This is a genomic window from Enterobacter sp. 03-F-07-AD-ECC, assembly GCF_047530935.1.
GTDB lineage: Bacteria > Pseudomonadota > Gammaproteobacteria > Enterobacterales > Enterobacteriaceae > Enterobacter > Enterobacter cloacae.
The window spans coordinates 115,343-229,290 of record NZ_JBLKBZ010000006.1 but is presented as its reverse complement, the minus strand read 5'-3'; the positions used below and the strand labels follow the sequence as shown (position 1 = coordinate 229,290).

The window sequence follows — 113,948 nt, the reverse complement described above, 5'->3', positions numbered from 1 at the left end:
AAACCGCCTGCCGCCATCGCTGCCAGCCAGCGTTTACTGGCATCCGGATGCGCATCCGGGCTCTGGCAAATGGCTGCGGTAATGGCTGCAATGCAGATGGAGTAGACGCCGAAGGGCGAAAGCAGCAGCGCCAGCCCACCGGTTGCGATCATCAGCGGAGATACCGCCAGCGGATAACCCGACGCTTTCATCGTGGCGACACCGGGCGCATTTTGCGACGCCATGGTCACGAGGAAAAAGGGCAAGCCGATACTGACCAGGCTGGTGAGGCTAAACGCCGGTGCAATAAACTGTGGCATGACGAGGGAAAGGGTGAGTCGGTTTGTGACAACGTCACCGCCCGCCCAGGCCACCACGCTCCCTGTTATCAGAGTCGCCACAATGGCGTAGCGTGGCGCCAGCGCTTTGGCGACCAGCCATGTCGCAATCATGCTGCCGCAGAGCAGAAAATGGCCGTCGAGGTGACTGAACGTCTGCAGGCCAAAGCGCAGCAGTACGCCTGCCAGCATCGCGGCGGCAAGCGAATGGGGAATGAGTTTCATCAGGCGGGCGAAGAGTCCGGTCAGGCCGCAGAGTAAGATCAGCCCATTGGCGAAAATGAAAATGCCGATGGTTTCTGCAAGCGTTATCCCGTGCAGACTGGTAGCCAGTAGCGCCGCGCCGGGGGTTGACCAGGCGGTTAGCACCGGGGCTTTATACCACCATGACAGGGCGAGCGTACTGATCCCCATGCCGAACCCCAGTGCGGTCATCCAGCCGGCGATCTGCTGTGGGCTGGCGCCTGCCGCGGCAGCAGCCTGCCAGATGATGGCGGCCGAGCTGGCATAACCGACCAGAACGGCAACAAATCCGGCAAGAATGGCGGGAAAAAGAGGGGCTGACTGGCGCATAATATCTCCGTTGTGCGTTATAACGTCCGCAATAAGGTAGCACTGTGCGTTATAGCGTACAAGTGGTATGCTTACCCCCTCGGGAGGAAACATGGAAATCACACAACATCTTGCTACAACACTCAAGACGCAGCGCCAGGCGCGCGGCTGGAGCCTGTCAAAGCTGGCAGAAGAGACGGGGGTGTCAAAAGCCATGCTGGGACAGATCGAGCGTAATGAATCCAGCCCAACGGTGTCGACGCTGTGGAAAATTGCCACGGGGCTAAACGTCCCGTTCTCGGCGTTTATCACGCCGGAGGCAGACCGGCAGGCGGTGTTCGACCCGCAGCAGCAGGCGATGGTGGTGAAACCGCTGTTCCCGTGGGATGAGACGCTGAAGTTCGATCATTTCTCCATCACCCTGGCGCCCGGCGCCCTGAGTGAATCCACGCCGCACGAGGCGGGGGTGATTGAACACGTGGTGGTAATAAGCGGTGAACTGGAGATGAAAATTGACGGCGAATGGCGAACCCTTTACCCCGATCAGGGCGTGCGTTTTGCCGGGGATAAACCGCATGCCTACCGCAACAGCAGCAGCCGACCGGTGCATTTTCACTCCCTGATTCATTATCCCCGCTAAAGGCTCGCAAAACTGTTTCGCTGATGCATACTTCTGACTACAATAGCCGCCATTTTGACCATAACGGATAACGACGAAGTATGCGCCTGCAATCCCATCATCTTGAACTATTAAGCCCGGCCCGCGATGCCGCCATCGCCCGTGAAGCGATCCTTCATGGGGCTGATGCCGTCTACATTGGCGGTCCTGGCTTCGGTGCCCGCCATAACGCCAGCAACAGCCTGAGCGATATTGCCGAGCTGGTGCCGTTCGCCCACCGTTTTGGGGCGAAAGTGTTCGTGACCCTGAACACCATACTGCATGATGATGAACTGGAGCCTGCGCAACGTCTGATCACCGATCTCTACCAGACCGGCGTGGATGCCCTGATTGTTCAGGACATGGGCGTGCTGGAGCTGGATATTCCGCCAATTGAACTGCACGCCAGTACCCAGTGCGATATTCGCACCGTCGAGAAGGCGAAGTTTCTCTCCGATGCGGGCTTTTCCCAGATCGTGCTGGCGCGCGAGCTGAACCTGAATCAAATCCGCGATATTCACCAGGCGACGGATGCCACCATTGAGTTCTTTATCCACGGTGCGCTGTGCGTGGCATATTCCGGGCAGTGCAATATCTCCCACGCACAGACTGGCCGCAGCGCCAACCGCGGTGACTGCTCTCAGGCCTGCCGTCTGCCGTATACCCTGAAAGACGATCAGGGCCGCGTGGTCGCCTTCGAAAAACACCTGCTGTCCATGAAGGACAACGATCAAACCGCCAACCTGGGCGCGCTGATTGATGCCGGTGTGCGTTCCTTCAAGATTGAAGGGCGCTACAAAGACATGAGCTACGTGAAGAACATTACCGCCCATTATCGTCAGATGCTGGACGCCATTATTGAAGATCGCGGTGACCTGGCGCGCGCGTCTGCCGGTCGCACCGAGCATTTCTTTATTCCGTCGACGGATAAAACCTTCCACCGCGGCAGCACGGACTACTTCGTCAATGCCCGTAAAGGCGATATTGGCGCGTTTGATTCACCGAAGTTTATCGGTTTACCGGTGGGTGAAGTGCTGAAGGTCGCCAAAGATTATCTCGACGTGTCGGCGACCGAACCGCTGGCGAACGGGGATGGTCTGAACGTGATGATCAAACGTGAAGTCGTGGGCTTCCGTGCTAATACGGTGGAAAAGACTGGTGAAAACCGCTATCGCGTCTGGCCAAACGAGATGCCTGCCGATCTCTATAAAGCACGTCCTAACGCCGCGCTGAACCGTAACCTTGACCACAACTGGCAGCAGGCGCTGCTGAAAACCTCCAGCGAGCGTCGCATTGCGGTGGATATCGAGTTAGGTGGCTGGGAAGAGCAGCTTATCCTGACCATGACCTGTGAAGACGGCATCAGCGTCACGCATACCCTCGACGGTCTGTTTGAGGTGGCGAACAATGCAGAAAAAGCCCTCAACAGCCTGAAGGATGGCGTGGCGAAGCTGGGACAGACCATTTACTATGCGCGCAACATTGCGGTAAATCTGCCGGATGCGCTGTTCGTGCCAAATAGTCTGCTGAACCAGTTCCGCCGGGAAACGGCAGAGATGCTGGATGACGCGCGACTGGCGAATTATCCCCGCGGCAGCCGCAAGGCGGAAACCGTGCCAGCGCCCGTTTACCCCGAGTCGCATTTATCGTTCCTGGCGAACGTGTATAACCATAAAGCGCGCGAGTTTTATCATCGCCACGGCGTGCAGTTAATTGATGCTGCCTATGAGGCGCACGAAGAGAAGGGTGATGTGCCGGTGATGATCACCAAACATTGTCTGCGTTTTGCCTTTAATCTTTGCCCGAAACAGGCGAAAGGCAATATTAAGAGCTGGAAAGCTACGCCAATGCAGCTGGTGAATGGCGACGAGGTGCTGACCCTCAAATTTGATTGTCGTCCGTGTGAAATGCACGTTATTGGCAAAATGAAAAACCATATTTTCAAAATGCCGCTACCGGGCAGTATTGTTGCCTCCGTGAGCCCCGACGAGCTGATGAAAACCCTGCCGAAACGTAAGGGTAATTAATTAACGAAAGTGAGTACCCGGTTTGCGCGATTTTTGCCACAGGTGATGTTCGCGCAAACCCTCTGCTGATTCCTCCGCTGCGCTGCGTAATTCATCACTGTCTGCCTCGTGCCGGAGTTGATGATCAACATTCTTAACCCACAAATATTCATGGCCTTTGTGTCCTGCCATCAGCTGGCCGGAAAACAGGGCGCAGACCAGCATCATAAGCGTTAACCCCTTTTTGAACATGGACTTCCCCTTCAATAAAAATGCCACGCTAGCATGAACGTAGTTTCGTAGGGTTATTATTGGCATTTTCAAATTAGCGCAAAGAATATGTCATGTTGCGCGAACAGGATATATTTTGCGCGTAGTGAGATTTATCCTAAAAAAGAATTATCTTTGTCATACCCTAAAATTTGGTATCAAAATATGGCAGAGGTTTAAGGATTAATCTTATATAATAAGATTTCTCTGACAAAGGAATGGATCTGATTCAATGAAAAAAGTCATGTCAATAGCGCTTCTGGTGGTTGCCGTTGGGGCTGTTGTAGGTATGAACGTTAACTGGAGTGGCGAACCGGATTATATTCAGTCAGCGGAAGCTCGGGTCGGTTCTTATTTAACCAGCGACTACGGACGCGTGGCGTGTAATAGCAAGCAAATTGATGACGAGCGTTGGGAATTAGGGTGTACCAATCCGTCGAAAAGTAAAACATTCCAGTTTGCTGTTTTCTCAGCAGATAAAGCACCGTATGGCGTCTCGCGTCCATTCTATCTGGAAGCGATTAACGAGGATGCAAAACAGAGCGCGGAACAGGGCCTGATGCGCTACCTGCAAATTAATACCAAAGCGGGTTAATGGCTCTGTTTAGCTTTTGTTGAGTTCAGGCATGTTAGGTTGTTATTGATCCGCTGCCCGGCATGGAGTGTCGGGACGTAGACATGAAAATACAAATCTATCCATGCAAGCATTTACCGCCAGATTATGGCGGTTTTTTTTGCCTGCAAACCGGCCATCAGCGTGGCGGGCGGGCAAACTGTTTACGGTACTGGGCAGGGGAAAGCGCGAACTGCTGGCGGAAATGGTGACGCAGGGTCGCTGCCTGTCCAAATCCGGTTTGTTCAGCAATGCTGTCGATGCTGAGATGGCTGCTCTCAAGATAATCTTTTGCCCGTAACAGTCGTTCATTAAGCAGCCAGCGCGCAGGCGTGGTGCCTGTGGCAGCCTGAAAGCGGCGCAAAAAGGTGCGCTGGCTCATGCCGACGCGACGCGCCAGCGAATCCACGCTGTGAGAAACGCTCAGGTGGTTGTGCAGGAAGTCGAACAACTGTCCCAGTCGCTGGCTCTCCCGCAGCTGTGCCACCGGGCGACTCAACTGCTGCGGCTGGGAGCCATCCCGATGGGGAGGGATCACCAGACGGCGCGCGACGCTGTTGGCGGTTTCCATACCGTAATCCCGTCGCACCACATGCAAACAGAGATCGATGCCTGCCGCGCTTCCCGCAGAGGTCAGAATATCGCCTTCATCCTGATACAACACATCCTCGACCACGCCGATCGCCGGATAACGGGCTTTCAGCGCCTCAATATAGCGCCAGTGGGTGGTGGCTTTACGCCCGTTCAGCAGACCCGACGCGGCCAGAACAAACACCCCGGAACAGATAGAAAGCAGCTGGCAACCGCGCGCATTGGCCCGGCGTAAGGCCTCGGAGAGCGCCGCGGGAACAGGCGCATCCATCCCTCGCCAGCCCGGCACAACGATCAGGTCTGCCGATTCCAGCAGATCAAGCCCCCCGTCGGTCAGGATGCGGATCCCACCGGTTGCCCGAAGCTCACCGTCATCAATGCCCGCCACCGCAAAACGATACCATTCGTCGCCCAGCTCGGGACGTGGCAAACCGAAGATTTCCACCGCCACGCCAAATTCAAAGGTACACAAACCGTCATAGGCCAGTACCACCACCAGCGGGCGGGAAACCTGTCTTAAGTTTGTCATCTTTTTGCTGTTTTCTGGCATAAGCGGACGCATTCACGTGATCAATTTCTGGATAGAGTAGTGTTAACACAAACGCCAAAGATGAGGAAGGATCATGAGTTATGTTACTGAATTTCCGGCTGCCGAGCCGCAGGAAGCCGTTACCCATTTTCTGCGTCGCCTGAGCGTCGAAACAGACTGTGCCGATGTGCACCATGCGCTGACGAATAACGAGCAGGACTTTGTGTTGCTGCATGTTGTCGGGAAACCTGAGCAGTTTGCCCGTCGTCATGTGCCCGGCGCGATACATATGCCCTGGAGCCAGATCACTGAGGCGCGCATGGCGCAGTGGCCGGCCGATACGCTGTTTGTGGTGTACTGCGCGGGGCCGCACTGTAACGGCGCGGACAGAGCCGCACTGAAGCTGGCGCGTCTCGGACTGCCCGTGAAAATCATGATTGGCGGCATCACCGGCTGGGAGGACGAACAGTACGCGTTTGCCAGTAGCGAAACCGCTGCCGCGTTGTGAACATGAATAAATTTCAACTGTCGTGAAATTTTCTCGTTTGCCGGGATACAGCAGGTATGTCATCTTTTTTGGACATTTAGACATCCAGAAGTCTAAAGCTTCAAGAGATGAATTATCACTGCTGGCAATTATCGCCGGCAGACAGAGGAGATTTCCATGCAGCGACAGCACGCCCCATACCGCGCCGATGTAGTCGGCAGTTTTTTACGCCCGGATGCCATCAAACAGGCTCGCCAGCAGTTTGCCCGCGGTGAGATTGATGCCGGGCAGCTTCGCGCGGTGGAAGATGACGCGATCCGCCAGGTGGTCGAACAGCAGTGCGCCTGCGGCCTGCACGTGGTCACCGACGGTGAGTTCCGTCGCGCCTGGTGGCACTTCGATTTCTTCGATGGTTTGCAGGGGGTTGAGCGTTACGATTCACAGCAGGGCATTCAGTTCAACGGGGTGCAGACCAAAGCGCACGGCGTGCGCGTCACCGGCAAGCTGGGCTTTGGCGATCATCCGATGCTGGAAGACTTCCGCTACCTGAAAAGCATCAGAGGCAACGCGCAGCCAAAAATGACCATTCCCAGCCCGAGCGTGCTGCACTTCCGTGGCGGTCGCAAAGACATCGATGCGACGGTCTATCCTGATCTGAATGACTATTTTGACGATCTGGCCATCACCTGGCGCGACGCCATCCGGGCATTTTATGATGCAGGCTGTCGCTATCTGCAACTGGATGATACCGTCTGGGCCTACCTCTGTTCGGATGACCAGCGTCGTCAGATCCGCGAGCGCGGGGAAGATGCCGATGAGCTGGCGCGTACCTATGCCCGCGTGCTGAACAAGGCGCTGGAAGGAAAACCAGACGATTTGACCATCGGTCTGCATGTCTGTCGCGGTAACTTCCGCTCCACCTGGATTTCCGAAGGCGGCTATGAGCCGGTGGCCCAGGTGCTGTTCGGCACGGTGAACGTCGATGCCTTCTTCCTGGAGTACGACAATGACCGTAGCGGTGATTTCGCACCGCTGCGCTTTGTCCGCCCGGGCAAGCAGCAGGTGGTACTTGGGCTGATCACCACCAAAAATGGCGAGCTGGAAAACCCTGAAGGGGTGAAGGCGCGCCTGGAGGAGGCGGCCAGATACGTGGCAAAAGAGCAGATCTGCCTCAGCCCGCAGTGCGGTTTTGCCTCCACCGAAGAGGGCAACACCCTGAGTGAAGCCCAGCAGTGGGACAAAGTGCGTCTGGTCACGCAGATCGCCAGCGAAGTCTGGTAATCCCGTCGTCACAGCGCTGCATTATAAAAGTGCAGCGCTGTACCATTCTGAGTCGTTCTCTTTACATCCCGCGTTACACATCCTGCAATAGCACGTTATTCATCCTGGCATCCTTTTTGCTCCTGTTTCGCTGAGACATTTTTCCGCGTCCATGCCGTAACGGACGTCTTCGCACAGCGTTCTTTTTCAGGAGTGAAAATATGCACCGTCGTACATTATTAAAAGCCTTCGCGTTGTCTGCGTCAGTCGTTGCTATGGGGATGAGTTTTGGCGCGCAGGCGGCCGATACCATCAAAGTGGGGATTATGCATTCGCTCTCCGGCACGATGGCGATCTCAGAAACGCCCCTGAAAGATGTCGCCCTGATGACGATTGACGAGATCAACGCCAAAGGCGGGGTGCTGGGTAAAAAACTGGAGCCAGTGGTGGTTGACCCGGCCTCTAACTGGCCGCTGTTTGCCGAAAAAGCGCGTCAGCTGCTGAGCCAGGATAAAGTGGCCGTGGTGTTTGGCTGCTGGACCTCGGTGTCACGTAAATCCGTACTGCCGGTGTTTGAGGAGCTGAACGGTCTGCTGTTCTATCCGGTGCAATACGAAGGCGAAGAGATGTCGCCGAACGTCTTCTATACCGGTGCGGCGCCAAACCAGCAGGCCATTCCGGCGGTGGAGTACCTGATGAGCGAAGACGGCGGTAGCGCTAAACGCTTCTTCCTGTTGGGCACGGATTACGTCTACCCGCGAACCACCAACAAGATCCTGCGCGCCTTCCTGCACTCCAAAGGCGTGGAAGACAAAGATATCGAAGAGGTCTACACCCCGTTCGGGCACAGTGATTACCAGACCATTGTCGCCAACATCAAGAAATTCTCCGCAGGCGGTAAAACCGCGGTGGTCTCCACCATCAACGGCGATTCTAACGTCCCGTTCTACAAAGAACTGGCTAACCAGGGACTGAAAGCAACCGATGTCCCGGTGGTGGCGTTCTCCGTTGGCGAAGAGGAGCTGCGCGGGATTGACACCAAACCGCTGGTCGGCAACCTGGCCGCGTGGAACTACTTCGAGTCCGTCGATAACCCGACCAACCAGGCCTTCGTGGCGGACTATAAAGCCTATGCCAAAGCCCATAAGCTGCCTAACGCCGATACCGTAGTCACCAACGACCCGATGGAAGCCACCTATGTTGGGATCCACATGTGGGCGCAGGCGGTAGAGAAAGCAGGCACCACCGACGTGGATAAAGTGCGCGCGGCCATGGCCGGACAGTCCTTTAAGGCACCCTCCGGCTTTACGCTCACCATGGATGCCACCAACCATCACCTGCATAAGCCGGTCATGATCGGTGAAATCGAAGGTAACGGTCAGTTTAACGTGGTCTGGCAGACGGAAGAGCCGGTACGCGCCCAGCCGTGGAGCCCGTTCATCGCCGGGAACGATAAAAAGCCCGATCAGCCGATGAAGACCGCCAGCAACTAAGCCATTACTGCAGGGAGAAAAGTCATGAACGCCATGCGCATGATGATCGCTATTGTATGGCTTACCGGGCTGCTGCCAGGGATGGCGCAGGCATCGGATGCCGATCAATTTGTTGCCGCCAGCCGCAGCCAGCAGGCGGATATGCTGACCCGCTGGGCTCTCGCGCCGGATGCCGCAAGACTGCCGTTACTGCAGGCGCTGCAAAACGAAAATCTGTTTGCCGACAGCCAGAAACATGCCTTTGCGCGACGCAATGGCGAGATGGTGGCGCTGGGAGATTCCCCTGCTGCAGAAGGGCAAACCAAAGCCGTACGCCTGACCAATCGTCTGCGTGTGCTGGCCGCCACGGCCAACGCTACGCATCAGCTTATCAGTGACAACGTCACGCAGCGGCGTGCCGCCGCGCACCAGTTACAGCGGGATGCGCAGCCGGAAATGATCGGCCTCCTGCAAACGCGGGTAAGCAGTGAAACGGACGATGTGGCGCGCCAGTCGCTGCTGCTGGCGCTGGCTAATCTCCAGCTCGCCAGCCCACAGGCTGACGTGCGTCTTCAGGCTATTGAACGGCTCGGGCAATCTGACGACCCGGACGTGCCATCCCGACTCATGCCATATACCCAGACGCAAACCGAACCGGATGCCCGCGTGCGTGCCGCCGCCGGGGAGAGCCTGAGCCAAATACAGCACCGTCTGATGTGGGGCGATCTCCTCGGGCAGGCGTTTATGGGGCTGTCGCTGGGCTCGGTCCTGCTGCTGGCGGCGCTGGGGCTGGCGATCACCTATGGGCTGCTGGGTGTCATCAACATGGCGCACGGCGAGATGCTGATGCTTGGGGCGTACGCCACGTGGATGGTTCAGCAGATCATGGCCAGCGTCACGCCTCAGTGGCTGGCGCTGTATCCGGTCGTCGCGCTGCCTGTCGCCTTCTGCCTGACCGCAGGCATCGGGATGATCCTTGAACGCACCGTGATCCGCCATCTCTACGGTCGTCCGCTGGAGACATTACTCGCCACCTGGGGTATCAGCCTGATGCTGATTCAGCTGGTACGCATGACGTTTGGCGCACAAAACCTGGAGGTGGCAAACCCGGCCTGGCTGTCCGGCGGGGTGCAGGTGTTTGCCAACCTGACGCTACCGTGGAACCGCATTGTGGTATTGGGCTTTGTGCTAATGGTGCTGTTCTTCACCTGGCTGGTCCTGAATAAAACCCGTCTCGGCCTGAACGTGCGTGCGGTAACGCAAAACCGCAGCATGGCGGCCTGTTGCGGGGTGCCGACCGGGCGTGTCGATATGCTGGCGTTTGGTCTGGGCTCCGGCATTGCCGGTTTAGGCGGCGTGGCGCTCTCCCAGTTGGGCAACGTCGGGCCGGAACTGGGCCAGGGTTACATTATCGACTCCTTCCTGGTGGTGGTTCTTGGCGGCGTTGGACAATTGGCGGGGAGCGTGGCGGCGGCGTTTGGCCTTGGGATCTTCAACAAAATTCTTGAGCCGCAGATGGGGGCCGTGCTGGGCAAAATCGTCATTCTGGTGGCCATCATTCTGTTTATTCAGAAACGTCCGCAGGGATTGTTTGCGCTGAAAGGGAGGGTCACTGACTGATGAGCCAGCCACTTACCTTAAAACTGGCGCGAAAAGCGCCACGCACAACGCAGATAGCAGGCAGCCTGCTGGTGGCGTGTTTGCTGATATTGCCGTTCTTTGCGATGTTGCCCGCCACCCATCCGCTGGCGCTGTCGACCTGGATGCTGACGCTGCTCGGCAAAATCCTGTGCTACGCCATCGTTGCGGTGGCGCTCGATCTGGTATGGGGATATGCCGGTATGCTCTCGCTGGGTCACGGGATCTTCTTCGCCCTGGGCGGATACGCCATGGGGATGTACCTGATGCGCGAGGCCGCGGGCGATGGGCTGCCCGCATTTATGTCGTTTCTCTCCTGGAGTGAACTGCCGTGGTTCTGGTGGGGAACCCAGCACTTTGCCTGGGCGCTGGTACTGATTGTGATGGTGCCGGGGCTGCTGGCGCTGGTGTTTGGCTGGTTTGCCTTTCGCTCAAAAATCAAAGGGGTTTATTTCTCGATCATGACGCAGGCGCTGACCTACGCGGGGATGTTGCTGTTCTTTCGCAACGAAACCGGGTTTGGTGGCAATAACGGTTTTACCGGTTTTACCACGTTGCTGGGGTTCTCCATCACCGCGACCACGACCCGTATCGCGCTGTTTCTGGCGACCGTCATGTTGCTGCTCCTCACGCTTGGCATCGGCTTTGCCCTCGCCAGAAGCAAGTTTGGCCGTATTCTCACCGCCGTGCGCGACGCTGAAAACCGCCTGACGTTTTGCGGCTACGATCCGAAGGGATTTAAGCTGCTGGTATGGACGCTTTCCGCCATGCTGTGTGGCCTGGCGGGAGCGCTCTATGTGCCGCAGGTCGGGATTATTAACCCCGGTGAAATGTCGCCGACCAACTCCATTGAGGCCGCCATCTGGGTAGCGCTGGGCGGCCGCGGCACGCTGGTTGGCCCGGTCATTGGTGCGGCGCTGGTGAACGGCGCGAAGAGTTTCTTCACCGTCGCAATGCCGGAATACTGGCAGCTGTTTCTCGGGCTGATTTTTATCGCGGTTACGCTGTTTTTACCGCGCGGCGTCTACGGCCTGTTTCGTAAGGGAGAGAAATAATGCAGCCAGCAGAAGGATTATTCACTCGCCAGTTGCCCGGGGATCGCTATCGCGAGCAGACGGATCCGGTGCTGCAGCTGGATAAGATCAACGTCAACTTCGATGGGTTTCAGGCGCTGACGGATCTCACGCTGAACATCGGCGTGGGGGAGTTGCGCTGCGTGATTGGGCCAAACGGCGCGGGAAAAACCACGCTGATGGACGTGATCACCGGCAAAACGCGGCCGAAAAGTGGCAAAGCCGTTTATGACCAGTCGGTAGATCTGACCCAGCTTGAGCCAGCCGCCATTGCGCGCCAGGGGATTGGCCGCAAGTTTCAGAAACCGACGGTATTTGAGGCGCTGACGGTATGGGAAAACCTTGAGATTGCCATGAAAACCGACAAGTCCGTCTGGGCAAGCCTGCGGGCCAAACTCAACGGCGAGCAGCGCGATCGTATTGATGAGATGCTGGTCCTGCTGCGGCTTGCCGGTGAACGCGACCGTCGCGCCGGGCTGCTTTCGCACGGGCAAAAACAGTTCCTCGAGATCGGTATGCTGCTGGTCCAGGATCCGCATCTGCTGTTACTGGACGAACCCGCCGCCGGGATGACGGACGCGGAGACCGAGTACACCGCCGAGCTTTTCCGGACCCTGGCAGGCAAACACTCATTGATGGTGGTTGAACATGACATGGGGTTTGTTGAAACCATTGCCGATCGCGTGACCGTACTGCATCAGGGACAGGTGCTGGCAGAAGGCTCGCTTCGCGAGGTGCAGGCCAACGAACAGGTGATTGAAGTCTATCTGGGACGCTAAGGAGCCTTGATGTTACAGGTTAACGAACTGAATCAATATTACGGTGGAAGCCATATTCTGCGCGGCGTGAGCTTTGAGGCTATCACCGGCGAAGTGACCTGCCTGCTGGGGCGCAATGGCGTGGGTAAAACCACGCTGCTGAAGTGTCTGATGGGGCTGATCCCGGCGAAAACGGGTGAGGTTATCTGGCAGGGGAAAAAGATCACCCACAGCAAGCCGCACCAGCGGGTGCAGTCTGGCGTGGCGTATGTACCGCAGGGACGTGAGATTTTCCCGCGCTTAACCGTGGAAGAGAATCTGCTCATGGGGCTCTCGCGCTTTTCAGCCCGCGAAGCAAAACATGTCCCGGAGGAAATCTGGCAGCTTTTCCCGGTATTAAAAGAGATGAAGCATCGACGCGGAGGCGATCTCTCTGGCGGACAACAGCAGCAGCTGGCGATAGGTCGCGCCCTGGCGAGCCGTCCGCAGCTGCTGATCCTCGATGAACCTACCGAAGGCATTCAGCCCTCGGTAATCAAAGAGATTGGCCACGTGATCCGCCAGCTTGCAGACCGGGGGGACATGGCGATCCTGCTTGTGGAGCAGTTTTATGACTTTGCGGCAGCGCTGGCAGACAGCTATCTGCTCATGTCTCGCGGCACCATTATCCAGCGAGGACGGGGAGAAAACATGGAGCAGGAGGGCGTTCGCGGACAGGTTGCGATCTGAAATGTTATAATATAACATCCTCATTCTTATAAAAACGGAGTGAGGATACTGTTGTGGCTGCACATATTGGAAAATTTGCGATGACTCTGGGGGCGCTGCTGGTCAGCGGCCAGCTGTTTGCCCACTCACACGGTCACCAGATGACCGAAGCGGAGCAAAAGGCGGCAAACGGCGTGTTTGCGGACAAAGACGTTAAGGACCGGAAACTGTCGGACTGGGACGGCACCTGGCAGTCCGTTTATCCCTTCCTGCTGGATGGCTCGCTGGATCCGGTCTTCAGAAAGAAGGCGCAGAAGGATAATAAAACGTTCGACGAGATCAAAGCTTATTACCGCACGGGGTACGCCACCGATGTGGAGGCTATCGGCATCGAAAATAACGTCATGGAATTCCATAAAGGTAAAGAGGTCAGCCGCTGTCAGTATGATTACAGCGGCTACAAAATTCTGACCTACGCGTCAGGCAAAAAAGGTGTTCGCTATCTGTTTGAGTGTAAGGACGCGGGCAGCAAGGCACCGAAGTTTGTTCAGTTCAGCGACCACACCATTGCGCCAAAAGCCTCATTCCACTTCCACATCTTTATGGGCAATACCTCCCACGAGGCACTGCTGAAAGAGATGGATAACTGGCCGACCTATTATCCAAACGAGATGTACAAAGAGCAGGTGGTGGAGGAGATGCTGCACCACTAGGCTGTTGCTGTTGCCGGGTGGCGGCTACGCCTTACCCGGCCTGCGATCAGGGTTTTGTAGGTCGGGTAAGCGCAGCGCTACCCGACACGCAATCTTCACGCTTCACGCTCATTCCACGCAGGATCATCAGCCAGGCAATGACGATAGCCGCCATCATAATCATAAACAGCGACCAGTGCGGCAAATGGGTCAGGATGATGCCGGTGATCATCGGGTTGGCCGCCGCGCCGAGCCAGCCCAGCGCCTGAGCGGAGAAGTAGCTTGCTTTCATACCCGGCGGGGCAATGTTGTCGATCAACATATATTCACCCGGCGCATAAATAATCTCACCCAGCGTAAAGATGGCGGCGGCGATGCCCCAGTAAATCAGGTTTTCTCTGGAGATCATAAAGCCACCCAACCCCACGATAAAAAACAGGGTGGCGGCTGTCATCAACGGGCGAATATTGCTGGCAGAGATTTTGCGTCCGAGTGCGTACTGCAGCGTCACCACCACGGCGGCATTGACGGGCAGAACCACGGCGACCACCTTTTCGGCGAAATCACTGTCTGCATGTGCGGCCAGAACATACTGCGAAATACAGCTCGCGAACGACCCGCCGACGTATGACGCGAGCAGGCCAGAGAGCGTATACCAGAACAGCGCGCGGTCTTTCAGCAAAACCGACGGCTGCCACGTTGTCTTCTGCTCCGCGATATCTAACGCAATGCTTTTTTGCACAAAGAAGTGGATAAACCCCAGCGGCAGAGCGGCACAGAACGCGGCCAGCCAGAACGGCAGCTGCAGGCTGTACATCACCAGAAACGTGCCAAGAGGCGGCCCGATCGTCCAGCCGATGTTCAAAAAACTGTAGTTCAGCGAAAAAACGCGGGCTTTTTCACTGGAGGTCAGCACGTCGGAGAACCAGGCTTTCAGCACCGTCGAGAAAACAGAATAGGCACAGTTGATTAACGAAAAGAACAGCACCACCAGGGTGACGTTATTGACCAGCGGGATCGCCACAAAACCGGCGATAAACGCCACAATCGCGATCAACATGTAGCGCTTTTTATCGAACTTATCGGCCAGAATGCCAAACCCCAGGCTGAATACCACGCCGATGGTCAAGGCGATGGTCAGGGCATAACCAATATTCTCGACGCTCATGTTAAACACGCGCGTGAGATAAATAGTCATAAACGGCAGCGTGGCGCCACGACCGATGGTTAATAACAATGACGATGCCAGCAGCGCTGCGGTTGAGCGCCTGAGAGATGGTTTCATATTCCTGCCCGACAAATGCTTATGCTTTTTATAGTGTGTCCTAAAAGGAGTATCACGACATAAGAGGCTTGTATAGCGCCCAATTTATCCGTAAGTGCTTCAACTGCCTGCCAGAATTAATGATCTTCTCGCGACGCACTTTTTTCTGTTACCTTGAAGTGTTAACAAATTATTAATAAATCAGGGGCAGGGTATGACGCGTAAAGACGGATTGCTGGCACTGCTGGTGGTCATCGTATGGGGACTTAATTTTGTGGTCATCAAAGTGGGGTTGCATAACATGCCCCCGCTGATGTTGGCCGGTTTGCGCTTTATGCTGGTCGCCTTCCCGGCACTGTTTTTTGTTGCCCGCCCGAAAATCCCGCTAACGCTGCTGCTGGGTTATGGCCTGACCATCAGCTTTGGCCAGTTTGCATTTCTGTTCTGCGCCATTAAGTTCGGTATGCCTGCCGGTCTTGCTTCGCTGGTGCTGCAGGCGCAGGCGTTCTTCACCATCATTCTCGGTGCGTTTGTTTTTGGCGAGCGTTTACAGGGCAAACAGCTGGCGGGGATCACTCTGGCCGTGTTTGGCGTGCTGGTGCTGATTGAGGCCAGCCTGAATGGTCAACACGTGGCGTTGCTGGGCTTTATGCTGACGCTGGCAGCGGGGCTGAGCTGGGCCTGCGGCAATATTTTCAACAAGCTGATCATGCAGCATGAAACACGCCCGCAGGTCATGTCGCTGGTGGTCTGGAGCGCGCTAATCCCGATTGTGCCGTTTATGATGGCCTCGCTGATTTTTGATGGCCCGGCGGTGATGCTGACGAGTCTGGTTGAAATCGATCTCACCACTATTCTTTCACTGGTCTACCTGGCGTTTGTCGCCACCATTATCGGGTACGGGATCTGGGGTTCTCTGCTGGGGCGCTACGAAACCTGGCGCGTGGCGCCGTTATCACTGCTGGTGCCGGTTGTCGGGCTGGCGAGCGCTGCGATTTTGCTGGACGAAAAGCTGAGTGCATTACAGCTGCTTGGCGCGGTGCTGATCATGGCCGGGCTGTATATCAACGTGTTTGGCTTACGCGTGCGTCGGGCGGCGCGAGTGCGGAATTAGGGCAGAAAAAAGCCCCGCATCGGCGGGGCAAAACGAATCAGAAGCCGTGCTGATTATAATAAGGCACGCCTAATTCGTCGGATTTGTCGCTACCAGACCCCATGTGGTTGAAATCATAAGGGGACTGGCTATGTGCTGACGGCAAAATCATCGTGTCATGATTATTTTGCTGCGTTGCACGAGGGGGTTGCTCCGCGAAGGTCTGGCTGGAAAAAAGCACCAGCAAGGCGAGGGCGGCGGAGGCGGTAACGTTCATGATTTCCTCGGTTACGTCTTTACAGGCGATGATTAACTACAATGTTTTAGCGGATAAAGGTATCGGGATTCACCCGGCACGCTGGTGATACGATACTTATGAGGCGGCACGTCGAAGTAGTTCTTAAACGTACGCGTCAGGGTCTGTTGCGATTCAAACCCGTATCGCTCCGCCAGATAAAGGATCGGTTCATTGCTTTCTTTCAGTTTTTGGGCAATTTCCGTCAGCTTGCGGCTGCGAATATATTGACCTAATGAATGACCGGTCTCTTTTTTAAACATCCGTTGCAGGTGCCATTTGGAGTAACCTGAACGCTCTGACACTTTTTCAAGGGAGAGCGGCGATTCCAGGTTATCTTCGATCCAGTCCAAAATGCTATGAATAGTGATAGCGTCAGTATTGCGTCTGGACATCGTCATACCTCTTTTTCTGTTTACGGCAGTATTTTCTTAAGCAAAAGCTCAAGCGTTGCCACTTCCTCTGCCGTTAAGTTTTTTGTTAGTTCCTGATGCAGTGTTTGTCCTACTAATTGATGACATTGTTCACACATATCCGCACCGTCGCTGGTGAGTGTCACCAGGACGCCGCGCTTGTCATTCGGGTTAGGGCTTCGTTCTATCCATCCTTTACAGACGAGACGATCCAGCATGCGGGTCAGCGCGCCCAGATCGACAGAGAGCACCTTTTTTAACTCAACCGGGGTGATACACACCTGGCAGCGAATGGAGCACAGCACTTTAAACTGCGTTGCGGTGATATCCAGCGGCGACAGATAGTCATTCAGCAGGCGGTCTTTTTTCTGATTAACCAGATGAATAAGACGACCCAGCGGAACAACGTCGTTGAAGATATCACTGGTGCTTTTCACAATGGTTGCCCTGGCAAGTAGTTTAATCACGGCAGATATTATTGCTCAGGCAAGTATAAGTCAACTGAATGGATCTGCGGATGCCACGAATTGCTAAAACGTTTCATGAACTTTTGTTGAGGTCTTTCAAATCATACAGATAACGCAGGGTTATCGTTCCTTTATGAAAATAATCGTTACGTTGCGTGAATGGCTCAATGTCACACTTTCACCCTATAATTGCGGTGATAAACATGGATAAGGACAACGACGCACTATGTTGGATTTGATAAAAGCAATTGGTCTTGGGCTGGTGGTATTGCTGCCGTTGGCCAACCCGTTAACGACGGTAGCGCTTTTCCTCGGGCTGGCAGGGAATATGAACAGCGCAGAGCGCAATCATCAGTCGATGATGGCCTCAGTGTATGTGTTCGCCATCATGATGGTGGCTTACTACGCCGGTCAGCTGGTGATGAATACCTTCGGGATCTCCATCCCGGGTCTGCGTATCGCCGGGGGGCTGATTGTGGCCTTTATCGGTTTCCGCATGCTGTTTCCGGCGCAAAAAGCGCATGAATCGCCTGAAGCGAAGAGCAAATCCGAAGAGCTGGAGACCGAACCGAGTGCGAATATCGCCTTTGTACCGCTAGCCATGCCGAGCACGGCAGGGCCAGGGACCATTGCGATGATCATCAGTTCTGCCTCAACGGTACGTGACGGCACTACGTTTCCGGACTGGGTCGTGACCGTAGCGCCACCGCTGATATTTGCACTGATCGGCATTATTGTGTGGGCATCGTTGCGCAGTTCCGGGGCAATTATGCGCTGGGTCGGCAAAGGCGGTATCGAGGCGATTTCCCGTCTGATGGGGTTCTTGCTGGTATGTATGGGCGTGCAGTTTATTATTAACGGCGTGCTGGAGATTATTAAGACTTACCACTGAGGTCATTGCCGGGTGGCGCTGCGCTTACCCGGCCTACGCCTATATCGATAATTCATGTGAATATAAATCAATTCTGAAAATTATTTCTTTCACTTATTTCTGAGTTAAAAAAAGCGCTGCCTTGCTTGCCGTGTGTTACCACTTAAAGTAACGTACTGCACTCATTTCTTCTCAGGATATATGAATATGCGTGCTAAAACGTCTCTTATTGCTTTAAGTTCTTTGTTTCTTGCATTAAATGCCAACGCTGGTCTGTTCGATTCAACACCTGATTTTAAATGCGGTCGTGAAGACGCTATTTCTGCTACGCAGTCGAAAATCAGAAATGATGCGGTTAGTAAACTACAGAAAACATATATCTCTTCACCTTCGAAATTCTATGGCAAACCGCTTAAGGATTACATTGCTAAAGTGAATGAGATCGGGCTTGTTTTAGAAAACGTCACCACAAAAACCAATCAAGATAATAAAGCGATACTTAGCTGTAATGCTAAAGTTTCACTCACCGTGCCAGCAGATATCATGAGCTACATTGGATCCCATCCGAACCAACTGGGAGGGATAACTAACGGCGATGGTAAAATTCTAAACAACAGCGTTCAGTGGGACAAATTTGTCTATTCAATGTCCCTGGCCGATAACGGTAAAGATATTTCTGTTTCATATGAATACGGAAACAGGGATTATGTTTCTGAATCATTGGCTGGGGTAACAATTCTTATTATGAATAAAAACGACCTCGAGAAGGACGAACTCATCAGTAAATTAAATAATGCCAAATATATTTTTGCTGATAGCGATAAACGTCTGAACGATCTCTGGAAGCAACTTCCTGCTTCTGTTAAAACCTCTATGAAAAAAGAACAGAATGCCTGGATTAACGAAAAAGCAAAAAAATGCGGAAAAATTAGCGACGCATCATCAGAACAAACGCCGCTCTCTGTCAGAACCGACATCTATACTTGCCAGACCAAAATGACCGACGACAGATACTATTATTTGGGTGGCAGTGAAGAAGCGGAATATTAATGCAGAACGCAATTTAATTTCACAGTCCAATTGGACTCGTAGGCCGGGTAAGGCGTAGCCGCCACCCGGCACAAACAGACGTCACCCGTGCTGCCCCTGTTCCTCCAGCGCCACCGGCCATTTACGGAAGATCAACACCGACCAGATAAGCGCCACCAGTGCCGGAATGGCCCCCAGATAGCCAATCGCCGACATGGACACGTGCAGAATCACCTGATTGCCCACCAGCGCACCCGCGCCAATGCCCAGGTTAAAAATGCCCGAGAACAGCGACATCGCCACGTCTGTGGCATCCGGCGCGAGGGCCAGCACTTTCACCTGCATCCCGAGACCGATAATCATGATCGCCACACCCCAGAACAGGCTGAGGATCGCCAGCTGGCTTTCACTGCCCGCGGCGGGCATCAGCAGCAGCAGACACGCCAGCAGCAAACCGATGGCGCTGCTCACCAGCGCTGAAGCGTGCTGATTGCCAAGCTTGCCGAAAAGAATACTGCCAATAATGCCCGCCCCGCCAAGGAGCAGCAGGAGAAGGGTGGCAAAATTGCCGCTAAAACCGGCCACCACCTGAACGAACGGCTCGATATAGCTGTAAGCCGTATAGTGGGCGGTGACCACAATAACGGTAAGCAGATAAATGCTCAGCAGCGCCGGGCGACGCATCAACAGCGGCAGGCTTTTCAGTGAGCCGGAATGTTCGCTTGGCAGCTTCGGCAGCAGTTTTACCAGACACACCAGGGTAACCAGCGCTCCCATGCCAATGGCGAAGAACGTGGTACGCCAGCCGAAGTATTGCCCCACGATACGGCCAATCGGCAGGCCCAGCACCATCGCCAGCGCGGTCCCGGTGGCAATCAGGCTCAGCGCCTGGGCGCGTTTCCCCGCCGGTGCCAGTCGGATAGCCAGCGACGCGGTAATCGACCAGAAAACGGCATGCGCAAAGGCGATCCCGACGCGGCTTAACACCAGCACCGTAAAATTCCACGCCAGGAACGACAGCACGTGGCTGGCGATAAACAACGCAAACAGCCCGATCAGTAGCTTACGCCGCTCCATCTGGCTGGTCAGCAGCATAAACGGCAGCGACATCAACGCCACCACCCAGGCGTAAATGGTCAACATAATGCCCACCTGCGCCGTTTCCATCTGGAAACTCGCTGCGATGTCAGACAACAGCCCAACCGGAACAAATTCTGTGGTGTTGAAAATAAACGCGGCAATAGCCAGCGTGACCACGCGTAGCCACGCAACCCTGCGGGAAACTGTGTTCGTTGTCATAGGGATGTCGGAGATTCGTTGCAAAAGAAGAGGAGACGATCTTAAAGCCTTGCACGGCGAAAACTCAACCATTATGTGATGCAGATCTCAATATTTACCTTATGAAAGCGGTAGCCGGAGGCAGGGTTTTCATTGAATATAAAAGAACACTCCAACAAAAACAGGCGGTAAGACAGTGCAGGAGATTGATTTTTATCTGGTCGATGCGTTTAGCAATGTGTCATTTGGCGGAAATCCGGCTGCCGTTTGCCCGCTCAAGGCGTGGCTGCCGGACGAAACGTTACTGAAAATGGCGCAACAGCATAATCAGTCGGAAACCGCATTTTTCGTCTGTACGAAAGGGGGCATTGAGCTACGCTGGTTTACCACGCTGACCGAAGTTAATCTTTGCGGTCACGCCACGCTTGCTGCGGCGTACGTTCTGTTCAATGAGCTGGACTATCCTGACTCGCGGATCCACTTCGAAACGGCCTCTGGCCGCCTGACGGTGAGCCGGGAGGGGGAGTGGCTGACGCTGGATTTCCCGGCATGTCCCACGCATGAAGAGACGCCCCCGCCGGAGATGCTCGCGGCGCTCGGTATCCGCCGCTACGTTGAAGCCCGCAAAGGCCGCGCATGGGTGGTGGTGCTGGAAGATCGCCAGCAGGTTGAAGCACTCGCACCGACAATTTCAGCCATGACGCCTGGCGAACATAAGGTTGCCGTTACGGCGCGGGGCGACGGGGATTACGATTTCGTCAGCCGCTTTTTCTCCCCCGGCGTTGCCGTCTGGGAAGATCCGGTGACCGGCTCTGCACATACCATGCTCATTCCTTACTGGAGCGAAAAATTGGGTAAAACGACGATGTTTGCCCGTCAGGTTTCCGCGCGGGGCGGCGACGTGCGGTGCGAGCTAAAAGGCTCGCGCGTGCTGATGAGCGGACAGGCGTCATGCTATTTGAAAGGCACAGTTTTTCTGCGCTAGATACCTATAACAACAGAGGAAAAGACAATGCAGGAAATTGATTTTTATCTGGTGGATGCCTTCAGCGATAGGGCGTTTGGCGGCAATGCAGCGGCGGTATGCCCGCTGGAGGAGTGGCTTTCGGATGAGACGCTGCTCAAAATGGCGCAACAGCATAACCAGTCTGAGACGGCGTTTTTCGTACGCACCGACACCGGGTTCGAGCTGCGCTGGTTTACCACGCTGCATGAAATCAACCTCTGCGGCCACGCGACGCTGGCAGCGTCACACGTGATTTTCGAATACCTCGATTATCCGCATACCGAAATCACCTTCACCACGCGCTTCGTGGGTGAGTTGACGGTGAAACGCAGCGGCGACTGGCTGACGCTCAATTTCCCTGCGTGGTCGACCGAGGTGGTTGACAATCCCCCGCCGGGCCTGTTCAGCGCGCTGGGGATAGCCCAGGCTAAAGAGGTCCGCGTCGGACGGGATTACATGGTGGTACTGGAGAGCCAGCAACAGGTGGAGGCCTTAACCCCGGATATTGCAGCGATGGCGCCGCTCGGGAAAATGGTCTGCGTGACGGCACCAGGAGAGGAGTATGACTTCGTCAGCCGCTTCTTCTGCCCGGGCGAAGGGGTACCGGAAGATCCGGTCACCGGATCGACGCACAGCATGCTGATACCGTACTGGAGCGAGAAGCTGGGCAAAACGTCGATGAACGCCCGCCAGGTTTCATACCGTGGCGGGGATCTGCGCTGCGAACTGAAGGGCGACCGTGTGCTGATTGGCGGCCAGGCGACGCTCTATCTGAAAGGGCGTATCTTCCTGCGCTAGCTGAGCGAGGCGCCGCCGCATATCACCATCTCCTGGCCTGTGATGGCGGCCGCTTCATCGCTGAGCAAGAAATTCACCAGCCCCGCGACCTCTTCTGGCGTGATAAGACGGCCGATGGGCGGACAGGTAGGCGGTGAACTTTCTCGCCCCGGTGCGCTAAGCATCGGCGTTTGGGTGGCGCCCGGCGCGACCACGTTTGCGGTGATCCCACGCGGGGCCAGTTCCGCCGCCCAGCTTCTGACCATCCCTGTTATCGCCGCCTTGGTGGCAACATACTGTGAACGACCTGCCGCCCCGCGGGAGGTTCTGCTGCCAATCGCCACAAATCGTCCACCGGCGGTCATAGCGGGCGCGAAATGGTTAAACAGGGCTTCGCAGGCCTGGACGTGCAGTTGCCACAGTGACGCGCTAACCCTGCTTTCCAGTTGCCCCAGTGGGGCGGCGGCCATCATCCCGGCGGCGTGGATCACCGCCTGCGGTGTCGCGATGGCGTGCAGGGCGCTGTTCAGTGCATCAGGGTCGGTGATATCCACGCGTAACCCCGTAAAGCCAGGGGTATCCGGCATCACGGCGCGGCGGCTGAGTCCGGTGACCTGCCAGCCTTCCGCCAGTAAACGCTTAACGATGGCCTCACCAATTCCGGAGCTGGCTCCGGTCACGACGGCGTGACGCATGTCAGACCTCCAGCATTGAACGAGGAACTTTAAACACCGCTTTGCGCACGGTCATCGGCGCGCCGCTGGCGCACAGCGCCTGGTGTGGTTCTCCGGGAGAAAAGACCACAAAGTCACCCGCGCCAAGGCGGATCCCGACGCTGTGTGCCGATGAGCTGGCAATGAACAGGTCCGCTTTACGCTCTTCGTCATCCGGCTTGCCAACAGGGCGCGCGCCGGCATAGATGAGTTCTTCTCCCGCCAGCACAACCTGAATATCCGCCCACTGGTGATGGTACTCCGTATGCCGCTCCGCGCGCGGCTGCGTCTGCGCCGGACCAATCTGGCAAAACCAGGGGGCATTGTCCGGCTGCCAGCGGCCGTCATCGCGTTCGCTAAGCGCCTGCAGCGTGCAGTCCGGGCGGGACAGCAGGGCATACAACACCGGCGGTAACCCTGCCAGCGGCAGGGCGTCGAGATGTCCAATAATCATGCTGACTCCTTGACCCACTCGGGCGTCACCCGCACGTATTTTATGGCCTGACGAAAGTAGGTGTAGGCGATATGCAGGCTGCCATCCGGGCTCTGCTTAATGCTCGGATAGGAAAACTCACGGTTCAGTTTCTCCAGAGAGTTGTTAGTCATGCAGTAGCCGTCTCCCTCGTCCAGATGCCGTTGCCACGGCCAGCTTTTGCCTCCGTCCGGCGAAATGGCGACGGTCATCGGCGCACGCGGGGCACCCCAGAAGGCGGTTCGACCGTGGGTCACAACCGGCTCTTTACGGCCATCGCCATCGTCAATTTCATCGTACAGCGAGGTGCGACGCTCCTGCGCCCCGGCGGCGCTCATGAGGTTAAAGACCAGCGCCAGCTCGCCACTGGCAAGCGTTGTCACCTGGATAGAGGAGTTGTTGTTAGGTAATACCGTGGGCTCCGGCACGGACCAGCTTTCGCCGTTGTCCGTTGACTGGCTGTAATAAATGTTATCCGCCCAGCGGCTGCGGAACAGGGCAACCAGGGTGCCATTGCGCAGCGGGGTGATATTCATATGGACGCAGCCCAGGCTGTCCGGCACCTCGACATCACGCCAGGTTTTGCCCCCGTCTTCGGAGATTTTCACCGCGCTGATGTCATCGTTACCGACCCATTTCTCACCCGGCCGGGTGCGGCAGTAAAACACCGGCAGCAGCCAGTTACCGTTCTCCAGCACGACAATCGGCTGACGAATAAAGGTGCCGGGTTTATCGAGCAGGGTCGCGATGTCCCCCCAGGTTTTACCCAGATCCCGGGACTGGCGATAGCGCACAATAGCGGTGTCCTGGTTGCCGGAAATTTGCGCGGTCCACAGCAGCCACAGCACGTTATCGGGTGCCAGGAACAGAACCGGGTTCTGTTCGGAGCGCGTGGCATCATCCGACAGTTTTTCTGCCTCACTCCACTGCTGGCTTCCCGGTGACAGGCGCGAACCCCACACGGAGATATCCGCAATACCCTCCTGGGTACCGCCAAACCAGACGCACATCAGCGAACCATCCGGCAGCGGCAGCAGATTTGCCGCGTGGTTTTGTGGGCAGGCGGAAGGCAGCATGGCCGCCTCCACGCGCGTATCCTGTTGTGGGCGAATAATCCCGTCGCGGGTTACGGTTACAGACATATCAGACTCCATTGTTTTCAACGGGGGTTGGCGCTTTACCCTGTGCCTTTCCCGGAATGAGACGGTCGATGACCATGATGACCGCAGGGGTCAGCAGGGCGATGTACATATTGTTAATGCCAAACGGATCGCCCAGCAGATACCAGACAGAGGTCACGACGCAGGCGCCGATCAGTCCAGCATTGGCTCCGCGGGTACTGCGGAAGAACGGGGCGTAGAATGCGATGACCGCCACGACGGAAATCGACAGACGAATGGCGCGGGTAAAGAACGACAGCTTCAGGACTTCAGGCACCAGCAGAACAAAAATCAGCGGCAGGAAACCAATCAGCAGGGAGATCCAGCGGGTAGCTTTAAACTCCTGCTCGGGTGTCGGGTTGCGCATCGGCACGTAGAAATCTTTTACCACCAGGGAGGCAATGGCGAGCGCCACGGTACTGACGCTGACGAAGATGGACGCCACCAGAGAGGTGGTGACCAGACCGGCCAGCCACGGGTTCATATCCTGCAGGAAAATCGGCATCGCATACAGGCTGTCGATCTCCGGATGCAGGTATTTTGCCGCCACGCCAATCACCGCAATGGCCAGCGCGATCGGCAGGCAGAAGAAGAACGCGACCCAGGTGGAGCGTTTGGCCGATTTAACATCTTTAGTGGAGGAGATGGCCTGGATCACAAACTGGGTGCAGAAAATGGAGCCAATGGTGCCGATGAGCCATGCGAAAATGGTCGACGCGCCGATGTTGCCATCCCAGGTCCAGTAGAAGTCCGGCATGTTTTCGATCATCGGCGTGAAACCGCCGGTTTTGGATAACGCAAAACCCATGATGGCCAGAATGCCGAAGTATTTCAGCGCACTGTGCAGCACGGTTACCCACGCCACGCCTTTCATGCCGCCGAAGGCGAAATAGAAGGTACTGACGATAGCCGTAATGAAAGCGGCAACGGGCAGATTGACTTTCAGTACGGTAGAAATCGCTGCTGCGCCGCTGACGTAATTCCCCACATTCACCAGCAGCAGGGCGTAGATCATGATGAGGGAGATAATGTTTTTGGCGCTGTTACCGTACTTTTCAGCAATCGCACCCGAGATGGTGATTTTCCCGGTGTTGTATATGCGTTTTACCAGCAACAGGCCAAAAAGCGGGAAACCAATTGCGGCCCCGATGACGGACCATGACGCAGCAAACCCGTCCTCGAACGCCGCCTGCGCGGTGCCGATGGTGGATTTAGCGCCGATATACTCGGACATCAGCAGGATCCCGACAATAAACGCCGGCATCGCGCGGGAGCCTTCCATAAAGTCCCCGGAGTTTTTACTGCGGATCCGGAAGGTCAGCCAGGTGGTGAACAGGATGTAGGCAATGACTATGCCCACAATGATCAGGGTATCTTCAGCGGTAAAATTATTCATCTTTGCCTCTCTTCAGGGCGAGTGAATCCTGGGCACCTCAGGTACCCGGTATTCTTATTGACGAAACCAACGCCGTTTAGTTAAGTGACGTTGTCACTATCTGGCGAATCTGTTGGCACTGCTGCTCGCTAAACGCCACGGCATAGCGACTCTCTCCGACATCCTCGCCCATGATTTGCAGGGCCTTTTTAACCGCGGCAGGGGAAAACGCCACGCTGTACAGCTCGGTGCGGAGCCGGGTGACGCGCTCCTGCGCCTGCCGGGAACCTTCAACATCACCCGCGTTAAAGCGTGACCAGATGGCGTTGATCGCCGCTGGCGCCACGTTTGCCAGCCCGGAAATACAGGCTGAACATCCCTCGACGAAGCCCTGATGGATCAGTGAATCCGGTCCGTTCAGCACGTCGAACCCGTCAATGTCGCTTACCGCGTTGAGGAAACCGCGCAGACTTTCATAGCTCCCGGCACTGTCTTTAATACCTGAAATGTTGGGGTGTTCGGCCAGCGCCCGTACCGTGGCGGGCTCAAGGGTGTTGCCGGTCCGCGCCGGAATGTTGTACAGAAAGACCGGTACGGTTAGCGCGTCAGCGACGGCGGTGTAGTGTGCGATGAGTTCAGACTGTTTCAGCGGCACGAAGTAAGGGGTGATGACGGAAACCGCATCCACACCCAGCGCGGCGATCTGTTTTCCCAGCCGGATGGTGTCGCGGGTGGAGATTTCGCCAATATGCGCCACGACGGGCGCGCGTCCGGCGACGGTTTCCACACAGGTCCGGGTGACCGCGATTTTTTCCGCTTCGTTCAGGACAAAGAACTCGCCGTTGGTTCCGCCGCAAAAAATGCCGTTTCCGGCGTCCAGCTGCCGGGCGATCTGCCGCGTTAAGCCGGGAAGGTTGAGTTCGCCTTCCGCGTCAAAGGGGGTGACGATAGCCGTCAGCACGCCCTTGATGTTGTTACGCATTTCTTACTCCTTGACTATGCATGTTCAGGAAACAGTGTCCGGTAAATCGCCTGCACCTCGTCGTGATTCACCTGACAGGGGGCATTGTTCATTAACCGTTTAACGTTCAGGGCGGCATCGCTCAGGGAAGCGATGTCTTCGCGCGGCACGCCCAGGGACTCAAGGTTGTCCGGCAGGTTGAGCCGACGAACCAGCGCGGCAAAGTACTCCACCAGCGCGTGAGATTTTTCGTCATCGGACAGGCTGCCGTCCGCGCCTGGCACGAGATCCCAGACCTGCGCAAATTTTGTCACGCAGTGGGGACGAACCACCCTCATGCAGGGCGCCAGAAGAATGGCGTTGGCCACGCCGTGCGGCAGGTGATATTTCCCGCCAAGCGGATAAGACAGGGCGTGAACCAGGTGTGTGCCGGCATGCGCAATCGCGACCCCGCCGTAATAAGAAGCCCACAGCATTTCCAGCTTTGCCAGCAGGTTGCCCGGCTCAGCGCAGGCCGTTTCAATGTTCTTCAGCAGCTTAGCGAGCCCGGTCAACGCCGCGTTATCGCTGACCGGGTTGGCGACCGTGGCGGTGAAGCACTCAATCAGATGGCACAGGGCATCGATTCCGGTGGAGGAGGCAATATGCGCGGGCATGCTGGTGGTCAGTTCCGGCAGCAGGGCGACGTAATCGGGCAGCAGGACCGGAGAGATAATACCGACCTTCGTGTTTTGCTCCGGTATCGCCAGAATAGCGTTCGGCGTGGCCTCCGACCCGGTTCCGGCGGTGGCGGGGATCAGAAGTGAGGAGATGCGTGCCACCGGTTTTACCCCTGCCAGCAGGCTGTCCAGCCCCGGTGACAGCGGGTGACAAAGCACGGAGAGGAGTTTCGCCACATCCAGTACGCTGCCGCCGCCGATCCCGACCACGACATCAAACGATCCGCAGTTTAACCCCGCGAGCAACTGACTGACATCGTGGTGGGAGGGTTCAGGCGGCACCGTGTCAATCACCGTGACGCGGCGGTTGCCCTCTTCAAGAATTGAACGGATCTGTTTTGCCGCCTCCAGACGCGCAATGTTGCCGTCCGTAACCAGCAAGAGCTGCGCGTTATCGGTGAGTAATGGCCTGACGGCGGCGAGCGCATTTGCGCCGCTAATAATGGTGCTGTTGAGGGTAACCACGCTTTTCTCCTGTCTTTGTGTCCATGATTAAATTCGCTCAATTAAGACGCTTCATGGTCATCGTGTGGCTAAATTTATAATTTATTCGCAAACTGATTAACTTGATCTTGCTCACATATAATCAATCATGATTAAATATAATCATTAACAGGAAAAACAAGCCCGGAGTGGGAATGAAAGAAAACAACCTGTTCAGAGACGTCGTTGTCGTTGCAGATGACTTTACCGGGGCAAACGATGCGGGTGTCAGCCTGGCGCTGAGCGGTAAGAAGGTCAGCGTGGCATTCCACACCCCCTTTACCCAGCCGGTGGATGCACTGGTCATTAATACCGATTCCCGTGCACTGCGGGCAGCAGAGGCGGCCGAAAAAGTGGCCGTACTGGGGGCGGATCTTGCGGATGCGCACTGGCTCATCAAAAAGATTGATTCCACGCTGCGCGGCAATGTAGGGGCAGAAACAGGCGTCCTTAAGGCAGTAAGCGGCAAACGGCAGGTGATTGTGGCGCCAGCGTATCCCGCGGCAGGGCGGATCACACGCCACGGCAGGTGTCTGGTGAACGGCATTCCGGTGGATGAAACCGAATTCGCCAGCGATCCGAAAACGCCCGTCCCGTCTGCCACGATTGCTGACCTGTTTACCGACGTGAGTTGTCAATCCGTAACGGTAAACACGCTGGCAGCCGAACTGGCGCAGGGAACGGAGTGGCTCATCGTCGATGCCCAGTGTGACGAGGATCTGGACGCCATTATTGCCGCCGCGCTGACCTGCCCGCAGACACCGCTGCTGGTCGGGTCGGCCGGGTTATGTGATGCGCTGGCACGCCATCTCGCCCCCGTGAAGCGTCAGCAACTGCTGGCGGTGGTGGGATCAATGAGTGAGATCGCTCAGCGCCAGATTGCGCTGGCCGCTGCAGAGCCTGCGGTTTCGTCGGTATTTATTGATGTTAATGATGTGCTGAAGGGGGAGACGGCGAACGCGCTCATGCGCATCATGCAGGCCCTGAAGGCGGGCCGTCACTGCATCGTTCATACCTGCCCGGACCATGAGGCGCGACATCAGGTTGAACGGCTTTGCGCGCAGTATCAAATGACCCGGACCGAACTGGGTGAAACGATCTGCGCCTTCCTGGGAGAGATTACCCGAGAGGCACTGACGGCATGTCCGCCGGATGCGTTGTATGTCTCAGGCGGCGATGTGGCAATGGCCGTCGCCAGTGCGCTTGATGCGCAAGGATTTGAAATTACAGGGCGCGTCGCAGGATGCGTCCCTTACGGCAAATTTCTGGGTTGTGCCTGGCACCAGCCGGTAATGACCAAAGCAGGGGGCTTCGGAAAAGAAGAGACGCTGCTTGAGGTGTTGCATTTTATCGAGGAGAGACTGAGTGACTAACATTATTGCTGTAACCATGGGTGACCCGGCGGGCATTGGCCCGGAGATCATTATCAAATCCCTCACCGGGAGCGAATTAACGGGATCCCCGGTTGTCGTGGTGGGCTGTGCCCGCACGCTCAGGCGGGTGCTGGGTGATGGGATCGTGGGGCAGGCTGACATCCATATCATCAGGCAGGTCAGCGAGGCCCGTTTCGCCCCCAACGTGATTAACGTGCTGGACGAACCGCTGGCCGACCCTGATGCCCTGAAGCCCGGCGTGGTCCAGGCTCAGGCGGGGGATTTAGCCTATCGCTGCGTGAAGCGCGCGACGGAACTGGCGATGGCGGGGGACGTAAAAGCGGTTGCCACGGCGCCACTGAATAAAGAAGCGCTGCATCTGGCCGGACATCACTACCCCGGGCATACCGAGCTGCTGGCCCATCTGACGCACAGCAAAGACTACGCTATGGTGCTGTACACCGATCGGCTGAAGGTCATTCATATCACGACCCATATTGCGCTGCGTAAATTCCTTGATACGCTCAATCAGGATCGGGTAAAAACCGTCATCGGCATTGCGGATACCTTCCTGAAGCGGGTGGGCTTTAGCACACCTCGTATTGCGGTCGCGGGCGTGAACCCGCATGCTGGAGAAAATGGCCTGTTTGGCGATGAAGAGATCATGATCGTTGGCCCGGCCGTTGCAGCGATGAAAGCGCAGGGGGTCAACGTCACCGGACCGTGCCCGCCGGATACGGTATTTATGCAATGCCACGAAGGAATGTATGACATGGTCGTTGCGATGTATCACGATCAGGGGCATATTCCGCTAAAATTGCTCGGCTTTTACGACGGGGTGAATATCACCGCCGGATTGCCGTTTATCCGCACCTCTGCAGACCACGGAACCGCGTTCGATATTGCATGGACCGGTAAAGCCAGGTCGGAGAGCATGACGGTGTCTATTCAGTTGGCTATGCAAATTACACGGGAATAATATGAAGGGATATAACCGGTTAGAGCAGATAATGGATTACCTCAAAGGGCACAACCTGGTCACGGTGGATCAGCTGGTGGCGATCACCGATGCCTCACCGGCGACGATCCGCCGCGACCTGATTAAGCTTGACCAGGAGGGCGTCATCAGCCGAACCCACGGCGGCGTGACTCTTAACCGGTTTATTCCTTCCCAGCCGACCACGTCCGAAAAAATGCAGCGCAGTCTGGCAGAAAAACATGCCATCGCCAGCGCGGCCGCGAGCTTTGTGAAAGCGGGGGATGCCATTGTGCTGGACGCCGGTACCACAATGATTGAACTCGCGCGTCAGCTCACGCATCTGCCGCTTCGCGTCATCACCAGCGATCTGCACATTGCGCTGTTTCTCTCTGAGTTTAAACAGATTGAAGTGACGATTATTGGCGGCCGTATCGATGATTCGAGCCAGTCCTGTATTGGTGAGCACGGGCGTCGGCTGTTGCAGAATGTCTGGCCTGATGTGGCTTTTGTCAGCTGTAATGGCTGGGATATTACCCGCGGTATCACGTCGCCTACGGAAGAGAAGGCCGCGCTGAAGCGGGATTTAATAGCCAATGCAAAACGCCGGGTGCTGCTGGCAGACAGCTCTAAGTACGGTGCCTGGTCGCTGTTTAATGTGGTGCACCTGAACACCCTGACGGATATCGTCACCGACAGCAGGCTGGATGAAGCGGCCCGGAACCAGCTGGAACAGCTTGAGACCCGCCTGACGCTGGCGTCATGACATAAGTTAAAACTATGAAGTCCGAACAGATGGCAGACGCTATGTTGAAGCCTCGCCTCACAAAAAAAGCAAGGAGCCTGCCATGTATTCCATTACCTCTGAATCTGCCCGTCATCCGGACATCCTCAAGCTGATCGCGGCGCTTGACCGTTATCAGAGCGAACTCTATCCCGCTGAAAGCAATCATCTGCTCGATCTGGCTGCGCTGCCTGAAGCCTCGCTTATCCTGATGATCATTCGCGACCCGCAGCTGCAGGCCGTTGGATGTGGCGCCGTGGTGCTTAATGGCGACGGTACCGGGGAGATGAAACGGGTCTATATCGATCCGGCCCATCGCGGGCAACATCTGGGCGAGAAGCTGCTTGCTGCCCTTGAGGATGAAGCCCTGAGTCGTCACTGCCACACCGTGCGCCTGGAGACAGGGATCAAGCAGCACGCCGCCATTCGCCTGTATGAACAGTGCGGATATGAACGCCGTCCGGCGTTTGCGCCGTATGTCGACGATCCGCTGAGCCTGTTTATGGAGAAGGCTCTGGTTGTCGACGTTCGTTTAGCAGCGCTATAAACGCTTCGAGCTGGCGGGTCATCGCCCCACGACGCCACACCAGCCAGGTGGTCAGCCAGCGCCAGTTCTCCGCCAGCGGCCACGCCTCTACCTGATGATGCCCCGGCATGCTCTCCAGCATGGAGCGGGGCATTAGCGCAATACCCGCCCCTGCAATCACGCAGGCGAGCATACCGTGATACGACTCCATCTCATGGATCCGCCCGGGCGTGGCGCGGTCTGCGTGAAACCAGCTTTCCAGATGACGTCGATACGAACAGTTTGCGCGAAACGCGTAGACGTCGCTGCCGCTTACCTGCGCGGCGCGCGTCACCTCCGCATGTCCGGCGGGGGTGACCAGCATCATCTCTTCCCGGTAAACCGGCATGCCTTCCAGCTCCGGGTGTGAAAGTGGCCCGTCGACAAACGCCGCGCTTAAGGTGCCTTCCAGAACGCCGTCAATCATCGTTCCGGACGGGCCGGTAGAGAGCGCGAACTGAATGCGCGGATAGCGCTGGTTAAACGCCGCCAGACTTTCCGGGATCCGCACAGCGGCGGTGCTCTCCAGGGCGCCAAGGGCAAATAACCCCTGCGGCTCATCACCGGCGACGACCATGCGCGCCTCGTCAACCAGCGCCAGGATCTGCTTGCTGTAGCGCAGAAAGTTGTGCCCGGCGGGAGATAAGCGCAAACGCTGGCTCTCCCGGATAAACAACTCAACGCCGAGATCGGCCTCAAGCTGGCGGATGCGGGTGGTGAGGTTAGACGGAACGCGATGCACTTTCTGCGCCGCCTGGGTAATGCTGCCGGTCAGGGCAACGGCGTTAAACATTTCAAGCTGAGTTAAATCCATAGCATTCTCGATTCGTGAATAAGGTGGTTAGTATTATTCATTTTTAAGAAATAGCAGAGTGGGCCACAATCAATCAACCGATATTACGTGGAGAACATCATGACTTATTCATCTGCTACGCATGCCCTCTCTGTTAACCCGGCGACAGGCGAGACGCTGGCCACATATCCCTGGGCCACATCCGAAGAGGTCGAACAGGCAATCACCCTGGCTGATGCCGGTTTTCGCCAGTGGCGAGGAGAAAGCGTCTCTCACCGGGCACAAAAGCTGCGCGACCTGGGGGCAGCACTGCGCCAGCGTGGGGAAGAGATGGCGCAAATGATCTCCCGGGAAATGGGCAAGCCGATTGTGCAGGCGCGGGCGGAAGTGGCCAAATCTGCGGGTCTGTGCGACTGGTATGCGGAACATGGCCCGGCGATGCTGCGTGCGGAGCCCACGCTGGTGGAAAACCAAAACGCGGTCATTGAATACCGTCCGCTGGGGCCGATTCTTGCGGTGATGCCGTGGAACTTCCCGCTCTGGCAGGTACTGCGCGGTGCGGTGCCGATCCTGCTGGCAGGTAACAGCTATCTGCTCAAACACGCACCGAACGTCCTGGGTTCTGCTGCGCTGATTGGGCAAATCTTTGCTGATGCCGGTATTGCGCAAGGCGTCTTTGGCTGGGTGAATGCCACCAATGATGGCGTGAGCCAGACGATCAACGATCGTCGTATTGCAGCGGTAACCGTCACCGGTAGCGTGCGTGCAGGTGCGGCAATAGGGGCGCAGGCGGGAGCGGCGCTGAAAAAATGCGTTCTGGAGCTGGGCGGCTCCGATCCGTTTATCGTGCTGAATGATGCCGATCTGGATCTGGCCGTTCGCGCGGCCGTCACGGGACGTTATCAGAACACCGGGCAGGTTTGCGCGGCGGCAAAGCGCTTTATTATCGAAGAGGGTATTGCCGATGACTTTACCCGGCGTTTTGTTGCGGCGGTTACGGCGCTGAAGATGGGAGCACCGGATCGGGAAGAGAATGATATTGGCCCGATGGCGCGTTTCGATCTGCGTGACGAATTGCATCAGCAGGTGCAGGCCACGCTCGCGGAAGGGGCCACGCTGCTGCTGGGCGGCGAGAAAATCAGCGGGGAGGGCAACTATTACGCGCCAACCGTGCTGAGCCATGTCACCCCGACAATGACCGCCTTCCGTCAGGAGCTGTTTGGTCCGGTTGCGGCGATTACGGTGGCGAAGGATGCGGAACATGCCCTGCAGCTTGCCAACGACAGCGACTTTGGTCTCTCTGCCACGGTGTTTACCGCCAACGAAGCGCTGGCCGGAAAATTCGCCCGCGAGCTGGAGTGCGGCGGGGTGTTTATCAATGGCTTTAGCGCCAGTGACGCGCGCGTGGCCTTTGGCGGCGTGAAGAAAAGTGGTTTTGGCCGTGAGCTTTCTCACTTTGGTTTGCACGAGTTTTGTAACGTGCAGACGGTGTGGAAGAACAGAGTGTAACCGCCATCTTTACAGAGGCCCTGACGACGAGGGCCTCTGTCATTTCTCTGCAATGGTTCTGTCATTTTCGTTTCGTAGACTCGCACGCGTCTAACGTCTTGTTACTGAAGAAAATTATGAACCTAACGCAAATTTATCGTCGTATTGCGCAGCGCATTATCCCCCGCCAGTTTGGCCTGCTGACCGGTATCTTTTGTATTATCGGCCTCTTTTCCGCCCTGCAACTCTCCTCGTCGTTCCTGCTCAATGCCTCCCTTAAGGAAGCGCAACGCAACGAGCAGCAAAACCTGCTGGCGTATCAGCAGCAGAGCAAGCTGGATCTGGCTCGCGTTTCCCTGCTGGCCGCAAGCGATCTGCTTAACCGCTCCGGCGTCTGGTTTATGCAGGATAAAGAGACCGGCTCCGAGGGCAGCTGGCACAGCCTGATGGACGACGCGCAAAAGGCGCTGGCTGTTTCGCAGCAGGCGTGGAATGCCTGGCTGGCGCTTAATCCGCCAAAAGATGACGCCCTGGTTAACAGCTATCAGCTTTTTTACGGCGCGATAAAAGAGCAGGCGGAAGGGCTGGTGAAAACCAACACCATCGATGCGTTTTTTGCCGTGCCGGCGCAGGCGTTTCAGACCGACTTTAATGACAACTATGCCCGCTATCAGCAAGCAAGCGAGAAGCAGGCGCTCAAAGGGCGTCAGTCGTTGATTGCGCAGCTCTCCGGTTTGCAAACGCTGTTTCTGCTTGCGCCTGTTCTGTTGCTCGCTATTGCGGTTGCCGTCTGGTTCGGGATGTCCCGGTGGGTGATTACCCCGTTGCGGCGCTTGATTGCGCATATCAACCGGCTGGCCGCGGGCGATCTCTCCGGTACCACTCCTGACGTGACGCGTTTTAACCGTGAAATTGCCCAGCTCAGCGACAGTATTGCCACCATGCAGAACGGGCTACAGCAGCTGGTGACCCAGGTCAGCGATGCGACCACCGCCATGGTGGAAAACATTGGCGCACTGGCGCAGGGCAATCAAAAGCTGTATCACCAGTCGGCATGTCAGGCCAAAGAGCTGGAAGACGTGACGGCGCATATCGCGACTCTGGAAACCCACGTAGAAGGCAACACGGGCTATGCGAAGCTTGCCAGCTCGCGGGCGGATGAGGCGCGCCAGGCCGCGGCGGGAGGGGATCAGATGATGTCGACCGTCAATGCATCGATGCAGGCGATCGTCGACCGATCCTCAGAGATGCGGGGGATCGTGGCCATGATCGACAGCGTCGCGTTTCAGACCAACATTCTGGCGCTGAATGCAGCAATTGAAGCGGCTCACGCGGGAAACCAGGGGCGCGGGTTCGCCGTTGTCGCTCGTGAAGTGGGGCTGCTGGCGAGGAAGAGCAGCCATTCGACGCAGACCATCCAGGAGCTTATCAACCGTTCCCTTCAGGGGATCGAAGACGGGTCACGGGCCGTTAACCGTCTGGAAGATAACCTGCAGCAGGTGACGGGGCTGGTGGGAACATTAAGCAGTTTGCTGAATGAGATCTCCGCGGCCACGCTGAGTCAGGGGGAGAGTATTCATCAGATGACGCGCCAGCTTCAGGCGCTCAATCAGGTGTCGCGGCAGACCGACAGCCTTGTCTCTGACGCGTCCGATGCCTCTGAGCGCCTGCACAAACAGTCGGATCTTTTATTGCAGGCGGTTTCGCGTTTTCGTCTCAGTGCCTGACGCAACACATAAGCGTCTGTTATACTCGCAGCCCGTTTTAGCCTGAGGGCAAGGAGCAAAGAGAGTGGCTGCGGTCATCCATAATGAGATGCTGGACGAGATTCTGGCGCAGGTTCGTCCGTTACTTGGAAAAGGAAAGGTTGCCGACTATATTCCGGCCCTTGCCTCGGTCAGCGGGAATAAGCTGGGAATTGCAATTTGTACGATAGACGGTCAGCGTTACCAGGCCGGTGACGCCACGGAACGTTTTTCCATCCAGTCTATTTCGAAAGTGCTGAGTCTGGTTGCGGCCATGCGACAGTACGAGGAAGAGGAGATCTGGCAACGGGTGGGTAAAGATCCCTCCGGGCAACCGTTTAACTCTCTGCTACAGCTTGAGATTGAACAGGGTAAACCGCGTAACCCCTTTATCAACGCGGGGGCGCTGGTGGTCTGCGATATGCTGCAAAGCCGTCTCAGCGCGCCACGCCAGCGCATGCTTGAAATTGTTCGCCAGCTCTCAGGCGTTGACGATATTGCTTATGATTCAGTGGTCGCCCGTTCGGAGTTCGAGCACTCTGCGCGTAACGCCGCCATTGCCTGGTTGATGAAATCGTTCGGCAATTTCCATAATGATGTGGCGACCGTACTGCAAAACTATTTCCACTACTGCGCGCTGAAAATGAGCTGCGTGGAGCTGGCGCAGACCTTCCTGTTCCTTGCCCACCAGGGGCACGCACCGCATCTCGATCAGGAGGTGGTTTCACCTATGCAGGCGCGTCAGGTCAATGCCCTGATGGCGACAAGCGGGATGTATCAGAACGCGGGCGAATTTGCCTGGCGCGTCGGTCTTCCGGCCAAGTCGGGCGTCGGGGGTGGGGTGGTTGCCATTGTACCGCATGAGATGGCTATTGCTGTCTGGAGCCCGGAGCTGGATGAGACGGGTAATTCACTGGCCGGTGTGGCGGTTCTGGAGAAACTGACCCAACGCCTGGGACGTTCCGTTTACTGATGTCTGACCTGGATCCTCTTTTTTCTCGCCTGGCGCGATCGACCTTTCGGTCGCGCTTTCGCTTAGGCACAAAAGAACGACAGTACTGCTGGGACAAAGGTGCCGATACCATTGACCAGCATGCTGCCGACTTTATTGCGAAGCGTCTTGCCCCCGCGCACCCCGTCAACGACGGTAAACAGACCCCCATGCGCGGCCATCCGGTGTTTATTGCCCAGCACGCGACCGCCACCTGCTGTCGCGGCTGTCTGGCGAAATGGCACAACATTCCGCAAGGTGTTCAGCTCACCGCGCAGCAACAGCACTATATCGTCGGCGTGATCCACCACTGGCTGGTGTTGCAGATGAACGCCTGATGTTGATGGGTGCTGATCCTGTTGTAATTGTGTTATAGATGCACGCTATGAGATCCCCCGCGTGGTGACGGGTCAGTTAGTTGCCATAAGTTATTATATGGAATGATATTTAATGCGTTCAGACCCCGCTGCCTTCACGCTTTTTCGCCCTGAATCGCCGCTGCGTAATGCGGCGGGTATCTTTATTCTCACCACCTTGTTCTACTTTATCGGTGCGGAATTACGTCTGGTCGAAGCCTTGTCGCTGTTCTGGCCGCTGAATGGCGTGATGGCGGGCGTCTTTGCCCGTTATACCTATCTCAATCGCCTGCATAACTACGCGGTGTCGTATGTCGCCATGCTGATGTACGACGCGGTCACCACCAACTGGGGAATGGCCTCGGTGGTCATCAACCTGTCGAATATGGTCTTTATCGTTGTTGTCGCATTGCTGGTGGTGCGTGATAAACGGTTGATGAAGAAAACCCCCGATCCCATTAATGCGCTGCGGCTGTTCAATTATTGTCTGTTCGCCGCCTTATTATGTGCGCTGCTCGGCGCGACCGGGTCGGTGGGGATCGACAGCCATACCTTCTGGCCGCTGTTTGCCGACTGGTTCAGCGAGCAGTTCTCAACCGGCGTGCTCATTTTACCCTGCATGCTCACGGTCAGTATGCCGACGCGGGCATTCAAGCTGCGTCTGGAGCAACTTTTACCGGTCATTGCGCTGATTGTCTCGGTGATGGCATCGGTGGTGATTGGCGGGGCGGGAAGCCTTGCCTTTCCGCTGCCGGCGCTGATCTGGTGTGCGGTCCGCTACTCCTTGCCCGCGACCTGTCTGCTGACGTTTCTGACCGGCGGTCTGGAGATCGTTCTGGTCGCTAACTCCATTATCAATATCGCCGTGGGCACGCCGCTCTCTACCCCGATGATGTTCTCCGCACGGCTGGGGATTGCTACCATGGCGATCTGTCCGGTTATGGTCTCCGTCAGTATGGCGGCCATTAATTCGCTCATCCGTCAGGTGTCGTTGCGCGCGGATTATGATTTTCTGACCCACGTTTATTCACGCTCCGGGCTCTATGAGGCGTTAAAGCGGGAAGAGGCGCAGCGGCAGACACGTTTTCTGACCGTGATGCTGCTGGATATCGATTACTTCAAAAGCATCAATGATAACTATGGGCATGAGTGTGGCGACCGCGTGCTGGCCGCGTTTGCCCGCGAGGTTCAGCAGGTTGTCGGAGACGACGGTATGGTGGCGCGTATGGGCGGAGAAGAGTTCGCGGTTGTGGTGAACACCGGTGACGCGCAGCACGGCTTTGCGCTGGCGGAACGTATCAGACTCACCATTGCCGCTCATCCTTTTACCTGGCGCCAGCAAACGCTCTATCTGACCGTGAGTATTGGTCTCGGAAGCGGGAAGGCCGCGTCGTGGCAGTTGACCGAAGTATTCAACAGGCTGATGGCCGAAGCAGACGATCATCTCTATCGTTCCAAAAAAGCGGGGAGAAATCGCACCAGTGCGCGTGTGTCAGACGATCCCATTACCCCGACCCCGGAGAGTGAAACCTGAGCGCAGCCTGCATTCTGCCGGGGATGAATCATAACGAATAACAGATAAATTGCTTGCTAGGTATTTTTAACGTCAATAAGATACCGCAAGAAAGCTATCGGAAAATTCGCAGAATGAATGCAACTGACAAACTCAGTAGACCCCCTCGTGTACCAGGAAGCCGGTTTGTCAAACGTATGTATCTGATGCGTATTCTCGGCACGTTTCTCTGTTTTATTCCCATCCTCTCTGTGCTGATTGAACAGAATCGTTCAACCTGGCTGATGTGTTTGCTGGCGTTGAACGCGTTTATCTGGCCTACGCTTGCCTGGTATCGGGCGCGAAATTCGGCCATGCCGCTGGTGACTGAGCATCAGAATCTGGTGCTGGACGCCGGGGCGGGGGGATTCTGGATCGCCATGATGGCGGTTAATCCGCTGCCGTCGGTGGTCATTGCCACCATTATGCTGACCGACCGGCTCTCGGCAGGGGGCGTTACGCTGATGAGAAAGGCGGCCATCACCATGGTGGGCGTTTTTCTGGTGACCTGGCTGACGCAGGGAATGGCGGTGGATATGTACGTTTCGCAGCGCACCATGTTTGCCACGCTGCCGCTGATTGCAATTTATCTGCTGGCACTGAGCATATTAACGGACAGCATTGCGCTGCGCCTGCGGATCAAGAGCCGGGAGCTTGAGCGGATCGCGATGATGGATCCGCTACTGGATATCGCGAACCGACGGCTGCTCGAAAAGCGGATTGACCACGAACTGAATAAACTGCGCCAGACGTGCCGGGAATCGGCCCTGATGTTCATCGATATCGACAATTTTAAAGACGTTAACGATCGTTTTGGTCATAAGGTTGGGGATGCATTGTTGGCGGCCGTCTCGCAAATACTGCATTTGTCGACACGCCCGAACGATACCCCCGCACGCCTTGGCGGCGATGAATTTGTGGTGTTGCTGCCGGATACCACCCTTGAAGAGGCGCAAGTTGTCGCCAGACGCATTATGGATGCGGCTGCAATGAAAAAGGAGGTGGCTCAGGAGACGGTGCATTGCACGCTCAGCATCGGTATCGCCTGTGCCACGCGAGAAATGATAAGCGTAACCGACTGGCTACAGGCCGCGGACAACGCCCTGTACCGCGCCAAGCGGGACGGTAAGAACAGAATATTCGCGCACTGACAATGTCTCTGTTTAGGCTACGCTTTGAGTAACGCTTTGCGTCAGGAGACGTTATGAAAACACCTGCAACCCCAGCAAATGAAATGGAACGTCTGAACTCGCTGCGCGAGTCAGGCCTGCTTGAGATCGACAGTTCCCCGGCGTTTGACCGACTGACACGTCTGGCAAAACGCTTCTTCCAGGTACCGCTGGCGATGGTCAATCTTATTGATGAACACTCGCTGATTGTGAAGTCGGCCGATGGTCAGGCGCCTGACACCGTTCCGCGTAATATCTCGTTTTGCGGCCATACGATCCTCAGCGAAGCGCCGCTGGTGGTTGCCGATATGCGTCAGGACGATCGATTTGCCGATAACCCGCTGGTGGCCGGTGAGCCTGGCGTAAGGTTCTATGCCGGTTTTCCACTGCGTTTACGTGACGGGGCGAGCGTGGGATCGCTGTGCCTGATTGATTATTCTCCTCGTGAATTTTCCGCTGCCGATCTTGCCGTGCTGGGAGACCTGAGCGCGCTGGCGGAAGACGAGTTTGCTGCCGTCAGCGCGGCGACAACCGATGAATTAACCGGTCTGTTTAACCGTCGGGGCTTTAACCAACTGCTCCGGTTCACGCTCTCCGTAGCCAGACGTCGGGCGGAGCCGTTAACTCTGGGCTGGCTGGATCTGGATCGCTTCAAAGAGATTAACGATCGCTACGGACATGAAGAGGGCGACAACGCGCTGAAAGTGATGGCGGAACTGATGCGCACCTCTTTCCGTGAAGCGGATTTGCTGGTTCGCTTTGGCGGCGATGAGTTTGCCGTGCTGTTTGCCGATACCGACGAGCAGGGGGCCTGGATTGCCATGCAGTATCTGGCCGAGCAGGTTGAACAGTACAATGCGCGCAGGCTGCATCCCTGGTCACTCCATTTTTCCTGGGGGCTGAGCGAGTTCGATCATAACGGCAACGATCTGCAGCAGTGGATGAAAGACGCGGATGAAAAAATGTATGCCATGAAGCAGCAGCGCAAGCGCGCAACATGACATAACAAAAGCCTATGTCTGATGTGATTGCGTTACGTAAATGTTAAATGCACAGTGAGCGTATTCAACGTAAGGAAAACCCATGAATACCTCACTGCAGATCAAAACCCTCACCCGGGACGATATTCTCACCCACCTCGATGCGCTGGCCGATATCCTTGAAAACTGTGTCAGGGGCGGCGCTTCCGTCAGTTTTATGTTGCCATTCAGTACCGATAAAGCTCGTGCTTTCTGGCAGGATATTGCCGGGAGCGTAGGGCGTAACGAACGCGTTGTGCTGGCCTGCATCGATTCTCAGGATGGCATGATTGGCACCGTGCAGCTCATTACAGATCAGCCGGAAAACCAGCCGCATCGTGCCGATGTGGCAAAGCTGCTGGTGCATGAAAAAGCGCGTCGTAAAGGTGCCGCGATGGCGCTAATGGAGGCGCTGGAAGTGCAGGCCAGAGCAAGAGACATCTCGGTGCTGGTGCTGGATACCTCAACTGGCAGCGGAGCGGAGACCTTCTACCAGCGTGCTGGCTGGCAAAAAGTGGGGGAGATCCCGCGTTATGCGCTGATGCCGGACGGCGCGATGACTGCCACATCGGTCTTCTATAAGTTCTTGTGATTATTTCCCTCAATGACGTGATGAATTGATCAAAAGCGGGGTTCTGGTCGAAAACCTTTGGTAAGTTATCATACCAATTTAATCAGGTTGTACGACTAATCATAAAAGGACCCCATTGTGAACACACTTAACCGTCGTGATTTCCCCGGTGCTCTCTACCCCGAACGAATCATTCAGTTTGGCGAGGGCAATTTCCTGCGTGCGTTTGTCGACTGGCAAATCGACCTGTTAAACGAACATACCGATCTCAATGCCGGCGTCGTGGTCGTACGCCCAATTCAAAGCGACTTCCCGCCTTCGCTCAGCACTCAGGATGGTCTGTATACCACGATCATTCGTGGTCTGAATGAGCAGGGCGAGGCGGTCAGCGAAGCGCGTCTTATCCGCTCGGTGAATCGGGAGATCAGCGTCTACAGCCAGTACGATGAATTTCTGAAACTGGCGCACAATCCGGAGATGCGTTTTGTCTTCTCCAACACCACCGAGGCGGGGATTAGCTGGCATGCGGGCGATCGTTTCGAAGATGCGCCAGCGGTGAGCTATCCGGCGAAGCTGACGCGGCTGCTGTTTGAGCGCTTCAGCCATTTTAACGGCGCAGCGGACAAAGGCTGGATCATCATTCCGTGCGAGCTAATAGACTATAACGGCGAAGCGCTGCGCGAACTGGTGCTGCGCTATGCACAGGCGTGGGCACTGCCAGCGGAATTTATTCAGTGGCTGAATGCGCATAACAGCTTCTGCTCCACGCTGGTTGACCGCATTGTAACGGGTTATCCGCGCGACGAAGCGGCGACGCTGGAAGCCGGGCTGGGCTATCACGATGCGTTCCTGGATACCGCTGAACATTTCTACCTGTTTGTTATTCAGGGGTCTGAATCCCTGGCCAGCGAACTGCGTCTGGACAAATTCCCGCTAAACGTGCGGATTGTGGATGACATTAAGCCGTACAAGGAGCGCAAAGTGGCGATTCTCAACGGCGCGCACACAGCGCTGGTGCCGGTGGCGTTCCAGGCGGGGCTGGATACGGTGGGTGAGGCGATGAACGATGCTGACATATGCGCGTTTATCGAAAAAGCGATCTATGAGGAAATCATTCCGGTCCTGGATTTGCCGCGTGATGAACTGGCCTCTTTCGCCAGCGCCGTTACGGGTCGTTTCCGCAATCCGTATATCAAGCATCAGCTGCTGTCGATTGCCCTTAATGGCATGACCAAGTATCGCACGCGCATTCTGCCGCAGCTGTTGGCGGGGGTGAGGGCATCTGGCACGTTGCCCGCTCGCCTGACGTTCGCGCTGGCCGCACTGATCGCGTTCTACCGTGCAGAGCGTAACGGGGAGAACTATCCGGTGCAGGATGATGCGCACTGGCTTGCTCGTTACCAACAGCTGTGGGCGCAGCATCACGATAAACAGATCACCACCCGCGAGCTGGTCGCCTCCGTTTTAAGCGTTACTGAGCACTGGGAGCAGGATTTAACTCAGGTAGAGGGTCTTGTCGGTCAGGTTTCGCGCGATCTCGACGCGATTCTGCAACAGGGGATGCGGGCCGCAGTAAAACCGCTTTGTTAAAACATGCCCGGCTTCGGCCGGGTATTTTATACCTCATTAGTTACAACATACCATGGTCTCGTTTATGTAAAACAGACTGTAGCACCGTGCGGTTTATTGCTTATCAGCTGATAAAATGCAATCTGTTATTAACAAGCTTGCAACCGTGACAGGGATCACGTTTAATAACGCGGCTATTTCCTTTCCTGAAGCTGACTATGATTGTTCGTCCCAAACAGCACTGGCTACAACTGATTTTCGTCTGGCACGGTTCGGTACTTCCTAAAATCTATACCCGGTTGTTACTTAACTTCCTGCTATCCATCGCCGTTATTCTGATGCTGCCGTGGTATACCTCGCTGGGCATTAAATTTACCGTTGCGCCGTTCAGCATCCTGGGTGTGGCCATCGCTATCTTTCTGGGGTTCAGAAACAACGCCTGCTATTCGCGCTACGTTGAGGCTCGCCAGCTGTGGGGGCAACTGATGATAGCGGCACGCTCGTTATTTCGCGAGGTTAAAAACACCTTGCCGGATGATAAACATCTGGGTGAGTTCGTCCGCCTGCAGATCGCCTTTGCCCATTGTCTGCGCATGACCCTGCGTCGTGAAAAGGGGGAAGGGCAACTGGCGCGCTATCTGGCGGCGGAGGATTTACGCAACGTCATGGCCGCCAATTCCCCGGCGAACCGTATTCTGCTGATCATGGGTGAATGGCTGGCCGTCAGACGCTGTAACGGAGACCTCTCCGATATTCTGTTCCACAGCCTGAACAACCGTCTCAACGATATGTCGATTGTCCTGTCAGGCTGCGAGCGCATCGCCACCACGCCCGTGCCGTTTGCTTATACGCTTATCCTGCACCGTACGGTCTATCTGTTCTGCATCATGCTGCCGTTCGCGCTGGTCGTTGACCTGCACTACATGACGCCGTTTGTCTCTGCGCTGATTTCGTATACCTTCATTTCGCTGGATACGCTGGCAGAAGAGCTGGAAGATCCGTTTGGTACCGAAGACAACGACCTGCCGCTGGACGCCATCTGCAACATGATGGAACGCGATCTGCTGCAGATGAACGATGAAGAGAACATTCCGGAAAGGCTGATGCCGGATAAGTATTATCAGCTGACCTGACGGGCGTTCCACTCGTCCCGGGTGATTTCCCACAGCTCAGAATCGAGCATACCGCTGACGTACGCTTTCTTTTCCGTTCTGATAAGCCGCATGCCGCTACTGTCTGAAATACGACGGGAGCGGCTATTGGCGGCCGCCTTCGGCGCGCGCAATACGGGTTTGTTCAGCGTGTTAAACCAGTAATCCGTTGCCGCAATGCTGGCTTCGCGCATATATCCCTTTCCCTGAAACTCCGGCGCCAGCCAAAACCCGCGGTTGTTATCTTCCACATCGTACAGGCAGATAACCCCCATCAGTTCGTCCGGCGCTTCACGACGGCGGATGCTCCAGAACCAGGCAATCCCTTTCGCCATATCCGGCAGCGCCACGTTGTTGACATAGTTCTCCGCGCCGTTATCCGGGTAGGGCCAGGGCACGGAAGAGACCAGATAGCGGACGATCTCCCAGCGCGGATAGCGCTTTTGTATCTGAACGGCATCTTCGGCAACCAGCGGTTTTAGCAGCAAGCGTTCTGTCGTGAGCGTCGGTATCGTCATCCGCAGATCTCCATATTTAAGCGTTAAGATTTTGTTTGCGTTCTGGTATTTTCATCTCTATCACATTCAGTTGAGGCGTGCTGAGTTTATACCCTACCAAAAATAGGCATCATTTCTTCAATGGCGAAATTTTAATGCGCTTGTGGTCTCTTTTAACCGGACGTGTTTTCCAGGATCTCCTGCAGCATGGCAAAGAGATAGAGGAGGCCATTGCTTGCTGGTCATAACTCTCGTTCAGGTTCTGCATCTTCTGTTTTCTCATAGCGGAAACCTTTGGCGACTGGTCACCGCATCCTTCGCGCTGATACTTTGTCGGATGGTGATGAATAGCAGCGGCTTTGTGCTGTTTACCCTCTATTGTCGCACTCAACGTCTTGCCAGAGTTGCACGTGAAATCCGGTTAAAAAACCATTAAAGAGGTGATATGACGTTACGAAAAGCGCATCCGCAGGAAGCTGAAATACTCTGGAATATTCGCAATCAGGCGATTCGTCACGGCTGTAAAACCAGTTACGACGCGGACGTCATTGCGCGCTGGACGCCCGACGACATGCCGGAGCATTACCGGCAAATGGTCATTGAATACCCTTTTTACGTGGTGGAAGATGAAAAGGGCGACATTGCGGCAACTGGCTATCTTGATCTGGATACCCACTGTCTGGAGGCGATATTCACCTTGCCGGCGGCATCCGGAAAAGGCATGGCGACCCGGATTATCGAGGCGCTCAAACAGGAGGCCCATAGCCGGGGGTTAACCCGCCTGACGCTCGATGCAACGCCTAACGCCCGGTCGTTTTACCAGAAGCTGGGGTTTGTCACGCTGAGCGAAAAGTATCATCACTCGCGCATGGCGGGCGCTGATTTACGCTGTTTTGAAATGGCGATCAACTTGTAATGTGAGGAACGCATGGCTGTCACGGTAAGACCTTTAAGCGCAGACGATTACGCCCAGTGGCGTCCACTTTGGGACGGGTATACCCATTTTTATGACTGCTTTCTTGATGAATCGGTTACCGCATCGACATGGGAAAGGGCGCTCTCAGCGCATTCATCGATGTTCTGCCGCGTGGTAGAGAAAGACGAAAAGGTCATCGGTTTCGCGATGTGCATTCTCCACGAAGGCACATGGTCAACGGCCCCGGTTTGCTACCTGGAAGATCTGTTTGTCGATGCCACCGAACGCGGTGTGGGGGCCGGGAAGGCGCTCATTGATGCCCTGATAGCCGAAGGCAAGCGCGAAGGGTGGTCGAAACTGTATTGGGTGACCCGGGAGAACAACCCGGCGCGTAAACTCTATGACAAATACGGTAAAGCTGACGATTACGTACGCTACCGCCTCTCGCTGTAAGCCTGAATCACCTGTGTTTGTATCACACTGTATCTGCGTACCGGATACATACACAGGATTGCAATAAACCCCCTTTCGCACATATCCGCTATACAAACGCGTGTTGTTATATCCCCGTCAACTGTTCTTAACCGGAGATACCAACATGTTCAGCAAACTCGCGTATTCAACCCTGGCGTTAACCGTTTCTCTTGGCACCGTCATGTCCTGTCAGGCCGAAGTCACCGGCAAAGATGTTGCCGCAGCCTTCGATCACCCTCAGCAAATTAACGCTGGCGATCTGAATATCGGCTATGTCGATATCGGACCAAAAGAGGGACAGCCGGTGATTCTGTTACACGGCTGGCCCTACGATATTCACAGTTATGTCGAAGTCGCACCCGCGCTGGCGGCAAAAGGCTACCGGGTCATTGTGCCTTCGCTGCGCGGCTACGGCACCACGCGCTTCCTGTCAGCAAGCACGCCGCGTAACGGTCAGCCTTCGGCCATGGCGAAAGATATCGTTAACCTGATGGATGCCCTCAACATTAAGCAGGCTGTTTTTGCGGGATACGACTGGGGCGCCCGTACGGCGGACATTGTTGCGGCGCTGTGGCCTGAACGCGTCAAATCCCTTGTTTCGGTAAGTGGCTATCTCATCAGCAGCCAGCAGATTGGTAAACAGCCGCTGCCGCCAAAAGCAGAGCAGCAGTGGTGGTATCAGTTCTATTTCGCAACAGAACGCGGTGCCGAAGGCTATGCCAAAAATACCCATGACTTCGCCCGTCTGATCTGGTCTCAGGCCTCACCAGACTGGAAGTTTTCCGATGCGACCTTTAACGCCAGCGCAAAATCCCTGGATAACCCCGATCACGTCGCGGTTACGCTCAGCAACTATCGCTGGCGTTTAGGCCTCGAAAAAGGTGAGCGTAAATACGACAGCTACGAGCAAAAGCTGGCGACATTGCCAAATATCACCGTTCCGACAATCACCATCGAAGGCGGCAACAACGGGGCGCCACATCCTGCGCCGCAAGCCTATGCCGGTAAATTCACCGGTAAATATGAACACCGCACCTTTGGGGCCACCGTGGGGCACAACCCGCCGCAGGAAGATCCGCAGGATTTCGTCAAGGCGGTTATCGACGCGGATAAGCTGTGATATGTGCTATTTTCAATACGTTACCCCTCAGTCAGGAGATCCCGGTGGAGCATATTGATCATATCCTTGTCGTCGATGACGACAGGGATATTCGTGAATTGATTGTCGACTATCTCGTCAAGTCGGGCTATCGCGCGTCTGGCGCGGCAAACGGCAAAGAGATGCGGGCCGTGCTAGATAAACAGCATGTCGATCTGGTGGTGCTGGACGTGATGATGCCAGGCGATGACGGATTAACGCTCTGCCGGGGACTGCGCAGCGGTAAACATAAAGATCTGCCGATCCTGATGCTGACCGCGCGCAACGAAGAGACAGACCGGATCCTGGGGCTGGAAATGGGGGCCGATGACTATGTCGTGAAGCCCTTTGTTGCGCGCGAACTGCTGGCGCGTATCAAAGCCATTTTGCGCCGTTTTCGTACCATGCCACCCAATCTGCAGGTGACCGAGGCCGGGCGCCTGGTGATGTTCGGCAACTGGCAACTGGACACCGTTGCTCGTCACCTGATCGACAGCGAGGGGATGATTGTGGCACTCAGCGGGGCGGAATACCGTCTTCTGCGCGTGTTCCTTGACCATCCTCAGCGTGTGCTGAGCCGCGATCAGTTGCTTAACCTGACCCAGGGGCGAGATGCTGAACTCTTTGAGCGCTCGATTGATCTTCTGGTCAGTCGGGTTCGTCAGCGACTGAATGAAGATGCCCGCACGCCGGCCTACATCAAGACCGTTCGCAGCGAAGGGTACGTTTTTACCATGCCGGTGATCATCAAAGAGGCCAATGAATGAGGCTCTGGCCACGCTCGTTACTGACGCGACTGCTGATCATCGTGATGCTGGGGCTCCTGCTGGCCAACGCGCTCAGCCTCACGCTGGTCATGCTTGAGCGAATGCGCAGCGCCCGCACGGTGATGCTCGGCAACCTGGAATATGACGTTTCCACCAGTGTGGCCATCCTCGACCGGCTTCCCGCGGGGGAGCGTCCAGCCTGGCTGGAACGACTGGCGAGGGGGAACTATCGTTACATTCTGGGCACCGGTGAACCGGGGCCCGCACCGCATGACAAACGCTCGCAGGATGCCATCCGCACCCTGACAGAGGCACTGTCGGCAACCTGGCCACTGACGTTTACTGCCGTGCCGGGGCCGGTTTCCCATATTCAGGCCCACCTTACGCTGAGCGATGGCGCGCCGCTGACCATTGACCTTATCCCCCGAATGCCTCCGGTCGCCAGCTGGCTGCCTGTAGTGCTTGTGTTGCAGCTGCTGCTTCTGGCGTTCTGCTCATGGATTGCCGTGCGCCAGGTTATTCGACCCTTTTCTCAGTTTACCCGGGCGGTGGATTCCCTCGACCCGGCAGCAAGCTCGCCAATGACCGAGACAGGGCCAGTCGAGGTGCAACGGGCCGCACACGCCTTTAATGCGATGCAGGCGCGTATCCAGTCTTACCTGCGCGAGCGCGCGCAGATCCTGGCCTCCGTATCGCACGACCTTCAGACTCCGATAACGCGCATGAAGTTGCGCGTCGAAATGGCGGACCAGCCGGAGCTGCGGGACAAGTTGCTCAACGACCTGGACAATATGACGCGCCTGGTGCGGGAAGGAATAGCGTATGCCCGGTCATCAGAATCTCTGGAAGAGACCTCGCTCAAGCTGGAGTTGAATGCCTGGATAAACAGCATCGCCAGTGATTACCAGGACATCGGGAAAAACGTGCAGCTTCAGGCAACCGATGCCCGTCTGCCCGTGGTCACGCGTCCGCAGGCGCTACGCCGGGTGATGACCAATCTGCTGGATAATGCGCTGAAATTTGGCGACTACGCCGTCATTACGATTCATTCAGATGCCCATCATGTCACGATCGCCATTCGCGATGGCGGTCCGGGGATACCGGACGCCGAACTGGAGGCGGTATTGCAGCCGTTTTATCGGGTGGAAACCTCACGAAACCGCGACACCGGGGGCACCGGATTAGGGCTGGCAATCGCCGCCCAGTTGACTGCGCAGTTAGGCGGGAAATTGCATCTGGCGAACCACACCGAGGGTGGGCTGGAAGTTTCTATTACGCTGCCGCGCGGGTAATTGTACGGTTTTGTATCGGACAGCCTTCATGATACGCGCACAGACAATTCGCGCTGATTTGCACACATCCTGAACATATCAACACGGTGAAATAACCTCACTGCAGCTTCGCAGGGCATCTGTAATGTGAGGTCACTATGTTTTTGATAATCGCTTTTCTGGGCGGAATGATAAGCCTGCTCAGCCCATGTACACTCCCGGTTATTCCACTGCTGTTTGCCGGGTTCCAGGGGCAACGACGGCATATTCTGGCGTTGCTCGCGGGGATGATTGTAATGTTCACCCTCGTGGCACTGGTGGCTACCGCCGCCAGCAACTGGATCGCCCAGGCGACGATAGCAGGGCGCTGGGTCGCACTGGTTGTACTGGCGATAGCCGCGCTGGCACTCATCTTCCCGACATTCGCCCAGCGTATTGCCGGACCGGCCGTCAGCGCAGGTAATCTTCTCAACACACGCAGCGGACAGACGCGCGGTACTCTCTCCGCATTTCTGGCAGGGCTGGCCGTTGGGTTGCTCTGGTCGCCGTGCGCCGGACCGATTCTGGGTGCCATCTTCAGCCTGAATATTGCCGGTCACTCCGCCATTGCCACGGGGGCACTGCTGGCCGCTTACGGCAGCGGATGCGCGCTGATGCTGGGGCTGCTGGTTATCGGTGGTCGCGCGCTGATGGCACCCCTGCGTGCCAGATCGGCATTGATGGAAAGGTTACGCAAGGGGGCGGGCGTGGTGATGTTAGCGACCGTTGCGTTTAACGCCACCGGGATGACGTCCGTTCTGAAAGGCGCCAACGGGGTCGCAGACCGTCTGGAAAATTCGCTCCTGACGCTGGCGAAACCCGCAACGGCACCGGTGAAGCTTCAGCCGGTGGTGATGACCGAGCCCAGCAGCCAGTTACCCTCCTTAAGCGGCGGAACAGGATGGGTTAATGGTGACCCTGTCACGTCTGACTCTCTGCGGGGGAAGGTAGTATTGATTGATTTCTGGACGTGGGACTGCATCAACTGTCAGCATACGCTCCCGCACGTTCGCGACTGGGCCAAAAAGTACCAGGCGCAGGGTCTGGTGGTAATAGGTGTGCATACGCCGGAATACCCGTGGGAAAAACCGCTCGCCTCGGTACAAAAAGCGGTGACGAAATGGCAGCTCCCGTATCGGGTGGTCACGGATAATAACTATAAGATCTGGAACGCCTTCGGGAATCAGTACTGGCCCGCACACTACTATTTCGATGCCAAAGGGCAACTGCGCTACACCTCCTTTGGCGAGGGCAATTACGAACAGCAGGAAAAAGTCATTCAGCAGTTGCTGAAAGAGGCCCGCTCCTGAGCCGACTTATGGCTGACGTTGAGCAACGATAAACAAGCGTGGAAATGCCAGCAGTATCTGCCCGTTTTCCTGAAGCGGATACTGCTCTTCCAGTAGTTCATGGTAGCGTTTCAGGAACTGCTTCTGCTCGCTTTCATTCAACTCCTGTAACCACGGACGCAGCCCCGTGGCGCTGACCCAGTCAATAATCGCCTGATGCGATCCCATTTTATGGAAGTAGGTCGTGCGCCAGATATCCACGTCGCAGCCTGCCTCCGTCAGAATATCGTAATACGCATGGACACCGGGCAGAGGTTCACGGCCTCGATTCGGATAACCTTGTTCAACAGCCACTTCGCGCATCGAGACGTGTGTCGGTTCAAGCCAGTTATCAGGCATCTGGATCGCCAGCACGCCGTTTAGCTTCAGCAGCGAAACCAGATGCGGCAGGAGCTCGTAATGGTCAGGGATCCACTGTAGCGAGGCATTCGCGTAAATCAGGTCCAGCGGTTGGCCTGGCTTGTACTGGCGAATATCGGCCTCAACAAAGTGGCAATCGGGCAACGCCTGGCGCGCCTCTTCGAGCATCGCCGGTGAGTTATCGACACCGGTGATGTGGGCGGAAGGCCAGCGATGCTTCAACAGCGCGGTGCTGTTTCCCGGTCCGCAGCCTAAATCAACGATGGTGGACACCTCATCCAGTGGAATTCTGGCGAGCAGTTCAGCAGCAGGGCGCGTGCGTTCGGCACCGTATTGCAGATAAAGCGAAGGGTTCCAGTCGGCCATTTTTGCCTCTCCGTGTTGAATTCATCAGCAAGAATAGCACAGGCAGAGACCCGCACTGGGGCAGGTCTCGACCGACGCAGTGACTACAGAACGCCTTTCAGCGCGATATGGTAAAGCAGCATAATCGTTTTGCCGTCGACAATCCTGCCGGTATCAATACCGCGCAAGGCCTCATCCAGCGGCATTTCCAGCACGTCGATATCTTCTCCCTCTGACTTGATGCCGCCGCCCGCGCTGGCCCGATCCTGCGGGTGATACTCTGCGATATAAAAATAGAGTTTTTCCGTGACGGAGCCTGGGCTCATGTAGGCTTCAAAGACTTTCTCAACACGGGAGACACGATATCCGGTCTCTTCTTCCGCTTCCGCCTTGATGCGGCTTTCGGGATCCATGTTATCCAGCAGCCCGGCAGCGGCCTCGATAAGGTCGTCCTCATGGCCATTGATAAAGACCGGAAAGCGGAACTGGCGCGTCAGGATCACCGTTCTTTTATCACGGTTATAGAGCAGTATCGTGGCCCCGTTTCCCCGGTCATACACTTCGCGGCTTTGCCGCTGCCATTCGCCGTCGCGTCGCTGCAGCTCAAAGGTGTACTTTTTCAGGATGTACCAGTTATCCGACAGGGTTTCATTTTCAATGATGCGCACATCTGCACGTTTCGATTGCACGTTTGCTGCTCCTTACGTAGAGTGATCGTCATAAACAGCATTATCATGCACATTCAAGATAAAACGTGCAATATCAGGAATCCACAATGCTCACCAGTCAGCGAAAACAATTAATCCTCGAGAAGCTTGCCGCTGAAGGCCAGGTCCAGTCTAAAGCGCTCAGTGCACATTTCGCGGTGTCAGAAGACACCATTCGTCGTGATCTCCGCGAACTGGCGGCAGAAGGGCGTTTGCAGCGTGTCCATGGCGGTGCGCTGCCGGCCTCGTCGGCTACTGTGCCATTTGCCGAGCGTAAATCGGTGAAGATGGACGCGAAAAAAAATGTGGCCCGCAAAGGCGCAAAGCTCATTTCCCCTGGGCAGGTGGTGATTGTCGACGGCGGCACAACTACGTCGGAACTGATCGCGTATTTACCGGCGGATTTACGCATTACCGTGGTCACACACAGCCCGAGCATCGCCCTTGGGCTCGTCGAGCATCCTTCGATTGAAGTGATCCTGATCGGAGGACGTCTGTACAAACACTCCATCGTGACGGTAGGCGCAGCGGCCACTGAAGGCATCGACAATATCCATGCGGATCTGTTCTTCATGGGGGTTACCGGCATCCATCCAGAAGCGGGGCTTACCACCGGCGATTTCGAAGAGGCGTGCATCAAACGTGCATTTTCCGGCAGGGCCGCCGAGACAGTTGTCCTGGCATCGCCAGAAAAAATTAACACCGCGTCATCGTTTGTGATTGGCGAACTATCGCTGGCCAATACGATTGTCGTGGAAGATGATACCGATCGCGCCTGGATTAGCGCGGTAAGGGAGAAGGGCGTCTCCGTGGTAACGACCGCAGATCCAGAATAACCCTTGAACCTGCCTGTGATCAGCAGGCAGGTTCAGGCGCGTCCTCAGGCCTGAGGGATGCTTTCTAATGAGGTGTAAACGTTCAGCCCGAGCTTACTGGCAACCTCGATATCCATATCAGCTCCCTTAGACGCACCGGCAATACGATAAATCGCGTCGCATTTCCCAATGAGCCGGTGTGCAACGGGATAGAGCATCGCTTCACTGATTTCATCCCCAATGGACGTTGAACCCGCGGCCTTTGCCAGCGGTAGCGCAAGCCATTCACCAATCACCGGAACGTGGCCACGCTGGTATACGGCTAATGCTGCGTTTTCCAGACGGGCAAGGTTTTCATCCATTTTGGCCTGGTCGCCATCAGTCCCGCTGCGCCAGGGGCCCGCGATTAAAATCAACTGTTGTGTCATACATACCTCGTTGCGTGATGGTGCATGAATTTGCACGTTATTATTTGAAGCATCGGTTTTTAGCTCTTAAATGTATCTTAATAGGCATTATCGTGCAAATACAAGCAGTATCATGCATGGCAGTGATGTTGCATAAGCGCGACGCTGGTCTATGCTCAACATGCAGAGACTCGCCATTCTCTGGGGCAATTGAAAAATAACAATAAGTTGCGTTTCAGGGGGTGGAAATGAATAAGGTCCTGCTCGCATTATTATCCTGCGTGCTCTCGGTCATCTCATTTACTGGCGTCGCCGCCGAGCCACGCCAGGAGCCTACTGAGCAGGAGCGGGCCCGAACCGTTTATATTTTTCATCAACCGATTGTGATGTTGCAGGCCAAATTTGGTCTCACGACGCCTGAAGAACGCGTGTTACGTATTCGCCATACCCTGCGCAATTTCACGCAGCAGGACGTACGTGAGCCGCTGAAAGTTGTTCCCGTCACCCGTTACAACCAGCAGGGAAGGCTGATTGTCATGAACAATAAGCCTGTTTTATTGCTTACGCAGGCGGACCTGGATGAGGGGGACGATTTGACTCTCGACCAGGCCGCTCAGCGCGTGCTCGCGCGGATGGAGGCGCAACGTACGGCGCTTCGCGATCAATATGACACCGGCTGGCTGGCGCTCTCCGCCGGGAAAACGGTCGTCGGGCTGCTGGTTCTGTCTCTTTTCTGGTACGGGGCGTGGCGGTCGTGGCGTTGGGTTCGCAATGTCTGCCGTCGCCGCATTCTTGAAAACCGCAGCGTTATCCCGCAGAGCTGGCGTAAGTTTATCGGCGCAATTGAGGCTCGTTTGTATGCTTTGCTGATGATTTTACTGGGCATTCTCGGATTGTATCTCTGGCTGAGTTGGGCGTTCAGCTTGTTCCCCTGGACACGCGTCTGGGGTGCATCGTTAGGCGACTGGACCATGCGCGTGCTGCGGGACATTGCGCTGTCGATTGTCTCAGCCATGCCGGGAATTATGATTGTCCTGATCATCTTTGTGATTACCGCCTTTATTCTGAAGCTCCTGAAGGTATTGTTAAATCAGGTGGAAGCAGGGCGCCTGCAGCTGCCGGGCATTCATCCTGAAACCGTGGGAGCTACGCGTAAACTGATTTCTGTCGTGGTGTGGTTATTTGCCCTCTCTGCGGCCTATCCGTTTTTACCGGGAGCGAATTCGCTGGCGTTTAAAGGCATTAGCGTCTTCTTTGGCCTGATGCTTACCCTGGGTTCGGCAGGCGTGATGAACCATGCGATGAGCGGACTGGTACTGATCTACTCACGAGCGTTGAGGAAAGGAGACGTTATACGGGTGGCGGATAACGAAGGGCTGGTCACGGAGATAGGCATGCTGGCGACCAAGATCATCACCCGCGAGAACTATGTTGTGACCGTACCCAATGCGGTGGTGGTGAGCGGAAAAATCACCAATCTGAGCGTACAGAATCCTGACGGTGGCGTGAACCTGACGATTGGCGTGACGATTGGCTATGACACGCCGTGGCGACAGGTTCATGCCATGCTGGAGATGGCGGCGAGACGGTCGAAATGTGTTGACCCTTCGCAGCAGCCCCTGGTGCGTCAGCTGGGGCTGATGGACTGGTACATTGCCTATGAGCTGCAGGTAAAATTGCAGCCCGGACAGTCACTTGCCGAAGCCCGCAATGAGCTCCACAGTAACATTCAGGACGTTTTCAACGAGTTCAACGTGCAGATTATGTCGCCTAACTTCGTGATGCAGCCGGAAGGTGCGGTCGTCGTCGCGGAAGAAAACTGGTTCGCAGCACCGGCAGAGAAACCCGCACAAAAGCCATCATGAATCAGTCCGGTGCATGACAGACCGCCTCGATATTATGGCCGTCAGGCGGCCATCATCCTTTTGTGCAATCCTGTCCAATGCCGAAACGGACAAATGGCATATTCAAAACATCAGGGTTCGAACTGCTGAAATACACCATTCCCGTACGGTTATCCATCGGCTTGTATTTTTTCAGCATCTCCAGTTCGATACCGGTACTCATAAATGATTTGCCGTTTTTATCAAACAGGAAGAAACACATTTTATTGTCTTTGCCCGGCTCAATACTTTTATCAGATGCGTTATTCAGTGTCACCTTGTAGCTAACCATGTACTGCGCTTCGCCAGTTGTGCTATCCCATTGACTTCCCTGGGATTGCTTTTCAGCAAAAAGAGTAATACCGCCCTGAGCTGCCAGGGCAGTTCCGGCTGCAGAAACCGCTAAAGTAAGACATACTGCTTTAATTAAGTTACAACGCATTTTTCCTTCCTCCTGTTAAAATACAGAGCCGCTAAATGGCGGACCGTTTCCGCCCAACAAATGTCCAACGCAGGTAGTCATAAAGCCAGTTAAAGAGCATCGTGTATGGCAGAAAAAACAGTACCAGACCGATCTCGACAAAAAATGCCTCAGTGACTGTTAAATTCAGCATTACCATCGCGACAGGAATTAATGTAATGATAAGTCCTGTTTCAAAGCAGACAGCATGGATTGCACGCACGAGAAATGTTCGTTGAAACGCATATTTTTTCTGCAAGGCGTCAAAGAATTTATTAAACACAAAATTCCATGCCGTGGCGGCAAGTGCAGATATCACGGACAACGAACCCGACTGAAGCACCGACACGTTCATCAGCCATGCAAGTGACAGCGCAATGATGACATTGGCCGTCACTTCGAAAAGAACCGCATGCAAAACGCGTTCTTTAAAACTTTTATCCAGTTCAATTTCCATTTACTTAGTACGGCTTTTTTTAAAAACTGAAGTATATCAGACGTGCTTCAACCCTTTCTAAACGTGCAGGTTGGATATCGTAATGGCCGTAGATACTTCGCTTTATAGCGAAGTGTTAACTGAGGTTGCAGAGGATACTACAGGCTGTTAAATCAGAGGATGACAGCATGAAAATGCAACAGGTGGATTTTTCTTCATTATATTTTGGCACACCGGTCGCCATTCTTTCCAGCCAAAACCCTGACGGTTCGACGAATCTGAGTCCGATTTCATCATGGTGGATCCTGGAAAAGCATATTGTTTTCGGTCTGGGGGCTTCCGGTAAAGCTTATGAAAATATTATGCAAAACCCGGATATTGTGTTGAATCTACCGGATAGCTCCTTGTGGCGAAATATTGAGCTTATCGCTGATAAGACGGGCAAAGAAAACCTGTCAGAGGACAAAAAACACCTGGGCTATAGGTATGAAAAAGATAAGGGTAGATATAAGGCAGTACCGCATAGGCACCCCCAAAGGTCAGCAGCGCCGCCTTGGTAAAGAACCAGCCCATCTGGGTAAACGGGTGCATCCAGCCAAGGCTCAGATAGAGCATCGCCATTGGCGTTGCCCATAAAAAAACACCGGCAATGATAATCAGGGTCAAGCGTGACCAGTTGAAAACCGTATGCGGAGCCGCTGGCGTATGGTCATCAATAATGGCAGCACCGTAGGATTTTCGGCTGGCGTCATGGGCGTTACCCTGACCAAAATGGTCGGGGAAAAGGCGCCCACCCACATAACCCATCATTGCGGCTGACAGGACAATAACGGGAAAAGGGACATTGAGGGCGAAAATGGCGACAAACGCGGCGGCAGCGATTGCCCACTGCGTGCGGTTACGCAGCGCCCGCGAACCGATACGGTGCGCAGCCTGCACAACAATCGCCGTAATTGCCGGTTTTATGCCGTAAAAGAGACCGGCAACGACAGACAAATGGCCATACGCCACGTAAATCCACGACAGGGCAATAAGGATAAAAAGGGAAGGGAGCACAAACAGTGTCCCGGCAACCACGCCGCCCCAGGAGCGGTGCATCAGCCAGCCAATATAGGTCGCCAGTTGTTGCGCCTCCGGGCCCGGAAGCACCATGCAGTAATTCAGTGCATGCAAAAAGCGCTGTTCGGATATCCAGCGTCGGTTTTCAACCAGCTCCTGATGCATTATCGAAATTTGCCCAGCCGGCCCGCCAAAGCTGATGAATCCCAGCTTCAGCCAGAATAAAAAGGCTTCACGGAAACTGACATGCGGAGGTGGAACGCCCGGTTCGTCGTCGACCGGAGGCAGATTGCTGTTCATGAGTATCTGAACCTGTTTTGAATTCTGCTAAGAGAAGGATCCGCTACGCATATGCCATATTTATGAAAGATGAGTGATGATGGCTGAATCAGCAAATTCGATATATGTTGCATATTGTACGTTTCACAAACTCACCCCTTGTATATCGATATCAGGTTCGATACGGTACAAAAAATTGCTCATCGATAAGGATTATCCATGTATATCGCCATCCCCCCTGGACAAAAAAGTGTAGCGTGGTCAGAAATGGCGCTTGATCGCGAAGCCCGCAGATTAGTGAATATCGCCAATATAATCTCATCAACACACCTCAAGGATGGCCTGACGCGCCTCAGATTTATGGAAGAAATCCGCGATCTTATCTCTCAGCAGTTGGCAGCAGCTCGTAGACTTAAAACGATTGAATCTTATACGCACTCAACAGAGATATTACGTACAGAGACGGCAAACTTACTGGAACAGGACAGATTAATACGCACCAGGGCCGCACAAATTTACGCAAAGATTGAATTTGTGAAGGAGAATAATGAAATTGTCGGATATGTAATCAGCGCTGTTAGTGTAGTGTTATCAGGTTTTGAAATCGTTGGCGGAGTGGCTCTTTTTGGCACTATGACACCTGTAGGGATGCTCGCCGGAGCTACGTTAGTTATGGACGGTCTGAACGGGATTTCCAGGGAAATAAACAATCAGCTTTTAGAAAAGGAAAATTCTCAGGGTGTTTTTGCTGATGGTGCGAGCGCGGCGGCTCAGTTTTTAGGATTTCGCGGGAATACAGGGTTAGCTTTATATAATGGTGTCAGTCTGGCCGCGAACATCTATGGTGTGTTTGGGCTAATGAGAAAACCAGATGCATGGCGACTTTTTCACTATGTACCACAAGATTATTACAGAAAAGTCAGTTCAATGAGTCGCCCAATGTTGACGATGAAAATTGTAGGGTATGGACTCAAAGCAAAAATCATTTTTGATCTGTTAGCAACTGAGAAGAACTCTTAGCGGATTTTCTTGTTAAATTTCCATGCCTTATAGGAAAGAAGCGGTGGCTGGAAAAACCAAATGATGAACAAAGCGATCAACATAGCAACACCTGTGGATATAACATTTTCTCTGGACGCTATGGTAAGTACTACGAGGTAAACAGCAGCAAGCAATATGGTCAACAACAATGCTGCGTTAAAACGTCTGGACAAGTCGGATATGACCATATCCAGAGAAAGGGCATCTTTAATTATGTACTTACGCAGCTTCTGCAGGTCCGAGGATGTAAATCCAGAAGCCAGAAGTTTTTCTTCGGTTATCGCCATGTTTTCTCCCTGAGCGGTGATCTCTTCTCGTAATGAATACTATCAACCATTTAGCCAAGTGGATAGTGATCTGTAGGAAACGCGTAAATGATCTTACAACAACTATGAATAGGCAGAGGAAATGACGGCCATGAAAAGCTCAATTCTCCCAGATTCAATGTTGGTGCGCATAATGTATATTATGTTAAATCACATTAACCGATAACTTACTTCATGAACCAGGTTGGTTCTCATAAAACCATGGGGTTAAGCACCCCATCCTCTTTCTATGCCGGCATTATGTTAAGGGGTTAACTTAAAGGTAAAATCTCAATCGTTGCCGCTCTCGCGCGTGTCCCTGTCATTGCGGAAACATAGCTGCTGCTGAAGTACTTTTTCTGGTAAGCCTGATCAATTTTACTTTCAAGCTCAGGGTCTGATGGTTTTGCGAACAGTACGTCGAATTCCTGTCCGTTAGCCAGTATCTTACCCGCCTGCTGAGACAATGCTGCCTGATACCATTTTGAACGGGTACCACTATAGGCTCGGACGAAAAGTCGATTATCCACCTTCACTTCCCAAATCCATGTCGGCGTACCGGTCGTATTCATGTCGGGATGATACGGAGCGATTTTCAGGTCGTCAGCCGCATCTATTCTTGCTAATAATTCAGGATTCCAGAGCATAAAACTCTCCTCTTTCATGGGCGGTTATTTTTCCTCCTGGTAACAGCCAGGAGAGCAGCGTCTGTCGTTTCTCGCACAGACACTGCATCTGAAAACACCGGACGGTGCTATGGCTTACTTATTAAGATTTTTGTTGAAAAATGCAGTGATGTTATCGAACGGGATCTTGTCCATACGATCATATAAATCGACATGTGTGGCATCTTTAACAATCAGAAGCTCTTTTGGCTGATTTGCCGCTTCATAAGCCGTTTTGGAGAAGTAAAGCGAATGCGCTTTTTCGCCATGGATGAACAGGATTGGGCGCGGAGAAATTTCCTTAATATAGGTCATTAGCGGGAAATTCATAAAGGCCATCGGCGTTGTCACTGACCATGAATTGCCAGAGTTAACTGCTCGTGGATGATATCCGCGTTTGGTCATGTAATAGTCCGCATAGTCCACGAGGAACTGTGCTTCACCGCCCTTCAGTTTATTATAGGCTGGCTGGTATGCAGGTTTGCCGTTTGCCGCATCTTCCCAGCGCTGAAGGCTCATCTTCTCGAGTGCCTGCTCGCGTTGCTCCGGTGTTACGGTGTCATTGTAGCCTTTCGACATCACGCGACTCATATCATACATGGTGCTGGCAACGACCGCTTTTACGCGTTTATCCACGGCAACAGCGTTCAGGGCAATCCCCCCCATGCCGCAGATACCGATGACACCGATACGTTCACGATCCACATAAGGTTGCAGTCCAATAAAATCGACTGCGGCCATAAAGTCTTCGGTATTGATATCAGGTGAAGCAATATTGCGGGGTTCACCACTGCTTTCACCGGTATAAGACGGATCAAATGCCAGCGTCACGAATCCACGCTCTGCTAAGGTCTGAGCATAGAGACCTGAGGCCTGTTCTTTTACCGCGCCAAAAGGCCCGGAAATCACAAGCGCAGCAAGCTTCTTGTTCCCGCGATCTTTAGGAAGATATACATCAGCGGCTAGCGTAATACCGTAACGATTTTTAAAAGTAACTTTTTGATGATCCACTTTTTCGCTCCTTGGGAACGTTTTATCCCACGTCTGAACCAGACGGATTGAAGAATCTTCTGTGCCTGGTGCAGGCTGGGCGACCGCAGCTTCTGTTGAAATCAGAGCCATCGCTCCGGCAAGGAGTGCGCCATTAAAAAAGCGCGTTGAAGATTTTAGCGTCATGATATTAAAACCTTTCATTGGATATTGAGGGATATGTTTCAGACAGCATGCATGAGTATTTCAGTTACAACTTCCGGCGGGTAATCACTGGCGATACCAAACGCTTTGACATTGATCTGGACGTTCTCAACGATAGCGGGCAGATCTGCTTCCCTGATGTTCAGCTGTTCAAGACGTGTTGGCGTACCAATTTCTTCGAACCACTTCTCAAGCGCTGCGATGCCGTCGTCTGCCGAACTGAGTCCGAACACATATTTTGCGAAACGCTCAAACTGCGGTGTATTTCGGTTTTTGTACCATTTCATCCAGGCGGGCATAACAACGGACAACCCTGCCCCGTGCGGAACGTTGAAAAGTGCGGATAAAGCGTGCTCAATTGCATGATTCGGATAACTGAATCCGGCACAGCCTGACAGGATCAAACCGTTTTGAGCAAGGGTTGCTGCCCAGGCAAATTCCCCACGGGCAGCCTCATCCTCCGGATTGGCAATGAGCGTTTGTGTGGTTTCAATTACCGTATTTAGCAGTGCTTCAACCAGCCTTGACTGAATGGCAGGCTGAACGGTTGCGGTGAAGTACACTTCGATAAGGTGTGAAATAATATCAGCGGCAGAATAGACCAGGTAATCACGGGAGACGCCCGCCATCAGCGCCGGACTCAGTACGGATACCACAGGACGCGTATAGTCGTTACCGATAGATAATTTTTCATGGGTTTTTTCATTGGTGACAACAGCGTACGGGTTCATTTCGCTTCCCGTTGCAGCCAGAGTCAGGATGGCGAATAGAGGTAAAGCAGAGGAAAGCTCGCCTTTACCAGCGAATAAATCCCAGACGTCCCCATTATAATGTGCGCCGGCCGCGATAGCCTTAGCGCTGTCCAACACGGAGCCGCCGCCAACGCTCAGGATAGCATCTACGTCATGGTGTTTCGCCAGTTCCACCCCTTCACGGACTTTGGATATCACCGGGTTACTTACGATACCGCCAAGTTCTATATACTCGATGCCGTGATCGGCAAGATTTCCGCTGACCGTATCGAACAGGCCTTCACGTTTAATACGTTCGCTTCCGTAGCACAGCAGAACTTTACGAACGCCAGCGCTTGCAATGTATGCACCAATAGTATCCTCTTTTCCGGAACCGAATTCGATTCGGGTTGGGTTGTAGAAAGTAAAATCTTTCACGTTTGTCTCCTCCGGATAATCTGTCTGGCAGTAAAAAATGGCTTTAACCTGAATGGGTTAAATTTGCTGACGGTAAGACCTGACTTATCGGTCACAGCCTCATTTCAGGGTTGTTATTTTGAGAGTCTGTAATGAGATGTGTTATTAAAATCCTCTGCATTATTTGCCTGATCCTCTGAACCTGAGTTCAAAGCCTATATTTCATTTTTCATAACGGCTAAGTTGATAACGTCAAAAGACGTAATAAATGTGAGGCATTACAGAATGATTTCTGACAAGTCGGTTGAAAAACTACTGGGTGAGCTTTCGGGCGATATTGCTCAGCGCACGCCCGGTACCGGTGATTTTCCTACAGCCGTAGAAGGACTCGAATTGTTCCGCCGAAACGAACCCGCTCCTCCGGTAAGCTGCCTGGTCCCTCCCAGTATCGTTCTGGTAGCTGATGGCGCGAAGATCATGTGGGTTGGTGGTGAGCCTTACGAATACAATACGAAAAAATTCCTGATCACCTCTCTTGACCTGCCAGCGAGCTCGGAAGTATTACAGGCTTCGACATCCCGTCCCTGCGTGGGCGTAGCCTATAAACTTGACCAGCGCGTGCTGATGGAATTAATTGCACAGGGAAGCCTGCCGCCGGTCAAAAAACGAGATGCGGGCACGGGTGTCGGCCTGGGAACTATTACTGATGTTTTGCTGCAGCCTTTCTGCCGTCTTCTTTCTTTGCTTGACGAGCCTGAAGCCATTCCTGTTCTTGGGCCGCTGATTCAAAGAGAGATACATTACCGGCTTTTGATGAGCGATCAGTCCGATCATCTCAGACGAATTGCAGCAGTAGACGGCCATGGCTACCGTATCGGTAAAGCCATCGACTGGTTAAAGACCAATATTGCATCACCACTACGTGTCGAGGAGCTGGCAAGCCGGGTGCAAATGAGCACGCCCTCTTTCCACCAACACTTCAGGCAACTTGCGGGAATGAGCCCGCTTCGGTATCAGAAATGGCTGCGCCTCAATGAAGCCAGGCGACTGATGCTGAATGAACATTACGATGTCACCACAGCGGCCTATGCTGTCGGTTACGAAAGCTTGTCCCATTTCAGCCGGGAATATACGCGGATGTTCGGGGAATCACCCAAGAGGGATATTACTGTGCTGAGAAAATCTGCCGGTAAGAGTAAATAAATTCTGCTCTTACCCGCCTCAGACCCGGTGATCATCGGTTGAGATTCATATTACTGTGGCTCCCTCCTTTCCTCTTTGGAATGAGCGCTAAGGATCATTATGGTAGCGTAATGCGGATATAACTTCAGCGAGTACGGGTGTCAGCTGATGACGACTGGTGTAATAAAGATGATAGCCAGGTAAGAGTGGACACCAATCCTGAAGTACGCAAATCAGCTCGCCTGACTCTATGTGGGGTTGGGCGAGTTCAAGAGGTACATAAGCAAGCCCCAGACCGTCCAGCGCAGCCTGCATCATGAGGTAGGTGTTATTAAATGTAGTTTGCCCCTGCAAACGAACGGATATTTTTTTACCTTCTTTTTCAAATTCCCAAGCGTACAGCCCTCCCCGCGTTGGCAGGCGCAAGTTGACCCCTTTATGTGTGGCTAAATCCCCAGGCACGTCCGGTAATTTCTCTCCCTGGAAGTATTCAGGCGAGCCCACAACTGCCATATGAAAATCAGGACCGATGCGAACTGCAATCATATCCTTATCAATGATATTGCCTACCCTGACGCCTGCATCAAACTGCCTTTCAACGATATCGATAAGTCCATAATCAACGCTAAGCTCGACATGAAGGTCTGGGTTGCGCTTAAGCAAATGTTTAAGCCTCGGCCAGAGTATAGAAATGATAGCGTGGTCATGAGCAGTTATTCGAACAGAACCGGCTGGCTTATCACTCAGAGAGCGCAGAGAAGCTAACTCACTATCCAGCTTACTTAGCATGGGTTGCAGGGTATCGAAAAGACGCCTGCCTGCTTCAGTTAGCGCAACACTGCGTGTTGTTCTTGAAAGCAGCCTTACGCCAAGCCTTGCTTCCATAGCGGTGATAGCGTGGCTTAGCCCTGATCGTGACATGCCGAGTTGAGCAGCAGCACGTGTGAAATTTTTTTCTCGGGCCACTGTTTCAAAGGCACGGAGGTCATTAAGGTTTTCATGCATCATTGTTGAGCACCATGCAACAACACGTTCAGATATGTTTATCTTATCAACTAATCACATAGCGACTAAAGTAATAATGGTTCGATTAGCATCCCCTGCCGTTTAATTACTGATAAGGGAGTACGAATGAGAACACTGATGTCAGCCGTTTTAACACTGGCTATTCTGGTACCACCTGCCTACTCCACGGAAAACAAGACCATGATTAATATATTGCGTATTGGTACAGCACCTTCAGCGAAAGGCCCTTCCGAATATTTTACCGGAACCGTTCGCATAGACTCTCCCTTCCAGTCTACTGAGCCTGCACGCACAGGCGGTGCACTGGTAACATTCGAACCCTCAGCCCGCACAGCGTGGCATTCGCATCCTCTTGGACAGACGTTGATTGTCACTGCCGGTTCGGGACTGGTGCAGGAGTGGAATGGGCCAGTACGTGAAATTCGCCCTGGTGATATTGTATGGATACCTGCCGGGGTTAAACACTGGCATGGCGCAGCATCTGAAACAGCGATGTCTCATATTGCCATAGCTGAATCACTGGACGGTAAAGTTGTTGACTGGATGGAACACGTTACCGACGAGGAGTACGCCGCCGGGAAAAAATCCTGAGGATAATGTTATGAAATCAGGCGCAGTAAACGCGTTAATCATTTCAATGACACTGTCATTAACCCTTTAGTTCTGCCTTATATGCTCAACCTTCTCAGGTTAAGGAGACCCGTTCAATGAATAACGGCCAGCAATCTTTCCTTATGGAACAGCAGAAATATATCGCAGCGATTGCAGCTCAGGGCGCAGCGGGAAATATACCCGCCCTGAATTCCGCTTTGCAGAGGGGTCTTGATGCCGGACTGACAATCAATGACTGTCGTGAAGTTCTTGTTCAGCTTTATGCCTATGCCGGGTTTCCCCGTAGCCTCAATGCACTGACAGAGTTGATGAGTGTAATCAATACACGAAGAGCAAAAGGCATTCATGATGCTGAGGGTCAGTTACCCGGCCCGTTACCCGAACCAGAGGATATGCTAAAGATCGGAACTCAAAATCAGACAGCTCTCGTCGGGCAGCCCGTAAAAGGACAGCTGTTTGAATTTGCACCTGCCGCAGATATGTATCTGAAAACCCATTTGTTCGGAGATATTTTTAGCCGCGATAATCTGGACTGGCTGAATCGTGAACTTGCGACAGTTGGCGCACTTTCAGCCATGACGGGTGTCGATCCACAGCTGAAGGCACATATCACGATGTCCATAAATGCAGGTTTAACGTCTTCGCAACTGAAAGAACTGGTGCGTTTTTTTGGTGAATCCGGCGAACCGTCTATGGCAGACCGACTGAAAAAGGCGATGGAAAATTTGTAAATTAATTAACCTTCGGACCTGACTCATTACCCCCTCAACCGACTGGCTCAGTTGCAAACAAAGTTATCCGCCGGATTTCTGATCCGGCAACTAAAACACCCCTGTTGATACAAAGTCAGTGAGATAGCTAAACCAAAAAAACCAGAATCTGTAATCAGCCTGCCTGCCGCAGAGTATGTTATTCAGATTGAGGTGGGACGTGATGGCTTTTTTCAGGTATCCATAACAACCAGAATTAAGTTACGAAAGCGTATTTATATGGGTGGTATTGATCGCCCTGCTGTTCTCAGGCATTAATGGCATGACGATGTTTCTGATTGGCAAAGGCCTCATGCGTGCCGTGCAGGTGCATCTTACGCTGGCGGTTATGAGCCTTGTGTTAACGACAGTCTATCTGCTGACTGCGCTAAGCGGTGCGAGTGTTCCGGGCGTCAGTCTCATCGCGGCGTTGATAAGCATCTTTATGCTGCTGCTCAGCGGTTACTGCATCCACTCTATTTCTTTCTATAAGATGCTGCTCTTTACCCTGCACAATCGTGCCTGGCGTAAACTTTTGCACCAGACTCGTAAAACGTAAAACCCCGCCATCTCTGGCGGGGTCTGTTTATTGCTTTTTATACCTGCGCAACCAGATAAGCTTATACGCCGCCGGAATGATAAACAGCGACAGCAGCGGCGCGGTGATCATCCCGCCAATCATCGGCGCGGCAATCCGACTCATAACTTCTGACCCCGTGCCGGTTCCCCAGAGTATGGGCAGCAGACCCGCAATAATAACCGCCACCGTCATCGCCTTGGGCCGGACACGCAGAACCGCGCCATGGTACAGGGCTTCATCCAACGCTTGTGCGGTGAATGTCTCCCGTCGGGATAAGGCCGGGTTCGCTTCGATGGCATGACGCAGATACATCAGCATCACCACGCCAAACTCGGCGGCCACCCCGGCCAGGGCAATAAACCCGGTGCCGGTGGCGACAGACATATGGAAGCCCTGCCAGTACAGGAACCAGATCCCCCCGACCAGGGCGAATGGCAGACTCATCAGAATCAGCAAGGCTTCATCAACGCGGCGGAATGCCAGATACAGCAGAATGAAAATAATCATCACCGTCATCGGCACCATCAGCTTCAGTTTCTTATTGGCATGTTCCAGCAGCTCAAACTGACCGGAGAATGACACGCTGGTTCCCGGTCTCAGCTTCACGTTCTGGTTGATGGCCGTCTTAAGGTCATTGACCACCGACACCATATCCCTGCCGCGGGCATCAATATAGATCCAGCTGGTTGGTCGGGCATTTTCCGTTTTCAGCATCGTCGGGCCGGAAACGACACGTATGTCCGCCACATCCCCCAGCGTGATTTGCTGCTTCATCGGGGTCAGGATCGGCATCTCTTTCAATGCCTGCGGGCTGTTCCGGTAGTCCTGAGGATAACGGATATTAATCGGGTACCGGGCCACGCCCTCGACCGTTTCCCCTACCGTCTCGCCACCAATGGCGGAGGAGATAAACAGCTGCACATCCCCCACCGTCATACCGTAGCGGGATGCTTTTTCACGATTAATATCCACATCAATGTAACGCCCGCCTTCCAGCCGCTCTGCCAGAGCAGACACAACGCCGGGTACGGTTTTGGCGACCGCTTCAATGCTCTGCGCCGTGGCGTCGATATCCGACAGAACGGTGCCTGACACCTTGATACCGATTGGGCTTTTAATCCCGGTAGAAAGCATGTCGATGCGGTTACGGATCGGCGGCACCCAGAGGTTAGCCAGACCCGGCAGACGGACGGTTTTATCGAGTTCGTCAATAATCTTGTCAATCGTCATCCCGGGTCGCCACTGATCCTCGGGTTTCAGCTGAATGGTGGTTTCCACCATTTCAAGCGGTGCGGGGTCCGTTGCGGTCTCTGCCTTACCGGTCTTGCCAAACACAGACGCCACTTCAGGAACGGTTTTGATGAGCTTGTCCGTGGTCTGCAACAGCGCAGCCGCTTCAGCCGGAGAAACGCCCGGCAGTGTTGATGGCATATACAGCAGATCGCCTTCGTTGATCTTCGGCAGAAACTCGCCGCCCATCTGACTCAGCGGCCAGATAACCGTGAAGATCGACAAGGCCGCCACCAGCAGGGTTGTTTTTGGCCAGTGAAGCACCCGCAGCAGCAGCGGATGATAGGCTTTAATCAGCAGCCGGTTCAGCGGGTTACTGCTCTCGGCAGGAATTTTCCCCCGGATCCAGAAGCCCATCAGAATGGGAATGACGATAATGGCCAGCGCGGCTGCGCCTGCCATGGCGTACGTTTTGGTAAAGGCCAGCGGACCAAACAGACGCCCTTCCTGACCTTCGAGGGTAAAAATAGGGATGAACGATAAGGTGATGATCAGCAGGCTAATAAACAGCGCGGGGCCAACTTCAACGGAGGCGTTAGTGATCACCTTCCAGCGGGTCGCGTTATCAATCTGCTCGCCAGGGTGCTGATGATCCCACTCCTCAAGCCGTTTATGCGCGTTTTCAATCATCACGATGGCGGCATCCACCATCGCTCCCACGGCAATGGCGATCCCGCCCAGGGACATAATATTGGCGTTCAGCCCCTGGAAATGCATGACGATAAAAGCAATACACAGGCCTAGCGGCAGAGAGATAATCGCCACCAGCGCAGACCGCACATGCCAGAGAAACAGCGCGCAGACGATGGCCACCACAATAAACTCTTCCAGTAGTTTATAACTCAGGTTATCAATGGCCCGGTCAATCAGCTGGCTGCGATCGTACGTGGTAACAATCTCAACACCTTCCGGCAGGCTGGCCTTCAGCGTCTCCAGTTTATCTTTTACCGCGGTAATCACTTCACGTGCGTTTTTACCCGAACGCAGGATCACCACGCCGCCCGCGACCTCTCCCTGCCCGTTAAGCTCGGCGATCCCGCGCCGCATTTCAGGCCCGGTTTGTACGCGAGCAACATCACGCAGATAAACCGGTACTCCGTTCTCGCCGGTTTTCAGGACGATGTTATTGAAATCATCAATGGTCTGAAGATAGCCGCTGGCCCGAACCATATACTCTGCTTCCGCCATTTCGACCGATGAGCCCCCTGCTTCCTGATTAGAGGATCCCAGGGCCTGCTTCACGTCAGCCAGACTGATGCCGTATTGCGCCAGTTTCAGCGGATTGACCTGGATCTGATACTGCTTTACCACCCCGCCGACCGAGGCCACTTCCGCCACGTTCGGGATGGTTTTCAGCTCAAATTTCAGGAACCAGTCCTGCAAGGAACGCAGTTCGGACAGGTCGTGTTTACCGCTGCGATCCACCAGCGCATATTCAAAGATCCAGCCCACGCCCGTAGCGTCTGGCCCAATTTCCGAACTGACGCCAGCAGGCAGCTTCCCCTGAACCTGATTGAGATATTCCAGAACGCGCGAGCGGGCCCAGTAGAGATCGGTCCCGTCTTCAAAAATGACGTACACATAGGAATCACCAAACTGTGAAAACCCACGCACGGTCTTCGCACCCGGCACCGACAGCATGGTCGTGGTGAGCGGATACGTCACCTGGTTTTCGACAATTTGCGGTGCCTGGCCGGGGTAGCTCGTTTTAATAATCACCTGAACATCAGACAGATCGGGTAAGGCATCCACCGGCGTATTGATGATGGTCCATGTTCCCCAGACGCTAAGAAACAGCGCCCCCATCATCACCAGAAAACGGTTGGCGACAGCGCCGCGGATAATCCATGCAATCATCGTCGTCTCCTCAATGGCCTGAATGACTCTTTTCAGGCTGACGCATACGCTCCAGCGCACCGGTAATATTGGCTTCGGAATCAATCATGAACAGACCGCTAACCACCACCGACTCCCCTTCGTTGAGGCCGGATCCTACGGCGGACTGCTGCTGGGATTCGTGCAGAACGTGGATCTGCTTCGGCACAAACCGCCCTTCCGCATCAACGGTGATGACCCGCTGTTCTTTACCCGTATCGATAACGGCCTGGGAGGGGATCAACAGCATCTCCTGGCTTTGGGTGTTCAGCTTCAGATATGCATTCATGCCCGGCTTAAGCCGTTCGTCTTTGTTGGAAACCTGCAAGCGAACCTGCAGCGTACGGGTGGCAGGATCGACGCTTGGCAAAATGTTCCATTTTTCAACATGAAACGACGTGTCCGGGTACGCCGGGACCGAAATGTCAAACTGCGAGGAGTCTTTCAGCAGATACGCGATGGATTCAGGTATGGCCGCGCTGATCCACACCGGATCCATCCCCTGAATCTGTGCCACAACCTTATCTTTCGAAATATTCATCCCGGTACGCAGGTCAAAGCCGGTGATCACCCCGTCAATGGGGGCTTTGATGGTAAACCGGGTCTGGACCGTGCGGGTCGATCGTAACCTTTGAATATCCGCTTCCGGCATGCCTGCCAGACGAAGCCGTTCAAGCACCCCTTTCAGCTGCGTGGGCGTGCCACCGGTGCCGGACAACAGAAGGAACTCACTCTGCGCTTCCACCCACTCCGGAATAGTAATGTCGATGAGCGGCGTGCCTTTCTTCACACGATCGCCTGTCGTCAGGGGATAGACCTTCTCCACAAAGCCTTCGGATCGTGCCTGCACAATCACAAACTGATATTCGTTATAACTGACGTTGGCCGGGATGGTCTGGGCATAATTCAGCGTGCCGCGGGTCACTTTTTGCGTTTTTAATCCCAGGTTCTGAACCTGCGTCGGATCAATACGGATACCGGCACCGTTTTTATCGTCATTCTCATCCGCGTATTTCGGCACCAAATCCATATCCATAAACGGCGATTTACCGGGTTTATCGAATTTAACGTCGGGCTTCATCGGGTCATACCAGAAAAGCACCTTTCGTTCCGGCGGGGTAATTTCTGTTTTTTCTGCAGCATAAATATACTGCCACGCCGTCACTGCAATCAGCCCTCCCGCAAGAAGGCTGCCGATTATCATTGCAGCATATTTAACCTTTAACGATGCCATGCCGTGTCTCGCTATTTAATGCTCTTGAGTAAAGAGATATTGCCCTGCTGCACAAAAGAAAATTTCACGCGGTTGCCGACTTTTACGGCCTTAATACTTTCGTCTGCGTCAGTAAAGGTGAAACGCATGGTCATGGCGGGCCAGCCAATTTCCGGGATGGCTTCATGAGCGATCGTTACCTTTTTGTTTGTGAGATCAACGCCCTTCACGATGCCAGTCCCGGAGACAACCTGCTCTGTGGCCCCTTCGCTGGCAGCACTCATCTCTGCATGCTGATGAACCTCGGCCTGCAGGCCGGCAGAAAACATCATGGAGATCGCACCGAATACAACGGCCTTCATTGAATTACGCATATTATTTTCCTGTTGAGTTAATTATGGTTATTCGACCCAACCGCCGCCCAGCGCGGTGAAGAGATTAATTTCATTAACCTGTCGGGCATAAATAAGGTCGAGAATGTTCTGCTGCGTGGAAAACAGCGCGCGTTCCGCGTCTAATACTTCGATATAACTGACCGCACCGCGGGTATATAACCCTCTGGCACGCTGCAGGGTGATGTTTAGCGAATCAAGATACCGCTGTTGCGCAGCAAGCTGCTGGCTGAGGCTGTCCCGCAGTGCGAGCGCGTCGGCGACCTGTTTAAAGGCGGACTGAATTTTTTGTTCGTAATTCACAACCGACTGCTGCTGGCGAATTTCGGCCAGCTTCAGGTTGGCTTTATTCCTGCCCGCATTAAAAATGGGAATGTCTATTTGGGGAATAACTTTCCACATGCCGCTGCCGGACGTGAAAAGGCCAGATAATTCCGTGCTGCCCGTTGAAAGCCCGCTGGTCAGGGAGATGGACGGGAAAAAGGCGGCGCGCGCCGCGCCAATATTCGCATCGGCCGCTTTAAGCTGATACTCCGCCTCCATAATATCCGGGCGCTGCAACAATATTGCCGATGAAAGGTGGGGTGGTAGTTTTACCGGCACAATATCGCTGGCGTTCATTCCGCCGTCGCCCGATAGCGCGCGATACGTTCCGAGGACCAGTTGCAGGGCATTATTGGCCTGTGCCAGCTCCCCCTCTCTTTTGGCGATTTCTGCCCGGGTGCTTTCGATCTGCCCCCGGGCCTGTTCCAGCGCCAGCACGTTCGTACTGCCCGTCACCAGCTGTTGCTCAACGAAGGCGTAAGACTGCTGATAATTTGACAGCGTATCGCGCGCGATACGCAGCTGTTTGTAGGCCAGCTGCTGGTTGAAATAGCTCTGGGACACATTAGCGACAAGCAAAATATGCACGGCACGACGGGCTTCTTCGCTGGCGAAAAAGTTTTGTCGGTCGGCATCGCTCATGTTCTTTAGCTTGCCAAAAAAGTCGAGTTCGTAGCTAAGCGCAAGTCCCGCGTCGTACTGCTGTGAGGTGGGTTTGTCACTCTTTAGCCCCCCGCTGTAAGTGACGCCCGAGGAGGCGTTCAGCTGAGGATAACGCTCCGCATCCGTCACGTTGAACTGCGCCCGGGCCTCTTCAACCTTCAGCGCGGCCATTTTTATATCGCGGTTGTTCTTCAGGGCCTCTGTAATCAATCCCGCGATTTGCGGATCGACGAAGAAGTTGCGCCAGCCGGTGTCCTGATACATGCCCTCCACGGGCGTCAGGCTGTTACGCGACAGCGAAAACTGCTGGGGTACCGGTGACGTCGGGCGCTGGTATTCAGGGGCCAGCGAGACGCATCCTGTCAGGATAAATACCGTAGTGATGCTTAGTCGTTTTAGCAGGAACATAGCGGTTCAGATGAATTCCAGAGTATTTTTAGGGCTACTCTACTGAACGCGTCCTGTTTGACGGGTGACAGGATAATGACAATGTTGTCATTTATGGCGTAAGTCATTGTTAACGGTCACGGGTGCAATAGAATGTGCTGAGCAGCCAGTCGGGGTAAGCGTGATGAAAATATTGATTGTTGAAGACGAAATTAAAACCGGTGAGTACCTCAGCAAAGGGCTTACGGAAGCGGGCTTTGTGGTGGATCGCGCTGACAACGGCCTGACCGGCTACCATCTCGCCATGACCGCCGATTATGACCTGCTCATTCTGGATATCATGCTTCCTGATGTGAACGGCTGGGATATCATCCGCATGCTCCGCTCTGCCGGAAAGGGAATGCCGGTCCTGTTGCTGTCGGCTCTCGGCACCATTGAGCACCGGGTGAAAGGCCTGGAGCTGGGGGCGGATGATTACCTGGTTAAGCCCTTTGCCTTTGCTGAGCTGCTCGCCCGGGTCAGAACGCTGTTACGACGCGGCAATACGGTGATCGCCGAGAGCCAGTTTACGGTGGCAGATCTGAGCATCGACCTCGTATCAAGGAAGGTAAACCGCGCCGGAAACCGCATTCTGCTCACCAGCAAGGAGTTCAGCCTGCTGGAGTTTTTTGTTCGCCATCAGGGTGAAGTGCTGCCCCGCTCGCTGATTGCCGCGCAGGTCTGGGATATGAATTTCGACAGCGACACCAACGCGATTGACGTCGCGGTGAAGCGGTTACGCGCCAAAATCGACAACGATTACGAACCGAAGCTGATCCAGACGGTGCGCGGCGTGGGCTATATGCTGGAGGTTCCTGATGCAGAGTAAGCCCGCCAGACGCCCCTTCTCCCTGGCTCTGCGCCTGACGTTCTTTATCAGCCTCTCCACCATTCTGGCTTTTTTCGCGTTTACCTGGTTTATGCTCCACTCCGTTGAAAAGCACTTTGCCGAGCAGGATATCAGCGATCTGCAACAAATCAGCCGCGCCATGCACCGCATACTGCAGTCGCCCGCGGATCCGGATGAAAAGAAAATCAGCAAAATAAAAGAGTCGCTGGCCAGCTATCGCAACGTTGCCGTCCTGCTGCTCGATCCCCGTGGCAATGTGCTCTTCAGCTCACAGGGCGAGGCCATCCGGCCAGCGGTGAATACCGCGGATTTCAGCGCCCATCGCCGCGCGCAGGATGTGTTTCTTTGGTCAGTGGAGGACGCTGGCAAGGCGATGCACGCCGGGTCCGACATGAAGATGGAAACATACCGGATTATCGCCTCGTCCGGCACGGCGACATTGCAGGGAAAAGACCAACACTATGTCATGCTGATCGGCCTCTCCATTAATTTTCATCTTCACTACCTCGAGGCGCTGAAAAAGAACCTGATTGCCATCGCGGTGGCGATCAGCCTGCTGATTATTCTGCTCATTCGCATCGCGGTACGTCAGGGACACCTGCCCCTGCGTAACGTCAGCAATGCGATAAAAAATATCACCTCAGAGAATCTGGATGCGAGGCTTGAGCCGTCGCGGGTGCCGGTTGAGCTGGAGCAGCTGGTGATCTCGTTTAACCACATGATTGAAAAAATTGAGGATGTCTTTACCCGTCAGGCAAATTTCTCTGCCGATATCGCCCATGAGATCAGAACCCCGATCACCAATCTGGTAACGCAAACGGAAATTGCGTTAAGCCAGAACCGCTCGCCGAAAGAGCTGGAGGATGTGCTGTACTCAAGCCTTGAAGAGTACAACCGGATGACCCGAATGGTCAGCGATATGCTGTTCCTGGCCCAGGCGGATAATAATCAGCTGATCCCTGACAGGGTAACCTTTGATTTGAGCGCGGAGGTGATGAAAGTCTTTGATTTCTTCGAGGCCTGGGCGGAAGAACGCCATATCACGCTGCGTTTTAACGGCACGCCCTGCCTGATAGACGGCGATCCGCAGATGTTCCGGAGAGCCATCAATAACCTGCTCTCCAATGCCCTGCGCTATACGCCGGACGGAGAAACGGTGACCGTGTCGGTAAGCGAAAAGGAAAATGCGTGCGAGCTGATCGTTGCCAACCCCGGCAAGCCGATCCCTGAGGCACATTTGCCCCGGCTGTTCGACCGCTTTTACCGGGTGGATCCGTCCAGACAGCGAAAAGGCGAAGGCAGCGGGATCGGCCTGGCGATTGTGAAATCCATCATCACCGCGCATCACGGCAACGTGCGTGTGGAATCCGATGCTGTGTCGACCCGTTTTATATTATCGGTGCCGCGACTGATGGCACACCGCTAGCACCTTCTCTCTGAGCCACCGGTGGCCCGGATCCTGTTCCATCCGCGGGTGCCACATCTGAGATACGGTAATGGTCCGGGTGTTGAACGGCAGTTCAAAGATGTGCACGTTCTCGATCATCGGTTGATTGAGCAGATACAATGCCGGGACCATCGCAATCAGATCGGACGCCAGCGCCACGGATAACGCAGTCGGAAAACCGGGCACCACGCTGGCGATTTTGCGTTTCATCCCCCGCGCGGCCAGGGCATCATCAACAAAACCGTGTGATGAGCCATTTGGCGCGGTCACCACATGACCCCAGGCGACATAATCCTCAAGGCTGACTGTTGGCAGCGCCGCCAGTGGATGCCCTTTGCGCACGGCGCCTACAAAGCGGTCCTCAAAGAGCCGCTGCAGACGAATTTCGGGCCCCATGTTGCTCTGCACACCAATTTCCAGGTCAACCAGCCCCTCCCGCAGATAACGCGACGTTTTCTCCGGTTTCGGAGCAAAGCGGATGCAGACATCCGGCGCTGCTTCCGCAACGGCCGCAATCAGCAATGGACCAAACGCCACCACAAAGCCATCATTGGCTCTGACGGTAAACACCCGTTCAAGATTTTCTGCCCGGAAGGTGTCCGTTGAAGGCTGTAGCACCGCCCTTGCCTCATGCAGCGCATGTCGGGCGCGATCCCGGGTGGCTTCGGCCCACGGAGTCAGCACCATCTGACGCCCGGCCCGCACCAGAATCGGATCGCCGGTGACCTCACGAAGCCTGCTCAGCGTGCGGCTCATGGCTGAGGTGCTCAGGTTAAGACGCCGCGCCGCCCCCGCCACGCTGGCTTCAGCCAGCAGGATGTCGAGTGCGACAAGCAAGTTGAAATCAGGATCGGTCACAAAACCTCCTCATACAGGGCGTTTGATGCAACGTATAAGTGCAAATGCTGCGTCTTCCGCCCTGTATAACCCATTACTATAGTGTCGTCATCAACATTCTTGCCTGGAGATAACACGATGACGCTCTTTTCAAACCAACCCGGCGACGAAGGGTTACCGGGACATGAACGCGCCCGGGTGATGGCTGCGGTGATGACCACCACGTTGATGGGCGTCTTCGATGGCACCATGATCAACATTGCCCTGCCATCAATGGCCAACGCGATGCAGGTGCCCGCGAATGTCGCAGTCTGGTTCGCCAACGGTTACCTGCTGTCTGCGGCAATGACGTTAGCCATCTTCGCCGCCCTCGCCGCGCGCGTCGGTTATCGCCCGGTGTTTCTGGCAGGACTGGCTACGTTTACCCTGACCTCGCTCGGCTGCGCGCTGGCAACAACGCCGGAAATGCTGATCGGGATGCGTATTTTGCAGGGTATCGGCGGCGCGGCCACGCTGAGTATTGCCCCGGCGATCCTGCGCTCGGTATTCCCGGGTCGGCTGCTTGGCCGCTTTCTGGGGCTGCACGCCCTGCTTATCGCCGCCAGCACCGCTATTGCACCGGTGCTGGGCGGAACAATACTCGACGTACTGAGCTGGCAATGGCTGTTCGCGATCAACATTATTCCCGGTACCGTTGCCCTGCTGCTGGCCTGGAAAGCGCTTCCGCGGGCGACGGCCTCTGATACGTCCCCGTTCGACGTGCCCGGTGCCCTGCTGTCCGTGATCCTGCTGGGGTCGATGATCATGGCGGCAAACAGCGTAGAGAATAGAGCGCACGCCATCAGCACGGTTTGCTGGGCACTTGTCGCCACAGTCAGTCTTATCACTTTTGTCTGGCATATCCGCCGCGCCCGGAACCCCATCCTGCCGCCGGTGATATTCAGCAACGGACGGTTTACCCTCGCCGCGCTAACCTCGCTGGCCTCGTTTGTGAGTCAGGGCATTACCTTTATCGCGCTGCCGTTTCTGTTTCAGAGCGTGTACGGCTATAGCCCGGCGATCTCGGCTTTATTGTTCACCCCCTGGCCGATAGGTATCGTACTCATTGCGCCGCACGCGGGCCGTTGGGCAGACACGATCTCCGCCCCGTTGATCTCCACACTTGGACTGATGATTTTTGTCGTTGGGTTGATTTTGCTGGCGACGCTGCCTGCCGGCCCTTCTGCCTGGGATATCTGTCTCAGGAGCCTGGTGTGCGGTATCGGCTTTGGCTGTTTCCAGAGTCCCAATAACCGTGAAATGCTCTCTAACGTTGCCCGGGAGTACGCCAGCTATGCATCCGGGGTGTTGTCCATCGTCAGAACGTTCGGCCAGTGTCTCGGTGCCGCCGTGGTGGGAGTTTTGCTGGCTGCGACCGCAGGGTCAGATCATCAAATGCTGGATGACGGTGCCGTTCATATTGCGCTGTGGATCGCGGTGATCGCGTCAACTGCGTCAGTATTATTTAGCGTTAGCCGACTGCGTCGCGCGCGACAGGCTACGGCATAATTGCCAGGGCAGCGTCCTGCGACGCTGCCCCCATATTTACTCCAGCGCCAGCAGCGCAAAACTCGCCAGCCAGTGCCCACCGCTGTAGTGGCTGCCGACAACATGCCCGACGCTCGCCTTCAGGTGTTTCGCCACCGCATCACGCAGCGCCTGCTGCGCCGGATGATCCTCCGGCAGCGCACTGGCAATATGCTTCATGCACCAGGCGCGGCTGAGGTTTAATCCGTCCAGATGCGCAATTTTGGGGTCGGTACGGTCGCTCACTTCTGCCGGGTTCATCAGCGCTGAAACAGCCCCGATATTCGGCAGAAACGCGTCGAACCAGGCCGGGAAATTCTCCGCGACCTTGCTCATCAGCAGAGCCTCTGTCAGCGCGCCGGACACATACTCATCGCCCCCCGGTTCATAGTGAGCCGGATACTGGGTATCCGCGAGATAAAACCGCGTCGCCGCCTCCAGAATGGCACTCTCCAGCGCGTTATCTTCCACCGCCCGGGCGTAATCGATCCCCAGCGCGAGGGCAAACGCGGTGTTGTAATGCGTGCCAACCCGAATCGGGTACGTCAGCTTACTGAGGTAATCCACCAGACGGTTGCGAATGTCCTGCGTTAACGGCGCAAGCGTCTGATACCAGCCTGCTGCCTGCGGCAGCGATGACTGTTTCAGCTCCTGGGCCAGTGCCAGCAGCCAGCCGTAGCCATACGGACGCTCGAACGAGGCGCGGAACGGCGCGTTGAAATAGGCCAGCTCCTGCGCCACCTTTTCTGGCGTGAGATGGTCGGCAAACAGCGTGATAATGTCATCCCGGCACGACAGTTCCGGGTAGAGGCGCAGGCAGCGCAGCAGCAGCCAGTAGCCGTGTACCGCCGAGTGCCAGTCAAAACAGCCATAAAAAATGGGATGCAGTTCGCGCGGCGGCAGGACGTCCCCGTCATCATTGAGCAGATGCATAATATGGTTCGGGTATTCCTGGCGCAGATAGGTCAAAGGCATTCTGGCAAAAGCATCAGCCTGGTGTTGCGTTAATTCCATCACAGCTCCTTAGGTTGCCACGCTTAGCGAAACACGAGGAAATACATTAAGAACACGTTGACCACCAGCAGGGTTAACGCGGTCGGGATCTGGATCTTAATGATCTGATATTTGTCTTTCAGCTCCAGTAACGCGGCGGGAACGATGTTGAAGTTCGCCGCCATCGGCGTCATCAGCGTGCCGCAATAGCCAGCGTACATACCAATCGCCAGCAGCGGTGCCGGATTACCGTGATGCACGTGGATCAGAAACGGTAAGGCGATACCGGCGCTGAGCACCGGGAAGGCCGCAAAGGCATTACCCATGATCATGGTGAACAGCGCCATGCCGACGCAGTAAATCACCACCAGCATAAAGCGGCTGTCCGGGTTCACAAACAGGCTGACCACCTTCTGCACGGAGTTGCCGGTATTGGCCACCACAAAAACCCCGCCCAGCATGGCCAGCATCTGCGGCAGGATCACCGCCCAGCCAATGGTATCCACCAGGCGGCGAGACTGACGGACGGCATGCAGCGGCGTACCTTTTGTCAGCCACCAGCCGGTAAGGATGGCCGCCACACAGGCCACGCACAGCGCCGCCAGCGTGAGCTGTTTTTGATCGAGCAGGTAAACTCCGCCAATCGACACCCCTTTCAGGAACAGCGTGCCGATAACCGTCACCACCGGGATCATCAGGGCCGGTAAAAACAGCCAGTTTTTCAGCCGGTTTGATGAGGCAATACGCTCAGGCTCACTGGCCATTTTGTACTGCCCTTTACCGACCAGCCCAAAGCCTGCCAGAAGGGCAATTACAATCACGGCGCCGCCAATGATCCGGTACGCCAGCGAGCGGCCCAGCTCCTGCACCATCAGGTCACCGAACAGGAAGATCCCACCGAACAGAAACCAGAACAGTGCCGTGGTAAAACGTTTGGGGTTGGCGCGATCGCGCAGGGTCATGACCACCAGCAACATCACGACGAAGCCAATCAGGTAGTACACGCGATTAATGGTGAGCAGTGTCATCATGGCGCGATCTCCTGCGTTCCCTGCCCGGCTTTCCACGCCATCACGTCACGGCGGATGCTGGCATCCAGCCTCAGCAGACGCGTCATATGAATAATCAATGCCGCAATCGCCGTCGGGATCGCCCACAGGCCGATATGCAGCGGTTCAATACCCTGAATACCGTTCTCCTTCAGGAAAGCGTCGATCAGCAGCACCGCCCCGAAGGCGATAAAAATATCTTCGCCAAAAAACACCGCGATATTGTCGCACGCGGCGGCATGGGCTTTGATTTTGTCGCGAATATGCTGGGGCAGTTCGCCGTACTCGTTCAGCGCCGCCCCTTCGGCCATCGGTGCCAGCAACGGACGCACCGTCTGGGCATGACCACCCAGCGACATCAGCCCCAGCGCGGCCGTCCCCTCGCGGGCGACAAAATAGATCATCAGAATACGCGCCGAAGTGGCGCTGGCGATCTTCGCCACCCACGCCTGTGCGCGCTCTTTTAGACCGTAATATTCCAGCAGACCAATAACCGGCAGGATCAGAATGAATGTAGCCAGAGAGCGGCTGTTGACGAACTTCTCGCCGAAGGTTTCCAGCAGCATGCCGAAATCCATCCCAACCAGCAGACCCGTCGTCAGCCCAGCTACCACGACCACCAGTAGCGGGTTGAAGCGCAGGGCAAAACCAATAACCACCACCGGGATCCCGATAAGCGGCAACAGTGTAGAACCGTCCATAAACGTTACCCTATCCAAAGTGAGCGTTGCGCGCCGACGGCTATTTTTTTAATTTGCGGCGAGCGATGTTGTGTTTTCCGTCAGGCTTCGAAAACCTGCGTTAAAAAGCTATATCTGAACCGCAAAAACATGTAAACAATTTATCAATAAAATGTTCTTATTTTATCGATGAGTTTACATTTCCGGGCAACAGCCACACTCCCGTAAGGAACGTTATGACCCTGAAGAAAAGTGCTGCATCAATGAATCACGACGATATTAACGACGGCCGGATCGTCTCCTCCCGCCATCTGGTTTCCGAGCGCTGCGCGGAGCTATCGGAGCTGGAGTACGCGCTGATCATGACCAGTAACGCGTTCAATAAATGGATGGTGCGCTGCATGACCGCGGCCGGTGAGCCGGATATGGGGGCCTTTGACGTCTCGCTTTTGCATCATGTGAATCACCGCAGTCGCAAGAAGAAGCTGGCCGATATCTGTTTTGTGCTCAACGTGGAAGACACCCACGTGGTGACTTACGCGTTGAAAAAGCTGGTCAAGGCGGGCTACGTCACCAGTGAAAAGGCAGGAAAAGAGCTTTTCTTTTCCACCACGGAGGCGGGAAAAGCACTGTGCATGAAATACCGGGATGTGCGCGAAGCGTGTCTGATCAACATACATGCCGAAAGCGGGATTTCGGGTGCCGCTATCGGTGATACCGCCCAGCTGCTGCGCACCATTTCATCCCTGTATGACACCGCCGCACGGGCGGCGGCATCACTTTGACATCACGGGCGTCTGAAGAGAGTAATACTGCGCCCCGCCAGTTCGTAATCCACGGTCCGGGTGATGACCTCGCCCGTGGCAACCTCCCCCGCCGTGGAGAGCTCCAGCACCCAGCCTCCTTCACCAAACTGCGGGATCTGGAACGACACGGCGCCTTCGAAGGGGTTGAACAGCATCAGCACGTCGTGCCAGATCCCCTCCTCCTGGATGAGATCGGGCCGGCTGATGGAGACGCCGATTGTCGAGCCTTCCTCCCATTGCTCAGACTGCTGCGGTCCTCCTCCGGCGTTAAACCAGCGGATCTCAAGACCGTCTCGCCAGCTCTCCCGGCGCAGCAGCGGCTGTTTCGCCCGAAGCGCAATCAGGTGCCGGGTAAACTCACGCAGCGCGACGTCGTTTTCTGACAACCCTTTCCAGTTGATCCAGGAGATCTCGCTGTCCTGGCAATAGCCGTTGTTGTTCCCTTTTTGCGTCCGGCCAAACTCATCCCCGGCCAGCAGCATCGGTGTACCATGGGAGAACAACAGCGTGGTGAGGAAGTTCCGTTTCTGCCGTTCACGGGTGGCAATAATGTCCGGGTTCTCGGTCGGGCCTTCCTCGCCATAGTTATACGAGCGGTTATCGTTATGCCCGTCGTTGTTCTCTTCACCATTATCGGCGTTGTGTTTCTCGTTGTACGACACCAGATCGTTCAGCGTGAAGCCGTCATGCGCGGTAATAAAGTTGACGCTGGCCCACGGGCGACGCCCGCGTAAATCATAGAGATCGCCCGAGCCCAGCAGGCGGGCGGCAAAATCAGTGGGAACGTTATCGCCCCGCCAGTATTCACGAACGGTATCGCGATATTTGTCGTTCCACTCGCCCCAGCCGGGCGGGAATCCGCCCACCTGATAGCCGCCGGGGCCGATATCCCAGGGCTCACCGATGAGCTTGAGTTTTGATAAAACCGGATCCTGGGTCATGGCATCAAAGAAGCCGCCGCGCGGATCGAACCCTTCTGGCTCGCGCCCCAGTATCGTGCCCAGATCGAAGCGAAAACCGTCGATATGCATCGATTCCGCCCAGTAGCGCAGCGAATCCATGATCATCTGCAGCACACGCGGGTGTGAGGTGTTCACCGTATTCCCCGTGCCGGTGTCATTGATGTAATAGCGATGCTGATCCGGCAAGGTGCGGTAATAGCTGTAGTTATCGATACCCTTGAACGAGAGCGTCGGGCCAAGCTCATTGCCCTCTGCCGTGTGGTTATAGACCACATCCAGAATCACCTCGATACCCGCGTCATGGTAGGCGCGGACCATATCGCGAAAACCCTGGATCCCTGCCGGGCCGTAATAACGTGACGCGGGCGCAAAAAAGCCCAGCGTGTTATAGCCCCAGAAATTCTTCAGGCCGCGGTCCAGCAGGTGCTGATCGTCCGGGAACCAGTGAACCGGCAGCAGCTCGACGGCGGTGATACCCAGACTTTTGATGTAATCGACCGAGGCTTTATGCCCCATGCCTTCAAAGGTGCCTCGCAGCTCGGGCGGTATCGCCGGGTTGAGCTGGGTGAAACCTTTCACATGGCTCTCATAGACCACGGTATGCGGCCAGGGGATCGCTGGCCGCTGATGGTCCTGCCAGTCAAACGCATTCGGATCGATGACCCTGCATTTTGGAGTGAACGGCGCGCTGTCACGCGTATCAAAGCTCACATCCAGCGCGTCATGACCCAGTTCGTAGCCAAAATGGGCATCATTCCAGTCGATATCGCCCACCAGTTCACGGGCATAGGGATCGATGAGCAGCTTATGCGGGTTAAAGCGATGCCCGTTTTCCGGATCATAAGGCCCGTAGACGCGATAGCCATACAGCGCGCCGGGCTGGAGGTCGGGCACATAGCCATGCCAGATCTCGTGGGTATATTCCGGCAGCTCCAGACGGGCGATTTCCGTTTTACCGGAGGGGTCAAACAGACAGAGCTCCACCCGCTCGGCGTGAGCTGAAAAAAGCGCGAAGTTAACCCCTTTCCCGTCATAATTTGCACCCAGCTGCTGGCCATGACCGGCCCGTATGTCAAACGTATTTTCCTTTGCCATTTTCGTTCTCCACGATTATTCGCAGGTAAGCAGAACTAACAAACTTCCTGTTTCAGACGTTAAATCCAGCGTCTCCCGCAGCGCCCGACGTTCACCGGTAAACAGATCCCGGTAGCGTTTCCCGGAAAGCTCTTCGGGGATGACGACCGAAGTGTTGGCCCACAGCGTTTCGTTTGTGGGGGTAGCAAAAACCAGACGCGGTACGGCAACAATCAGCGCCTCCCCGTCCTTCACGCGCGCGTAGACAATCAGGTTTTCCTCGCGCTCGCCGCTGACCTTCAGCGGCAGCCAGTCGCCGTACTGGAAGAGCGGTAAATAGTGCTGCCGGACGCGTAACAGCGTGGCGGTGACATACTGCTTCACCCTGCCGTTTCGCCACTGCTGTTCGTCGGCAAAGAGCTTTGCGTCGGCGCTGCTCAGGTTTTGCCTCAGCGTGGCGAAATCCGGCTCCAGCCGGTTATCCGGGTCGACCAGGCTAAAATTAAGCGCCTCGCTTCCCTGATAGATATCCGGTACGCCCGGCGCCGTCAGTTTGATCACCGTCTGGCTCAGGCTGTTCATCAGCCCGGCGCGGATAAAGGGTTGCAGGGAGGACGAGAAATCATGCAGGAACAGCGTGTTCTCAGGGGACAGCAAGTGCCGGACGTAATTCAGCACCACGCTCTCATAGCTCTCATTGCTGTCGATCCAGTCGGTACGCTGTTTGGCCTCGCGCAGCGCTTTCTCAATAAACCCGAGGAAACGCGCTTCGAGAGACTTCAGCCCTTCACCATCGTCAGGCGACAACGTTGCAGGCCAGACGCCCGCCAGCGCCTGGTAGATCATCCAGGTATCGGCCGCGTTTGGCGCGGTACCGTCATTGAGAAAACGCACCTGGGTCTGGTTCATCTGTCGCCAGCGCGCCAGATTTTCACCCCACTGTTCCGGGGCTTCCGTCAGGGTGTAGAGGCGCGCCCGCGCGTCTTCCCCGCGCTTGGTGTCGTGCGTGGAGGTCCCCAGCAGCGCATCGGGCTGACGGGCCAGACGGATGCGCATCTCCTGGTGAAAGCGGGATAACGAGAACGCGCGCGGGGTGGGATCGGCCCCCACTTCGTTCAGGGCGAGCTCGAGGTTATGGCGGAAAAAGAGCGTATCTTCCACCGATTTCGCCATCAGCGGCCCGGTAAGCTGCTGGAAGCGGGTTCTGAACAGCGAGGCTGCATCGCGGCTGCTGGCGTCCAGGTCGCCGGTGAGGATCCTCACCAACAGGCTTAACGCCGGTTCCGGTGCGTCGACGCTGGCAACAACGCGGTTCAACAGCGCGACATCCGGGGCGGTTAACCCGTCGGCGGTGCCGTAGGTGCGGTAGACCGGAAACGCAATCAGCAGTTCGCGCAGCGTGTAGCGTATGTCGTCCTGCGGCACGTCAATGTCGTTGCATCGGGCAAGGTCGGTGGCAATGTTAAGCAGCGTTGTGAATTCACCCTCAAAATTGCGATCGGTCATCAGCCCTTTAGCGTTGCGAAGTTCCGCATGGCGATCGACCGTCACGCCCAGCGTCTCGTCGTGGATTTTTTCCAGCCGTCCGAGGTTATTATCGTCGACCAGCACTTCGGCCAGCGAGGCGATAAACTCATATCCGGTGGTGCCGGATACCGGCCATTCCACAGGCAGTTGTTCCCCTTTGGCGAGAATTTTTTCCACCGTGATATAACAGTCGGGACCGGTTGCCTGCCGTAACCGCTGCAGGTAACCCAGCGGGTCGGCCAGCCCGTCGATATGGTCAATGCGCAACCCGTCGACAATGCCGGTATGCACGAGCTCGAGGATCAGGCGATGCGTATCCTGAAACACCCCCTCGTCTTCCACTCTGACGCCCACCAGGCCGGTAATTTCAAAAAAGCGCCGCCATGAGAGCTGTTTCGGCGCTTCCCGCCAGGACATCAGCCGCCAGCTCTGCGCCTCGTGGATCGCCTCGATGCTTTTCTCCGCAGCCCATGTTCCGGGGTTAAGCGGATAGGCTGTGTCATAGTGGACCAGCGCGGCCTCGCCGGTGACACTGTCACGTTTCAGAGCAATTGCCCCCTTCTCCAGCTCGGCCTCAAAGGTGTCGCCAAGGAACGGCAGCGTCAGCGGGCGCGACCAGTCAATATCAAAATAGTGCGCGTAACGGCTTTGCTGACCAAACGCGATAACGTCCCGCCACCAGCGGTTTTCCAGCGAGGTCGACATATGGTTAGGGACGATGTCCAGAATGAGCCCCATTCCCGCCTGCCTGAGTGCCGCCGTCATGCGGTCGAAACCGGCGCGCCCGCCAATGGCGGGATCGATTTCGTTAGGATCGGTGACGTCATAACCGTGGGTTGAACCGGTGGTGGCGGTAAATATCGGTGAGGCATAGAGATGGCTGATCCCGAGGTCTTTAAGGTATGGCACCAGCTCCACCACGCGATCAAAGGTCATGCCATTGCGGAACTGTATTCGGTATGTGGCACAAGGGATCATGATGCGTCTCCATCTGCAAAACGAACGACAATGCTGTTTGGCACTAACACCTCAGCGGCCTCCGGCCAGCTAAAGAGCGTTTCGCCTGCCAGCGCAGGAACGTCAACGGGCTTATTACCGATATTCAGCGCCAGCGACAATGTCCCCGTCGGGAAAGACCAGCTCACCGCCACCATACCGGGAGCGGTCTTAACGATTTTGCCCTCAACGGTGCCGCCAGGGCGAAGTAACGGCACAAGATAGCGATGCCGCAGGACAAGCAGACTTCGCGTGAAGCGCAGCCAGGATTTACCCTGCGCAGTCGTCACGTTGTGCCAGTCCAGTTTTGAGCGGGCAAAAGTCTGCTCGTCATTCGGATCCGGTACATCGCCATCGTGTCCGCTGTGGCCGGTAAACTCTTTTGCCCGCCCTTCCCGCACGGCTTTCGCCAGATCGCCATGAAAATCCGTAAAGAACAGGAACGGGTTGGTTTCGCCATACTCTTCGCCCATAAACAGCAGCGGGATATGGGGTGACAGCAGCAGCGCGGCGAGCAGAACGCGGGTTTTATCCGCGCCCGCCAGGGTAATAAGCCGTTCGCCCTGGGCGCGGTTACCGGTTTGATCGTGATTTTGAATAAAATCGACAAAGAAGGTCGGCGGCTGGGTGTGGCATTCCACCCCGCGTGAGTGTCCGGTCTGCAACGAGACCTCACCCTGATAGACAAACCCTTCTGCGAGTGCTCTGGCGAATTTTTTTTCCGGTTCGAAGGCAAAATCCTGATAGTAGGCATGCGTTTCGCCGGTGGCAAAGACGTGGGCGGCGTTGTGGAAATCATCATTCCACTCGGCGGTAAACAGCGGCGTGGCTCCCTTCTCATCCCGAGGATGCAGGAAAATCACGTTACGGCTGTCCTCGGTGGTGAGATGGATATGACGATCCGGGAGCGCTTCGCGGATCGTTTCCGCGATCTGCTGAAGAATATGTTTCGACGCCGTATCTTTAATCTGGTCGATGGCATCAAACCGTAAGCCATCCAGACGGTATTCAGTCAGCCAGAACAGGGGCGCGTCAAGAATGTAGTGTCTGACCGGCTCCCGTTCATAGGCGATACCGTTACCCCACGGCGTCATTCTCTGCTCATCAAAAAACGCGGGTGACAGCAAGGGTAAGTAGTTTCCTTCCGGGCCGAAATGGTTGAGTACGATATCCAGCACGACAGAAAGGCCCAGGCCGTGCGCCGCATCGATGAACGCGTGAAAATCCTCCGGCGTGCCATAGGCGGAATGCGGGGCATACAGCAATACGCCGTCATAGCCCCAGCCGCGGCTGCCACCGAACTGTGAAACCGGCATAACTTCAAGCTGAGTGATGCCGAGTTCAGCCAGATACGGCAGCTTGTCGATAGCCGCCCGGAAGGTGCCCTGCGGTGTAAAGGTGCCAATATGCAGTTCGTAAATCACCGTCTCTTCCCACGGTCGCCCTGCCCAGTCTGGGTTGATGGGCTGATAGCGGCCGGGATCAATCACCACGGAGGGGCCATTAACGTCCCCTTTCTGCGCCCGCGATGCGGGGTCAGGTACCGCCATGCCGTCCTGTAAAACGAACTGATACTCGGTGCCATGCGTCACGCCAGGTACGTCAATCTGGAACCAGCCGTTACCGACCGCCGTCATGGGCAGATCGCGTTCTGCCAGACGTAGCGTAAGTTGTTGTTGTCCCTCAGCCCAGACGCGAAAACGTACAACGTCACCGGAAATAAACTCAGCACCCCACTGCTTTTGAAATGTCCTGAATTCCATTCATTGTCCTCGAATGACCCACATTTTACGCGGAATGAAGTACAAGCTTAGTTCAGGATCGAAAGCACGTTTCAACAGAGCCCCAACGTGCAACCGTCATTTTTCTGTCACTTAAATTCATTACGCTTTCGTCATTTTGACAAGGGTGTTAAGGAAACAATAATGAATTCAATAGCTAAGGCATTACTGGTGGCAGTACCGATGTTGAGCGCAACCGCTACCGCGGCAAATAATGAACTGTGTGAACCAAAAGCCTACGAAATGGCGCTGCGCTACCAGCAGAAGTCAGCTGAAATCATGGCGCTTCAGCTGCAGACGTACCGTTTTGCCACCGGCCGTTTTGACGAGAAAGTGAAAGATCTGAAAACGCCAGAAAATTACGCGGTGGTCATGGATCTGGATGAAACCGTGCTCGACAACACCCCGCTGCTGGTGCGCGACATGGAACAGTGCCATGACTACACCCAATGGGATACCTGGAGCGACTGGGAAAAACAGGGAAAACCCGGCCTGATCCCCGGCGCGAAGGCGTTTCTTGAGCATGTGAATCAAAGCAAGGTGCGTATCTACTACGTCTCTGACCGCATGCAGGAAAATAAAGCAGATACCATCAACACGTTAAAATCCCTTGGCCTGCCGCAGGTCTCGGGCGACAGCGTGCTTCTGGATACGGTGAGTAAAGAAGAGCGCCGCCAGAGCATCCTTAAAAAGCAACAGATCATTATGTTGTTTGGCGACAGCCTGCCGGATTTCGCCGTGCAGTTTAAAAACAAAAAACCGAGTGAGCAGCAGCGCGAGCTGGTTGAGGCAAGCGCAGAGCATTTTGGCAATGACTGGATTGTGCTGCCTAATGCCGCTTATGGCTCATGGTCAAAAGCCACGCCGGATAGCTGGAAGCCGTAACAATCTGCCCGCCGGGCACGGTATTGCCGTTGCCCGGCCACCCACTGAGCTATCCATCCCATTTATAGGTCCTATCACTTTTGAGCGGGTTCTTAAATTTTGATGCATAAGTAAGATGAGGACTTTCTAAAGGAGATCATCATGCTTACTGTCAAGAAACTTGCCCTCTCTACGCTCATCACCAGTTCACTGCTCTTCTACCCTGCGCTGCACTCCCTGGCAGAGACGCCTCAGCACGTGGTGAAACAACCGGCGGGCGGTTACAGCGTTCAGGTGGGCGACGTACTGGTTACGTCGTTTACGGACGGCAGCGTCGCGCAGGATCTGCACACGCTATTGCGCCGGACCACAGAGCAAAAAACCGATGCGTTACTGGCGAAAAATTTCCAGGCGAACCCGGTTGAGGTCTCCATTAACGCCTTTCTGATTGCGCTGCCGGGACACAAAATTCTGGTCGATACCGGTTCCGGCCAGCTTTTTGGTCCGGGCAACGGCGGGCGTTTAATCGAGAGCCTGGCAACGCAGGGGATCAAACCGCAGGACATCACGGAAATCTTACTGACGCACGCGCATTCCGATCATTCCGGTGGCCTGATAAAGGACGGTAAGGCGGTATTTACCAACGCCCGCGTGTTCGTGGGGAAACCGGATATCGACTTTTTCTTCAATGAAGAGAATCAAAAAAAAACCGGTTACGATCAGAACTACTTTGACGTGGCACAGAAGACCTTAAAACCGTATCTTGATGCCGGCAAAGTGGTGCCGTTTACCGGTACATCAGCGCTGCTGCCGGGTATTACCGGAACGGTTCACCCCGGGCATACACCGGGCTCGGCCTTCTATACGCTGGAAAGTAAAGGCGAGAAAATTACCTTCGTGGGCGACATTATCCACGTCGCTGCGGTACAGTTCCCGCAGCCTGATGTGACCATCGCCTACGATGAAGATCAGGACGGAGCAGCCCGTGTGCGCAAGCAGGCCTTTGACGACTTTGTCAAAAACAGAGATCTGGTTGCCGCGCCACACCTGCCGTTCCCCGGTATCGGTTATGTCACCAAAGGCGAACGCGCGGGCTATGCCTGGGTTCCGGTTACCTATACCAACCGGGACGCCAGCACAGCTAAATAAACAACGGAAAACAACATGACGCCATTTTCAGACCTGGATATTGACCTGATATTGACGTTGGATGCACTGCTCACCGACCGGAATATCACGCACGCCGCCGCACGTCTGGGGGTCAGCCAGCCCGCGCTGTCAGCCCGTCTTTCGCGCCTGCGTGCCATTTTTGGCGAGCCGTTGTTTATCCCTTCCCCACATGGACGTGGGGTGTTGCCCACACCCCGAGCCGAGGCGCTGAGGCCTCAGGTCGCGGCCGTTCTGCGTGGCATCAGCGCGATGCTTGCCCCTACCGGGTTTAACCCCCGCGAGAGCAATCGCACGTTCGTCATTGCCCTGCATGAAAACCCGGCCCTGATGCTTGGGGCTGAACTGCTGAATCACATCAGACGTGAAGCGCCGGGGATCCGCCTGCGTTTCGCCCTGCCGGAGTGGGTGAACCTGCCCCAGCAGCTGGAAAGTGGCGACGTTGATATTTACATTGGCGTGAGTGCGGGCGCGCACGATGGCTGGGTCAGACGCAAACTGTTTGAAGACGCATTTGCCACCGCCCAGCGCAAAGGACATCCTCGCGGCACGGGGCCACTGGATCTGGCGCAGTATTGCGCCCTCTCTCATCTGGTGGTCTCCTCCCAGGGCGATCCATTTACCGGCTTTGTCGACCAGACGCTGGCCGGGCTGGGATATCAGCGCAACGTGGTGATGTCCACGCAAAGCTATGCCATGGCACCGCCTCTGGTGGCGGGGACTGACCTGATTTGCACCTTACCGGGACGCATGTTGCAGCAGTTCGCCACCACGCTGGATATTTTCCCGCCCCCGCTGCCACTCCAGCCGATCGCCATCAGCATGTTCTGGCATCCTAAAAACAGTCAGGACACGGCGAACGCCTGGCTGCGCGAACAACTGCTGCTGGCCGCCGGGCGTCAACCCTGAGCAACGGTGGTGAGGAATTTTTTTAAGACTTCAGAACGAATGATTCGGTGACAAACCAGCGTCAGCTCGCTCTCCCTGAGCCGATCAATAATGTCGACGTAAACCACATTCCCGACGTTCACCGCCCTTGCTGAGGCGGGCAAGAGCGCAATACCAAATCCCGCCGCGACAAGGCTGATGACGGTGGGCACGTCGGTGGCATTCTGCACCACCTCCGGCTGGAAACCCGCACCGTTACAGGCGTCATAGAAATATTGTTCCAGCCCCATGCCTTGCGGATCGCGCAGCGAGATCCACTTTTCGTCCTTCACGGATGAAAGTGTCAGTGCGGATGACGTGGCCAGGGGGTGTTGGCGAGGCAGCGCCAGCACCGTTTTCTCTGAGGTAAAGGGGCGAGATTGCAGATCGTCAGGTAACGCAGGCAGCGGAGCCCGGATAATCGCCACGTCCAGCTGGTTGGTCTGCACGGTTTCGTAAAGCGTCTGCACGTTCCCGGTCATCAGCGAAATGGCAATTGCGGGCCAGTTCTCGTGCAGCTGGCGCAGCGTTGCAGGCAGCTTATCGTCAAACATCGCACTCGATACACATCCCAGATTCAACACCCCCTGTTCGCCACGGGCGGTTTGTCTGGCGTCCAGCACGGCCTGCTCGGTCATCGCAATTGCAAGCCGGGCTTTGACCAGAAACGCGTCACCGGCAGGCGTCAGGGTTAAGCGACGATGTGCCCGGCTAAACAGTGTGACGCCCAGACGCGCCTCCAGCGCTTTAATCTGCTGGCTCAGCGCAGGTTGCGCCATGTTCAGACGCTCCGCGGCGCGGTGCATATGGAGCTCTTCGGCTACCACCAGAAAATTACGCATCAGACGAAATTGCATGATGAAGTCCCGCGAAAATTGATAATAAAATGCTTATCAAAATAGCATCAATGATGCAATTGATGATATCTGTCGTTCGCCCAACAATGGAGGTCAGCCATTAAGGGAGAAAAACATGCAAAACCCCATTAACGATCTCAGAAGCGCCATCGCGTTGCTGCAACGCCATCCAGGTCACTATATCGAAACCGATCACCCGGTAGATCCCAATGCTGAACTGGCGGGCGTCTACCGCCATATCGGCGCGGGCGGTACCGTAAAACGCCCCACTCGCACGGGCCCGGCCATGATGTTCAATAGCGTGAAGGGCTACCCCGGCTCCCGCATCCTGGTAGGTATGCACGCCAGCCGGGAAAGAGCGGCGCTTCTGCTGGGTTGTAAACCCTCGAAGCTGGCGCAGCACGTTGGTCAGGCGGTGAAAAACCCGGTTGCACCGGTGGTGGTTCCGGCCTCGCAGGCACCGTGCCAGGAGCAGGTCTTTTACGCCGACGATCCGGACTTTGACCTGCGTAAGCTGCTTCCGGCCCCGACCAACACGCCGATTGATGCAGGCCCGTTCTTCTGTCTGGGGCTGGTACTGGCAAGCGATCCGGAAGATACCTCGCTGACCGATGTGACCATTCACCGTCTCTGTGTGCAGGAGCGAGATGAACTCTCTATGTTCCTTGCCGCCGGTCGCCATATCGAAGTCTTTCGCAAGAAGGCCGAAGCGGCGGGCAAACCGCTGCCGGTAACCATCAATATGGGACTTGACCCGGCTATCTACATTGGGGCCTGTTTCGAAGCGCCAACCACGCCATTCGGTTACAACGAGCTTGGCGTCGCCGGGGCATTACGCCAGCAACCGGTGGAGCTGGTACAGGGCGTGGCGGTAAAAGAGAAAGCGATCGCGCGGGCGGAAATCATCATCGAGGGCGAACTGCTTCCCGGCGTGCGCGTAAGAGAAGATCAGCACACCAACACCGGCCACGCCATGCCGGAGTTCCCGGGCTACTGCGGCGAGGCGAATCCGTCTCTGCCGGTGATCAAAGTGAAAGCCGTGACGATGCGAAACCACGCGATCCTGCAGACGCTGGTGGGCCCGGGCGAAGAGCACACCACGCTTGCCGGTTTGCCGACCGAGGCCAGCATTCGCAACGCGGTCGAAGAGGCCATTCCCGGCTTTTTGCAAAATGTCTATGCCCACACCGCCGGAGGCGGTAAATTTCTCGGCATTTTACAGGTGAAAAAACGCCAGCCGTCAGACGAAGGACGTCAGGGCCAGGCGGCACTTATCGCCCTGGCCACCTATTCCGAGCTGAAAAACATTATCCTCGTGGATGAAGACGTGGATATCTTCGACAGCGACGACATCCTGTGGGCAATGACCACTCGCATGCAGGGCGATGTGAGCATTACCACGCTTCCGGGGATCCGCGGCCACCAGCTGGATCCGTCGCAGTCACCGGACTACAGCACCTCGATCCGTGGAAACGGCATTTCCTGCAAGACTATCTTTGACTGCACGGTGCCGTGGGCGCTGAAGGCGCGGTTTGAACGGGCGCCGTTCATGGAGGTTGATCCCACACCGTGGGCGCCGGAGCTGTTCAGCGATAAAAAATAGACCGTCGTCGCCGTTTCTTCGCCCCACCGGGTGAAGAAACGCAAGCTTAAATTGCCGCTTCCCCTGCTTTCTTGTACCCTTTCAGCGTTTACCCCAATCCCCTGAAAATCGAGACACCGGACGCCTATGACTGCACATATTTCCAAAGATCCTTTGCATGGCGTTACGCTGGAGATGATGGTCAACGCCCTGGTGGCGCGATATGGCTGGCGCGAGTTGGGCGGTCGAATCAAAATTAACTGTTTCAGAAATGACCCAAGCGTGAAGTCGAGCCTGAAATTCCTGCGCCGTACCCCCTGGGCACGCGCGGAGGTCGAGGCCCTGTATCTTGATTCCCTCAATGATAACGGGACCGCTGAACGCGAGGCGCCCGCCTTTAACCCCTGGGCCAATAGTCGGATAACCAAGAGCTAATACGCAAATGATGCGACATGTAAAACGGACTGGTGCGCTGCTTAGCTGCGCGCTTTTACTTGTTAGTTGCTCCTCAAAACCCCCAAAGTCGCTGGTCACACCGCTCCCGCCCCCAGGCAAACCGACGCAGCAGGCAAACGAGCCGATGCGTGGGATCTGGCTGGCGACTGTCTCCCGCCTCGACTGGCCGCCGGTCGCGTCGGTGAATGGCCGCAGTGCTGACCAGCGTATTGCGATGCAAAAACAGGCGCTGATCGACAAACTCGACAATCTGAAACGCCTGGGAATTAACACGGTGTTTTTCCAGGTGAAACCGGACAGCACGGCGCTCTGGTCGTCCAAAATCCTGCCGTGGTCAGATATGCTTACCGGCAATATTGGCGAGTATCCGGGCTACGATCCGTTGCAGTTTATGCTCGATGAAGCCCACAAGCGTGGGATGAAAGTTCACGCCTGGTTCAACCCCTATCGCGTTTCAACCAATACCAAACCGTCAACCATCGCCGCGCTGAACCGCACCTCATACCAACAACCGTCCAGCGTCTATGTGCAGCACCCTGAGTGGGTTCGCATCGCAGGCGATCGGTTTGTGCTCGACCCGGGCATCCCGGAGGTGCGTGACTGGATAACCCGGGTGGTGACCGAGGTGGTGGCGAACTACCCGATAGACGGCGTGCAGTTTGATGACTACTTTTATGCCGAATCGCCCCGCTCAACGCTGAATGATGCGCAGACCTACAGACAATACGGCCAGGGGTTTAGCTCCAAAGCCGACTGGCGTCGCCACAATACGCAGCAGCTGATTGTGCAGGTCTCTCGGGCGATCAAACAGACAAAACCGCAGGTTGAATTTGGCGTCAGCCCGGCGGGTGTCTGGCGTAACCGCTCCTTTGACCCGGCAGGATCCGACACCCGTGGCGCGGCGGCGTATGATGAATCCTACGCTGACACCCGTCAGTGGGTGCAACAGGGGCTGCTGGACTACATTGCCCCGCAAATCTACTGGCCTTTCTCCCGGGATGCGGCGCGCTATGACGTGCTGACCAAATGGTGGGCCGACGTAGTGAAACCGACCCATACCCGTCTGTACATCGGCATTGCGTTCTATAAAGTGGGCGAGCCGTCGAGAAATGAGCCGGACTGGACGATTCAGGGCGGCGTGCCGGAGCTGAAAAAACAGCTCGATCTCAACGACTCCCTGCCGAACGTGAATGGCACGATCCTGTTCCGCGAAGATTACCTCAACCAGCCGCAGACGCAGCAGGCGGTAAACTACCTGAAAGGACGCTGGGGAAGCTAAGTACAGTCAGGCAGAAACGCCCTGTTTCTGCCTGTTTTTTTACGGCTTCGGCCCGAACATCGCCTCAAGCTGCTTCGCGTCCGGCATACCGACAACCTGCTGGAGCTCATTCTGGTCATTGAGATAATAAATGGCCGGTGTGGCATTCGCCCCCAGACTGTCCATTAACGCCTGGTGTTTTTGCAGTATCGCCACGGTTTCACGCGAGGCGGTGCCTTCCGGTTTAGGCAGTTTTTTACCGCCGGACAGTTCGTACTCCTTCCACGCCGTAACCGGATCTTTTGCATTCAGGATCGCAGATGCGTTACGGCCGCTGTTTGGGTTGAGAAACGCCACCAGCAGCGTATTGAGCTGCACCTTACCCGCCTTCACCCACGGCTGTGCTTCTGACCAGAATGCCTTGCAGTACGGGCAGAACGGGTCGGCGAAGACAAAGACTTTGCGTGGCGCGTTATCCGCCCCCTCTTTCAGGGGGTGCGCAGCGTTCAGTTGTTTCCACATTTCGCGTCCCATCGGGGCGTAGATCTCTTTCTGGAAAATACCCTCGCTGAGGTTTTTACCCTTCTCATCATAGAGATAACCCGAAATAACGTGCTTTCCGTCAGGCGTGAGAAAGAGCGTCACCCCCATGTCCTGATATTGTCCCAGCCAGGCGGGTGCGCCACCGGGCACGTCGATCTTCTTGAGGATCGTAATCTCCTGCTGCTCGCTAAAGGTCTTCACGACATCAGGTATAGCATCCGCAGCCTGCGCCAGCCCTGACGCGGTCAGCAGCGAAAGTAACAGTAATTTTTTCATGTCCCTCTCCGGTTTGTTCGGGGGCCTGAGGCCCCCTTCAGGTTAGCGGTTTTTCAGTGCATCGGTGACCATTTCATCAAACTGTTCGAAAGGCACCCAGCCGGGTAACAGCCCTTCGCCAATCAGCGTGGCCGGTGTACCCTGAATGCCCAGTTTTTCGGCGATGATCAGGCTGCGTTTTACCGTGACCAGGCTCGTATCATCCGGCGTTGCAACATTCACGCCCGCGCGCTTTTGCGCCTCCTGAATGCTGGCGTCATCGTGATACCCTTTTTTCGCCATCAGGGTTTCGTTGAACTTCATAAACTGCTCAGGGTGTGAACGCCAGACGGTTAACGCGTCGCGCGCGGCGGTTAGCGAGCTTTCCGAACGGAACGGCAAAAACTTAAACACCACGGCCACCTGCGGATGTTTCTCAACGATCTTCTCCAGATACGGATCGAATTTTTTGCAGTATGGACAGTTGTAGTCAGTAAACACCACCAGCGTCAGCGTTGGATTTTTGGCACCGATACGCGGCGAATCCGGGTCGTTAAACAGAAAATCGTAGACCAGCTTCTGAGCGCGTTGCTCCTGATCCGGGGTGATCGGGTCCGCCGCCATCACCTGGGCTGACGCGAAAAACAGCAGAAACGTAATAAGGATTTTTTTCATAACAGCGTTAGCCTTTTGCTTTGTTCAGGGTGGTCATCAGGGTGCGTTTGTCCAGCAATGGCGAGAGGATGTCGCCCTCCGGCGTTCCAGGGCCATACACCTGGTTAAACGGGATGGCGTAGCGATTACGTGATTTCAGAAACGCCGCAATCGTCTCTGATGGCTGGCTCCAGTCTCCGCGTAGCGCCACCACATCCGGCTGGCGCAGCGCGGCGATAACCTCCGGCTGATTCAGCACCCGGTGCTCATTCACCTTGCAGGTGACACACCAGTCCGCCGAGATATCCACAAACACACGTTTCCCTTGCGCAAGCGCATCGCTGATTGCCTCTTCACTGAGCGGCTGCCACGGGATCGTCTGTTCGCTATTCTCAGCCGTGATTACCGGCGTTGCGTTCACTATCCCGCGCAGCTGATAGCCCCCGAACACGGCCAGCGCAATCACCACCACCCAGAACAGCGGCGATGATGTCTGACCGCGAAGGGCATAGACCACAATGGCGACCACAATCAGAAGCAGCATGAGGATGTGGCTGAACATCTCGCCCAGATGCAGACTCAGCAACGTCACCAGCCACAGGCTGGAGGCCAGCATCATCCCCCCCAGAATCACCTTCAGGGTATTCATCCAGCGGCCAGGTTTTGGCAGCAACAAGGCGGTTTTGGGGATCAGCGCCACGAATAGCCACGGCAAGCTCATGCCCACCCCGAGCATCAGGAAGATAAGCCACAGGGAATGCAGCGGTGCGCCCAGCGCAAAGGCCACGGCCGTACCGAGGAACGGCGCAGAGCACGGCGTGGCAAGCAGCGTGGCAAACACGCCTTCGCAGAAGCTGCCCGTCAGTCCGGTTCCGCCCGTTGTGGCGAGCCGTCCGGTGGCGGCGGAAGGCAGAAACAGCTCAAACGCACCAAACAGGTTCAGCGCGAAGAGAAAGGTCACGGCAACCATCAGCCCAATAAACCACGGGTTCTGGAACTGGATGCCCCAGCCCAGCGACGCGCCGGTGAGTTTCAGAATAGTCACCATCGTGGCCAGCAGCATAAAGGAGGTCAGAATACCCGCACTGGTCGCCAGGAAACGCAGCCGGATTTTCCGCGTGTCCGTACCCGCCTGCAGGACGCTGCTGAGCTTCATGCCCATTACCGGCAATACGCAGGGCATCAGGTTCAGGATCAGCCCGCCCAGCAGAGCAAAGGCCAGCATTTTGACTGTTCCCGCTGGCGCACTCTGCACCGCGTCTGCGGGGGCTGCGCCAACGGTCAGTTGCGTTTGCTGGGCTTTATCGCCGTTGGTGACGACAAACGACAGCGTTTTCCCCGCAAGCGTCGCGGGTTTATCGCCCCACTCATCGGTGACCGGAACCGCGACCTGAAGCCGGTTTCCGGTGTGCTTAATCACCGGTTCGCCGGGCAGAATGTCACCCTCCAGCGGGTCAAAATAGATCCCGGGATTGACCCATTCGCCTTCCGTCGTGCCCGTCATCATCAGCTTGCCGTCTGATAACCAGGCGCTGAAGTCTGACGACACGCCTGACGCACCGGGTACTGAACGCATCGCGTCTTCAAATGCCGTACGAAAGCCCGCCTCCGCTGGCGCGCGGAAATCCAGATGCAGCTTGTAGTCCGTCAACAGACAGACGTTGCTGCAGGTTGAGAGCGTAAGCGTGGCGTCGAGCACATCCGCGTCCGTCCCGGCGATTGTAATGGGGATCGTAACGCTATCGTGGTAGCCCTGGGTCGTCAGGCCCGAGATATCAAAGCGGGAAGGAACCGGCCAGTACCAGGTATCCTTAACGCCCTGTGGCCAGCTGATTTTCGGGGCCACGCCGCCCTCGCCCGGCGAACGCCAGTAGGTTTTCCAGCCGGGCTGCAGCTCCACGCTGAGCAGGCCGATGATGCGGTCGTGATCCCGCTCAGCCTGAAAGCGGATGCGGGCGTGATCGTTTTGCGGTGACACCAGCCAGCCCGTATCTGCCGCATGAGCAATACCCATGCAGGACAGCCACAGGAGGACGAGTCCCCTGAAAAGGTTAACCATGTTTTACTCCGTGAATAGTGAAAATTATCGTGTGGTAACGATGCTTTTCATTCACGGAAAACGCAGTTTTTGAGGTGTATTCGGGGAGGCGGTGCCTGGACAGGCTGCTCCCTGGAGAGAAATGTGCGCCGTTGGGTAAACAACTGCAGCAGAGCGAAGAAGATAATAATCGCCGGTAGCGCACCGTCAAAAAACAGCGGCTGGGCGCAAAGCAAAGACTGTGCGCCAAGTTGACACGGCGACGGGCCGGGCTGTTCAGCTTCCTGACCCGGGGCGTCAGCCATCATGAGCGTTTGCACCTGAGGATCCAGCCCCTGTAAAAAATGGTTGAGATAAACCGCACGCTGAACCAGGCAAATTGCCATTGCCAGACACGTGATTATCAGAAGCCATTTACCGAGAAGCTGACGGTTGCGCATAACGTTCCAAAATAACAAGACGCCCCGATCATAAACGATAGTGATGAATCTACAAGTCCCGACAGTGTAAGGTTTTGTCTGCCGGGAACATTATCCCCCTGTCAGCGCGTCATACACATCCCGCAATCGCGTGCGCAGGAACAACACGGCCTTATGCTTACGCGATAATAATGCCTGCTCGCTAACCCCGGTTTCCCCGGCCAGCAATTTGATGCTGTAGCCCTGTAGCTCCGTCTTCTCAAAGACCTCGCGCTGCGCTGCGGGCAGTTCAGCCAGCGCCTGCCCCAGCTCTTCCCACAGCAGCGTTTTGAGGTACTCCTCTTCCGGGGTATGCGGAACGCCGAACAGGGTTTCAGCGATCTCATCTTCCGGAAAATCGTCATCCTCCTCGCCTGTGAAACTGAAATAACCGGAGAGCGATACTTCACGCTTTTTCCGCGCCCGGTCGGTCATCTCATTTCGCGCCGCGCGAAACAGCCACGCGGCAACGTTTTCGACCGGCTGTTCCACCTTCATCAGCTGATACGTGATCTCCTGCAAAATATCGTCGGCGTCGTCACGTACCGGCGTTCTTCCGCTAATAAAGGCTCTCAGCCGGGCGCGGCAGGCATTAACCGCCGACATCAGCAAGGATCCGCCCGCCTCCCCGGTTTTCATCTCGCTCACTCTGCGTCCGGCGCTTTTGGCGCGTTGTCTTCACGCTTGTCATCACGGTGGCCGTGCCAGCCACAGTGCCCGCGACCATGGCGACCAAATCCTTCCCGGCGCTGCTGCATGAACGCTTCACGCTGTTCGGGCGTCATGTTCATCCAGCGTTCGTGCATCCGGCGGTGCGCACCAAACATACCCGGACGGAAACCCAGACCACCAAACAGGATCCGGCTCAATATCAAAATGCCCAGCGCCTGCCAGAAGCCAATGGCTTTCACGCCGAGGATCGCCGGGAGTAAGGCGTTCCACAGGGACATCACCAGCAGACCGAGCACGATAAAAATGACCGCGCCGATGACTAAGCCCTTGCCCATACGGTGGCGACCGAATCCGCGCCCGTGACCTCTGCCGTGCATATCAAACTCTCTCATGGTGTTGACCTCGTTTACAGTAACTGATTATGGCTTGTGATGAGGTAGACGGATGAGGAACAAAAATATTGCTAAAAATTTTTAAAAACATCGTAGTCAATGTGGTTTACGCTTTTCGCGACTGACGAACGGAAACAGCATAAAAATTAAAACCCGTAATAATGCCGTTCTGTTCGCGCTTTTAAATCAGGTTATTTATTCAGCAGGTTTGATATTGATGCTTTTTAAATGCCCTACTCCTGTTGTTGAGACTATTCCTATAATCATCCAAAAAACCTTCTATTTAACAATACTCTAAAGCGAGGCTTAATTAACTATTTTTAGTTAAAAGTTTGTAATCATTACATCTCTGTCTATTATTCATAGCGTCATACCCTGCAGCAGGAAATAGAAACAGACACATTAAAAAGGAGCAATCCGGTAATGATAGGCAGACTGACGAATTATATCCTCTGGTACCACACTGTCTGGGTGTTTATATTTTTATTAGTGGTCGGCGTGGCTGCTGGCGTATTTTTTAATGCCATACTGCATTTTCATGGGGATGACGCATTCCTGACAGGATTAATTTTCTTTTTATTCCCGGCGCTACTGGTATGCCTTCGGCTACATCGGCTATCAGCGAAACATCGCCAAAGATAATGCCCGTCGCACCGGTTGTTGAATCAAAACACCTGGCAAAATTATGCTGAAACCAACTACTTAGCCGCGTTTATTGCCGGGTGGCGCTACGCTTACCCGGCTTACAATCCACAATAATATCAAGCCTGCACTGGCAAACTAAAACTCGAAATACTCCGCGTGAGCTGCTGGGCCTGCTCTTCCAGCGACGCGGCCGCCGCGGCGGACTGTTGCACCAGCGCGGCGTTCTGTTGGGTCACGCCATCCATCTCCGTCACTGCCTGCCCGACCTGACTAATCCCGCGACTCTGCTCTTCAGAGGCCACAGAGATCTGCTCCATCAGCGTGTTCACTTTATTGACGGAACTGATAATCGAGTCAATCACCTCCCCTGAGCGCCCCACCAGTTCGGCACCGTTTTTGACGCTGGAAACCGACTGGGCAATCAGGCTTTCGATGTCCTTGGCCGCCACCGCGCTTTTCTGCGCCAGCGTGCGAACTTCGCTGGCTACCACGGCGAAACCACGCCCCTGGGTACCGGCGCGCGCCGCTTCTACCGCCGCGTTGAGCGCCAGAATGTTGGTCTGGAAAGCGATGCTGTTGATCACGCTGGTGATGTCCTCGATGCGCTTCGAGTTTGCGGCGATGGTATTCATCGTTTCAATCACTTCACGCGTGACGGCCTCCCCGGTGTGGGCATTTTTCACCGCGTCCTGCACCAGTTTTCCGGCCTGATAGACGTTATCGGTGTTATTGGCGACGGTCGCGCTCAGTTCTTCCATGCTGGCTGCCGTCTGGGTTAGCGCAGAAGCCTGCTGTTCGGTGCGCGAAGCCAGGTCGATATTCCCGGAGGCAATCTCCTGTGCGGCATGGGTCACGGTATGACTCGCGTCACGCACCTGGGCGATGGTTGCCAGCAGCGCCTGGCGCATCTGCTCCATAGAGCCCATCAGGTGATCAATTTCATTGCCGGAATTCCCCTTCACCGGCACCGGAATATCCAGTTTGCCTGCGGCAATCTGGCTGCAATGTTCACGTGCCAGATTAACCGGTGCCAGAACAAGGCGTTTCATCAGCAGGCTGACGGCGACGATCACCAGCACAAACAGCAGTGCGATAGCGGCGATAATCGCCAGGCCAGAAACAAAGTTGCTGCTCGCATCTTCGTTCAGGCTTTTGGCATAGGCCTGGTGTACGGCCAGAACCTGGTCGAGGACAATCTCATACTGACGATCGAGGCGCGAGACTTCCGGTATCAGGGCGTTGAATTTGGCAATATCGTGCGCGGCGGCAGCATCAATGAGCGGTGCCAGCCCCTGGTTACGGTAATTCTGCCAGGCATCCTGATAAGCGCTTACCAGCGGCGCTTCATCCGTCAGACGGGGAGACGCCATAAAGGCAGCAAAGGCGCGATCGGCTTTGGTCAGTGCCTCTTTTACTGCGGCGAGTTTCGCAGATTCATCCGCTGATGCGCCCGCCTCTACCATCTTCACATACTCCATCACCCGAACGCGTAGCGTGCGGCTATGGTTGATGGGATCAATAATTGACAGCACCACCTGGATCTCTTTGTTCACGTTATCCAGGGAGTTATTACTTTTGATGATGAGGCCAACGCTGGTGAGGGTGCTGGCGATAAAGAAGAAAAGCAGCGAGAAAAAGACAATCAGGGATGATTTTTTTAACGACATGAACCGATACCTCAAAGAAAATTATTCCTTATGGTTATCGGCTAAACCAAAACTTAAATTAATTAAAGTTATTGATGTATCCCGTCGTCCGGCAGGGCTATTCTGCCGCTTTATAGCGCCGCTGCAGGGTGGCATCCAGTTTCCGCTGCACGGGCTCTGGCGTTTCACCGTCGATCAATTTCCCAATCAGATCAAAGCAGTGCCATGCAAGCTGACGGTTATCCTGGCGCACGGTATCCACCGGGATCGTGAGCGAATCGTAAAGATAGTGATCGTCAAAGCTGGCTAACCTGATGTCACTTTGCAACAGATTGTGCTGCCCCATATAGCGCAGCACCCCTTCCAGCAGGCCGCAGGCGGCGGTGAACAGGGCTTTTGGCGGACGCCCCAGGCGAGCACAGAGTTCGGCGAACATCTCGTAACCGGAACTCGGGTGATAATTTCCGTGAATGATCCACTCCGGGCGCAGCGTAACGTTCGCGTCGCGCAGACCCTGTTTAAACCCTTCAAGGCGGTCGCGCGTGGGGGAAAGCCGTGGCTGCCCACCGAGGAAGTAAAACTCATCGGGGTGCTGGCGGGCAATGTCGGCCACCAGTTTGGCTGTCGGGGTAATGGAATCGGTGATCACCAACGGCAGCGAGCTGTCATTCATGTGGCGGTCAAAGAGCACCACAGGCAGCTGTTCACTCAGTTTCTGGTAATCCGCATCGTTGAGCATGCTGGAGGCAACAATCAGCCCGTCGACCTGACGCGCCACCATGTTGTTGACCACCACGGTCTCCTGCCCCGGGTTTTCATCGCTACAGGAGATGAGCAGCTGAACGCCCGCCTCGCGGCACAACGTCTCCAGTTCGTGAGAAAACACGGCAAACCCGTAGTTGGTGATCTCCGGGACCACCAGACCAATGGTGTGGCTGCGGTTATCGCGCAGCGAGCGGGCGTGAATGCTGGGCTGGTAGTGATGCTCTTTTGCAATGGCCAGCACGCGCTCACGGGTCTCTTCCGCCACGCGAAGCTCTTTGCTGCGTCCGTTCAGTACCAGGCTGGCGGTGGCTTTTGACACCCCCGCCAGCTCCGCGATGTCTTTAATGGTGACGCGTTTTGTTTTTCTCACAACGACTTAGATCCGGCTGCCAAAACCGCTATTCTACCATGCAGCCGCGCAGCGACCAGTAGCGTAATGTGATGTCGGACGCACCTTCGAATCGCACACGGGCCGGTTGGTCAGGAAAATAGCGACTGCTCATCACCCCTTCGCCGTGGTTGATGAAAATTTCGACGCTGGAGCGGTCGCACAGAACGCGCAGATGGTGAACCTCACCCAGCCAGTAGCGGGTTAACGTCTCACCCGTTTGCAGGCTGGCACGTTCCAGACGCAGGCCATTGCCATCGACCGTGAGGTGCAGCGCACCGGCAAAATCCAGTTTCGCGCAGGCAGCGCTCAGCTCGAACTCAAGGCGCGAGGCATCAAGCTCCGGCGCATCGCAGGCGTTGCCCTGCCAGTGCAGTTCCTCTTCACGCAGCATTTCCAGCTCACGCACCGGAGTCTGCCAGAGCTTGCCGTCGCGGTAGCGCAGCTCTCGCGGACAGGTCATCTGATGGATCCAGCCCTGTGCCCGGGTGGGCTGCAGCATCTCTTCCCCGTCAGGCACGCCCATCCAGCCAATCAGGATCCGCCGGCCATCTTCCGCCAGTGTCGTTTGCGGGGCATAGAATTCAAAACCGGCATCCAGTTCGTGTAACCCACCGTGCTCAAATGCGCCGCGCTGATAGTCAAACACCCCGCTCATCCAGGCTGCCGGATAGGTGTTGAGATAACGATGCGGCTCACGTGCCAGCCCCTGCGGGCAGCAGATCAGAACGTGCGTCCCGTCGAGGGCAAACAGGTCCGGGCACTCCCACATGTATCCCGCATCCGTGAGTCCGTTGACGCCGTGACCGGCAATTTCTCCGCACGATTCCCACGTGTGCAAATCGGCAGACCTGAACAGCAGCACTTTGCCCCGCTTGTGCACATCCTGCGCGCCCAGCACCATGTACCACTGCCCGTCGTGCTGCCACACTTTCGGGTCGCGCACGTGGCCGGTGTAGCCATCCGGCAGCGCCAGCACCGGCCCCAGTTTTTTAAAGGTCCCGTCCGGTTGTTCCACCGCCAGGCACTGCCAGGCGGTGCGGCTGCCGTCATCGAACTTAACGTTGCCGGTATAGCACAGCGTCAGCATCCCGTTGTTGTCCACGGCGCTGCCGGAATAGCAACCGCTGCGGTCGTACTCTTCATCTGGCATCAGCGCCATCGGCTCGTGCTGCCAGTGCAGCAGATCGTGCGAACTCCAGTGCCCCCAGCATTTATAGCGGTGATCGCAGTCCAGCGGGTTCCACTGATAAAACAGATGGTAGCGCCCGGCAAACCAGATAAAACCGTTCGGATCGTTCATCAGCCCCGTCACCGGTGCCGGATGCCACTGCGGGTAGTGGCGGTCGGCACGCGCGCGCGGTTGGCCTTTCATCACGGCCTGCAGCACGGCAGGCCAGCGGGAAGGTAATGTCATTATTCAGAGTCCGTTTTATATTTCAGCAGCAGCGAGACGGTAAACGCTACGCCAAAGGCAATCACCATGCCGATAATATAGTTGAGCAGCGAACTGGCCTGCACGATGGCCATCCCCGGCAGCGCCGTCAGCCCTACCGCCGTCATGTAGACATGCACCGACACCACCCATGCGCCGCCCACCGCACCGCCAATCAGCGCGGCCACAAACGGTTTCACGAAACGCAGGTTGATACCAAAGATTGCGGCTTCGGTAATGCCGAGCATGGCTGAGAACGCCGACGGTAAGGTAATGGCTTTGATTTTTGCGTCTTTGGTTTTAAACCACACCGCCAGGCACGCACCACCCTGCGCCACGTTCGCCATGGCCCAGATGGGCAGCAGGAAATTAACGCCAATCGACGGATTCCCCAACAGCCCGGCTTCAATCGCGTGGAAGCTGTGGTGAATGCCGGTAATAACAATCACCGAATAGAGCCCGCCGAACAGCAAACCGGCCAGCCAGCCCGCGTGGGTAATCAGCGTGCTCAGAATAAAGGAGATGCCATCGCCTAACGCGCGTCCCGCCGGGCCGATAATCAGCAGCGCGATAAAACCGGAGAGAATGACGGTCAGGAACGGCGTCAGGATCAGGTCTAACGCATCCGGGATGACCTTGCGCAGGTTTTTCTCCACAATGCTCATAAACCAGACGGCCAGCAGCACCGGGAACACCGTTCCCTGATAGCCAATCATGGCAATCTCAAGGCCGAAAAAGTTCATGGTGTGGAAGCCGGACGCCACGCCCCAGGCGTTGGTCAGCGCCGGGTGGGTCAGAATGCCACCTAGCGTGGCGCCTAAATAGGGATTACCGCCAAACTCACGCGCGGCGGTAAAACCAATCAGGATCGGTAAAATAATAAACGCCGCCGAGCTGCACATATCCAGCATGATGTAGATGGCGTTATCGGCATTCACCCAGCCGTAGGTTTTCACCATTCCGAGCAGGCCCATCAGCAAACCGGACGCAACAATGGCGGGAATGATCGGTACGAAAATATTGGAAAGCAGGCGGGCAATGCGCTGGAACGGGTTGAGCTTACGCGCCGCGAGATCTGCCGCTTCTGACTTGCTGGATTCACCAATCCCTGCCGCCTGAATAAAAGCCGCGTAAACCTTATTCACCACGCCGGTGCCAAAAATCACCTGCATCTGGCCCGCGTTACGAAAACAGCCTTTCACCCCCTCGACCTTGCCGATGGCCTGCTGGTCAGCAAGCGCATCGTCGACCAGCACCAGACGAAGGCGCGTTGCGCAGTGCGCGGCACTGGCGATGTTCTCTTTGCCACCGAGCAGCGGAATGAGCGCACGGGAAATATTATCAAAATCCATAGTTACCTCTGCCTGACTTCATTTTTATGATGTTTGATACGCTCCCGCCTGGCGGGAGCGTGAAGGGTTAAAACCAGGTTTCCATCTGGACCCCAAAGTTCCATTCCCCGCCAGCGTTAAAGCCGCTGCTGCCAAAGGCGTCATCGCTGGCGTAGTTATCCAGTTTGCTGCTCCAGTCCATCCAGGTGGCAAACAGGCGCAGTTCAGGACGGCTGAAGAAATCGCCAATTTTGCCCGCCTTTAAGGTCGGTGCGAAGGTCAGCTTGTAGAAGCTGCCGTTAACGGCGTTGCGATCTTTGTAGCCTTCCGGGTTCAAATCCATGTACTGATAGCTGCCCTCAAACGCCAGGGCGAAATTCTGCGTAACCTCTTTGATAAGGCGGGTATTGAGCGTAACCCACTCGTAGCTGTCGCCTTTGACGTAGCGGTCTTTACTGCTCTGGGCCAGTACAGCAGGCGCGATATGCCAGCCACCGCCGAGTGGCGTGACACCGTAACTTGCGAAGCGCCAGGTATCGGCTTCTGACAGCAGCGCGCCATCAGAGCCGATGCTTTTAACTTCTGCCCCCAGGCCGTGACCATACAGCAGCGCCGTTTTCGCTGAGCCTTCTCGCAGGCCGTAGAAGCTGTCATTGTGCAGACCCACCAGGGCATGCACGCCGGAGTTCGCCGCATCGGTTTTAATCAGATCGCCATTGCTGTCCTTGCGTTCGTCGTTATCCTTCGCCCGCAGGCCGCTCACCATGAGCTGGAATGGCCCGGCAAAGTGATTCATGCTGAGGATATAGTTCTGAACGTTGTTGTCGATCTGCTCTTCGCTGCCGAAGTTGCGCCCGTAAATCGAGAAGTTGCTGCGCAGCGTATCATTCCACTTCACGTCATAGACACCGCCGCCGGTACCGGCGAGGAACACGACGTCAGAATCCAGCCAGTGAATATCAAAGTTATCGCGGTCAAAGCGTTTACCGGCCCAGAAGGTACTCCCTTTCAGCGCGCCAGTGAAATCAGGCAGATTGCCCAGCTCGGCAAAGGCCTGACGAATGTTAAGATCGCTGGTATCGGCTGACCAGTCGTTATAGGTCTTCTGCCCGTCGGCTAACATGGCCTTAAAGCGCGTGGTCGCCCCACTCTCCAGCGTCTGTTTGTGTTCCACATTTAGCTCAACGTAGGTATCCGCTTCGTTACCCAGACGACCGACCGCGCCCCCGGTTTCCCCGGCAGGCGTCAGATACGGACCGCTTTTGCTGCTGGACGCCGCATCATTCATCAGCAGGCCTGAGCGGGCATAACCGTGAAATTCAAAACCACTGCTCTGATCGGCTTTCTTTTCCAGCACCGTGGTACGCTGGGCCACCTCCTGGGTGGTGGTCTGCGTCTGCTGCTGGGCGGCAACCAGCTGCTGCGTTTTTTGTTCTGCTGCCGTCGCGCGTTTCTCCGCATTCTGGGCGCGCATTTCCGCATCCTGAAGACGCTGTTCCAGCGCCGCCAGGCGCGATTCAATGCTTGTCATATCGGTCTGGGCAAAAACAGAGGTACTACCGGCCAGCATGCCAATCATCACGGCAAGTCTGCGTTTTTTATACATTTTGTCGCATCCCTAAAAAAAGTGTTTTGATAATGCTAAATTGCTAAACCGGTTTAGGCTGCTGATACTAAACCCGTGAATTTTGGATCGGCAATACTTTTTGCTAAACCGTTTTAGTAAGTGTGATCGAGGCGACAATTCAGGCCGCCGGTCGGCGGCCAGGAAGGAATTACAGGTTGTGACGGTACGGCAGCGCGGTCATTGCCCCTTTGGCCGTCGTGGCCAGTGCACCACAGCGCTGGGCCAGTGCAAGGGTTGTTGCCAGATCCTGGCCTGACGAGGCCAGGCCGAACAGCAACCCTGCGACGAACGCATCGCCTGCGCCGGTGGTATCAACACACGCTACCGGTGTGGCCGGATAGTGTGTCGTGATGCCCTCATGCCAGGCCATTACCCCCTCTTTACCCAGCGTCACCAGCACCAGTCGGGCCGGACAATGGCGCATCAGCGCCGCCAGACCGGTTTCGATATGGGATTCGCCGGTCAAAAACGTCAGCTCTTCAACGGAGAGCTTCACCACGTCCGCGCGCTGTAGCGCCAGTTCGAGGCAACGGCGAAGATCGCCCTCATCCTGCCAGAGGTCGGGGCGAATGTTGGGGTCGAAGCTGACAAAACCACCGGCTTTTTTAATTGCATCCATCGCCTGAAAAGTGGCAGAGCGACTCGGCTCCGCGCTGAGCGCAATGGAGCAGACGTGCAGCCACTCTTTGGCCCTGAAAGGCGGCAGATCGGTGGAATCGAGAAACAGATCGGCGCTCGGCCGAACCATAAACGTAAACGAGCGTTCGCCCTGTTCGTCCAGATCAACCACCACCGTTGAGGTGCGGTGAGCCGGATCGAGGCGCATCCACTGCACATCAACCTGCTCATCCGCCAGCGTTTTCTGCATAAAGCGGCCAAACGGATCGTCGCCAACCCTGCCAATAAAGGCACTTTTTCCGCCCAGTCGGGCGATGCCGACCGCCACATTTGCCGGTGCTCCGCCGGGACATTGCAGCAATTTACCGTCCCCCTCTGGCAGTAAATCCACCACTGCATCACCGAGTACCCAGATTTTATCCATGTCATCCCCGCAGCTAAACTATGTTAAACCGTTTTAGCTATTTAAACACAGGCTGACCAAAGGGGAAATAATCAGGAAGCAAAAAGCGTTATCGTACCAGGTGTGGCCAGTGAATATCGCCCACCCCGTTAAGCTGCGGCCGGGCAAACAGAAACCCCTGGAAACGGCGAATACCGGCGGATTCCAGCCAGCACCACTCCTCCAGCTTCTCAATGCCTTCCGCCACCAGCGTGATCTCAAGGTCGGTGCAGCAGCTCACTATCGATCGGACAATCGCCTGTTTTGGGCCGCTGAGATGAATATTGCTGACTATTTCCCGATCGATCTTGATTTTATCCGGCTGGAAGCGGGTAAGCAGCGAAAGCCCCGCATACCCGGAGCCGAAATCATCGATCGCCAGGCCAATACCTTCACCCCGAAGCTGTTTGATCGCGCTGTTGAACTTGTTAAAGCCGGAAATCATCTCGTTTTCAGTTACTTCTATGACCACCTGCTCCGGCTGAAGCCCGTGTTGTCTGATTTGCTCCACCAGAAACTCGACCGCTCCGGGCACCTTGACCAGCGACATGGGAAGCAAATTCACCGCAATTTTATGGCTGCCGATACCCAGTTTCTCCGCAAGCGCAAAGGCATACGCTTTGGTTTGCAGATCCACTTCGTAGAGCTTGTCCTGATCGAGCGTTTTGAAGAAATGTTCCGGGCTCCCGCCATCGTTGCCACGAATAAGCGCTTCAAGTGAACTGATTTTCCCTTCCGAGGGCTCAACTATCGGCTGCAGCGCAAACTGACAGATTTGACCGGCAATCAACCCCATGGCCTCACCGAAGGGCGCTTTTTCACATGCGAGCGTCCATTTTCCCGCATCTACCGGGCTCCTCGTCTGGCCGGTATGTTTCCCGGTGATAAAGGTCTGAATGAATTTGAACACCCGATCATCGGATATGAGATAGCTTTCCAGCTGGCTGTAATGCAAAACCGACTCAAGCACCTCTTTTGGGGACTGGACCTGCAGGTCAAACAGCAGCATGCCGACATTGTCAAACCGTCTGCGGGGGCCGTAGTCCCGCATCAGTTCGACGACGCCACTGTGGCGCTCATCATCGCGAATTTTGTGGAACAGCTTCACGACGCTCTCTTCCGCGCCCTCAATGATTTGCAGGACGTCACAGCCGTTCGAGAGCAGGACACCCGTGATGTTCAGTTTGGCATTGCGGCTTCGTGCTCGTTCTACCAGCGCGCTTAATTCTGCGGACCGGCAGGATAAATGTAACTGGCTTCGATAAATCAGCGTGGTGAGCACAGGAATGGGTTCCAGAATAAGGGAGGCGCCGGGGAAGTTACTGTTTAACATACTTCACCAGCGCTACCTAATAAATTAACGGCTTAAGGGATCACCCTTTTTCCTCCGTCCCGATGCGGTTGTCGATCCGCATCTTCATGTAGTCGTAAAACGGATTTGAGGTCACCCGCATCAGGGCATCTTTACCCACGCTCAGTACGGAGGTCTCTCCCCACAACGCAATGGTGCCCAGGCTGATGCCATAGCGGTTTTTCACGGCAGGATGCCGGCCATACAGATCGTCATCAGGCGGGAAAGGTACGGCGACATGCGAAAGCGAATAGACCTCCGGCGGATACTGCTGCGCCAGCGGCTCCACGGTCTCCTCTGTGCTGCCTGCGGGGATGTGCTTCGCGACCGTGGCGAAACGCTCCGCACTGGCGTTGGTAACAATAGTGACACTGTAACGTCTTTGCGCAGACGGCAACAGCTCAGAGAGGGCCGTCCAGGACGATGGCCGGAATAACGGGCGGAAACTCGCCGCCTGGTTGATATCAAACACCACCAGTTCGCTGCCGTTGGCCGGAAGCTGGTCGAATAACCCCGTGACAACCGCACGGGTACTGACGGTGGAATCCATCACCGACTGAAAGGCCAGTACAGGCGGCAACCGATCCAGCGTGTGGTTTTGTGCAGCGCGGCCAATCTGCTCCTGCAGCGCCTTCGTCAACAGCCACGACTGACGCGCCGCGTTTACCGGGAAAGAGTTGTATTTGTAAGGGTTATACTCCGGCGCGATATTCAGCCAAGCCGCTTTCGCAAACGCCGGTAACAGTGCCGGTAAGCCTGCGAATCCGGCAAAGCGGGCAAACGCCGTGACGCCGATCATTGGTGACAACAACACCAGTTGCTGAGGTTTTCGCAGCGAAGGCAACTCCAGCGCGTCCAGGGTGTATTTCATCGCCAGCGCCCCGCCGTTGGAATAGCCCACCAGATGCAAAGGAACGTTATCCCCCGCCAGACGGGAGGCTTCGCGCACGGCAAGACGCGTCGCCGCCAGCCACATCTCCCAGTCAACATTTGTCAGCGCCCCTGGTGCCGTCCCGTGTCCGGGCAGACGCGGCACCACGGCCACAAATCCGCGCTGCTGATAATCAACGGCAAGGTGTTTAACGCTATAGGGCGAATCGGTGAGTCCGTGCAGTAAAACCACCGCACCACGCGGTTTACCGGCAGGCATCAGCACAAACGAGCGATTTGCATCCGGAGTAAATTTTCCGGGCCACACCAGGCTCTGACGGTAGTAGCGGTTTAAGGCGGTACGCTCCTCCCCCTTCGTTTTTGCCGTGACCGCGTTATCCAGGTCGGTGAAGATGGCCTTTTCCCGGTCGAGATAGTCAGCAAAGTTCGCCTTATCCAGCTCGCTTACGCTCATTTCATCCGCACGCCAGGTATGCCAGAGATGTAACGCCGGCCCCTGCTGCGAGAGATATACCCGCACTGCCAGCAGCACAACCACGATAATCCCTATGACCATCGCCACTTTCTTTGCGAGAGCCATCAGGCGCACGCTGACACGCCAGGGCAAATTCGCCATGCCGGGTTCCTTCTCTTAGTCACTGTGTTTGTATCTTATCAAAAATGTGAAGGGGCTGAGGTATTCACTGTATTTATTGCTAATGATTTTTTTGTCGCGCTTATCAGCGCTTGTGTAATGTATGCCCATACGACATCCATTATTTCTTCATTCACCTGCTTCATAAATTAAATAAATGCCAATAATAAATACATCAACCTTGATTATCTTGGTTAACAATAAATAACACTAAACCGCATGCTAAAAGGTGATATTTACGTATATTTATAATCTCTTTTTTGAAAATGGAGTTTTAACAATGGCTATACCGGCTTATTGATGGATACGAGATGAGGGCAATACTGAAATAAAAGGAAGCGTAGATGTTCAGGATCGAGAAGGCAGCATTGAAATCACCGGTTTCACACACAGTCTGAGATTACCTACCGATGCACTTACCGGAAAAGTAATGGGCACTCGCCAACATGCCCCTTTGTTATTTCAGAAAGAAATTGACTCGTCCTCCCCTTACCTCATGAAGGCAGTAGCGACCGGACAAACACTTAAGACTGCGGAATTTAAGTGGTACAAGATAAACGATGCGGGGTAGGAAGTTGAATATTACAATATGACACTTGAAAACGTGAAAGTAGTCTCGGTTTCACCGCTAATGCACGACATAAAAGATCCCACCAAAGAAAAGCATAATCATCTGGAACTGGTTGAGTTACGGTACGATAAAATTACGTGGAAGTTTTGTGATGGAAATTTACAGTTTGCTGATAGTTGGGCGGAGCGTTAATTATGCGCTATCCAACGATACCCGTTCATCCAACACCGCCTGCGTATCCAACCTCCTTGCTGGTTCCCCCTGGCGCATCCATTGTTAACAACATGATGATAGCAAGATTCCATAAAGGCCCATCAGCACTGACTTACATCTGGTTCTATGGGATGGTAAGGCTACATGGACCGTGGGACTATAAATCACTATCAGGACGCCAGTATGCCGATTATGGTAATTTCAATTACGGTGCCGTCGGTACTGCGGCAGGCATTTCTGAACAAATATTGTTAAGAGGGGCTGGATGGGCGCAAAGTCGATCGGGTAACGGGGATCCACAGAAATTTGGCACCTGGTATGAATCAGCACCCTATGGAGATGATCCTGCGGATCAGGTCTGGATAAGAGCAGGTATTGATTATGCTAAAAGAACAGGGTTTTAAAAAACGGTACGCATTAGGCGTTATTCTTATCGTGATGATTTGGATTATATATATGATCCCCCGGTGGATATTTCCTGTGGAATATAGCATATATAAGAAAACAGCTTTAAATGAATCCGCAAATATTTATATTGTGCAAATTGATGCTGGAGCGACTACAGCATTCGGTTACCATTATTACCTGATTGATAATAAAACGTCAGACAATGACTTTATATCTCATCTGGATGATTATACTCCCTTTCTGAAAACACGAGACGCAAACGCCTTACGTAAAGTCGATAATGGGCAGATTTATCTCAACATTACAGGCGATATATATTATTTTTCAAGTCCCGCGCAGTATCGTATTCAATCTAACCTATACCGCATAGGTATAAATCTCGTTGCCAGGCCATAGGGCAACCTGGCAAATCATTATCTCTGTTTCTCCACATCACAAACTTTCCTCACGGGCGACGGGCGATTCAGGATCGCAAATGCGCGCCCCTTCAAAGTTCTTGCTTACCGTCATACACACTGCACCAAAAGTGAACTACGCTGCACAAATGTTGATCATTGGTTAATCAAATATTGCATGAAATTTACAGCACAGCGGCTTTTCGCCGTCATGTGAACATGGCACGCGTCATGCATTGTTAACCAGGTAACAGAATTCCGGCCATTGACAGCCGGTTAACAGCGAGGCGGTAATGACCACCAAACCTGAAATGCTGAACCGTATCGAAGCTACCTTCAGCCAGCTGACGCCCAGCGAAAAGCGTGTGGCAAGCTGGATGCTGGCGCACGCCGCGCTGATACCGTTTGAGACGGCAGAGAGCGTGGCGCTGACAACCGGCACCAGCGGGATCACCGTCGGGCGCTTCCTGCGTAAGCTGGGGTATCGCAACCTGGACGATGCCAAAAAAAGCCTGCGCGATCCTTATCAGCCCTGGGGAATGAACGAACGTCTGGACTCCTGGCAACAGCAGCGCCCGCTCTCGGATCGCCTCCAGCACTCCCTTTCGCTGGAGGTGGATGCAATCACCCATGTTTATCAGCTGGCACAAACCGATGTCTTTAAGCAAATCGTCCATCAGCTCACCCATGCTGAGGCGGTGTTTGTGCTGGGTATTCAGTCAACGCGCGGGATTGCCAACGCCTTCTTCAGCCACCTGGAATACCTGCGCCCGCGCGTGAGCTACTCCGAGGGGTTATCCGGCAGTTGGGTTGAATCGCTCAACTCCGGTTTTGACCACCCTTATGTGGTGCTGACCGATACCCGCGCCTATTCCGCCATTGCCCGGCAGTACTGTCGTGTCGCAAGTGAGAAAAGTATTCCGATGGCCCTGATCACCGATATCTGGTGTCCGTGGGCGCGGGATTACCCTATTGATTTATTGCAGGTTAAAACCGATACCGGCCACTTCTGGGATTCGCTGGCCCCTGTTAGCTGTCTTTTCAACCTGCTGCTGTCAGGCGTGGTCCAGGCGCTGGGTGATGCGCTTGCAGACCGTCTGACGATAAACCGTGAATTACAACAAGAGTTTGGACAATTCGAACGCTAAAGGAGCGGAGCTATGCCCGAAGAGAGTGAACTGATTGATGTCGCCAGAATGTTTCCTGAGTTGCATATCGATCTGAAATACGCCACCGCCGATAACCTGACTGGCCGTCCCATTTATCAGGAGGCGCTGTGTTTGCTGCATACCGATGCCGCCACCGCGCTGGCGAAATCGATTGGCATCGCCACGCTCGCCGGACTGAAACTGGTGGTCTACGACGCCTATCGCCCACAGCAGGCCCAGGCGCAGCTGTGGGATGCGTGCCCGAACCCGGAATATGTGGTGGATGTGGCCATTGGCTCCAATCACAGCCGCGGCACGGCCATCGACGTCACCCTGATGGATGAACATAACAACGTGCTGGATATGGGGGCCGGGTTCGATGAGATGGATGACCGTTCTCATCCGTATCACCCCTCCGTGCCGCCGCACGCCCAGCGCAACCGCCTGCTGCTTAACGCCATCATGTTTGGCGGCGGCTTTGTGGGGATCGGCAGCGAATGGTGGCACTTCGAGTTGCCAAACGCCGCCAGTTATCCCCTTCTTGACGATCGTTTCGCCTGTTTTCCGTTGACGCACACCCCTCTTTAAACCTGGAGCACTGCCATGAAAACAACGCTTCTCACGACGCTTATCGCCGCCACGCTGGCCCTGAGCATGCCTGCTGCGCAGGCCGCCGTTCCGAAAGACATGCTGGTGATAGGTAAAGCCGCCGACCCGCAAACCCTCGATCCGGCAATCACCATTGATAACAACGACTGGA

Annotated in this window: 109 protein-coding genes and 4 pseudogenes (2 of these 113 running past the window's edge); 60 read left to right on the top strand and 53 right to left on the bottom strand. The window is 55.3% G+C overall.

Annotation, left to right across the window (positions count from 1 at the left end):
* On the bottom strand, positions 1-983 hold the 5' portion of the coding sequence (locus ACMWKA_RS12170; protein ID WP_414760294.1) for a benzoate/H(+) symporter BenE family transporter. 277 nt of this gene lie to the left of the window's left edge; 983 of the gene's 1,260 nt are visible here — the first part of the coding sequence; the start codon lies at positions 981-983; its stop codon lies off the left edge, out of view.
* Between ACMWKA_RS12170 and ACMWKA_RS12165 the strand changes: the two genes are divergently transcribed.
* A complete protein-coding gene (locus ACMWKA_RS12165) occupies positions 982-1,509 on the top strand; it encodes a helix-turn-helix domain-containing protein (protein WP_038419400.1) in 528 nt (175 codons plus the stop codon). The genes ACMWKA_RS12170 and ACMWKA_RS12165 overlap by 2 nt on opposite strands.
* 80 nt (positions 1,510-1,589) lie before the next feature.
* Positions 1,590-3,554: a peptidase U32 family protein gene (locus tag ACMWKA_RS12160; RefSeq protein WP_129327401.1), complete on the top strand. Its 1,965-nt coding sequence runs from the start codon at positions 1,590-1,592 to the stop codon at positions 3,552-3,554.
* Here the strand turns inward: ACMWKA_RS12160 and ACMWKA_RS12155 are convergent, their stop codons facing one another.
* On the bottom strand, positions 3,555-3,785 hold the full coding sequence (locus tag ACMWKA_RS12155; RefSeq protein WP_013096641.1) for a DUF2554 family protein: 231 nt from the start codon (positions 3,783-3,785) through the stop codon (positions 3,555-3,557). It lies immediately after the preceding gene.
* A 250-nt stretch (positions 3,786-4,035) separates the two neighbouring features.
* On the opposite strand from ACMWKA_RS12155, the gene ACMWKA_RS12150 reads away from it, so the two are divergent.
* Positions 4,036-4,398, top strand: a complete 363-nt coding sequence (locus ACMWKA_RS12150; protein ID WP_013096640.1) for a hypothetical protein — start codon at positions 4,036-4,038, stop codon at positions 4,396-4,398.
* Positions 4,399-4,555: 157 nt separating this feature from the next.
* On the opposite strand, the gene ftrA is transcribed toward ACMWKA_RS12150, so the two are convergent.
* Positions 4,556-5,557 carry a transcriptional regulator FtrA gene (ftrA, locus tag ACMWKA_RS12145; protein WP_414760293.1) on the bottom strand — a complete coding sequence of 334 codons (1,002 nt, stop codon included), beginning with the start codon at positions 5,555-5,557 and terminating at the stop codon, positions 4,556-4,558.
* A 73-nt stretch (positions 5,558-5,630) separates the two neighbouring features.
* Here ftrA and ACMWKA_RS12140 point away from each other — a divergent pair, with 73 nt between their 5' ends.
* The 8 genes from ACMWKA_RS12140 to zinT all read left to right on the top strand — a co-directional run bounded on the left by ACMWKA_RS12140 (position 5,631) and on the right by zinT (position 13,645).
* Complete coding sequence (locus ACMWKA_RS12140; protein ID WP_013096638.1) at positions 5,631-6,044, top strand: rhodanese-like domain-containing protein; 414 nt, start codon at positions 5,631-5,633, stop codon at positions 6,042-6,044.
* 156 nt (positions 6,045-6,200) lie between these two features.
* Positions 6,201-7,304 (top strand): cobalamin-independent methionine synthase II family protein, encoded by a 1,104-nt coding sequence (locus tag ACMWKA_RS12135; RefSeq protein WP_414760280.1) that lies wholly within the window; start codon positions 6,201-6,203, stop codon positions 7,302-7,304.
* 200 nt (positions 7,305-7,504) lie between these two features.
* Entirely contained in the window at positions 7,505-8,776 is a 1,272-nt protein-coding gene (urtA, locus tag ACMWKA_RS12130; RefSeq protein ID WP_013096636.1) for an urea ABC transporter substrate-binding protein, read from the top strand.
* 24 nt (positions 8,777-8,800) lie between these two features.
* The gene (urtB, locus tag ACMWKA_RS12125; protein WP_262816194.1) at positions 8,801-10,375 is read left to right on the top strand and encodes an urea ABC transporter permease subunit UrtB; all 1,575 of its coding nucleotides are present in this window, start codon (positions 8,801-8,803) and stop codon (positions 10,373-10,375) included.
* The gene (gene urtC, locus ACMWKA_RS12120) at positions 10,375-11,448 is read left to right on the top strand and encodes an urea ABC transporter permease subunit UrtC (protein ID WP_038980651.1); all 1,074 of its coding nucleotides are present in this window, start codon (positions 10,375-10,377) and stop codon (positions 11,446-11,448) included. The genes urtB and urtC overlap by 1 nt, the downstream gene beginning before the upstream one ends.
* On the top strand, positions 11,448-12,245 hold the full coding sequence (gene urtD / locus ACMWKA_RS12115; RefSeq protein ID WP_013096633.1) for an urea ABC transporter ATP-binding protein UrtD: 798 nt from the start codon (positions 11,448-11,450) through the stop codon (positions 12,243-12,245). The genes urtC and urtD overlap by 1 nt, the downstream gene beginning before the upstream one ends.
* Before the next feature lie 9 nt (positions 12,246-12,254).
* Positions 12,255-12,953, top strand: a complete 699-nt coding sequence (urtE, locus tag ACMWKA_RS12110) for an urea ABC transporter ATP-binding subunit UrtE (protein ID WP_020688612.1) — start codon at positions 12,255-12,257, stop codon at positions 12,951-12,953.
* Between the two features lie 53 nt (positions 12,954-13,006).
* Positions 13,007-13,645, top strand: a complete 639-nt coding sequence (gene zinT / locus ACMWKA_RS12105; protein WP_414760279.1) for a metal-binding protein ZinT — start codon at positions 13,007-13,009, stop codon at positions 13,643-13,645.
* A 46-nt stretch (positions 13,646-13,691) separates the two neighbouring features.
* Here zinT and ydeE read toward each other — a convergent pair whose 3' ends face one another.
* On the bottom strand, positions 13,692-14,909 hold the full coding sequence (gene ydeE / locus ACMWKA_RS12100; protein WP_414760278.1) for an efflux MFS transporter YdeE: 1,218 nt from the start codon (positions 14,907-14,909) through the stop codon (positions 13,692-13,694).
* A gap of 193 nt (positions 14,910-15,102) precedes the next feature.
* Between ydeE and eamA the strand changes: the two genes are divergently transcribed.
* Positions 15,103-16,002 carry an O-acetylserine/cysteine exporter gene (eamA, locus tag ACMWKA_RS12095; RefSeq protein WP_057071881.1) on the top strand — a complete coding sequence of 300 codons (900 nt, stop codon included), beginning with the start codon at positions 15,103-15,105 and terminating at the stop codon, positions 16,000-16,002.
* Between the two features lie 37 nt (positions 16,003-16,039).
* On the opposite strand, the gene marB is transcribed toward eamA, so the two are convergent.
* Genes marB through marR form a run of 3 tightly spaced genes read right to left on the bottom strand, consistent with a single transcriptional unit; the run spans position 16,040 to position 17,126 of the window.
* Complete coding sequence (gene marB, locus ACMWKA_RS12090; protein WP_013096628.1) at positions 16,040-16,258, bottom strand: multiple antibiotic resistance protein MarB; 219 nt, start codon at positions 16,256-16,258, stop codon at positions 16,040-16,042.
* Positions 16,259-16,290: 32 nt separating this feature from the next.
* Positions 16,291-16,671, bottom strand: coding sequence for an MDR efflux pump AcrAB transcriptional activator MarA (gene marA / locus ACMWKA_RS12085; RefSeq protein WP_008502237.1), 381 nt, complete (start codon positions 16,669-16,671; stop codon positions 16,291-16,293).
* A 20-nt stretch (positions 16,672-16,691) separates the two neighbouring features.
* Entirely contained in the window at positions 16,692-17,126 is a 435-nt protein-coding gene (marR, locus tag ACMWKA_RS12080; RefSeq protein WP_013096627.1) for a multiple antibiotic resistance transcriptional regulator MarR, read from the bottom strand.
* A 256-nt stretch (positions 17,127-17,382) separates the two neighbouring features.
* On the opposite strand from marR, the gene ACMWKA_RS12075 reads away from it, so the two are divergent.
* Positions 17,383-18,048, top strand: a complete 666-nt coding sequence (locus tag ACMWKA_RS12075; RefSeq protein WP_013096626.1) for a MarC family NAAT transporter — start codon at positions 17,383-17,385, stop codon at positions 18,046-18,048.
* A 186-nt stretch (positions 18,049-18,234) separates the two neighbouring features.
* A complete protein-coding gene (locus ACMWKA_RS12070; RefSeq protein WP_414760277.1) occupies positions 18,235-19,077 on the top strand; it encodes a lysozyme inhibitor LprI family protein in 843 nt (280 codons plus the stop codon).
* 81 nt (positions 19,078-19,158) lie between these two features.
* On the opposite strand, the gene ACMWKA_RS12065 is transcribed toward ACMWKA_RS12070, so the two are convergent.
* A complete protein-coding gene (locus ACMWKA_RS12065; RefSeq protein ID WP_044158412.1) occupies positions 19,159-20,355 on the bottom strand; it encodes a sugar transporter in 1,197 nt (398 codons plus the stop codon).
* A 175-nt stretch (positions 20,356-20,530) separates the two neighbouring features.
* Between ACMWKA_RS12065 and ACMWKA_RS12060 the strand changes: the two genes are divergently transcribed.
* Both ACMWKA_RS12060 and ACMWKA_RS12055 read left to right on the top strand, forming a co-directional pair.
* A complete protein-coding gene (locus tag ACMWKA_RS12060; protein WP_020688617.1) occupies positions 20,531-21,319 on the top strand; it encodes a PhzF family phenazine biosynthesis protein in 789 nt (262 codons plus the stop codon).
* Between the two features lie 27 nt (positions 21,320-21,346).
* The gene (locus ACMWKA_RS12055) at positions 21,347-22,138 is read left to right on the top strand and encodes a PhzF family phenazine biosynthesis protein (RefSeq protein WP_020688618.1); all 792 of its coding nucleotides are present in this window, start codon (positions 21,347-21,349) and stop codon (positions 22,136-22,138) included.
* Here ACMWKA_RS12055 and ACMWKA_RS12050 read toward each other — a convergent pair.
* From ACMWKA_RS12050 to ACMWKA_RS12025, 6 genes are all read right to left on the bottom strand, one after another.
* Positions 22,135-22,812, bottom strand: coding sequence for an SDR family NAD(P)-dependent oxidoreductase (locus tag ACMWKA_RS12050; protein ID WP_414760276.1), 678 nt, complete (start codon positions 22,810-22,812; stop codon positions 22,135-22,137). The genes ACMWKA_RS12055 and ACMWKA_RS12050 overlap by 4 nt on opposite strands.
* A gap of 1 nt (position 22,813) precedes the next feature.
* Complete coding sequence (locus ACMWKA_RS12045) at positions 22,814-23,284, bottom strand: YhcH/YjgK/YiaL family protein (RefSeq protein ID WP_058651333.1); 471 nt, start codon at positions 23,282-23,284, stop codon at positions 22,814-22,816.
* Complete coding sequence (locus ACMWKA_RS12040; protein WP_130626108.1) at positions 23,281-24,444, bottom strand: sialidase family protein; 1,164 nt, start codon at positions 24,442-24,444, stop codon at positions 23,281-23,283. The genes ACMWKA_RS12045 and ACMWKA_RS12040 overlap by 4 nt, the downstream gene beginning before the upstream one ends.
* A 1-nt stretch (position 24,445) precedes the next feature.
* Positions 24,446-25,858, bottom strand: coding sequence for a sodium:solute symporter family protein (locus ACMWKA_RS12035; protein WP_414760275.1), 1,413 nt, complete (start codon positions 25,856-25,858; stop codon positions 24,446-24,448).
* Between the two features lie 76 nt (positions 25,859-25,934).
* On the bottom strand, positions 25,935-26,819 hold the full coding sequence (locus ACMWKA_RS12030) for a dihydrodipicolinate synthase family protein (protein WP_414760274.1): 885 nt from the start codon (positions 26,817-26,819) through the stop codon (positions 25,935-25,937).
* Positions 26,820-26,833: 14 nt separating this feature from the next.
* Positions 26,834-27,982 (bottom strand): iron-containing alcohol dehydrogenase, encoded by a 1,149-nt coding sequence (locus ACMWKA_RS12025; RefSeq protein ID WP_414760273.1) that lies wholly within the window; start codon positions 27,980-27,982, stop codon positions 26,834-26,836.
* Between the two features lie 173 nt (positions 27,983-28,155).
* Between ACMWKA_RS12025 and dtnK the strand changes: the two genes are divergently transcribed.
* The 4 genes from dtnK (at position 28,156) to ACMWKA_RS12005 (ending at position 31,680) form a co-directional block, all read left to right on the top strand.
* Positions 28,156-29,373, top strand: a complete 1,218-nt coding sequence (dtnK, locus tag ACMWKA_RS12020; protein ID WP_114518796.1) for a D-threonate kinase — start codon at positions 28,156-28,158, stop codon at positions 29,371-29,373.
* Positions 29,366-30,352 (top strand): D-threonate 4-phosphate dehydrogenase, encoded by a 987-nt coding sequence (locus ACMWKA_RS12015; protein ID WP_248725541.1) that lies wholly within the window; start codon positions 29,366-29,368, stop codon positions 30,350-30,352. The genes dtnK and ACMWKA_RS12015 overlap by 8 nt, the downstream gene beginning before the upstream one ends.
* Before the next feature lies 1 nt (position 30,353).
* Positions 30,354-31,115 (top strand): DeoR/GlpR family DNA-binding transcription regulator, encoded by a 762-nt coding sequence (locus ACMWKA_RS12010; RefSeq protein WP_013096615.1) that lies wholly within the window; start codon positions 30,354-30,356, stop codon positions 31,113-31,115.
* A gap of 82 nt (positions 31,116-31,197) precedes the next feature.
* Positions 31,198-31,680 carry a GNAT family N-acetyltransferase gene (locus tag ACMWKA_RS12005; RefSeq protein WP_045294042.1) on the top strand — a complete coding sequence of 161 codons (483 nt, stop codon included), beginning with the start codon at positions 31,198-31,200 and terminating at the stop codon, positions 31,678-31,680.
* Here ACMWKA_RS12005 and ptrR read toward each other — a convergent pair.
* A complete protein-coding gene (gene ptrR, locus ACMWKA_RS12000) occupies positions 31,634-32,512 on the bottom strand; it encodes a putrescine utilization regulator PtrR (protein WP_013096613.1) in 879 nt (292 codons plus the stop codon). The genes ACMWKA_RS12005 and ptrR overlap by 47 nt on opposite strands.
* Before the next feature lie 99 nt (positions 32,513-32,611).
* Between ptrR and sad the strand changes: the two genes are divergently transcribed.
* The 10 genes from sad to ACMWKA_RS11950 all read left to right on the top strand — a co-directional run bounded on the left by sad (position 32,612) and on the right by ACMWKA_RS11950 (position 44,084).
* Positions 32,612-34,000, top strand: coding sequence for a succinate-semialdehyde dehydrogenase (gene sad / locus ACMWKA_RS11995; RefSeq protein WP_060578333.1), 1,389 nt, complete (start codon positions 32,612-32,614; stop codon positions 33,998-34,000).
* Positions 34,001-34,116: 116 nt separating this feature from the next.
* Entirely contained in the window at positions 34,117-35,706 is a 1,590-nt protein-coding gene (locus ACMWKA_RS11990; RefSeq protein ID WP_414760272.1) for a methyl-accepting chemotaxis protein, read from the top strand.
* Between the two features lie 64 nt (positions 35,707-35,770).
* Entirely contained in the window at positions 35,771-36,697 is a 927-nt protein-coding gene (glsB, locus tag ACMWKA_RS11985; protein WP_013096610.1) for a glutaminase B, read from the top strand.
* On the top strand, positions 36,697-37,053 hold the full coding sequence (locus tag ACMWKA_RS11980) for a DUF4186 domain-containing protein (protein WP_013096609.1): 357 nt from the start codon (positions 36,697-36,699) through the stop codon (positions 37,051-37,053). The genes glsB and ACMWKA_RS11980 overlap by 1 nt, the downstream gene beginning before the upstream one ends.
* A 112-nt stretch (positions 37,054-37,165) precedes the next feature.
* Positions 37,166-38,605 carry a GGDEF domain-containing protein gene (locus ACMWKA_RS11975; RefSeq protein ID WP_108453159.1) on the top strand — a complete coding sequence of 480 codons (1,440 nt, stop codon included), beginning with the start codon at positions 37,166-37,168 and terminating at the stop codon, positions 38,603-38,605.
* Positions 38,606-38,781: 176 nt separating this feature from the next.
* Complete coding sequence (locus ACMWKA_RS11970) at positions 38,782-39,774, top strand: sensor domain-containing diguanylate cyclase (protein WP_058684681.1); 993 nt, start codon at positions 38,782-38,784, stop codon at positions 39,772-39,774.
* A gap of 53 nt (positions 39,775-39,827) precedes the next feature.
* Positions 39,828-40,793, top strand: coding sequence for a sensor domain-containing diguanylate cyclase (locus ACMWKA_RS11965; RefSeq protein WP_013096606.1), 966 nt, complete (start codon positions 39,828-39,830; stop codon positions 40,791-40,793).
* Between the two features lie 82 nt (positions 40,794-40,875).
* Entirely contained in the window at positions 40,876-41,403 is a 528-nt protein-coding gene (locus ACMWKA_RS11960) for an N-acetyltransferase family protein (protein ID WP_414760271.1), read from the top strand.
* A gap of 117 nt (positions 41,404-41,520) precedes the next feature.
* Positions 41,521-42,972 carry a tagaturonate reductase gene (locus ACMWKA_RS11955; protein WP_414760270.1) on the top strand — a complete coding sequence of 484 codons (1,452 nt, stop codon included), beginning with the start codon at positions 41,521-41,523 and terminating at the stop codon, positions 42,970-42,972.
* A 197-nt stretch (positions 42,973-43,169) separates the two neighbouring features.
* The gene (locus ACMWKA_RS11950) at positions 43,170-44,084 is read left to right on the top strand and encodes a bestrophin family protein (protein ID WP_414760269.1); all 915 of its coding nucleotides are present in this window, start codon (positions 43,170-43,172) and stop codon (positions 44,082-44,084) included.
* On the opposite strand, the gene ACMWKA_RS11945 is transcribed toward ACMWKA_RS11950, so the two are convergent.
* On the bottom strand, positions 44,072-44,620 hold the full coding sequence (locus ACMWKA_RS11945; RefSeq protein WP_013096602.1) for a GNAT family N-acetyltransferase: 549 nt from the start codon (positions 44,618-44,620) through the stop codon (positions 44,072-44,074). The genes ACMWKA_RS11950 and ACMWKA_RS11945 overlap by 13 nt on opposite strands.
* A 424-nt stretch (positions 44,621-45,044) precedes the next feature.
* Between ACMWKA_RS11945 and ACMWKA_RS11940 the strand changes: the two genes are divergently transcribed.
* The 6 genes from ACMWKA_RS11940 (at position 45,045) to ACMWKA_RS11915 (ending at position 50,514) form a co-directional block, all read left to right on the top strand.
* Positions 45,045-45,515, top strand: a complete 471-nt coding sequence (locus tag ACMWKA_RS11940) for a GNAT family N-acetyltransferase (protein ID WP_020688637.1) — start codon at positions 45,045-45,047, stop codon at positions 45,513-45,515.
* Between the two features lie 12 nt (positions 45,516-45,527).
* Positions 45,528-45,968, top strand: a complete 441-nt coding sequence (locus ACMWKA_RS11935; protein WP_414760268.1) for an N-acetyltransferase family protein — start codon at positions 45,528-45,530, stop codon at positions 45,966-45,968.
* Positions 45,969-46,113: 145 nt separating this feature from the next.
* On the top strand, positions 46,114-47,109 hold the full coding sequence (locus ACMWKA_RS11930) for an alpha/beta fold hydrolase (protein ID WP_040020898.1): 996 nt from the start codon (positions 46,114-46,116) through the stop codon (positions 47,107-47,109).
* Between the two features lie 44 nt (positions 47,110-47,153).
* A complete protein-coding gene (locus ACMWKA_RS11925) occupies positions 47,154-47,894 on the top strand; it encodes a response regulator (RefSeq protein ID WP_414760267.1) in 741 nt (246 codons plus the stop codon).
* Complete coding sequence (locus tag ACMWKA_RS11920; protein WP_414760266.1) at positions 47,891-49,186, top strand: sensor histidine kinase; 1,296 nt, start codon at positions 47,891-47,893, stop codon at positions 49,184-49,186. The genes ACMWKA_RS11925 and ACMWKA_RS11920 overlap by 4 nt, the downstream gene beginning before the upstream one ends.
* Before the next feature lie 137 nt (positions 49,187-49,323).
* Entirely contained in the window at positions 49,324-50,514 is a 1,191-nt protein-coding gene (locus ACMWKA_RS11915) for a cytochrome c biogenesis protein/redoxin (RefSeq protein ID WP_047024822.1), read from the top strand.
* A 6-nt stretch (positions 50,515-50,520) separates the two neighbouring features.
* Here the strand turns inward: ACMWKA_RS11915 and tam are convergent, their stop codons facing one another.
* The gene (gene tam, locus ACMWKA_RS11910) at positions 50,521-51,279 is read right to left on the bottom strand and encodes a trans-aconitate 2-methyltransferase (protein WP_095439460.1); all 759 of its coding nucleotides are present in this window, start codon (positions 51,277-51,279) and stop codon (positions 50,521-50,523) included.
* A gap of 83 nt (positions 51,280-51,362) precedes the next feature.
* Positions 51,363-51,947 (bottom strand): NUDIX domain-containing protein, encoded by a 585-nt coding sequence (locus tag ACMWKA_RS11905; RefSeq protein WP_020688643.1) that lies wholly within the window; start codon positions 51,945-51,947, stop codon positions 51,363-51,365.
* Between the two features lie 86 nt (positions 51,948-52,033).
* Between ACMWKA_RS11905 and ACMWKA_RS11900 the strand changes: the two genes are divergently transcribed.
* On the top strand, positions 52,034-52,801 hold the full coding sequence (locus tag ACMWKA_RS11900) for a DeoR/GlpR family DNA-binding transcription regulator (protein ID WP_414760265.1): 768 nt from the start codon (positions 52,034-52,036) through the stop codon (positions 52,799-52,801).
* A 44-nt stretch (positions 52,802-52,845) separates the two neighbouring features.
* Here the strand turns inward: ACMWKA_RS11900 and ACMWKA_RS11895 are convergent, their stop codons facing one another.
* Positions 52,846-53,208, bottom strand: coding sequence for a DUF4406 domain-containing protein (locus ACMWKA_RS11895; RefSeq protein WP_368268404.1), 363 nt, complete (start codon positions 53,206-53,208; stop codon positions 52,846-52,848).
* A gap of 227 nt (positions 53,209-53,435) precedes the next feature.
* On the opposite strand from ACMWKA_RS11895, the gene ACMWKA_RS11890 reads away from it, so the two are divergent.
* Complete coding sequence (locus ACMWKA_RS11890) at positions 53,436-55,052, top strand: mechanosensitive ion channel family protein (protein ID WP_414760264.1); 1,617 nt, start codon at positions 53,436-53,438, stop codon at positions 55,050-55,052.
* Positions 55,053-55,104: 52 nt separating this feature from the next.
* On the opposite strand, the gene ACMWKA_RS11885 is transcribed toward ACMWKA_RS11890, so the two are convergent.
* The 3 genes and pseudogenes from ACMWKA_RS11885 to ACMWKA_RS11875 form a co-directional block, all read right to left on the bottom strand.
* On the bottom strand, positions 55,105-55,512 hold the full coding sequence (locus ACMWKA_RS11885; RefSeq protein ID WP_414760263.1) for a DUF4354 family protein: 408 nt from the start codon (positions 55,510-55,512) through the stop codon (positions 55,105-55,107).
* Between the two features lie 31 nt (positions 55,513-55,543).
* Positions 55,544-55,987 (bottom strand): PACE efflux transporter, encoded by a 444-nt coding sequence (locus ACMWKA_RS11880; RefSeq protein WP_013096588.1) that lies wholly within the window; start codon positions 55,985-55,987, stop codon positions 55,544-55,546.
* Positions 55,988-56,467: 480 nt separating this feature from the next.
* Positions 56,468-57,325, bottom strand: a pseudogene (locus tag ACMWKA_RS11875) (chromate transporter); the annotation flags it as partial.
* A 198-nt stretch (positions 57,326-57,523) separates the two neighbouring features.
* Here ACMWKA_RS11875 and ACMWKA_RS11870 point away from each other — a divergent pair.
* The gene (locus ACMWKA_RS11870) at positions 57,524-58,324 is read left to right on the top strand and encodes a DUF4225 domain-containing protein (protein ID WP_414760262.1); all 801 of its coding nucleotides are present in this window, start codon (positions 57,524-57,526) and stop codon (positions 58,322-58,324) included.
* Here the strand turns inward: ACMWKA_RS11870 and ACMWKA_RS11865 are convergent.
* From ACMWKA_RS11865 to ACMWKA_RS11855, 3 genes are all read right to left on the bottom strand, one after another.
* On the bottom strand, positions 58,321-58,632 hold the full coding sequence (locus tag ACMWKA_RS11865) for a hypothetical protein (protein ID WP_130626116.1): 312 nt from the start codon (positions 58,630-58,632) through the stop codon (positions 58,321-58,323). The two genes, ACMWKA_RS11870 and ACMWKA_RS11865, sit on opposite strands and share 4 nt — an antisense overlap.
* A 290-nt stretch (positions 58,633-58,922) precedes the next feature.
* On the bottom strand, positions 58,923-59,297 hold the full coding sequence (locus ACMWKA_RS11860) for a DUF2255 family protein (protein ID WP_414760261.1): 375 nt from the start codon (positions 59,295-59,297) through the stop codon (positions 58,923-58,925).
* A gap of 114 nt (positions 59,298-59,411) precedes the next feature.
* A complete protein-coding gene (locus ACMWKA_RS11855; protein ID WP_414760260.1) occupies positions 59,412-60,509 on the bottom strand; it encodes an alpha/beta hydrolase in 1,098 nt (365 codons plus the stop codon).
* 29 nt (positions 60,510-60,538) lie between these two features.
* Here ACMWKA_RS11855 and ACMWKA_RS11850 point away from each other — a divergent pair.
* Positions 60,539-60,721, top strand: a pseudogene (locus ACMWKA_RS11850) (hypothetical protein); the annotation flags it as partial.
* Here ACMWKA_RS11850 and ACMWKA_RS11845 read toward each other — a convergent pair.
* Positions 60,671-61,678: pseudogene (locus ACMWKA_RS11845) on the bottom strand (iron-containing alcohol dehydrogenase); the annotation flags it as partial. The pseudogenes ACMWKA_RS11850 and ACMWKA_RS11845 sit on opposite strands and share 51 nt — an antisense overlap.
* Positions 61,679-61,942: 264 nt before the next feature.
* On the opposite strand from ACMWKA_RS11845, the gene ACMWKA_RS11840 reads away from it, so the two are divergent.
* Positions 61,943-62,860, top strand: coding sequence for an AraC family transcriptional regulator (locus tag ACMWKA_RS11840; protein WP_058661329.1), 918 nt, complete (start codon positions 61,943-61,945; stop codon positions 62,858-62,860).
* 87 nt (positions 62,861-62,947) lie between these two features.
* On the opposite strand, the gene ACMWKA_RS11835 is transcribed toward ACMWKA_RS11840, so the two are convergent.
* Positions 62,948-63,847, bottom strand: a complete 900-nt coding sequence (locus ACMWKA_RS11835) for a LysR family transcriptional regulator (protein ID WP_045294090.1) — start codon at positions 63,845-63,847, stop codon at positions 62,948-62,950.
* Between the two features lie 123 nt (positions 63,848-63,970).
* Here ACMWKA_RS11835 and ACMWKA_RS11830 point away from each other — a divergent pair, with 123 nt between their 5' ends.
* The 3 genes from ACMWKA_RS11830 (at position 63,971) to ACMWKA_RS11820 (ending at position 65,785) form a co-directional block, all read left to right on the top strand.
* A complete protein-coding gene (locus ACMWKA_RS11830) occupies positions 63,971-64,456 on the top strand; it encodes a cupin domain-containing protein (protein ID WP_414760259.1) in 486 nt (161 codons plus the stop codon).
* A gap of 116 nt (positions 64,457-64,572) precedes the next feature.
* On the top strand, positions 64,573-65,208 hold the full coding sequence (locus ACMWKA_RS11825; protein WP_414760258.1) for a carboxymuconolactone decarboxylase family protein: 636 nt from the start codon (positions 64,573-64,575) through the stop codon (positions 65,206-65,208).
* A gap of 301 nt (positions 65,209-65,509) precedes the next feature.
* The gene (locus ACMWKA_RS11820) at positions 65,510-65,785 is read left to right on the top strand and encodes a hypothetical protein (protein WP_414760257.1); all 276 of its coding nucleotides are present in this window, start codon (positions 65,510-65,512) and stop codon (positions 65,783-65,785) included.
* A 27-nt stretch (positions 65,786-65,812) separates the two neighbouring features.
* Here ACMWKA_RS11820 and silA read toward each other — a convergent pair whose 3' ends face one another.
* The 4 genes from silA to ACMWKA_RS11800 are packed head-to-tail and all read right to left on the bottom strand — an operon-like array spanning position 65,813 to position 71,971.
* Positions 65,813-68,953 (bottom strand): Cu(+)/Ag(+) efflux RND transporter permease subunit SilA, encoded by a 3,141-nt coding sequence (gene silA, locus ACMWKA_RS11815; protein WP_414760256.1) that lies wholly within the window; start codon positions 68,951-68,953, stop codon positions 65,813-65,815.
* A gap of 10 nt (positions 68,954-68,963) precedes the next feature.
* On the bottom strand, positions 68,964-70,205 hold the full coding sequence (locus ACMWKA_RS11810; RefSeq protein WP_205918204.1) for an efflux RND transporter periplasmic adaptor subunit: 1,242 nt from the start codon (positions 70,203-70,205) through the stop codon (positions 68,964-68,966).
* An 11-nt stretch (positions 70,206-70,216) separates the two neighbouring features.
* Entirely contained in the window at positions 70,217-70,558 is a 342-nt protein-coding gene (gene cusF / locus ACMWKA_RS11805) for a cation efflux system protein CusF (RefSeq protein WP_040022563.1), read from the bottom strand.
* Between the two features lie 27 nt (positions 70,559-70,585).
* Positions 70,586-71,971: an efflux transporter outer membrane subunit gene (locus ACMWKA_RS11800; protein ID WP_414760255.1), complete on the bottom strand. Its 1,386-nt coding sequence runs from the start codon at positions 71,969-71,971 to the stop codon at positions 70,586-70,588.
* A 163-nt stretch (positions 71,972-72,134) separates the two neighbouring features.
* On the opposite strand from ACMWKA_RS11800, the gene ACMWKA_RS11795 reads away from it, so the two are divergent.
* Together ACMWKA_RS11795 and ACMWKA_RS11790 are read left to right on the top strand one after the other, a co-directional pair.
* Positions 72,135-72,818: a copper/silver response regulator transcription factor gene (locus tag ACMWKA_RS11795; protein WP_029883300.1), complete on the top strand. Its 684-nt coding sequence runs from the start codon at positions 72,135-72,137 to the stop codon at positions 72,816-72,818.
* Positions 72,808-74,265 (top strand): Cu(+)/Ag(+) sensor histidine kinase, encoded by a 1,458-nt coding sequence (locus ACMWKA_RS11790; protein ID WP_414760254.1) that lies wholly within the window; start codon positions 72,808-72,810, stop codon positions 74,263-74,265. The genes ACMWKA_RS11795 and ACMWKA_RS11790 overlap by 11 nt, the downstream gene beginning before the upstream one ends.
* Here ACMWKA_RS11790 and ACMWKA_RS11785 read toward each other — a convergent pair.
* Entirely contained in the window at positions 74,233-75,144 is a 912-nt protein-coding gene (locus tag ACMWKA_RS11785; protein ID WP_414760253.1) for a LysR family transcriptional regulator, read from the bottom strand. The genes ACMWKA_RS11790 and ACMWKA_RS11785 overlap by 33 nt on opposite strands.
* Before the next feature lie 117 nt (positions 75,145-75,261).
* On the opposite strand from ACMWKA_RS11785, the gene ACMWKA_RS11780 reads away from it, so the two are divergent.
* Positions 75,262-76,671, top strand: coding sequence for an MFS transporter (locus ACMWKA_RS11780; protein WP_414760252.1), 1,410 nt, complete (start codon positions 75,262-75,264; stop codon positions 76,669-76,671).
* A 36-nt stretch (positions 76,672-76,707) separates the two neighbouring features.
* Here the strand turns inward: ACMWKA_RS11780 and ACMWKA_RS11775 are convergent, their stop codons facing one another.
* The 3 genes from ACMWKA_RS11775 to ACMWKA_RS11765 are packed head-to-tail and all read right to left on the bottom strand — an operon-like array spanning position 76,708 to position 79,432.
* Positions 76,708-77,703: a DUF2891 domain-containing protein gene (locus tag ACMWKA_RS11775; RefSeq protein ID WP_013096575.1), complete on the bottom strand. Its 996-nt coding sequence runs from the start codon at positions 77,701-77,703 to the stop codon at positions 76,708-76,710.
* Between the two features lie 23 nt (positions 77,704-77,726).
* On the bottom strand, positions 77,727-78,713 hold the full coding sequence (locus ACMWKA_RS11770; RefSeq protein WP_058679085.1) for a DUF979 domain-containing protein: 987 nt from the start codon (positions 78,711-78,713) through the stop codon (positions 77,727-77,729).
* Entirely contained in the window at positions 78,710-79,432 is a 723-nt protein-coding gene (locus tag ACMWKA_RS11765; protein ID WP_013096573.1) for a DUF969 domain-containing protein, read from the bottom strand. Before ACMWKA_RS11765 ends, ACMWKA_RS11770 begins: the two co-directional genes overlap by 4 nt.
* A 215-nt stretch (positions 79,433-79,647) precedes the next feature.
* Here ACMWKA_RS11765 and ACMWKA_RS11760 point away from each other — a divergent pair, with 215 nt between their 5' ends.
* Positions 79,648-80,196, top strand: a complete 549-nt coding sequence (locus ACMWKA_RS11760; protein ID WP_058679084.1) for a winged helix DNA-binding protein — start codon at positions 79,648-79,650, stop codon at positions 80,194-80,196.
* Positions 80,197-80,198: 2 nt separating this feature from the next.
* Here ACMWKA_RS11760 and glgX read toward each other — a convergent pair whose 3' ends face one another.
* The 3 genes from glgX to treZ are packed head-to-tail and all read right to left on the bottom strand — an operon-like array spanning position 80,199 to position 86,539.
* A complete protein-coding gene (gene glgX, locus ACMWKA_RS11755; protein ID WP_414760251.1) occupies positions 80,199-82,274 on the bottom strand; it encodes a glycogen debranching protein GlgX in 2,076 nt (691 codons plus the stop codon).
* Positions 82,275-82,289: 15 nt separating this feature from the next.
* Positions 82,290-84,758: a malto-oligosyltrehalose synthase gene (gene treY, locus ACMWKA_RS11750; RefSeq protein WP_414760250.1), complete on the bottom strand. Its 2,469-nt coding sequence runs from the start codon at positions 84,756-84,758 to the stop codon at positions 82,290-82,292.
* A complete protein-coding gene (treZ, locus tag ACMWKA_RS11745) occupies positions 84,755-86,539 on the bottom strand; it encodes a malto-oligosyltrehalose trehalohydrolase (protein ID WP_148790922.1) in 1,785 nt (594 codons plus the stop codon). The genes treY and treZ overlap by 4 nt, the downstream gene beginning before the upstream one ends.
* A gap of 162 nt (positions 86,540-86,701) precedes the next feature.
* Between treZ and ACMWKA_RS11740 the strand changes: the two genes are divergently transcribed.
* The 3 genes from ACMWKA_RS11740 to ACMWKA_RS11730 all read left to right on the top strand — a co-directional run bounded on the left by ACMWKA_RS11740 (position 86,702) and on the right by ACMWKA_RS11730 (position 89,497).
* The gene (locus ACMWKA_RS11740) at positions 86,702-87,442 is read left to right on the top strand and encodes a 5'-nucleotidase, lipoprotein e(P4) family (protein WP_414760249.1); all 741 of its coding nucleotides are present in this window, start codon (positions 86,702-86,704) and stop codon (positions 87,440-87,442) included.
* A 141-nt stretch (positions 87,443-87,583) separates the two neighbouring features.
* Positions 87,584-88,570 (top strand): MBL fold metallo-hydrolase, encoded by a 987-nt coding sequence (locus tag ACMWKA_RS11735; protein WP_029883308.1) that lies wholly within the window; start codon positions 87,584-87,586, stop codon positions 88,568-88,570.
* A gap of 15 nt (positions 88,571-88,585) precedes the next feature.
* The gene (locus tag ACMWKA_RS11730; protein ID WP_013096566.1) at positions 88,586-89,497 is read left to right on the top strand and encodes a LysR family transcriptional regulator; all 912 of its coding nucleotides are present in this window, start codon (positions 88,586-88,588) and stop codon (positions 89,495-89,497) included.
* Here the strand turns inward: ACMWKA_RS11730 and ACMWKA_RS11725 are convergent.
* Positions 89,488-90,372: a LysR substrate-binding domain-containing protein gene (locus ACMWKA_RS11725; RefSeq protein ID WP_414760248.1), complete on the bottom strand. Its 885-nt coding sequence runs from the start codon at positions 90,370-90,372 to the stop codon at positions 89,488-89,490. The two genes, ACMWKA_RS11730 and ACMWKA_RS11725, sit on opposite strands and share 10 nt — an antisense overlap.
* Positions 90,373-90,487: 115 nt before the next feature.
* On the opposite strand from ACMWKA_RS11725, the gene ACMWKA_RS11720 reads away from it, so the two are divergent.
* The 3 genes from ACMWKA_RS11720 (at position 90,488) to ACMWKA_RS11710 (ending at position 93,689) form a co-directional block, all read left to right on the top strand.
* Positions 90,488-91,975 carry a UbiD family decarboxylase gene (locus tag ACMWKA_RS11720; protein WP_414760247.1) on the top strand — a complete coding sequence of 496 codons (1,488 nt, stop codon included), beginning with the start codon at positions 90,488-90,490 and terminating at the stop codon, positions 91,973-91,975.
* A gap of 126 nt (positions 91,976-92,101) precedes the next feature.
* Positions 92,102-92,389 (top strand): VF530 family DNA-binding protein, encoded by a 288-nt coding sequence (locus ACMWKA_RS11715; protein WP_414760246.1) that lies wholly within the window; start codon positions 92,102-92,104, stop codon positions 92,387-92,389.
* Between the two features lie 7 nt (positions 92,390-92,396).
* On the top strand, positions 92,397-93,689 hold the full coding sequence (locus ACMWKA_RS11710; protein WP_414760245.1) for a glycoside hydrolase family 10 protein: 1,293 nt from the start codon (positions 92,397-92,399) through the stop codon (positions 93,687-93,689).
* Between the two features lie 39 nt (positions 93,690-93,728).
* Here the strand turns inward: ACMWKA_RS11710 and dsbG are convergent, their stop codons facing one another.
* The 14 genes from dsbG to ACMWKA_RS11640 all read right to left on the bottom strand — a co-directional run bounded on the left by dsbG (position 93,729) and on the right by ACMWKA_RS11640 (position 110,435).
* Positions 93,729-94,487 (bottom strand): thiol:disulfide interchange protein DsbG, encoded by a 759-nt coding sequence (gene dsbG, locus ACMWKA_RS11705; protein WP_250181487.1) that lies wholly within the window; start codon positions 94,485-94,487, stop codon positions 93,729-93,731.
* A 42-nt stretch (positions 94,488-94,529) separates the two neighbouring features.
* Positions 94,530-95,141 (bottom strand): DsbA family protein, encoded by a 612-nt coding sequence (locus ACMWKA_RS11700; protein WP_029883313.1) that lies wholly within the window; start codon positions 95,139-95,141, stop codon positions 94,530-94,532.
* A 7-nt stretch (positions 95,142-95,148) separates the two neighbouring features.
* Positions 95,149-97,179, bottom strand: a complete 2,031-nt coding sequence (locus ACMWKA_RS11695) for a protein-disulfide reductase DsbD family protein (protein WP_414760244.1) — start codon at positions 97,177-97,179, stop codon at positions 95,149-95,151.
* A gap of 47 nt (positions 97,180-97,226) precedes the next feature.
* Positions 97,227-97,598 carry a hypothetical protein gene (locus ACMWKA_RS11690; protein WP_013096558.1) on the bottom strand — a complete coding sequence of 124 codons (372 nt, stop codon included), beginning with the start codon at positions 97,596-97,598 and terminating at the stop codon, positions 97,227-97,229.
* A gap of 90 nt (positions 97,599-97,688) precedes the next feature.
* The gene (locus ACMWKA_RS11685) at positions 97,689-98,255 is read right to left on the bottom strand and encodes an RNA polymerase sigma factor (RefSeq protein WP_284958657.1); all 567 of its coding nucleotides are present in this window, start codon (positions 98,253-98,255) and stop codon (positions 97,689-97,691) included.
* Between the two features lie 5 nt (positions 98,256-98,260).
* Complete coding sequence (locus ACMWKA_RS11680) at positions 98,261-98,680, bottom strand: hypothetical protein (RefSeq protein WP_013096556.1); 420 nt, start codon at positions 98,678-98,680, stop codon at positions 98,261-98,263.
* Between the two features lie 761 nt (positions 98,681-99,441).
* On the bottom strand, positions 99,442-100,992 hold the full coding sequence (locus ACMWKA_RS11675; RefSeq protein WP_023619630.1) for a methyl-accepting chemotaxis protein: 1,551 nt from the start codon (positions 100,990-100,992) through the stop codon (positions 99,442-99,444).
* Positions 100,993-101,089: 97 nt separating this feature from the next.
* Positions 101,090-102,106 carry a LacI family DNA-binding transcriptional regulator gene (locus ACMWKA_RS11670; protein ID WP_020688679.1) on the bottom strand — a complete coding sequence of 339 codons (1,017 nt, stop codon included), beginning with the start codon at positions 102,104-102,106 and terminating at the stop codon, positions 101,090-101,092.
* Positions 102,107-102,134: 28 nt separating this feature from the next.
* On the bottom strand, positions 102,135-103,541 hold the full coding sequence (locus tag ACMWKA_RS11665) for a sucrose-6-phosphate hydrolase (protein WP_414760243.1): 1,407 nt from the start codon (positions 103,539-103,541) through the stop codon (positions 102,135-102,137).
* On the bottom strand, positions 103,541-104,911 hold the full coding sequence (locus tag ACMWKA_RS11660; protein WP_029883319.1) for a sucrose-specific PTS transporter subunit IIBC: 1,371 nt from the start codon (positions 104,909-104,911) through the stop codon (positions 103,541-103,543). The genes ACMWKA_RS11665 and ACMWKA_RS11660 overlap by 1 nt, the downstream gene beginning before the upstream one ends.
* A 67-nt stretch (positions 104,912-104,978) precedes the next feature.
* Positions 104,979-106,496: a carbohydrate porin gene (locus ACMWKA_RS11655; RefSeq protein ID WP_414760242.1), complete on the bottom strand. Its 1,518-nt coding sequence runs from the start codon at positions 106,494-106,496 to the stop codon at positions 104,979-104,981.
* 169 nt (positions 106,497-106,665) lie between these two features.
* A complete protein-coding gene (locus tag ACMWKA_RS11650; RefSeq protein ID WP_058650749.1) occupies positions 106,666-107,559 on the bottom strand; it encodes an aminoimidazole riboside kinase in 894 nt (297 codons plus the stop codon).
* 88 nt (positions 107,560-107,647) lie between these two features.
* A complete protein-coding gene (locus tag ACMWKA_RS11645; protein WP_176472713.1) occupies positions 107,648-108,859 on the bottom strand; it encodes a diguanylate phosphodiesterase in 1,212 nt (403 codons plus the stop codon).
* A gap of 91 nt (positions 108,860-108,950) precedes the next feature.
* A complete protein-coding gene (locus ACMWKA_RS11640; protein ID WP_414760241.1) occupies positions 108,951-110,435 on the bottom strand; it encodes an alpha/beta hydrolase in 1,485 nt (494 codons plus the stop codon).
* Between the two features lie 322 nt (positions 110,436-110,757).
* Between ACMWKA_RS11640 and ACMWKA_RS11635 the strand changes: the two are divergent.
* The 6 genes and pseudogenes from ACMWKA_RS11635 to ACMWKA_RS11610 form a co-directional block, all read left to right on the top strand.
* Positions 110,758-111,216, top strand: a pseudogene (locus ACMWKA_RS11635) (Hcp family type VI secretion system effector).
* Between the two features lie 2 nt (positions 111,217-111,218).
* Positions 111,219-111,641 carry a polymorphic toxin type 44 domain-containing protein gene (locus tag ACMWKA_RS11630; protein ID WP_072200382.1) on the top strand — a complete coding sequence of 141 codons (423 nt, stop codon included), beginning with the start codon at positions 111,219-111,221 and terminating at the stop codon, positions 111,639-111,641.
* On the top strand, positions 111,619-112,041 hold the full coding sequence (locus ACMWKA_RS11625) for a hypothetical protein (protein ID WP_346720890.1): 423 nt from the start codon (positions 111,619-111,621) through the stop codon (positions 112,039-112,041). The genes ACMWKA_RS11630 and ACMWKA_RS11625 overlap by 23 nt, the downstream gene beginning before the upstream one ends.
* Positions 112,042-112,333: 292 nt before the next feature.
* Positions 112,334-113,188 (top strand): MurR/RpiR family transcriptional regulator, encoded by an 855-nt coding sequence (locus tag ACMWKA_RS11620; RefSeq protein WP_013096546.1) that lies wholly within the window; start codon positions 112,334-112,336, stop codon positions 113,186-113,188.
* Between the two features lie 12 nt (positions 113,189-113,200).
* Positions 113,201-113,776 (top strand): D-alanyl-D-alanine dipeptidase, encoded by a 576-nt coding sequence (gene ddpX / locus ACMWKA_RS11615; protein WP_013096545.1) that lies wholly within the window; start codon positions 113,201-113,203, stop codon positions 113,774-113,776.
* 15 nt (positions 113,777-113,791) lie between these two features.
* Positions 113,792-113,948, top strand: partial view of an ABC transporter substrate-binding protein gene (locus ACMWKA_RS11610; protein WP_414760240.1) — the 5' end (the start) only. 1,376 nt of this gene lie beyond the right edge of the window; only the first 157 of its 1,533 coding nucleotides appear in the window; it begins with the start codon at positions 113,792-113,794; its stop codon lies beyond the right edge, outside the window.

Excerpts from the sequence above, each read along its gene's own strand:
- ACMWKA_RS11660 (WP_029883319.1), bottom strand. The coding sequence starts at position 104,911 with ATGGATTTTGATAATATTTCCCGTGCGCTCATTCCGCTGCTCGGTGGC.
- ACMWKA_RS12165 (WP_038419400.1), top strand. The coding sequence starts at position 982 with ATGGAAATCACACAACATCTTGCTACAACACTCAAGACGCAGCGCCAG.
- ACMWKA_RS12160 (WP_129327401.1), top strand. The coding sequence starts at position 1,590 with ATGCGCCTGCAATCCCATCATCTTGAACTATTAAGCCCGGCCCGCGAT.
- ACMWKA_RS11715 (WP_414760246.1), top strand. The coding sequence starts at position 92,102 with ATGACTGCACATATTTCCAAAGATCCTTTGCATGGCGTTACGCTGGAG.
- marB (WP_013096628.1), bottom strand. The coding sequence starts at position 16,258 with ATGAACGTTACCGCCTCCGCCGCCCTCGCCTTGCTGGTGCTTTTTTCC.
- ACMWKA_RS11970 (WP_058684681.1), top strand. The coding sequence starts at position 38,782 with ATGTATCTGATGCGTATTCTCGGCACGTTTCTCTGTTTTATTCCCATC.
- ftrA (WP_414760293.1), bottom strand. The coding sequence starts at position 5,557 with ATGCCAGAAAACAGCAAAAAGATGACAAACTTAAGACAGGTTTCCCGC.
- ACMWKA_RS12140 (WP_013096638.1), top strand. The coding sequence starts at position 5,631 with ATGAGTTATGTTACTGAATTTCCGGCTGCCGAGCCGCAGGAAGCCGTT.
- ACMWKA_RS12010 (WP_013096615.1), top strand. The coding sequence starts at position 30,354 with ATGAAGGGATATAACCGGTTAGAGCAGATAATGGATTACCTCAAAGGG.
- ACMWKA_RS11680 (WP_013096556.1), bottom strand. The coding sequence starts at position 98,680 with ATGAGAGAGTTTGATATGCACGGCAGAGGTCACGGGCGCGGATTCGGT.
- ACMWKA_RS11945 (WP_013096602.1), bottom strand. The coding sequence starts at position 44,620 with ATGACGATACCGACGCTCACGACAGAACGCTTGCTGCTAAAACCGCTG.
- ACMWKA_RS11965 (WP_013096606.1), top strand. The coding sequence starts at position 39,828 with ATGAAAACACCTGCAACCCCAGCAAATGAAATGGAACGTCTGAACTCG.
- ACMWKA_RS11820 (WP_414760257.1), top strand. The coding sequence starts at position 65,510 with ATGACGATGTTTCTGATTGGCAAAGGCCTCATGCGTGCCGTGCAGGTG.
- tam (WP_095439460.1), bottom strand. The coding sequence starts at position 51,279 with ATGGCCGACTGGAACCCTTCGCTTTATCTGCAATACGGTGCCGAACGC.
- ACMWKA_RS11900 (WP_414760265.1), top strand. The coding sequence starts at position 52,034 with ATGCTCACCAGTCAGCGAAAACAATTAATCCTCGAGAAGCTTGCCGCT.
- ACMWKA_RS12065 (WP_044158412.1), bottom strand. The coding sequence starts at position 20,355 with ATGACAACGAACACAGTTTCCCGCAGGGTTGCGTGGCTACGCGTGGTC.
- ACMWKA_RS11655 (WP_414760242.1), bottom strand. The coding sequence starts at position 106,496 with ATGTATAAAAAACGCAGACTTGCCGTGATGATTGGCATGCTGGCCGGT.
- ACMWKA_RS11790 (WP_414760254.1), top strand. The coding sequence starts at position 72,808 with ATGCAGAGTAAGCCCGCCAGACGCCCCTTCTCCCTGGCTCTGCGCCTG.
- ACMWKA_RS12050 (WP_414760276.1), bottom strand. The coding sequence starts at position 22,812 with ATGCGTCACGCCGTCGTGACCGGAGCCAGCTCCGGAATTGGTGAGGCC.
- ACMWKA_RS11765 (WP_013096573.1), bottom strand. The coding sequence starts at position 79,432 with ATGGACGGTTCTACACTGTTGCCGCTTATCGGGATCCCGGTGGTGGTT.
- sad (WP_060578333.1), top strand. The coding sequence starts at position 32,612 with ATGACTTATTCATCTGCTACGCATGCCCTCTCTGTTAACCCGGCGACA.
- ACMWKA_RS12005 (WP_045294042.1), top strand. The coding sequence starts at position 31,198 with ATGTATTCCATTACCTCTGAATCTGCCCGTCATCCGGACATCCTCAAG.
- ACMWKA_RS11930 (WP_040020898.1), top strand. The coding sequence starts at position 46,114 with ATGTTCAGCAAACTCGCGTATTCAACCCTGGCGTTAACCGTTTCTCTT.
- ACMWKA_RS11775 (WP_013096575.1), bottom strand. The coding sequence starts at position 77,703 with ATGGAATTAACGCAACACCAGGCTGATGCTTTTGCCAGAATGCCTTTG.
- ACMWKA_RS11720 (WP_414760247.1), top strand. The coding sequence starts at position 90,488 with ATGCAAAACCCCATTAACGATCTCAGAAGCGCCATCGCGTTGCTGCAA.
- ACMWKA_RS11770 (WP_058679085.1), bottom strand. The coding sequence starts at position 78,713 with ATGATGACACTGCTCACCATTAATCGCGTGTACTACCTGATTGGCTTC.
- ACMWKA_RS11950 (WP_414760269.1), top strand. The coding sequence starts at position 43,170 with ATGATTGTTCGTCCCAAACAGCACTGGCTACAACTGATTTTCGTCTGG.
- ACMWKA_RS12150 (WP_013096640.1), top strand. The coding sequence starts at position 4,036 with ATGAAAAAAGTCATGTCAATAGCGCTTCTGGTGGTTGCCGTTGGGGCT.
- treY (WP_414760250.1), bottom strand. The coding sequence starts at position 84,758 with ATGATCCCTTGTGCCACATACCGAATACAGTTCCGCAATGGCATGACC.
- ACMWKA_RS11840 (WP_058661329.1), top strand. The coding sequence starts at position 61,943 with ATGATTTCTGACAAGTCGGTTGAAAAACTACTGGGTGAGCTTTCGGGC.
- ACMWKA_RS11760 (WP_058679084.1), top strand. The coding sequence starts at position 79,648 with ATGACCCTGAAGAAAAGTGCTGCATCAATGAATCACGACGATATTAAC.
- ACMWKA_RS11885 (WP_414760263.1), bottom strand. The coding sequence starts at position 55,512 with ATGCGTTGTAACTTAATTAAAGCAGTATGTCTTACTTTAGCGGTTTCT.
- eamA (WP_057071881.1), top strand. The coding sequence starts at position 15,103 with ATGACGCGTAAAGACGGATTGCTGGCACTGCTGGTGGTCATCGTATGG.
- ACMWKA_RS11740 (WP_414760249.1), top strand. The coding sequence starts at position 86,702 with ATGAATTCAATAGCTAAGGCATTACTGGTGGCAGTACCGATGTTGAGC.
- ACMWKA_RS11870 (WP_414760262.1), top strand. The coding sequence starts at position 57,524 with ATGTATATCGCCATCCCCCCTGGACAAAAAAGTGTAGCGTGGTCAGAA.
- ACMWKA_RS11865 (WP_130626116.1), bottom strand. The coding sequence starts at position 58,632 with ATGGCGATAACCGAAGAAAAACTTCTGGCTTCTGGATTTACATCCTCG.
- ACMWKA_RS11895 (WP_368268404.1), bottom strand. The coding sequence starts at position 53,208 with ATGACACAACAGTTGATTTTAATCGCGGGCCCCTGGCGCAGCGGGACT.
- ACMWKA_RS11980 (WP_013096609.1), top strand. The coding sequence starts at position 36,697 with ATGTCTGACCTGGATCCTCTTTTTTCTCGCCTGGCGCGATCGACCTTT.
- ACMWKA_RS11800 (WP_414760255.1), bottom strand. The coding sequence starts at position 71,971 with ATGTTCCTGCTAAAACGACTAAGCATCACTACGGTATTTATCCTGACA.
- ACMWKA_RS12035 (WP_414760275.1), bottom strand. The coding sequence starts at position 25,858 with ATGAATAATTTTACCGCTGAAGATACCCTGATCATTGTGGGCATAGTC.
- silA (WP_414760256.1), bottom strand. The coding sequence starts at position 68,953 with ATGATTGCATGGATTATCCGCGGCGCTGTCGCCAACCGTTTTCTGGTG.
- ACMWKA_RS11975 (WP_108453159.1), top strand. The coding sequence starts at position 37,166 with ATGCGTTCAGACCCCGCTGCCTTCACGCTTTTTCGCCCTGAATCGCCG.
- dsbG (WP_250181487.1), bottom strand. The coding sequence starts at position 94,487 with ATGAAAAAATTACTGTTACTTTCGCTGCTGACCGCGTCAGGGCTGGCG.
- ACMWKA_RS11860 (WP_414760261.1), bottom strand. The coding sequence starts at position 59,297 with ATGCTCTGGAATCCTGAATTATTAGCAAGAATAGATGCGGCTGACGAC.
- ACMWKA_RS11835 (WP_045294090.1), bottom strand. The coding sequence starts at position 63,847 with ATGATGCATGAAAACCTTAATGACCTCCGTGCCTTTGAAACAGTGGCC.
- ACMWKA_RS11880 (WP_013096588.1), bottom strand. The coding sequence starts at position 55,987 with ATGGAAATTGAACTGGATAAAAGTTTTAAAGAACGCGTTTTGCATGCG.
- ptrR (WP_013096613.1), bottom strand. The coding sequence starts at position 32,512 with ATGGATTTAACTCAGCTTGAAATGTTTAACGCCGTTGCCCTGACCGGC.
- ACMWKA_RS12075 (WP_013096626.1), top strand. The coding sequence starts at position 17,383 with ATGTTGGATTTGATAAAAGCAATTGGTCTTGGGCTGGTGGTATTGCTG.
- glgX (WP_414760251.1), bottom strand. The coding sequence starts at position 82,274 with ATGGCAAAGGAAAATACGTTTGACATACGGGCCGGTCATGGCCAGCAG.
- ACMWKA_RS11960 (WP_414760271.1), top strand. The coding sequence starts at position 40,876 with ATGAATACCTCACTGCAGATCAAAACCCTCACCCGGGACGATATTCTC.
- ACMWKA_RS12135 (WP_414760280.1), top strand. The coding sequence starts at position 6,201 with ATGCAGCGACAGCACGCCCCATACCGCGCCGATGTAGTCGGCAGTTTT.
- ACMWKA_RS11825 (WP_414760258.1), top strand. The coding sequence starts at position 64,573 with ATGAATAACGGCCAGCAATCTTTCCTTATGGAACAGCAGAAATATATC.
- cusF (WP_040022563.1), bottom strand. The coding sequence starts at position 70,558 with ATGCGTAATTCAATGAAGGCCGTTGTATTCGGTGCGATCTCCATGATG.
- ACMWKA_RS11730 (WP_013096566.1), top strand. The coding sequence starts at position 88,586 with ATGACGCCATTTTCAGACCTGGATATTGACCTGATATTGACGTTGGAT.
- urtA (WP_013096636.1), top strand. The coding sequence starts at position 7,505 with ATGCACCGTCGTACATTATTAAAAGCCTTCGCGTTGTCTGCGTCAGTC.
- ACMWKA_RS11935 (WP_414760268.1), top strand. The coding sequence starts at position 45,528 with ATGGCTGTCACGGTAAGACCTTTAAGCGCAGACGATTACGCCCAGTGG.
- urtC (WP_038980651.1), top strand. The coding sequence starts at position 10,375 with ATGAGCCAGCCACTTACCTTAAAACTGGCGCGAAAAGCGCCACGCACA.
- ACMWKA_RS11780 (WP_414760252.1), top strand. The coding sequence starts at position 75,262 with ATGACGCTCTTTTCAAACCAACCCGGCGACGAAGGGTTACCGGGACAT.
- ACMWKA_RS11675 (WP_023619630.1), bottom strand. The coding sequence starts at position 100,992 with ATGTCGTTAAAAAAATCATCCCTGATTGTCTTTTTCTCGCTGCTTTTC.
- ACMWKA_RS11940 (WP_020688637.1), top strand. The coding sequence starts at position 45,045 with ATGACGTTACGAAAAGCGCATCCGCAGGAAGCTGAAATACTCTGGAAT.
- ACMWKA_RS11640 (WP_414760241.1), bottom strand. The coding sequence starts at position 110,435 with ATGGCGAATTTGCCCTGGCGTGTCAGCGTGCGCCTGATGGCTCTCGCA.
- ACMWKA_RS11915 (WP_047024822.1), top strand. The coding sequence starts at position 49,324 with ATGTTTTTGATAATCGCTTTTCTGGGCGGAATGATAAGCCTGCTCAGC.
- ddpX (WP_013096545.1), top strand. The coding sequence starts at position 113,201 with ATGCCCGAAGAGAGTGAACTGATTGATGTCGCCAGAATGTTTCCTGAG.
- treZ (WP_148790922.1), bottom strand. The coding sequence starts at position 86,539 with ATGGAATTCAGGACATTTCAAAAGCAGTGGGGTGCTGAGTTTATTTCC.
- ACMWKA_RS11620 (WP_013096546.1), top strand. The coding sequence starts at position 112,334 with ATGACCACCAAACCTGAAATGCTGAACCGTATCGAAGCTACCTTCAGC.
- ACMWKA_RS12055 (WP_020688618.1), top strand. The coding sequence starts at position 21,347 with ATGCAGGAAATTGATTTTTATCTGGTGGATGCCTTCAGCGATAGGGCG.
- ACMWKA_RS11810 (WP_205918204.1), bottom strand. The coding sequence starts at position 70,205 with ATGGCATCGTTAAAGGTTAAATATGCTGCAATGATAATCGGCAGCCTT.
- urtE (WP_020688612.1), top strand. The coding sequence starts at position 12,255 with ATGTTACAGGTTAACGAACTGAATCAATATTACGGTGGAAGCCATATT.
- urtB (WP_262816194.1), top strand. The coding sequence starts at position 8,801 with ATGAACGCCATGCGCATGATGATCGCTATTGTATGGCTTACCGGGCTG.
- ACMWKA_RS11710 (WP_414760245.1), top strand. The coding sequence starts at position 92,397 with ATGATGCGACATGTAAAACGGACTGGTGCGCTGCTTAGCTGCGCGCTT.
- ACMWKA_RS11920 (WP_414760266.1), top strand. The coding sequence starts at position 47,891 with ATGAGGCTCTGGCCACGCTCGTTACTGACGCGACTGCTGATCATCGTG.
- ACMWKA_RS12155 (WP_013096641.1), bottom strand. The coding sequence starts at position 3,785 with ATGTTCAAAAAGGGGTTAACGCTTATGATGCTGGTCTGCGCCCTGTTT.
- ydeE (WP_414760278.1), bottom strand. The coding sequence starts at position 14,909 with ATGAAACCATCTCTCAGGCGCTCAACCGCAGCGCTGCTGGCATCGTCA.
- ACMWKA_RS11855 (WP_414760260.1), bottom strand. The coding sequence starts at position 60,509 with ATGAAAGGTTTTAATATCATGACGCTAAAATCTTCAACGCGCTTTTTT.
- marA (WP_008502237.1), bottom strand. The coding sequence starts at position 16,671 with ATGTCCAGACGCAATACTGACGCTATCACTATTCATAGCATTTTGGAC.
- ACMWKA_RS11685 (WP_284958657.1), bottom strand. The coding sequence starts at position 98,255 with ATGAAAACCGGGGAGGCGGGCGGATCCTTGCTGATGTCGGCGGTTAAT.
- ACMWKA_RS11735 (WP_029883308.1), top strand. The coding sequence starts at position 87,584 with ATGCTTACTGTCAAGAAACTTGCCCTCTCTACGCTCATCACCAGTTCA.
- ACMWKA_RS11690 (WP_013096558.1), bottom strand. The coding sequence starts at position 97,598 with ATGCGCAACCGTCAGCTTCTCGGTAAATGGCTTCTGATAATCACGTGT.
- ACMWKA_RS11725 (WP_414760248.1), bottom strand. The coding sequence starts at position 90,372 with ATGCAATTTCGTCTGATGCGTAATTTTCTGGTGGTAGCCGAAGAGCTC.
- ACMWKA_RS11695 (WP_414760244.1), bottom strand. The coding sequence starts at position 97,179 with ATGGTTAACCTTTTCAGGGGACTCGTCCTCCTGTGGCTGTCCTGCATG.
- ACMWKA_RS11890 (WP_414760264.1), top strand. The coding sequence starts at position 53,436 with ATGAATAAGGTCCTGCTCGCATTATTATCCTGCGTGCTCTCGGTCATC.
- ACMWKA_RS12030 (WP_414760274.1), bottom strand. The coding sequence starts at position 26,819 with ATGCGTAACAACATCAAGGGCGTGCTGACGGCTATCGTCACCCCCTTT.
- ACMWKA_RS11990 (WP_414760272.1), top strand. The coding sequence starts at position 34,117 with ATGAACCTAACGCAAATTTATCGTCGTATTGCGCAGCGCATTATCCCC.
- ACMWKA_RS11650 (WP_058650749.1), bottom strand. The coding sequence starts at position 107,559 with ATGGATAAAATCTGGGTACTCGGTGATGCAGTGGTGGATTTACTGCCA.
- ACMWKA_RS11665 (WP_414760243.1), bottom strand. The coding sequence starts at position 103,541 with ATGACATTACCTTCCCGCTGGCCTGCCGTGCTGCAGGCCGTGATGAAA.
- ACMWKA_RS11630 (WP_072200382.1), top strand. The coding sequence starts at position 111,219 with ATGCGCTATCCAACGATACCCGTTCATCCAACACCGCCTGCGTATCCA.
- ACMWKA_RS11830 (WP_414760259.1), top strand. The coding sequence starts at position 63,971 with ATGAGAACACTGATGTCAGCCGTTTTAACACTGGCTATTCTGGTACCA.
- ACMWKA_RS12070 (WP_414760277.1), top strand. The coding sequence starts at position 18,235 with ATGCGTGCTAAAACGTCTCTTATTGCTTTAAGTTCTTTGTTTCTTGCA.
- ACMWKA_RS11625 (WP_346720890.1), top strand. The coding sequence starts at position 111,619 with ATGCTAAAAGAACAGGGTTTTAAAAAACGGTACGCATTAGGCGTTATT.
- ACMWKA_RS12045 (WP_058651333.1), bottom strand. The coding sequence starts at position 23,284 with ATGATTATTGGACATCTCGACGCCCTGCCGCTGGCAGGGTTACCGCCG.
- urtD (WP_013096633.1), top strand. The coding sequence starts at position 11,448 with ATGCAGCCAGCAGAAGGATTATTCACTCGCCAGTTGCCCGGGGATCGC.
- ACMWKA_RS12040 (WP_130626108.1), bottom strand. The coding sequence starts at position 24,444 with ATGTCTGTAACCGTAACCCGCGACGGGATTATTCGCCCACAACAGGAT.
- ACMWKA_RS11795 (WP_029883300.1), top strand. The coding sequence starts at position 72,135 with ATGAAAATATTGATTGTTGAAGACGAAATTAAAACCGGTGAGTACCTC.
- dtnK (WP_114518796.1), top strand. The coding sequence starts at position 28,156 with ATGAAAGAAAACAACCTGTTCAGAGACGTCGTTGTCGTTGCAGATGAC.
- ACMWKA_RS11700 (WP_029883313.1), bottom strand. The coding sequence starts at position 95,141 with ATGAAAAAAATCCTTATTACGTTTCTGCTGTTTTTCGCGTCAGCCCAG.